Origin of the sequence: Terriglobus roseus (assembly GCF_900105625.1) — a bacterium.
GTDB classification, from domain to species: Bacteria; Acidobacteriota; Terriglobia; order Terriglobales; family Acidobacteriaceae; genus Terriglobus; species Terriglobus roseus_B.
The window spans coordinates 746832-862174 of sequence record NZ_FNSD01000001.1; the positions used below are offsets into that span (position 1 = coordinate 746832).

Below are 115343 nucleotides of genomic sequence, written 5' to 3' on the forward strand. Positions count from 1 at the left end.
CTCGCGGTACTCCTGCCCTGGAACTCGTCTCTACCCCGGGCATTGGCACGACCACGCGACCCCTGCTGTGCGGGATCCGCGCGCTGTAGGCGCGACTTCCCAGTCAGAGCAACGCCCTGGGTTACCGTCGTCTAGCGGGATGAGCGGGCTGTAGGCCCGCGACAACCCACCCGTGGAAGACCACAACGTCGCGACATCGCGAGAGTCAGGCGCGCTGCAGGCCCGCGACCTCCAGCCTAGGGCAACGCTCCTGAGTCACGTCCCTATGACAGGATCAAGCTGACTCAGGCCCACGACTTCCTAGTCCCAGGCAATGCGCTGGGTCACCGTCGTCCAGCGGGATCTAAGCGGGCTGCAGGCCCGCGACTTCCCAGCCCAGGGCAACGCCCTGGGTTATCGTCATGTAGCGGGATGAGCGGGCTGTAGGCCCGCGACAAAAGGCTCAAGACCAAACGAACCTCTCGTCGAAGTCAACGTCATAGGCTGCAAACATGGCGCGCATCTCTGCCTGAAAGTCACGTCGCACGTGATGCGTCGCCTGGTTATCGATGTATTCGATCAATGCTGCCTTGTCTCTCAGCCCAACGGAGAACACGGCGTAGCCCTTCTGCCATGCAAAGTTCGAGAATTCCGGATCCTTTGCCTTGATCCATTTCGAGGACGAGACCTTTAGACGCTCAACCAGTCTGGCGACCGGTTCCGTTCTCGCTAGATAGACGGCAAGATGCACATGGTCCGCAACTCCACCAACGCGCAGCAGAACATCGTCTGCCTGCACGGTTCCTACCAGATACGCGTGCATCTCGAGACGGATTGCGTCCGACAACCATGGGCGACGTTCCTTGGTACTAAAGACGATGTGCACCAACACCCGCGAGAGAGACTGCGACATGCCGGCAGTCTAGCGTGGGTTTTCACTGACCTCATCCTGTTGAACGACACAGGTCGAAGGCAGGCCTTTTGTCGCGGGCCTTCAGCCCGCTTGATGTATGGCTGCCCTAACCCAGGGCGTAGCCCTGGGCTGGGAAGTCGCACGCCTTCAGCGCGCTGGCGCTGCGGAGCGACGGTGCAAGGGACGGTACCCGGCCACGCATTGCGTTTGCGTTAGCGACACATCGGAAGGAATGATGTTCCGCTAGCATAAGCGACACATCGGAAGGGACGATACCCGGCCACGCGTCGCGTTTGCGTTAGCGACACATGTGAAGGAATGATGTTTTGCTAGCGTTAGCGACACACCGGAAGGGACGGTGCCCGGCCACGCGTTCCGTTTGCGTTAGCGGCAGATCGTAAGGGCATGGCGTTAGCCGTGCCGACATCTGTCCAAACGAAGTGGGCTTCAGCCCCCTGAGGTCCGTCTGGACATCCCCAGCACGTACCTCAGCAGCTGAAGCCGCTCCTTGGTCTTGCGATTAAAACTTCTCTGCCCGCGTTCTCTGGCCTTTTCTCTGCGCTCGTTCTCTGGCCCCGCAAGATGCCGGGCCAGGACCGTCGCGGTCTGAGCCTCTACTGCAGGATCGGCACGCCTGCCAGGCTCCCGCCGCCGGCGATGCGCGCTGCCCACTCTGCCGGGCCGGTGGTGTGGACGCTGGTGCCGTCGGCGCTTACCGCTACCGTCACCGGCATATCGACCACTTCAAACTCGTAGATAGCTTCCATTCCCAGGTCTTCAAAGGCGAGCACACGCGAAGCCTTGATTGCTTTCGAAACGAGGTAGGCCGCGCCGCCGACAGCCATCAAGTAAACGGCTCCGTTGTCACGGATCGCATCGATCGCCTCGGGGCCGCGCTCGCTCTTGCCGACCATGCCGAGCAGGTGCGTCGTCTCCAGCATCTGGCGGGTGAACTTGTCCATGCGTGTAGCAGTGGTTGGGCCTGCGGGACCGACGACTTCTTCGCGAACAGGATCCACCGGACCGACGTAGTAGATGAAGCGATTGGTGAAGTCGACCGGCAGCTTCTCACCGCGGTTCAACATGTCGATCATGCGCTTGTGCGCAGCGTCGCGGCCGGTCAGCAGCTTACCGTTCAGCAGCACAACCTCCCCGGCCTTCCACGTCGCCACTTCCGCGCGAGTCACCGTGTCGAGATTCACGCGGCGCGCATTCAGCGGGTTGTAGGTCAGCTCTGGCCAATCGGCCAGTGATGGTGCCTCCAGCTTCGCGGGGCCGCTGCCACCCAGGTGAAAGTGCGCATGACGCGTGGCTGCACAGTTCGGGATCATGGCAACCGGCAGGTTTGCTGCGTGAGTCGGCGCGTCGAGAATCTTGATGTCGAGCACGGTGGTCAGGCCGCCGAGCCCCTGCGCTCCGATACCGAGGGCGTTCACCTTCTGGTAGAGCTCGATGCGCAACTCTTCGATCTTCGACTGCGGTCCACGCGCGATCAGCTCCTGCATATCGATGGGATCCATGAGGGCTTTCTTCGCCAGCAGCATTGCCTTTTCTGCCGTGCCGCCGATGCCGATGCCGAGCATGCCCGGCGGACACCAGCCCGCGCCCATCTGCGGCACCATCTTCATCACCCAGTCAACGATGCTGTCCGACGGGTTCAGCATGGCAAACTTGCTCTTCGCCTCGCTGCCACCGCCCTTTGCCGCCACGATGACGTCAACGCCATTGCCCGCAACCAGCTCCGTCACCACGCACGATGGCGTGTTGTCCTTCGTGTTTTTGCGGCTGAATGCAGGGTCTGCGAGAACCGAAGCGCGCAGCGGATTGTCCTTGTCGCCATAGGCGCGTCGAACGCCTTCGTCGCACATGCCCTGGATGTCCATGGTCGCGTCGGCAAATTGCACGCCCATGCCGATCTTCAGGAAGATGGTGACGATGCCGGTGTCCTGGCAGATGGGCCGGTGGCCCTCCGCGCACATGCGGCTGTTGATCAGGATCTGAGCGATCGCGTCCTTGGCCGCGACCGACTCCTCCAACTCGTACGCACGAGCCAGATTCCGGATGTAGTCGGCCGGGTGATAGAAGCTGATGTACTGCAGCGCGTCCGCCACGCTGCTGATGAAGTCTTCCTGCTTGATCTGGGTCATCGCAGATCTATTGTATTTGCCGGTCGATCCCTCCTGCGTTGTTACGGTTCACGCTACTCGCCAGACGCACAAGCATGTGCGGAGTCCGGCACAGACCGCTCCGGCACAAAACGATCGGCAGCCGACCTACAATGAGGGGCATGCAACCCCTCGCGCACACGCTCAACGCGCTCCGCAACGGCGAGATCACCAGCCAGTCGCTGGTACACACCTGCGTAGCCGCCATCGCCGCCCCCGGGGGCGAAGGTGCACGTGCGTTTACCCGCATCAGCGACACCGCGCTCCAACAGGCGGCAGCTGCCGATGCCCTGCTGCGCGAAGGCGGCGGCAAAGACCTGCCGCTGCTGGGTCTGCCCATCTCGGTAAAAGACCTCTTCGATGTTGCGGGTGAGGTCACCACCGCCGGATCGGTCGTGCTTGCCAACGCGGCGCCTGCTGCGAAGGATTCCACCGTCGTCACGCGCCTGCGGGCTGCGGGCGCCGTCATCATCGGCCGCACCAATATGACCGAGTTCGCCTATAGCGGCCTGGGCTTGAACCCGCACTACGGCACGCCCGCGAACCCGTGGGATCGGGTGAACCGGCGGATCCCTGGCGGGTCGTCGTCGGGAGCAGCGGTCTCCGTCACCGACGGCATGGCAGCTGCTGCCATCGGAACCGACACGGGTGGGTCGGTGCGGATTCCAGCCGCGCTGTGCGGGCTGGTTGGCTTCAAGCCCACGGCAAAGCGTATCCCCATGGACGGCATCGTGCCGCTCGCGCGCAGCCTCGACTCCGTTGGGCCGCTGGCGCCAACGGTCGCCTGCTGCGTGCGTCTCGACGCGGTCCTCAGCGGCAACTTCTATCGCCTCCTCGAACCAAAGTCGCTGACCAGGATGCGCTTTGGCATCCTGCAGGGCTACGTGCTGGAGAGTCTCGATGAGCCGACAGCCTTCGCCTTCCAGGAGGCGCTGCTCGCCATCCAGGCAGCGGGCGCACACACGGAACCGGTACATCTCGATGCGCTCAACCGCATCCCTGCGAGTAACCAGACCGCTGCGGCCGAGGCCTTCGCGTGGCATCGCAACCTACTGGAATTGAGCGGCCATCACTACGACCCGCACGTCTCCGCACGCATCCTGCATGGCGCCGGCATGCTCGCCGCAGACTTTCTCGACCTGATGCAGGCTCGTCGCGAGATCATCGCGGAGGCTGAAAAGACCTTCGAACCCTACGACGCCATCCTGCTGCCAACCACGCCGTGCATCGCACCACGCATCGCCGATCTGGAAGCAAGTGACGACGCATACTTTCACGCTAACGGAGCCATGCTGCGCAACACCAGCATCTTCAACTTCCTGGACGGCTGTGGTCTGTCCCTTCCCATTCACCGGCACGGAACAGCCCCTGTGGGACTGATGATCGCGGGCAGCGGCGGGCTCGATCGTCAGATCCTGGAAGCGGGCGCAGCAATCGAAGCCGTTCTGCAACGCCATCGCTAGAGGAACCGAAACAGGTAAGCCCGGCGCAAGGCCGGGCTCCCTGTACATCCGTTTATCGGCAAAAGGTACCTATTCGACTTTCAGGTCTCGCGTCACTTCGGTCTTGGTATCGAAGGAGCTGATGACCTTCTCCGCACTCTTCTTGTCCGCAGCCTGCGCCCACAACTTGTAGTCGTCCTTCAGCGGCACCTGCACAAAGCGGAATTTGCCCGTCTCGTCGACGGAGACGCTCTGGACCTTGGCGGTGCGGTCGTTCTTCAGGTAGACCATCGCACCTTTGAGGGCTTCGCCTTTGCTGTTCTGCACGACGCCCTGCACGGCGCGCACTGTCGGCGGCGGCAGGTACTTCTCATTGCCGGAAACGCCACCGCGGCCGATGCCCCAGCCGGGGGTGCTGTTTGCCGGGCCCACCTGCTGCGCCATGGCGGCGCCACCTGCGACGGACAGAACTACCAAGGCGGCAGCCAACGCGAGACGTACAGGGTGGCCGCAAACTGTGCGAGAGAGGGTCTTCATGCAATCAAGTTTAGCGCCAAATGCCGCCGCACACATCTAACTTTGCAGTGAGGCAGACAGTGTCCGGATTTGCAGGAGCAACACGCCAGGAGAAAGACTCCCTTGGCCTCGTCGAAGTGCCAGCCGAAGCCCTCTACGGCGCACAAACGGCACGCGCCCTTGAGAACTTCCCCATCAGCGGTCTGCGCGCCAGCCCGTTCCTGATCCGCGCCATCGCAATGATCAAGTACGCGGCAGCGAAGGCGAACGGCGATCTTGGGCTCATCACGAGGCAGCAGTCGGACGCTATCCTGCAAGCCGCGGAAGAGATTCTTGACGGCAAGAATCTCGACCAGTTCGTCGTCGATGTCTTCCAGGCCGGGGCCGGCGTCAGCTTTCACATGAACGCGAACGAGGTACTCGCGAATCGGGCCTCACAGATTCTGGGCGGCGCGCCGGGCGAGTACAAACTGGTGCACCCGAACGACCACGTGAACTACGGTCAGAGCACCAATGACGTCTTCCCCTCAGCTATGCGGCTTTCAGCTGCCCTCGCGCTGCAGCAGCTTTATCCCGTGCTCGATTCCTTCGCGGAAGGCCTCGAGGGCAAGGCGCAGGAGTTCGACGGGATCCTGAAGTCCGGACGCACACACATGCAGGATGCGGTACCCATCCGCCTGGGGCAGGAGTTCGCCGCATATGCCGTCGCCATCCGGCGCGCGAAGGACGCCCTGCAGTACGCCGAGTCAACTCTGTGGGAGCTTGGCCTCGGCGGCTCAGCCGTTGGCACTGGGATCAACACGCATCCCGACTATCGCGAAAAGGCCATCGCGTACCTGAAAGAGCTGAGCGGTGTCCCAGTCTGGCCGTCGGACGACATGCGCTTCGCCATGCAATGCTGCGCGCCCATGGCCACGGTCTCCGGCGCTTTACGCACGCTGGCACTTGAGGTCGTTCGCATCTCGAACGATCTCCGGCTCCTTTCGTCGGGGCCGAACACCGGCTTCCGCGAGATTGACCTGCCTGGCCTGCAGCCGGGGTCGTCCATCATGCCCGGCAAGGTCAATCCGGTTCTGCCGGAACTGGCAGCGATGATCGGCTTCCAGGTTGTCGGGAATGACGCGGCAGTTGCGATGGCCGTGCAGGCGGGCCAGCTTGAACTGAATGTGATGATGCCCACCATGGCGCACAACGTGTTGCAGTCCATCACGATCCTTACCAACACGCTTCGTGAGTTGGATCACCGCTGCATACGCGGCATCACGGCCAACGCAGATCGCTGCGCCATGTATGCGCAATCGACCGTGTCACTGGCGACGGCGCTGAATCCGTACATCGGGTACGCGCGCGCGGCTCAGGTAGTGAAGGAGTCGGTCGCAACGGGCAGGTCCATCATTGATATCGTGCGTGACGAAAAGCTGCTGACCGCTGACCAGATCGCAACCATCCTGGACGCACGCGCCATGACCGAGCCGCGCGCCAAAGAGTCCTGATGCAAAAGCAAAAGGCCTCGCAGATACGAGGCCTTTGCCCTTCAACGTGGCGAATCTACTTCTGCCGACCGAACCGGTAGACCAGCCCCAGGTTCACGCCCAGGTTGTTCTGCACGGTGTTGCCAAAGGTCGTACCCAGGTATGTGGGCTGAATGCGAAAGGCGAAGTTGTTGTAGATGTTGTAGTCCATGATGACGCTCGCGGAGAAGGCTACCTTCGCGTTCGAATCGGGCCACATGCCCAGATCCTCCGACCGCAGGCCCTTGGCGTCGCCACCAAACTTGGACAGACCAACGCCCACGCCAGCCGTCGCGCTCAACGAATACTTCTCACGCGTCATGAAGCGGTACTGGGGCCCGGCCGTCACAGTGTATTCGCTGATCTGCGGGCTGAACACGCCGTTCTTCTGATCGATGTTATTGATCTTTGCGCTGCCGTACATGCCGCGCACATCGAGCGCAGCCGACCAGCGGGGATTGAGATTGTAGGTCGGCGTCACGAAGAAACTGATCTCATTCGTCCGCTGTTCAAAGGGACCCGTACGGTAGCGCAGATAGCCGCCGCCGCCGGCGACTTCCCAGCGGTGAGAGTAAGCGTCCTCAATGTTGCGCTGAATGCGAGCCTTGCGATTCGCATTGATGCGCCGGCTGCGACCCGGTGCGGGCGTGCCGTTGGGCGCGGCCTGGGCAAAGGCTGCGGAGGTGACGAAGAAGATTGCGGCAGTGGCCAAAAGCGCGCGCGGCGCAGGTACGGTGAAACGGAACATCAACCAATACTCCTCAAGTTGCCCGCGGGCTTGGTACGTTGATTCCAGTGCGTTCTGTTTAGACGCAGGCGCCAACGCTTTCTGCGCGGGCATCGGTCCCGCCAGACCACAACCCCCATTAGAACATCCGGGCGCGGCAGGTGCACGCTCCCCTGTCCGGCGCACACGCAAAGGAACACGTTGGCAAAGCAGAACAGAGCCCCGGCAAGAGGAACACGACGCAGCAACAGCGGGGGTGGCGCAGGCAAACTGTTGCTCGGCATCGTGCTTGGCGTGGGCCTCACGCTGGCCGGAATCGCTGCCTACATGCGCTTTGGGAATCCGCCGGTCGGCGTTACCGATGCTTCTTCCCTGTGGGAGCCACTTGTCGCGTCCGTCCCATTGAATGCACGCGCACATTCTGAGGCCAAATCCGCTCCCTTTGCAGCGGATGAAGATGTGTTCGAAGGCGCTGCCCATACTTACCGCGCACAATGCGCCAATTGCCACGGTACGCCGGGACGCGATGCCGCGCTGGGCCGGTCGATGGTGCCGCACGCACCGCAGTTCTTCGAGCCACGCGATGCGCGCATCACCGCAGCCCAAACGCCCGGTGAACTCTACTGGAAGACGGCTCACGGCGCCCGCCGCAGCGGCATGCCCGCCTACGCCAAAGCGTTGACGGATACGCAGCTCTGGCAGCTCGCACTGCTGCTGCACAGCACCCGCGATGAGTTGCCGGATCCGGTGCGCCGCATCCTGACCGACGGTGTGCCGCCTCCGCAGCCCACCGTGGTCAAGCCCTAGCTCTATCGCAGCGAGTAGGTCAGGCCCGTCGTGAACGTGAAGCTGTTCTTCTGATAGCCGGGTGACGGGTTGTTGATGAAGCTGTCGGTCGTTGTCACGTTCATGGACAGGCGATGGAAGAGTGGCGCCACCAGTGACGATGTACCGCTCGCGGAGAAGGCGTGGAAGTTGTTGTAAGCGGGCAGAACCGAGGCCTGCTCCGTGAAGGTCATCCGCAGGGGCAGGCTCCGCCGGTAGCTCTCCGAAAACGTCGAGCCGATGAGGTTCTGATCCAGCGAACGGTCGAACAACTGCTGTTTTTCGTAGTGAACGTCAGCCTTGATATCGAGCTGGTGCTTGCCGTTGTTGAACGCTGTCCAACCGAAGCCGCCACCATAGATCTGTTGCAGGTCCATGCTTTGTGAGTAGTTGTGATCGAACGAGGTGATCGCGAGTGCGTAGAAGGTCTTGGTGAAGTACTCATCACGTTCCGCATCCGCGTGCATGATGCTCGTCTTCGACTGCGAATCGGTCGTCGTGCCGGCGAGCGCTGCCGGCGTGGTCAGCACGCCGTAGTTCTCCTGGAAGTTCAGGATGGTCCTGTTGCGCGCGCGGAAATAGGTCAGCACCGGCACCTGCCGTACCAGCGCGAAGCCACCGGTCAGCGAGCCGCCGTGGATCGTGGACTGGGAGAAGTTCGTCCCCAGGTTCACCGTGCCGCCCCAACCCTCCCACGGACTGATGGCGTGAACCAGATCGCGGTTGAAGGTCTCCGCGTCGATCAGGTAGGCAACATCCTTCACCGGGACGCTTGCTCCGGTGCCACCGTCATTCGCGACCACGGACACCTCCGTGCTATTCAGCACGATCTTGCCCGGCACAACCTTACGAGAGACGGCAACGGGGTCGTTATGCTTCAGGATGGCAAACGCACCCTGCGTTCGCAGCTCTTTAATCTTCGCCAGCGGTACGGTGATCTCGCCAGCCATATCGCTTTTGAACAAAACGTTATCGCCTACGCTTCGTTCCAGCGTGCCGCTGAGCTGGTCGCCATTTGTAAAGACGAGCAGGTCCTTCGGAGCCGGTGGTGGCGCGGGCGGCGCCTGTGCCGCCACGACGACCGGACCACTGACCAAAACCAACAGAGCAACAAGGCGGACAACCCTTCGCTCCAAATCTTTTCCGTGCGCAATCATGTTGTAGCCCATGGTAGGTAGCATAGCTTGGAGCCTCATCCGATTCGCCAGTCGAAGCCATGCTAATCCTTGCCACATTCCTCGGACAGTTCCCGCAGATCGTTGAGCGGATCCCGCTGCCGCAACGCGCGCATATCTCCCAGGTGCTCTTCCATTTCTTTGAGATCGCCGCCATCTCGCTTGGTGCCCTTGGCGGCGCGTTGGCGCTGCGCCGGGAACGACGCTCGAAATATGACGTGATTGGCCTGCTTGGGCTCGGGCTGCTGAGTGGCGTGGGAGGTGGCATCGTCCGCGACATTCTGCTGGGTGATGGGCCTCCCCTGGCGCTGCAACACCCCTCGTACCTGGCTTACGCACTGATTGGCGCGTTGGTTGCGATCCTCTTTGGACACACCGTTGGTCCCCGCGCACTGGCCACTATGAACATCGTCGATGCCCTGGCACTCGGCCTGTTCACCATCACGGGCAGCACGCGTGCCATGAATGCGGGACTGGGCTTCCTGCCCTGCCTGATGCTTGGCGTGACGACCGCCGTAGGAGGTGGTTCGCTGCGCGACCTGTTCAGCGGACGTTCCCCCGCCATCTTTCAAGAGGGCGAGCTGTACGCACTGGTTTCAACCATTGCTGCGGCCGCATTCCTGGGCGTGCAGCGGATGGGTGTCCCGGTCAATCGCGCTGCAGTTATCGGAACCCTTGTCGGCTTTGGTCTGCGTCTGCTGGCCATCCGTTATGGCTGGCGCACGCGCGCAGTCGGAACACTCGCGTAAATATCCCTGGAAAACTGAACCCATTTGTAACCTGATGGAATAAAACCATAACGGCACGGAGGTTGCAGGTAATAGACGCTTGCCAATCGTTGTTTTGTGCGCTTACTATTCGCTTCGGTTCGGGGTGCGACAACAATTGCCCGGGACTCCTCAGGGATCGGGGATGGTCCTACGTATGTGCGGGAGACTCGCACAACGTGCAGCGCATTTGGGAGAGTCACCAAGATGTCGTGGTATGCATACTGCATCGCGGAAAGGTCATCCTTTCCGGAGCTTCTTCGCCATCGTCGCCCCATGCCACTTACGGGGATATCCGGTCTTTTCGGAAACCAGACTTTCGTTTTTCCAGCCAGTGACTTAGCCGTCGTCGTCTCCGAGCATAGCCCGGAAGATAACAACCGGATGGATCAGCAGGCGCAGCGCGATCACGCGCGTGTCATCGCAGAATGTTTCCATCACTCTACTGTTCTTCCGTTTCGCTTCGGCACACACTTCGATGATGATGATGCCCTGCGCCGCTCCGTTCGTTCCAATCACCGCCACTTCATTCACAACGTGGAAAGACTTCGCGGCAAGGCCGAGATGCACCTGAAGGTGCTGGTCGACGACACCTGCCCGGAAACTCACAAAGTCCTCTCCGGGACGGTTGGCAAGGAATATCTCGCAAGCCTCCGCGAAAGCGCCAGCGCACAGCGTGAACGCCAGAGCAAGGCACGCGCACTGCAACTGCAGATGCACCGCATGTTCCTGCCCGATGCAGAAGAAGTGACCTGCAAGCGCGCCGGTGAAGGCAAGATGCTGCTGGACATTGCACACCTTGTCGATCGCAAGAACGTGGAGCGCTACCAGAACAAATACACGTCTGCCACGGATCTCCTGAAAGACTGCCGCATGCAGCTCTCAGGCCCATGGCCGCCGTATCATTTCGTGCAAAGGCACCAGCCCGCGCACAACCCCACCAACTAAACCCGGTTGGTCCTTAGTAACAGGAAAGCCCACTCAAACGAGTGGGCTTTCCTGTTGCTTAGCCAGATCAACTTACAGCGTCTGACCTTCCGCACTGCTTATCACGGCATCCTTCGCTGCCCTGCTCCAACCGATGCGCACGTCCTTCACATGGCGCAGGTCGATGGCATTCGGTGTCGGTGCAGTTACTGCGAAGAAGTCGGCCCGGGTGACATCTTCCAGAACAAAGGACGGTCTCGCATCGTTCGACATGGGCGTGATTTCAACGTGGCTCATTTCAAGATTGCGGACGTGACGCAGGAAGAATCCGCCCGCGGGCATCGGGCCGAACATGCCTGGATCGGGATATTTCTCGACTTCTTCCGGCGGCACGATCTTTGCCTTGTCGGCGGTGGCGCCGCCCTTGTGCTGCATATAGAAGTTACTGATCTTGATATCTTCGATGGGGAAATCCGGAATACCGGAGAGGATGTTACAGAGCTTCGAATCCGAGTTATACGAAGTAATGTTCTGCACCACGATGCGACGCAGTGTGCCGACTTTCGTCTCCGGCTTCGGGCCACGCAGACGCGCGCCCAGACGGAAGAAGAGCGGCCCCCCAATCAAATCACGCATGGTGATGTTACTGATTGCGATGTCCTCGCACAGCGCGCCGTCTTCACTCTCAAGCGAAAGACTGTTGCAACCATCGAAGACACAGTTGCTGATGCTGATGTTCTTGAAACCGCCATTCGATTCCGTACCGCACTTGATGCGACCGGTGCGATAGACCATCGGAGCATCCGGCGCAAAGTGCTTGTAAGTGCCGTCCAACACGGTTCCTAACATGTAATTACCGCTGACCGTGCAGCCAGTGATCGTCACATTTTCCGTGGCGCGTGCATAGCCCAGCGCATAACTTGACTTCGGGCAGATACCGTCATCCCAGGGCGAGTTGACCGTGCAGTTCGACACATGAACGTTCTTGCAACAATCAATGTCCATGCCATCGCGGTCGGTGTCGATCAGCAACCCGTCCATCACGAGGTTATCGACGCCGGTCAGCAAGAAGCCGAAGTGGCCTCCCTTCAGCAGGCGGAACTCTTTGAAGGTGACATTGCGGCAATTCTTGAGGGCGATCGCTTTATTCCCCACGCCCGCCTGCTCCGCGACATAGATCGGGTAGTCGCCACGAGGCGCGCGGTTTGCGCCGTATGAGAGCCCCTTGCCGTAGATCAGACCGGGGCCGGTGATCGAGACATTCTCAATCCCCTCACCCCAGATCAGCGAATTGTGCCAGTGGTTGTGGCCGTAGTCCTGGTAGGCGTCGTAGCTCGTCACAGGCTCGGCTGCGTCGTAGACACCGCCCATCTGCCCCGTGGTCTCTCCGCGTTTGGGCGACTCTGCGGCCAGGATCACCGCACCTTGCGACAGGTACAGGTGCACATTGCTTTTCAGTCGGATGGAGAAGCAGAGGTACGTGCCGGCCGGGAAGACAACGGTGCCGCCACCGGCCGCGCTTGCTGCCGCAATGGCGGCGTTCACGCCTGGCGTGTCGAGAGACTTCCCCGTGCCGGTCGCGCCATACATTCGTACGTCAAAAAACATTGGTGACGAGGGTGCGGGCGATCCGGAGACCTGCCCGGAGGCGAGGCTCGGGGCGAAGGCGGCAAGGGCGAGCGGGGAGAGTTTCAGAAGGTCGCGGCGCTGGCTGTTCATGGCGCGAGAATCGTAGCAGAAGCACACGCCGGAATCGATTGAACGAACCGGCGGGATGGGTCTACTCGTCCTCTTCCAGCACCAGGTCTTCCGCTACACGCTGCTCGCCGCGGCCGCGCTGCAGCAGCACTTCCACGCGTCCTTCGGCTGCTTCGAGCTCCTTCTTGCAGGCATCCGAGAGTGTCACGCCCTGCTCGAAGAGAGCGAGCGATTCTTCCAGCGCAAGGTCGCCCTTCTCCAGGCGCTCCACCACTGTTTCCAAAGTCTTTAACTGCTCTTCAAATGTTGCCATCGTCGTTCCCTGATCTTACGCGTTAGAGCATCGCCTGCAGCACTTCAGCCGCAGCGGCATAGCGTGCAAAGGGAGCGCTTACCTGCACGCCCTGCACCATGGACCGCGCCTCGCTCAGCATCTCCTGCGCGATGAGAATGCCCTCCGCGCGAGAGTGCTCCGGTGTCTCGGCGTGCGCCGCCATCCGCGACAGGATCTCGTCCGGCATGCGCACCTTCAGATCGTTCTTCATGAACTCCGCGTTCTTCACGCTCGTCAGCGGCCAGATGCCCGCAACGATGGGAATACGAAAGCTCTCGATGCGCTTCAGGAATGTCTCCAGCAGGCGCATGTCGAAGACCGGCTGCGTGATGCCGAACTCGGCACCCGCCTCCACCTTCGCGGCAAAGCGGCGCACCTCCGCATCCAGGTCCGGCACGCCGGGGTTAGCCGCAACCGCAATGACAAAGCCAGTGCTGGACCCAATGCTGTTGCCGCCGATGTCGAGACCGTGATTCATGTCGCGCACGATGCGGGTCAAGCCAACTGCATCGACATCGAAGACTGCCGTAGCGTCGGGGTAGCTGCCCATCTTCGGCGGATCGCCGGTCAGGCAGAGGACATTGCGCAGCCCCAGGGATGACGCGCCGAGGAGTTCGCTTTGAATCCCGAGCAGGTTTCGGTCGCGGCACGTGTAGTGGATGACCGTCTCAATGCCGACCTTCTGTTCGATCTGCAGGCACATGCTGCCGGCGCTCATACGAGTGCTGGCGCGAGGGCTGTCCGGGACATTGATGGCGTGGATGCCGAGTTCCTTCAGCATGCGCGCGCCCTCAAGTTCCCGCGTGGCGTCGATGCCCTTGGGCGGTACGATCTCGACCATGCTGACGAATTCGCCGCGCGCGATGCGGCCTCCCAGCGTGGATCGTTCGGCCAGCGGCACGGGTTCTATCGCGCTTGCAGCAGGCTTCGCACCGGCTGACAGAACACCTTCCGCCTGCGCCTGAATGGCCTTCACGCTCGAACGCATTGCTTTGATGTGTTTCGGCGTGGTGCCGCAGCAGCCGCCGATGATGGTCGCGCCAACGCGCATCGCCTTTCGCGCAAAACTGGCGAGGTATTCCGGCGACGAAAGATAGATGCTGCGGCCGTCAACGCAATTCGGCAGACCAGCGTTGGGCATGGCGGCGATGGGTAGTTTAGTTACCTTCCGCATGCGCTCGATGGTGTCCAGCACCTGCATTGGTCCATCGCTGCAGTTGCAGCCGACCGCGCGTGCGCCCCACTCCTCGAACAGACGAGCCGCGTCCTCTGGCGATGTCCCATCGGCCACTATGCCGGCGTCCGTCACCGTGATCATTGCGATCACGGGCAGTTCCGGCGCGGCATCGCGTGCGGCCTGGATGGCAGCCTTTGCCTGTGCCAGAGACGTGATGGTTTCCACGACAAAAAGATCGACGCCCGCGGCGACCAGTGCATTCACCTGTTCGGTGTAGGCCGCCAGCATCATTGCGGGGTCAGCATCCTTCTTGTCGAAGCCCAGCGAACCCAGAGCGCCGGCCACGAAAGCCTGGTGCGCGTGCTTTTCGCGGACGCCATTCACGGCCGCGCGGGCGATGCGGACGGCAGCTGTATTAATCTCCGCCACCTTACCTTCGAGACCGAAGCGCTTCAAACGAGCGGCGTTTGCGCCGAAGGTATTGGTCTCAATCACCTCAGCCCCGGCCAGCAGATATTCCTCGTGCAACTCGCGCACCATCTGCGGATCGGTCAGGTTTAACTCGTCAAAGCAGCGGTTAATAAAGACGCCGCGCGCATAGAACATCGTGCCCATGGCACCGTCGCACAGGACTGGCGAGGGGCCGAAGAGCCGCTCAACATCGTGGGTTTTGCTTTGGGATATGGTCTCAGGCATGTCGTGTCGCTATCCTTCATCCTACTGCGTCACACACATGATCCCCATCCGCCCCCTCCCGCTTTGGTATACTTCGGCAGGGCGCGGCAAGGGAGATTTCCCGCAGCACCGTTGAGGTTTCCGTTGAAAAGTGTTTCCGTTGCGCGGTCTGCAACCGCCCTTCTGTTTGCAACCGTCGTCACTCTGCTGACGGGTTGTGGATACCGCCCTTACAAGACCACTGAGAATCAGTTCGCCGGCCGGCCTGTTCCGCCCTCGAAGCTGACCCAGCGCGTGATGGTCGCCATCTCGCAGTCGAGTCTGCTCTCCGGCTCGCTGGAGGTCCTGGACGCGAAGCGTGATATCCGCTCGAACGTTTACGTGGCGAACAGCACCACGACGATCTCCGCGTATACCGGCCAGGCGCAGTCCATCATCAACTATCCTGAACAGACACGTGGCTTTGTCTACAGTAGCGATGGCAATATCAACACCATCAACTACTCGACGGAAGCGGGCCTGGGCCCTACGGCCACGTCGACCGGCGTGGTGTCGTCGTACTTCGTTCCGGAAGACACCCAGTCGGTATACACAGCAACGGAGCGCACGGGCACGGTAAACATCGCGCCTCCCGCGACGGCCTCGGCGACGGCGAACTCGACTGCGACAGCCCTCGCGTTCGCGGTACCCAGCGTCTACAAGATCGTTGCGAATCCGTCGCACACCGTCATCCTGATGATGCTGCGCAACTCCAACATGGTCTATCGCATGCTGCAATTGAACAGCAACCAGGTAGCACCGCCGAACGCGCTGACCTGCCAGCCGGTCAACAAGCCCACCTTCTGCGTGATCCCTGTGGGTGCGACGCAAAGCGATGGCAGCGTCCGCGAGCCCTCGTTCCACCGGCCATCCAACGCATACTTTTCGCCTGACGGCACGCAGGTTTACTTCCTGAGCTGCGGCCGCGAGTGTGGCGGTTCCGCTGCTACGGGCGACGATGTGCCAGCAGTGAACTTCGCGAATCTTGCCAACCTGCGCATCGACTACTATCCGCCGAGCGCGACCTACGTTTCGCCCGTGGTCAGCTCGACCGCTGTTCCCGGCGGTGCAACAACGGCTCTTTCGGACGGTGCCACGCTCTACGTTGCGGGTCAGTCGCTGCAGGCCGACGGCTACTTCGGCGGCAACCTGTCGGTCATTCCTCTGTCGACCAAGACGGTCTCGCAGACGTTCTCGATCTCTGACGGCGAGCACACGAAGATGCTCTTCGCCGACAACAACACGCTTTGGATCGGCGCGAACAACTGCGCCAGCGGCGAGCGTTACCAGCACGGCCAGAACTATAACTGCCTGACCCGCTACGACATCACGAACAAGGCAGCAGCGATCGTTCCGGCAGTCACGCCCGGTGGCGCAACCCATGTTCCCTATCCCAATGAAAACCTGGATCAGTATTACTACGGCAGTCTGACGGGTCTTTGCTGGGTTGAGAACCTGAACAAGGTCTACACGGCGTATGGCGGTCAGGTGCATGCCTTCAACACCGTGGATGGTTCGGAGATCGATAATACGAACATCACGGTCCAAGGCACGGCGAACGATGTGGCATACATGGACGCATCGACCAACGTCGCGAACTAAGCACCACTTTGTTGCCTTATCAGAAGAGCCGCCCATCTGGGCGGCTCTTCTGCTTTGTAGCGAAGGAATGGTGCCCGTGTCTCGCGCTTAAGACATGGGGCTGCGCGCAGTCTAGGCGACGCTTGGCATGCGCGGCATACAGCGTGACGTGAGCCAGGCGTCCGCATCGGGCGACAGCCCATCCTCGCGGAGTTCGAAGACCAGCTTGGCGCGATAAACCGACGGAGCGATGTCCTGCCACGCTGCCTCGCTCAGATCGATGCCGTTGGGAACAAAGAGAGCATCGGCACGGTCGAGATAGCGCAGTGCCGATGGCTTGAAGTCAGCGACGGTTGGGTCAAGCACCGCGAGATAAAGGTCCGGACGAAGGAAGCGCAGAATGCTGTTGGACTCCACCAGCACATTCTCTGCAGCGGTGATCTCCTTTCGCAAACGCGGCATGGCTTCGCTCAACGAGCCCGCCGCAAGCTCGCCTTGCTGCGTTCGAACCCAAAGAACCTTCGCAGCACCGGCGACGAGCATGCGAGAGGTGTCGGTGCCGCTGTCGCGCTTACGTTCTTCGCTGATGGCGACTGTGTGGTCAGCGGTCGCGCAGTCGCAGGCCTCGCCGTTCGCAGAACAGATGCCGTGGCCATACTGCGTGATCTTCATCGCAGTCCACTGCATCCCCGGGAAGGCGGAGATCACCTGCGTCGACAGGGTGGTCTTGCCGATGTTGCGGGTGTGTCCACCAACGACGACAAGCATGGCTACTTCCCCCGGCTTAGCCGCGCCAGGTCACGCAGATACTGCTTGAGTGGACGCGCGGGACGACCCCAGAAGACTTGTCCTGCTCCATAAAGCTTCTTGTTGCTAAGCACACCTGCGCCACCGCCGAGGATGACGCCAGGACCGACGATCGCGTGCTCGCCCATGCCGACCTGTCCGCCCAGGATTGCACCGTCCTCGACGACGCTGGAGCCGCTGATGCCGGTCTGCGCAGCAATGATCACATTGCGGCCGATGCGTACGTTATGGCCGATGTGAACCAGGTTGTCGATCTTCGTTCCGGCACCGATGCGTGTCTCACCCAGGGCACCACGGTCGATGGTGGTGTTCGCGCCGATCTCGACATCGTCTTCAATGACGAGCGCGCCCTGTTGCGGAAACAGCAGGTAACTACCGTCCGGCCGCCGAGCGTAGCCGAAGCCGCGTGAACCAAGCACGGCGCCTGCCTGCACCTGAACGCGATCTCCCAGCACTACCCCTGCCTCGATGACGACTCGCGCGCCAATGGTGCATCCGGTGCCGATCGTGACGGCCTCGCCAACGACCGTTCCGGGGCCGACGCTTACACCGTCGCTCAACTTCGTTGAGGGAGCGATCTGCGCCGTTGGATCGATCTGTGCGGACACACGCGGACGCAGACGGTCGGCCACGACAGAGAATGCCAGCCGGGCATCGGCCACATGCATCACCCTCGGATCGTCACTGGCAAGCTTTGCGCTCGCCAGCACCAGCCCGGCCGCAGACGCCAACGCAGATGCGAGGGCCTCTGCTGATGTTGCGAAGACCACTGCGTCCGCCGAGGCGGACTCCGGCGCGGCAACACGCAGGATCTCGGCGGAAGTCGCTCTGCCGATCTCGGCCCCAAGCCACGCTGCAATCTCGGGTCTGGTTGCCATCGTTAACGCGTCTCCGCCGATAGGATCGAACTGTTCTTTGCATCCACACCGCTCCGCGCGCCCGATGCCGTGCTCGCCGAGCGCCGCGTGTAAATCGGTGGCTCACCGGGAGGACGTGTCTTCCAGCGGCGATGCAGCCACAACCACTGCTCCGGATAACGGCGGACGTATGCCTCCGTGGTGGCCGCGAAGAGCGCGGTGTTTGCGAGTGCATCTGCCTCGGCATCGGAGGTGTGCTGAATCTTAAGCTCCTCGCCGAAGTGGAGCACGTAGCGCTGCTCTTCCTGCGACCAGAGCAGGAAGCCCGGAACCACTGCCGCACCCGTCTTCCGCGCAACGCGGGCCAGACCGCTGGCCGTGCATGCAGGAACACCGAAGAATGGCACGAAGACTCCCTGGGGTGGCGTCATGTTGGTATCCATCAGGATGCCAACGGTTTCGCCCTTGTGCATCGCGCTGATCAACCCGCGAGCGAAGTCATCCTTGTGCAGGACACGATTGCCGTGCAGACACCGGATCGCGTTCACCATGTCATCGACCAGTGGATTGTCCAGGCGCCGGATGACCATCCCCATGGGGTGTCCCAGCAGAGAGTGTACGAAGCTGGATAGCTCCCAGGCTCCCAGATGGCCCGTAAGCACCAGCACGCCCTTACCGCGCGCTTCGGCCGTCAGGAAGTTCTCCAGCCCGTCATATCGCATGACTTTTTCGCGAACGAACTCCGCCGAATAGTTGGACATCTGACAGAACTCAGCGAGCTGCCACCCCAACGAGCGGAAAGTACCGCGAAGAACAGCTTGCCTTTCCGACGTTGAGAGATGCGGGAAGGCCAGCTGCAGGTTGCGGTCGCCCGTGCCGGAGAGACGTCCTGCAAGGGCGCCTGCGGCTGCTCCGATGGCAGCGCCCGCAGACCGCGCCACAGACCTCGGGAGCACACGCAGTGCAGACACAGCCGCGACGACCGCTGCATATTCCAACCGCTGACGGAAGGTGACCGTCCGCTCCTGACGTGATGCCGGAAGACTCAAGGCTTCAGTGTAATCCCGCGCCAATACGAAAGGGCCCCCTACGGAGGCCCCTCGTGTGATTCGTTCGAATGCTACTGACGGCTGGAGACGAAGTACTTCGCAACCGTGCCGACAAAGGGCTTTGCGTCATCCGGTGTGCGCTGTCCGCCACCCAGTACCGTCTTGAAGGGGATGTTTGCACCGTAGAACGTGCGCGTATCATCCTCGTTCTGCGAGAGCACCGTTCCGTCGAGATCGATACCTGCGAACAGGCCCTTCGAACGCGAGTAGGTCAGGAACTCCGCATTGAGCTTCCAGTCGGTGCCGGCCTGGGCGTTACGGCCAACCGGGCCTGCCGAAGCAGCAGCATCGCCACCGATCTTGAACTTGTTGGTCAGCATGTGCTGCAGACCGTTCTGGTTCATTGCAACCAGAACGAGGTCAGTCGACTGTCCGCCGATCTGGAAACCGAAGCTGCCACCGGCGAGCTGCACGAACACAGGTGCGCTCCAACCGTGGCCGGTGCGGCATGTCGCGACACCCTGACCGTACTGTGCACCAACAACGAAGGCGCCCTTCTTGAAGGCCGGGATCACGACGACGCAGTTTGCGCCGCTCAGAATCTGGCTGGGGATCGACTTGTCGGGAGTCGCCATGATCTCGTGCAGAATGTTCTGCGAATCGGTAAGGCGCTCATCAAGCTTCGCCTTGTCGGCGGCCATGGCGGGCAGTGCGGTCGCTACAAGCGTCAACGCACACAGTGCAGCTTTGATACGGTTCATCTTTATCACCTTTTCTGCGGCACCCCATGGGCGCACGCTCACATCGCTACTTGTGATGGATGAGACGCGAGTCAAGTTGTACGGGATCGAAAGGGACGGCTGCTGAAGCGTCGTCAAAGGTCTACATTGGGGGCGACCATAGGCAAAAAAATGGGGCTGCAGTCTGGGCTCTCACCCCGGCCGACAGCCCCTCTTCTCCCAGGTCTGTGTTACGTAGATCTAAGATGCGGCCTATAGAAGTAACCTGCAAGTTACGTAGGTCCCAAGACTATTGAATACTGCTTCCTCCCTTTTTGGCACGCACTTTCTGGTCACTCCTCTAAGGCGAAGCACTCCCAGCCGCAATTCTCATTACGACGACGGTCAAAGTGGAAGCGCAGTTCACGCTCGCTCGCAACGGCATGGCCGTTTCGCATTGCGGGGTGGAAGAGCCAACGCTCGACCGTCGCGACGACCAGGTCGTCGATCTGCGCACCCATACCGCGACGGGCATGTACCTGCGCAACGTGGCCTGTGTCATCGATCTCAACCTCCACGATGACATCGCCGGTCGTTCCGGCGCCGGACAGATCCGGTTTCTGCCCTGGAAACGCCTGCACATACAGCAAGCTGACAGTGCCGGTGCCGAGAGCATCGTTGCCCTGCACCGGAGGGGCCGCGCTGGCATCGTCCGCCACCACCGGAAGTACGTTTGCTCTTGGGTAACGCCGCGCCATTGCACGGCGAGGCGGTGTCGGCGGCAAGGGCGCGGGCTTGCCCGGGTTGTAGGTCACCAGAACGTGCCGCCCCGTGGCCGTGCCGGCCGGCTTGAGTCGCGGCGCCCCCATCCACCAGGCATTCACGAGAACGAGCAACGCCAGCAGGTGCAGACAAGCCGAGAACATTGCGCGGCCAGGCAGCGTCTCAAGCCACCGAACGCCGCGGGCTCGCGGCGCTGCGGCGGGGATCAGGGCCAAACGGCGGCGAAGATCGCTGAGGCGAAGCATGCGGCTCATCGTATCGCAAGGGCACAACGCCGCGATGCTGGTCTGCAGTCGCAGCCGTTGAGTAGACTGCTCCGCATGAGATCGTCCCTGCTCCTTGTCGTCCTGTCTTTGCCGCTGGCAAGTCTCTCCGCACAGCCGCCCCGCACCGCGCGCGGAGCAACGACGGCCACGCTGCCTGCGTTCTCCGGCACGTGGGTTTTGGACCCAGCTCGCAGCAAAGTCGTGCAGCACACCAATGGAGAGAGCCGAGCCATCATCCAGTACGACGGCAAGACGTGGCACTACATCCACACGCACCAGGCCGAAGAAGAGGAAAAGCCGGACGCGTGGCAGACCACGCTGGTCGTCGACTCCCCGACGCCACACGTTGTTCACGGCGAGGACATTACGTTTCGGTCGCGCATCCAGCGTGTTGGGCAAGCCATGCTTCTGACGGAGACCGGTGTCACGCTCAACGGCCAGAAGACCTCCAACACCGTGCGATACACGCTCGAAGACGGCGGCAACACGTTGGTGGAGACGGAGACGGCCGTGGGCCCACTCGGCAAACAGGTGAACGTCTATGTTCTGAAGCGCGAAGGGCCCCTGCCGGAAATCGGGACGAAGACAGACAAGAAAGACGACTAACTCAATTACGACCGTCGATCTGCATCTCAATGGCGCGAACAGTGAGCGCCACACGATTGGCGACGCCAAACTTCTGCAGCAGCCTGCCGACGTGCGACTTAACGGTCTTCGTCTCAACGCCAAGTGTTGCGGCGATCTCACGATTGGCGCGACCGTCAATCAGCAGGTCGATCACTTCACGCTCCCGCGGCGTCAGCTTGATCTCAGGCGGCCTGGGATCGTCGGGCGCGATCGTGTCAATCAGGCTCGCCAGCACCTTGCGCGGGGCCCAGATGGAACCGTCCGCGACCACGTCGACCGCCATCACAATCTCACGCGGACTGGCCGTGTACTGCAGGTAGCCCTTGGCCCCGCTGGCCACGACGCGCTGAATGAATGACGGATCCGTGCGGCTGCCCAGCACGATCAGCCGAAGGCCGGGGCGAGCGCGACGGAAAGCCGCCATCATGGGGAAGAGATCTTCTTCACGCGTGTCGATCAGGACCATGGACAGGTCACCTTCGCGCAGGGTGTCCGGTGCGGTCAGCGGCAACAGGTCGCAATCGGACAGCACCGCGCACAGGCCCTCCACGCGCAGGGGGTCGCTCGACAGCACCCCCACCCGCAGCCGTGGCCTCGTGTTGTCCAGTTCTGTCCCCATAGAGTTAGAGCTTCGGCAGAACGATGCCCTGTTGCTTTTGGTACTTGCCCTTGCGGTCGGCGTAGCTGGTCTCGCACACTTCGTCCGACTGGAAGAAGAGAATCTGGCAGAGGCCTTCGTTCGCGTAGATCTTTGCGGGCAGCGGCGTGGTGTTTGAGATCTCAAGTGTCACATAGCCCTCCCATTCCGGCTCGAACGGCGTCACGTTTACGATGATGCCGCAGCGCGCATAAGTGCTCTTGCCAACGCAGATCGTCAGGACATCGCGCGGAATGCGAAAGTACTCGATGGAACGCGCCAGCGCAAACGAGTTCGGCGGAACAATGACACTATCCGCATCGACGCTGACAAACGAGCGCTCATCAAACGCCTTCGGATCGATGATGGCGCTATTCACATTCGTAAAAATCTTGAACTCACGCGAGACGCGGAGATCGTATCCATAGGAAGACAGCCCGTAGGAAATACAACCCGCGTTGACCTGCTTCTCACTGAACGGTTCGATCATGCCGTGCTTGACGGCCTGCTCGCGAATCCACTTATCGGCCTTGATCGACATGCAACTCCCTGCCACGGTTACCCATGTGGCTCTGTGTTTCGTTTCGTGTCATCTTACGACAACACTCGATTCCCATCTTTCTTAGAAATGATCTCTACCGGACAATGGTTGACACCGGCGCCAGTCGTTCCTAACATCGGACGAAGCGCCCCAGTCAAAGCGGCCGCGAGAGCCGGAAGGGACAGCACACGTGATCAAGCAGGACCTGATTCAACGGGTAGTCGATCGCACAGGTCTGCCTCGCACACGGGCCGAACAGGCCGTGGAAGAGATTCTGAAGGGCATGAAGAAGGCCCTGACCAACGGCGAACGCATCGAGCTTCGCGGCTTTGGCGTCTTCACCGTCAAGCCACGCAAGACCGGCATCGGTCGCAATCCGCGCACGGGCACGGAAGTCGATATCGAACCAGGTCGCGCCGTCCGCTTCAAACCCGGCAAGGATCTGCAAGTCCTCGACAAGGCACCCGAGTAAGTTCGCGTCCTTCGACCCCGCGTCCTTCGATGAATCGGGTGCCCCATCCATGCGTAGTCTCATCGCACGTGTGTGGGTTGGCGCGAAGCGCTACATCAGGCTGATCGGATCCACATCAACCACCAGCGCCTTGCGCGGAATCCCCTGCGTGTCCGCGTATTGCAACATGGCTCTTAGACCGGCTTGCACATCGCTGCGACGCTGCGCCTTGAGCAGCAGGTGGAAGCGATAGATCCGCTTCAGTCGTGACACCGGTGCCGGCGCCGGACCCAGCACGCGCACGCCCTGCACCGTTCGGCCTGCGAACCATCGGCCAAGCTGGCCGCTCCAGGCCATCGCTTCATTCAGTTCCTGCGACTGCACCAGCACGTTCGCCAGCACGCCAAAGGGCGGATAGAAGAAGGGTCTGCGGAACTGCATCTCGCGGCGCGCAAAGCCCAGGTAGTCGTGCTCCGCAGCCATGCGGACGGCGTAGTGGTCCGGGTGGTAACTCTGCACCAGAACCTTGCCCGGCAGATCGCCGCGGCCGGCGCGACCACTGACCTGGGTCAGCAGTTGAAAGACACGTTCGGCTGCGCGAAAGTCCGGCATGCCCAATGCATGATCGCAACCCACGACGCCAACCGTCGTGACGCCATGAATGTCATGCCCCTTCGCGATCATCTGCGTGCCCACCAGCAGGTTGATCTCGCCGGAGTGGAGACGTTGCAGCAGTCGCTCCATGTCACCGCGTCCACGCACCGTATCGCGATCCATGCGGCCGATGCGTGCAGCGGGAAAGATCTCCTGCAACCGCTCCTCTCCCTGCTGGGACCCTGCGCCCATGTAGTACAGGTGCTCACTCTGGCACTTTGGACAAGCCTTCGGCACGGTGCGCCGATACCCGCAGTAGTGGCACTCCAACCGCTCGCCCGGTTCTGCGTGCAGATCGGAGTCCACGACGGGCTTGTGAAAGGTCATCGCAATGGCGCAGTTCTCGCACTCGATCTTGTCTCCGCATGCGCGGCACATTACCACGTAGCTGTAGCCGCGCCGATTCAGCAGGATGATCGCCTGCTCGCCGCGGTCCAGTGTTGCCTGCGTCTCTTCGATCAGTCGACGACTGAAGATGTTCTCCGCACCCGTCTGCGCGAACTCTGCGCGCATGTCGACAAGTTCCACCGCCGGCAACGGACGATCCATTACGCGTTGCTCCATCTTCAGCAGCGCATAGCGGCCGCTCTGCGCGTTGTTCCAGCTCTCCAGCGACGGTGTCGCAGAACCCAGCACCACAGGTATGCCGAGCAACTTGGCACGCATCACGGCGACATCGCGGCCGTTGTAGCGTGGCGTCTCCTCCTGCTTGTAGCTGCCATCGTGCTCTTCATCGACAATGATGAGGCCGAGCGCAGGCACAGGTGCGAACACGGCAGAGCGTGTGCCCACGACGATGCGCGCCTCGCCGCGTCGGATACGGTGCCACTGCTCCGCCCGCTCATCGGGTGAGAGCTGCGAATGCAACAGCGCCACCTCATGACCGAAGGCGGCGTGCATCTGCCCCGCCATCGCAGGTGTCAGCCCGATCTCCGGCACCAGCAGCAGCGATGCCTTGTCCGCGTCCAGCATGCGGCGCATCGCCGCGAAGTATACGGCGGTCTTGCCACTACCGGTGATGCCATACAGCAGGTGCGGCTTGAACCCGCCCTCGCCCATCGCTGCGGCGATACCGGCGAGTGCCTCGGTCTGTGTCTCGTTCAGTGCATGTTCGTGCGAGTGCTTCTTGCCGGGAGCATGGACACCTCCCAGATGAAAGGATTCCGGCACGTCTTCCACCTGCACCAATCCGCGCTTCACCAGCGTAGCCAGCGTCGATTGCGGCACGTCGAGCGAACGCAGGTCCAACACACGCATTCGTCCGCCCACCGCGCTCAACTCCGCCATGATCTTCATCTGGTTTTCGTTCAGCTTTGGCAGGCGGACATCGTCCACCAGTACGGCGATCTTCTCCAGCCGGCGCGCATCGCGCTCGTCCGCCTCGACCTCACGCGTCAGCCAGCGCTTCTTCACCATGCCTTCCAACAGCGCCTTGTTGGCGCCGGTGGAGCTACGCAAGGAGGTCAGCTTAACCGCGCCACCGCCCTCCAGCGCATTGAGCACGGCATACTCCTTGTTCTGGTCTTCGGCGGAAAGTTTCGATCGTCGGGACGAGCCCTTCGCTGCGCCCTCATACAGCACGCGACGGCCTTGCTCTGCGATGCGATAGAGCAACGTGCGGCGTATCTCAGCGTTCAGGGGCAGCATGCCCCGCAGCACTTCGCCGAGAGGCGCGACGTAGTATTGCGCGATCCACTCGGCCAGCTTCATCAACTCGTCCGGCAGCAGCGCAGCGTCGTCCAGCACCTGCTGCACAGGCTTCACTTCGAAGCCGTCCGTCGGCTGCACGTCATGAACACGCACCACGACACCCATGAGACGCTGCCCGCTGAAGGGCACCAGCACGCGCGCGCCGACCGGGGGCGCATCAGCGCCGCTCACCGAATAGGTGAACGCCCGCTCCAGCGGCACGGGCAACGCAACATCCACGAACAAGGGCACAGCTCTAGTGTATGAGTCCGGTGGCTACTTCGAACCACGGGACGCGCGCGGACGTGTGCCCCGTAAGATGGGTACCCCGCTGGATGAATGCCACTGGATGGTCCACCCAATGTCCGAGGGGCAGACTAAGCCAGGTCGATCTTCATGAAGACGTCGGCGCGGTCGTACTTCATTTCCGGCAGATCGCTGGGCGGAACATGCCGGAAACCGAGCGACTCGTAGAGGTGGATGGCGTTTACCAGCTTTGTGCTGCTGCCCAGAAAGACGGTGTGAGCACCCAGCGCCCGCGCCTGCTCCAGCACGTACGCGAGCAGCTTTCGTCCAACTCCCTGCCCGCGCGTCTCAGGAGAGACAGCCATCTTCGACAGCTCATAGATGCCGTCGCCAAAGCGAATCAAGGCTGCGGTTCCCAGGACACGATCGCCATCCGTGGCGACATAGACCTGTCCGCCAGTCGCGATGATCTTTCCGCGTGGGTCGCCGAGCGTTGTGGCGTCTTTCTCCTCGATGCGAAACCACTTTGAAATCCACTCTTCATTCAGCGTGCGGAAGGCTTCGGCATCCGACTCGGTTGCCATGGGGCGCATCATCAATTCGACAGTGGTGGCGGTCATAACGAACTCCTGTTGCTCAAATCTAGCGATCGTTACCATGCACGTCCAATATCTTGATTCTCTTGATTGATACTCTAAAACTATGAATGCAGAGATCGAGTTGCGGCACCTGCGTTACTTCACCGCGGTCGCCGAAGAGCTCCACTTCGGACGCGCTGCGAAACGGCTTTACCTGGCCCAGCCCGCGCTCTCACAACAGATTCGCAAGCTCGAGGAGATTGTCGGCGCTCCCCTGTTCCTGCGCACCTCGCGCTCCGTCACACTGACTGCCGCCGGTGAGATCTTTCTGGAGCGCTCCCGGCGGACTCTGCGCAGCGTACAGCACGATGTCGAGGAGGCGCGCAGCATTGGCCGCGGCGAGAGCGGATCGCTGAACGTGGGCTTTATCGGATCGGGCATGCTGGGCAGTCTGCCTGCGGTGCTGCAGGGCTACCGTGCCGCGTATCCACGCGTGCAATTGCAGCTGCATGAGTCGTTCACCTCGCGCGTCGTCACAGGTCTTACCAGTGGCGTACTGGACGCGGGTCTGCTGCGTGATAGTGATCCGCATCCAGACCTGCATACCGAAGTGCTTTTCTCAGAGCGCTTCATCGCGGTCTTGCCAGCCGATCATCCGCGCGCAACGCAGCGAAGCATCGCCGCAACAGCTCTGCGCAACGAGCCGTTCGTATTCCACTCAAGGGCTGCCGGCGCGCTGGCATGGGACAAACCGCTGAGCATGTGCGGAGAGGCGGGCTTCTTTCCGCGCGTGGTTCAGGAAGCGTCGAACTGGCTCAGCATCCTACAGTTGATTGCAGTCGGCTTCGGCGTTTCCATCGCGCCGGAGTGCGTGCGGAGCGTTGCCATGGAGGGCGTCGTCTGCCTGCCGTTGCGCGGAGCAACGGAAGTCAGCCATGTGGAACTGGCCCATCGCAAGGGAGAGACGCGTCCCATCGTGCAGGCCTTCGCACAAATCGCCCGCAAGATTGCCGGCGCTCGGAATGACTAGGCGCGTGCGGGCGGCTTCAGACCGAGCTCGACCATGACGCGCTGCAGATCCTTCCACGCCTCGCCCTTCTGCCGGGGATCGCGCAGCAGGAATGCCGGATGGTAGGTGACGGCACACTTGGCGCCGCGCACGTCATGCCACTGCCCGCGGAGTGCGGTGAGCGGCTGCTTTACACCGAGCAGATATGTTGCTGCGGTGGCACCGAGAGCCACGACGATCTTCGGCTGCACGATGTCGATCTGCTGCAGCAGGAATGGCGAGCAGGTGTTTGCCTCTGCCGGTTCCGGCACACGATTTTTGGGCGGACGGCACTTGACGATATTCGCGATGTAGACCTCTTCACGCTTCAGTCCCATCGCATGGATCATGTTGTTGAGCAGCTGCCCGGCCTTGCCGACAAACGGCACGCCGCTCTCATCCTCGTCGGCACCGGGGCCTTCGCCGACAAACATCAGCTGGGCGTTCGGGTCACCATCGGCAAAGACAATGGTGTGCCGACCGGCATAGGCAAGCGGACAACGCGTGCAATCGCCGATGATGTCGCGCACCGCCTGCAGGGCTGCAGCTTTGTCCTGGGGTACAGTGCGTGAGGCAGGCAGAGGGGCAAGCTGATTGAAGCTGACAAGCGGCATGGAGGGCGGCGCGAAGGGTCCTGTCTCTGGGATGAAGTCATCGAAAGCAGCGGGGGCTGCTGGCGCGGTAGCGGCAGGTGGGATGGTGCGTTGTGGCGTGCTGGCAGCCATGGGCGCAATCACGATCTCCGGACCGGCTCCGGGACGTGGTGATGCGGGCCGCACCGGAGCGGGGCGTTGCGCAAGCGATGGAGAGGATGAGGGCCGGGGAGCGGCCACGGCGCTGCTGCGTTGCGCCGCGCCGGGAGCAGCAGAAACGGTGGGGCGCGATGCCGGTGCAAGCGACTGCAGCCACGCATGTAACTCCGGACTGTCTGCCGGTGCGCCCTGCCGGTACATGTCGTAAACGCCCATGTCGCGGAGGTAATCGATGTAACCGCGAAGCGCTTCTGCACTCAGATCCATAACCCTGATTCTAAGACCGCAGAAGATCGCGCCGCCCGTGGCGGGTGATGCAATGGAGGAAAACCCCGCAGCGGTAGAGCTGCTTGCGGCGTTACAGCGCCGAGAGTGCGATGGCCTTGGGCGACGGCATGACAACGAAGCGCACATGGCCCGTGCGAATTTCGTCCTGTGCCACGCGGCATGCCTTCATGCTTGTGGTTGCCATCAGCGGCAGAGCGCCGGACTGTAATTGGCGCGCACGGCGTGCGGCACCCTTTACCAGACTGTACTTGTTGTGGAGTGCATCTGGACCGAACATCGCGTCGTGACCGTTCAAAGCATCGTGGCTCATCACTTGCCTCCGTACCGCATAGGCACACTGTACCGCAGAATTGACGCAAAGTGGCGCGATAGGCAAACTTTCATCGGAAGTAGTGGTACCAAACCGGGAGAGCGCTGGCAATAGCCGACTAAACCGTGAGATCCGTGGCCGTGAACTCGTCCAGTACCCGCTTCAGGCGTGCCGGCGACTCGGAGGTGCGGCAGCAATGGGACAACTCCAGGGCGGAGGCGTCCGTGTCCCCGCGTGCCTGCAGAACGATCGCCCGCAACTCTGCGGCTGCGGTATCCAGTACGTCATTCACTATGGCGAACTGGTATCGATCCACATATTCCAGTTCGCTGCGCGCCTGCTGCAGACGGCGTTCGATCACGGCCTCATCCGTCATGTGTTCGGCCGCGCTGCGATTGCGCAGACGCGTTTCCAGCACACGCGGACCGGGCGGCATGATGAAGATCGAAACGGCTGCAGGCATCCGCTCCATGACTTGCATCGCTCCCTGCACATCGATATCCAGCAGCAAATCACGTCCATGCTCGGCGGCCAGGGCAAGAGCGGACCGCGCTGTCCCGTAGTAGTTGCCGAAGACTTCGGCCCATTCCAGGAAGGAGTCGTTGGCAATCATCTGCTCGAAGTGTTCGCGCGACGTGAAGTGATACTCGCGGCCATTCTCCTCACTGCCCCGGGGCGCACGCGTGGTGTAGCTCACGGAGAACTCGAGGCCCTCGACATACTTGCGAAGTTCGCCTACGAGGGTGGATTTGCCCGATCCACTGGGTGCCGAGATGATGAAAAGAATGCCAGCCATGATTGTTGATTGAATGCAGTTTATACGCCTGAGCGCCTACTGCGCTGCAGATGCTGCGATCGCTGCCGACGCATCGCCTGCTTCTACGTTCGCAGCATCCTCGGCCGCGTCGGCAAACTGCATGGAGTAGAGGCGATGGTAGACGCCGCCCTTCGCCAGCAACTCTGCGTGCGAACCGGTCTCGGCGATGCGGCCGCGCTCGATCACAATGATGCGATCCGCCTTGCGGACAGTCGACAGGCGGTGCGCGATGACCAGCACGGTGCGATGCGTCATCAGGTTGCTGAGGGCTTCCTGTACCAGCGATTCACTCTCGGCGTCCAGTGCCGATGTGGCCTCGTCGAGGATAAGGATCGGCGCGTCCTTCAGGATGGCCCGCGCGATCGCGAGGCGCTGACGCTCGCCGCCGGAGAGGCGGAAGCCCTTTTCGCCGATCACCGTGTTGTAGCCGTCCGGCATGCGCAGGATGAAGTCATGGGCCAGCGCGGCGCGAGCCGCTGCTTCGACACGCTCCATGGGCACGTCCGGCTGCCCGTACGCGATATTGTTCCGCACCGTGTCGTTGAACAGCACCGTCTCCTGCGTCACGGAGCCGATCAGCCTGCGGAGGCTGGCCACCTGGACATCGCGCAGGTCGTGGCCATCGATGGTGATGGCGCCGTCCGTCGGATCAAAGAAGCGAGGGATCAGGTTGACGAGCGTGGATTTACCGCCGCCACTCGGACCCACGACCGCGACGACTTCGCCGCGCTGAACGTAGAGGCTCAGGCTGTGCAGCACCTGGTGGAAGTCGTGCTCATCTTCCTCGTCACGATAGCCAAAACTGACATCACTGAAGCGAAGTCCCTCCTGGAATTCGAGGAGCTCGACGGCGCCCTTTTTCTCGGGAACTTCGTCCTGTTCGTCCAGGAACTGGAAGATCTTGTCACTGGCGCCCAGTGCCTGCTGAAAGCTGTTGTAGTACATCGCAAATTTGCGGACAGGATCGTACAGAGAGAACACCGCGACCAGGAACGCGATAAAGGATCCGGCTGTCATCTGGTGATGCACGATGCGAACCCGGCCAATCCACAAAAGCAGCGCGATCGCCACGGAACCGAGAGCGTCCATCAACGGCGAGGAGATGGAACTGACGCCAATGGCCCGCATGTTCGCGCGCAAAAGGCGGCGAGCTGCGCGGCGGAAGCGCGCCATCTCCCACAGTTCCATGCCGAACGCTTTGACGATGCGGTTGCCGGTCAGCGTTTCATGCAGGATGTTCTGAATGTCAGACAGTTTGTCCTGGCCGCCGCGCGTGGTGCGGCGCACGCCCCTGCCGATGCGGCGCGCGGAAAAGAAGATGACGAGCACGAAGCCGAGCAGGATCCACGCAAGCTGCCCGCCGTAGATGATGACCACCACCGACAGGAAGACAAAGGTGAAAAACTGCTGCAGGAAGTCGCTCAGCACGGTCGACATGGCGACCTGCACACGCTCAATGTCGTTGATGAGGGTGGAGAGCAGTGAACCGGTGGTGTAACGCTGGAAGAACGCGACGGAGCGGCGCAGTACAGCACTATAAAGATCGTTGCGCAGGTCCGTGATCATGCCGAAGCCGGCGTAGTTCACCAGGTACGTTCCCGCGTAGTCGCAGACAGATTTCACCGCCGCGGAGAGTACCAGGGCGTACGCAACGATGTTCCAGGCGTTGTGAAAGTGGTGAGGCACAAGCCACTGCAAATTCAACGTCCAGTGCGTATGCGGGATGGGAAAAATCAGCAGCTTCACCGGCTGCATCTCCGCGCTGAGCACGTTATCCAGGATGGGCTTCACGAGCAGCAGGCGCAGCGCAGCCATGGCTCCCACCACCGCCATCAGCAGAACAGACAGAAATGTCGGCAGGAGATAGGGACGCAGGTAGCGGAGCAGGCGCAGGATACGTTTCATCGGGCGCTCCGCACGATCGCGTGTGGCTGGTGTGGCACGGTCCTATCTTATCGAAGTCTGCGGGACGCAACCGCTATCGCGGCATGTCGCGGTGGCTTACCTTCGCACGATAGCCTGCTTCGGTGAGCCGCTTCTTCATCTCTTCCGCCAGCGCCACCGAGCGGTGCTGGCCGCCAGTGCAGCCGAAGGCAATGGTCAGGTAGCTCTTTCCTTCGGCCACGTAGTGCGGCAACAGGAACTTGAGCATGTCCGTCGTGCGGTCGAGGAACTCTTTCGTCTGCGGGAAGCCCATCACGTACGCAGCCACCTCGGCATCGCGCCCCGTCAGCGGACGGAACTCCGGGATGAAGTGCGGGTTCGGCAGGAACCGTACATCAAAGACCAGGTCCGCCTCAGGCGGGACACCGTTCTTGAAGCCGAAGCTCATGGTCGACAGCAGCAGCGTCTGTTCGCCCTGCTTGCGGCTGAATTGCGCGTTGATGTGTGCTCGCAGTTCGTGCACGTTGAAGCGCGAGGTGTCGAGGAGCACATCGGCGACGTTGCGGATGGGTTCCATGCGCTTGCGCTCTGCCGCGATGGACTCACTGACCAGTTCGTCTCGTCGCAGCGGATGCGGCCTGCGCGTCTCGGAGTAGCGCCGCACCAGGATGTCATCCGACGCTTCAAGGTAGACGACCGAGGTCGGCAAAACGTTCCGCACCTGTTGCAGGATCAGGGGAAACTTGTCGATCAGGCCCTCGCGCACATCGACGCCCAGAACGGCGCGCGTGATCTCGTTGGAGCCACGCACCAGGTCCGCGAACTGCGGGATCAACTCCAGTGGCAGGTTGTCCACGGCGTAGAAGCCAAGATCTTCGAAGGTCTTCAGGGCAGAGAGCTTGCCGGCGCCGGAGAGCCCGGTCAGCACGACCAGTTCGCCGTGTGCCACTCCCGGGGGCGGGACAACACTGTTGGCCGGCGTAACAGCCTTTGCAGGGGAGACCTTGACCGCCGACGTCTTCTCAGCGGGTTTCGCAGGACGCTTCGCCATGCCGAAATGCTAGCACCCGTCTGGGGCTGCTCCATGACAGGAACGAAGAAGAGCGCCCGCGGAGTGCGTGAAGTTCCTGCCGATGGCGCAATCAAAGCGACTCACCTTACATGAACTCCGCGACTTCGAGGGCGCTCCGGGTACTCCGAACGGCTAGGCGGCTTCGATGTCCTGCTCGTCACCGAAGTCACCATCATCGATGGCTGCAATGGCCTTGCCAACGCCTGTTTTGCTCTGCGACAGGCGTTTGGATTCAGGGTCGGTCTTACTCTTCACCGTGTTGGCTTCATCGGCGTCGGTGGTCTGCAATCGGATGGATCCAGTCGCAGTGTGTTCCGGATGATGGCTGTTGGTGAGAACTTTCTTGCGGGCCTTTACCGCCTGCTGTTCCACCTTATCCAGCGCGTCTTTCAGCGCGACCTCAATCTCCTTCGCGGAAGTCCTGGAGGAAAAGTCCGCAATGGTGTTGCGGACGGTCACCTCGACCTCGCAGCGGTTCTTCTCGCAACTGAGAACGATCTTGGCCACGCATTTGGGACCAAGTACTTTCTCGATGCGTGCCAGGCCTTCCTCCGCCTGCTGCCGTAGTTTCGCCGTGACCTGTGTGCCTCTACCGGTGATCTCAAGATCCATTCCTGATACCTCCTACTACCGTTCCTAGGATGCCGTTGGTTGTCTTTCACGAAGCCTGTGAACGGCCTGTGAAAGCGACATCCGGAGGTGTTGTTTTAGTCCTCGGCGGAGGGTCGCGTCAATGGGAAGGAAATTCCGGATCGCCGGATGATATCCGCACGATCGCCAACGTTACTGCCGTTGGCGACGTTGATGCGTACTCGCGATGTTCATATCTTCGCGATACTTTGCCACGGTGCGGCGGGTCACCTGGATGCCCTGCCGCTGCAGTTCGGCTGCAAGTGCGTCGTCCGTCAGCGGCTTGCGTGGATCTTCATCGTCGATCAGCTTGCGGACCTTCTTCTTCAGCAGAGGCAGCGGAAGATCTCCGCCCTCGGGACCGTTGACGCCTTCCGCGAAAAAGAATCGCAGTTCATAGACGCCTTGTGGCGTGTGCACATACTTGTTCGCCACCGCGCGGCTGACGGTAGAAGGATGCACACCGATCTCCTCTGCAACCTCTTTGATCATCATGGGCCGCATGGCGTCGACGCCCCGTTCCAGGAAGTCGCCCTGACGGCGCACGATGCACTCGCACGTGCGCACGATGGTGTTCTTGCGCTGCTCGATGTTCCTTAGCAGTTGGATCGCCGACCGGTAGCGTTCCTTGACGTACTCTTTCACCTCGCGTTCGGTGTCTTTCTGCCGCAGCATTTTCCGATAACCCGCGTTGAGGCGCAGGGCCGGAAGGTCTTCCTCGTTCATCACGACAACCCAGTCGTCCCCACGCTTCACGAAGGCCACATCGGGCTCGATCAGCCGCGTCTCCGACAGGTTGTAGCGCTGGCCAGGTCGTGGGTCCAACTGGCGGATGCATTCAATGGCATTGTTCACAGGCTCCGCCTGCGAGCCAAGCAGGCGCATCAGTTCGCGCAGGTCACGCTTCTGCAGGAGCTGCAGGTGGTCTGTGACGATGCGGCACGCCAGCTTCAGCTGGCTGCGCCTGGCCTCCAGCGCTGGAAACGCATCCGGCACACCCTCTTCCCCATCGCGTCGCACCGACTGCGCACGCGCCCGGATCATCGCAACCTCAACCTCTTTCAAGCACGCCCGCACCTGCAGCAGCAGACACTCGCGCAGGTCCGCAGCGCCTACGCCGATCGGGTCGAGCGATTGCACGACGGCACGCGCCTCTGCGAACAGTTGCGGCGTGGCGACGCCGCGATCGTCGTGAGCGGCAAGCTCCTCATCGCTGACCAGCAGGTAGCCGTTGTCTTCGAGGTTTCCGACGATGACTTCCGTAGCCATCCGGAGCTCCGGCCGCAACGACATACTGCCCAACTGCCAAAGCAGATGGTCACTCAGCGTGCTGGGCTTGGAGAGAAAATTTTCAAACGATGGCGCATCGACGTCTTCGAAGGACGGACCAGCCACGCGGAAGCCAGGATCCAGGTAATCCTGAAAGTATTCACCCATATCGATCTCGTCGAATGGGTCCTTCTCTTCCCGTTCCTTTTCGGTTTTCTGCTGTTCCGCCGTGAGCTCGCGATCGCCTTCGCGACCGGCCTGTTCCTCGTAGGTTTCCGAGTTGTCTTCAATCTCCTCAAGAACAGGATTTTCAACGACTTCCGCGTTGATCATCTCTTTCAGTTCGAGTTTATTCAGGGCGAGCACGCTCACCATCTGCACCAGGCCAGGCGTGAGCACCTGGCGTTGTGATACCCGCAGATTGAGCTTCGGTGTAAGCAATTACGGAGTCTCCCTCAAAGCAAACCAAAGGCGCTGGTCGGCACTTCCAGAAGTGCCAGCCTACCGCTGGAGTTGATGCAGCCGAACATCCGGATTTTACTCCGACAAGAGCCGTCGCGCACACATAATGGCATGCAACGTGCTTACACGGTTTTTGGGAATAGTCCCAAAGAGGGATTTCCAGGGAAGAATTGAAAACTACATGCGGAAACTTTCGCCAAGGTAAATGCGCTTCACCTCAGCATCACGTCCCAGTTCGCCCGGCGTTCCGTGGCGGAAAATGCGGCCTTCCGTGATGATGTAGGCGCGATCGGTCACACTTAAGGTCTCTCGGACGTTGTGATCGGTGATCAGTACGCCAATGCCGCTGTTCTTCAGCCCGTGGATGATCTCCTGCAGATCCAGCACAGCGATCGGGTCGATACCGCTGAAAGGTTCATCCAGCAGAATGAACTTGGGATCGATGCATAGGCATCGTGCGATCTCAACACGCCGCCTCTCGCCGCCGCTGAGCGCATACCCCTGCGTTTTGCGCACGTGGCCCAGGTTCAACTGCTCAATCAGGGTCGACGTACGATTACGCCGGGCCTCCCAACTGAGCGGCTGCGTTTCCAGGATCGCAAGAATGTTTTCCTCGACGGTGAGCTTACGAAAGACGCTCGGTTCCTGCGGCAGGTAGCTGATGCCGAAGTTGCGCGCGCGCAGGTACATCGGCACGCGGCTGATGTCTTCGCCACCGATCTGCACCTGTCCGCTGTCCGGACGCACCAAGCCCACGATCATGTAGAAGGTGGTTGTTTTGCCCGCACCATTTGGACCCAGCAGGCCAACCACTTCGCCCTGTGCGATGTTGATGCTGACACCGCGAACGACCTCGCGACCGCTGTAACTCTTGCCGATGTTGTCCGTCGACAGCGTAAGCCGCTGCCGAACGGGCGCCGGCGAAAGTACATCCGTGGAGGTGCTCATGGGTTCAATCAGTTCGACGGGGGATGGGACGGGTAGGTTCACAATTTCTCTTGTTTCGCGTAAATCGTTGCTGAGATGAGGAGAATTCCGGCCTCGGCACTGTTGTGATGCATCCCAAGGGATTTCTGCTTCAACGAACTCCGGATAAGTCATCGAGGGCCAGCGTGGTTTCAGGTCTACCTGCCCTTTGCGGGCTTCGCGACCTCCATCTCCGTACGCACGCGATGGCCCGCTTCGCCAGAAACCTCAACGCTGTCATCTGCTCCGTGAAACACGAGCACCGCGCCCGTCACGTTGCCACGCTGGCTGTCCTGAACCTGTGGCGGCGCTGCGGCAGTCCCGGTGAGTTCGTATCGTTGATCTGCAGCGGTATAGACCAGCCGCTCGCCCGTGCCACTGCGGCCCGGTTGCTGCAGGTGGACATCGCCGGCGGCGGTGACCGTCTGGATATTGCCGCCGGACAATGGGGAAGCTGTCCTGGCCGCGGCAGGTGCGGCACCTGCGATCGTTGCAACCGCTGACTTCGCGGTGAGTTGGGTCCCGGGGCTGTCCAGGCGTATACCGCCACTAACGTCTGCATGCGCGGGGCCGTGGGTGTCGGCTGGCGTGTAGATCAGCGTGGTTCCTGTGATGCGGACACTGCCCGTCGCGGTCGATGCCGTCTTGCCGGGCGCAGCCTGAACCGGCAGGAGCATGCGGACCGTGCCGGCTTCAGCGCCCGCTGCGTGTGCGAATAGCTTGCCGGTCGCGCGCTCAGTTTCGATGACCGGCGCTTCCATCTGCGCGGTCGAAGTCCACATGCGCGCCAGCTTGGCGGGAGTGCCGAAGAGCTTCGCGGACGACCCGCCACCGCTGACCGTCACGTGATCGGCCAACAGGTGCACCGGGTCAGCCGGCTTGCCCGAAGGCGCCGAAGCAGCGAGGTACACACCGCGAACAGACCCGGTCGCCTCGGCGTCGCCGCTGCCCTGCGGCAGAACAATGCGATCTGCGGCGAGTTGCATCAACGGCGATGTCACCTGCGGCGCACCCGTGAGAATAACGCCGCCGGTTGCGTTATCGAACTCTGCCCGTGCGGACGTGGCGCGGGTCTCGCCAGCGGGCTGCGTACCTTTCGCAGGGGAACGCTGCGTGACAACGACATGGCCCGTCTGCACCGCGGTCTGCACCTGACCGGCAGGGCTGGACCTCGGAACGGACTCGGTCTTCTGATCCTTCGTTTTTGTCGGCGGAGCGGCGAGTGTCGCGTGAAGATCATCGCCCGAGCTGGTGCGGACTGTGCCGGCACCGTCGTCCTGTACCAACTGTGTGTTGCCCGTGCCAGTGATCTCTGACACGTAGGTGGCGCCATTGCGCTGCGCAGTCAACGCGTGCAGGGTGTTGCCCCGCAATGTTGTCAACTGGGTCGTCTGTGGCTGACCAGCCTCTGCCGCAACAAGCTCAGACGTCCGGACGATCGCGGAACCCGTTGCCGTCGCCTCGCGCATGAACGAGTGCCCGGCTGCATCTTTCGCGAGCAGTGTCACCACGTGTCCCGCTGCGACGGAACGATGCGCCGTTGCAGTGGCCTGGTCAAGTTGAACGCCCCCGTCGAATTCCGCGGAGGTCGCGACTCCCTGCGCGTCAAAGTGGACCGTGGCACGGTTCGAGTTGCCCTTCGCGCCCGATGTATTGCCGAACTGCACGCCGCCCTGCATCAGCACATCATGCAGCTTGCCGGCTGTGCTCATCTGGGCGTCCATCTTCGGCGCCTGCGCGGTCATGCCGTCCTTGCTCTCAAGGCGCGCATGGCCCTCCGCATGGACGCTTTCGATACCGCCCGTCTTCGCCATCCCAAGGATCATCAGATCGCCTGACGCGCCGTCCGCATCGGTGGTGATGTGCGCGCCATGCAGCGTCGCACGCTGCGCTGTGCGATCCATCTCGGCCGCGGCCGCGCGCAGGTGGACGGTCTGCCGATTCTGCGTCCCGTTCATCTCCACGGCGCTATGCAATTTCAGAAAGCCGGTGTTGCTCTCGTAATCCGCGCCCGTTGCCGACCCGCGCATGTCACCGTAGACAATCTGCATTGGCTGGTCGGTCTGTGCGATGCCCTCTTTTTGCAGAAAGGTGAGGCCGCTGGTCGTCACACGGATTCGCTTGCTTTCGTCGATGGGCTTTGGGGCGTCCGCCTTGGGATCAGCCGCCGTAGTCGATTGCAGGGCAGATTTCACATCGCTGACCGAGTTCACCGATGGAGTCGGAGCTGCGAGGTCGAGATGAACTTCTCCCGCGGCCCGCACGATGCCGTTCGGCTGGTCGTACTCAAACTCCGCGCCGCTGATGCTGTCGGTACGGTTGGTTCCGGGGGCACCGTAGAGCGTGATGGCAACGTCGTGCAGCGTGGTCTTGCCGTTTTCCCGCTGGATCGCCTTCGCGGCATGGATGGTGAAGATGGTGTGTCCCTTGACCGACTGCGACCAGGTGAAACCATCCGTAACGCTCTTAATGTCGATGCCCAGGCGATGCGGCAGGTCCGTCAGGAGCTTGCGTGCCTTCCAACGCGTGTAGCCGATCAGGCCAGCCAGCACCGACAGCAGCATGATGACGCCGGCCAGGAGCCAACGCCGCACGCGAGCCACCGATATACTGCCCGCCTTGCCTCGCCTGCTGCCCATTGCCATCGCTGTCTATCTTCTCAGGGAACAGGGATCGGGGAACAGGCCGGCGAGTCGATAATCCGGTGACTTCCCCTATTGCACTGTTCCCTCGCTCTCCCCTTGTTCCCTACTCTCGCTCCCTGCTCCTGCTCCCAAAGAAGCCAAACCCTCCGCAGCGCATCCAATCTTTCTATGGCCGATCAGCTCTATCTAAGCCTCTGGTTTCCGAACTTCCGCTTCGCTTCGCTACCGGAGAAGCTCATCTCTGTCCTGCAGCAGTTTGGCAAGGTCAGCGGCAACTATCGCATCAGCGTCTCGTCCGCTATTCCGCTGGGATGGAATGAGTCCCCCGTCTTCCAGCGCATCTTCGTGCTCGACGATCGTTCCGAGCCAAGCGAAGAGTCGTTGGCGCAGAATGCAGTCGCCGAAGCGACCGAAGCGCTTCACGAGGACTCTGCTTATGAGTTCGAAGTGAAGTGGCAGCTCTGGCAGCCCGTAGTCGCCGGCGAAGGCCTGGACGCGACGTGGAAGCTGGAAGTCGCCACCGTCAAGATCACCGGTTTCGGACCGGAGTTCGATGACTCCACCTTTGAACAGAACGGCCATATCCGCGTGGACTTCGGCCTGGACACGCCCTTCGTCCAGGAAGAGAACGACCTTGACGAGGATGGCAGGAAGCGCCTGCAGCAGAACATTGAGAAGCTGCTTGCGTTCGTGCTCAGCGTAGAGAAGCACTGCGGCATCTCATCCCGCCTGTTGTGGACGGAGAGCGGCGAGCCTCTGGCCGAAAAACTGATTGCACGCCTGCAGCGCGTGAACTAACGGAAGGAACACCTTATGGATCTGGGTCTACGCGGCAAGCGCGCTCTGGTTACGGGATCGACGGCAGGCATTGGTTTAGCCATTGCCAAGGCACTCGCAGCAGAAGGCGCAACGGTATGGGTCAATGGACGGACGCAGGAGCGGGTGGATGCGGCGGTGCTCGAGGTCGGTAACGGTTCCAAGGGCGTTGTCGCCGATCTGGGAACCGCAGCCGGTTGCGACACGCTCTTCGCCTCGCTGCCGGAGATCGACATCCTTGTGAATAACCTTGGCATCTTCGAGACGAAGCCATTCCTTGAGATTGGCGATGAGGAGTGGTCTCGCTTCTTTGAGACCAACGTGCTTAGCGGCGTTCGCGTGACAAGGCAGTACCTGAAGGGCATGCTCGACGGCAAGTGGGGTCGCGTGTTGTTTATTTCGAGCGAAAGCGGTGTGCAGATTCCCGAGGAGATGGTCCACTACGGAGTCACCAAGGCAGCACAGATCGCGTTGGCGCGCGGTATCGCGGAGTCGGTTCCGGCGAGCGGCGTGACGGTCAACAGCCTGTTGCCCGGTCCGACGGAGAGTGAGGGTGTCAGCACGCTCATCGGAAAGATCGCGAAGGAAAAGGGTGTCTCCGTCGAACAGGTGGAGAGCGACTTTATTCGCGATGCACGGCCTTCCAGCCTGATCAAGCGGCTGGCAAAGGTGGAAGAAGTGGCCGCGATGGCTACTTATCTGTGCAGTGAGCAAGCCAGCGCGACCAACGGCTCGCCCATCCGCGTGGATGGTGGAGTTGTGAAGAGCGCCTACTAATCGACCTGAGCAGAAAGGGCGGCTCCGATGGGAGCCGCCCTTTTGTTTTCTCACATCGCCTTTTAGCCCGCGATCACGATCTCCGAGAAGTCTGCAACCTTGCCGTAGTCCAGCAGGATCCGTTGCAGCAGGCCGAGTCGAGCGGCGCGCACCGTTGGTTCTGGCGCCATGACCATCACCTTTTCGAAGAACTGGTCGACATAAGGCCGCAGTTCCGCAATGGTCGCGAGCGCCATCTTGTAGTCTCCGTCTTTGCGAAGGCCTTCGACCCACGCGGCACGCCGGCCGCTCTCCTCGGAGAGCGTACGCTCGACGGGCTCCGTCAGGAACTCACGGTGTCCGCCCGGGGTGAAGGTTTCCCCCTTGGCCCTGGCCTGGTCAATGAGGTTTTTCATCCGTTTGAACGCTGCGGCAATGGCTGCGAAGTCTTCGCTGCTGCGCGCGGCGGCGACCGCGTCGACACGCGCGATCGTGTCCCGCACGTCGTCTGGATTGGCAGCCATAACGGCCTTCACGACGTCGTAAGCGGCGCCACGCACCTCGCGCAGATACCACTCAAGACGCTCGGCGAGGAATGCCTTCACGTTATCGCAAAGAGCTGCGTCTGCGCCTGTCGCGGCGGTTGCAATCTCACTCAGAGTAAGTGGCAGGGTGCTCTCTGCCAGCATCTTCACGATGCCGTTGGCCGCGCGCCGCAGCGCGAACGGATCCTTCGATCCGGTGGGCTGCAGACCCAGGCCGAACATGCCGCTGATGGTGTCGACCTTATCGGCGATGGCCAGCAACAGCCCCTCTGCCGTGGGCGGAATCGCGTCGTCCATGCCCACGGGCTGGTACTGTGCATAGATTGCCTGCGAGACGACTTCGCCGTGTCCCTGCGCCTTTGCGTACAAGCCACCGATGACGCCCTGCAGCTCCGTGAATTCCTTTACCAGCTCGGTCGTCAGATCCGTCTTGGCCAGTGTTGCGGCGGTGTCGAGTGCTTCAAGATCCAGCCCGCTTCCCTGTTCCTTCGTCGCCGGCCTAGTCAGCCAATGTTCCTTGGCGATGATGCCCAGCTTTGCGGCCACAGACCGTACGCGTTCGCTCTTGGCGGCATAGCTGCCCAGTTCCTTCTGGAAGGTCACGTTCTCCAGCAGTGCGCTTCGGTCGGCGAGCGGCACGCGCTGATCGAACTCGTAAAAGAAACGAGCGTCGTTGAAGCGCGCACGCAGAACGCGCTCGTTGCCGTGGCGGATGATCTCCGTTGCCTTTTCGCTTGGCTCCGTATTCAGCACGGCGAGGAAGTAGGGTGCGAGCTTGCCGTCGGCATCTTCCACGGCGAAGTAGTTCTGGTGGTCACGCATCACGGTGACGAGAACTTCTTCGGGCAGCGCCAGGAACTCTGCTTCGAAGGACCCGAGGATGATACCTGGCCACTCGGTCAGGTGCGTGACCTTGTCGACCAGCGGATGGTCCTCACGCCAGCGCGCGCCTTCGACTTGGCGCATGACCTTATCGAGCGCCTTGCGAATTTTCTCGCGGCGATGCTCGACATTGGCCATCACCTTCGCTTCGTAAAGCTTGTGCGCGTACTCCGTCGGCGAGACAATTGTGATGGGCGCATAGCCGTACAGGACACGATGACCGTAGGTCACGTTTGAGGCGGCGGTGCCAGCCCACTCAACGGAAATGACCGAAGCATCGAGAAGCGCAAGCATCCACTGGATGGGCCGCACAAAACGCTCGGGCTGCCCTGGACGCCAGCGCATATTCTTCGCCCAGTAGAGTGCAGCGATCTCCTTCGGCAGCTCCGCCTGAATCAATTCGGCAAAGCTGCGGCCAGCGCGTTTTGCCGTGGCGGCGAGGTATTCACCCTTTGCGTTTGTGACCGTGCGCAAAGCATCTACGGTAACGCCGGCCTTCTCTGCGAAGGCTTCGGCAGCCTTGGTCGGTTTTCCATCCTTATAGGCAGCCTTTACCGGCGGTCCGAGCAGTTCCTCTTCTACGTCTGCCTGTCCAGCGAGGACGCCCTTCACCAGAACAGCGATGCGGCGCGGTGTCGAAAAGCTCTCGGTCACGCTGCCCTCTGCGAGCAGGCGCTCGCGCGTCAAAAGATCCGTAACGCGCCTGGCAAGCTCTGCCTGCGCCGCCGGCAACATGCGTGCGGGCACTTCTTCCAAACCAATCTCAAAGAGAAAATCAGCCATTACGCACCTGCCTTTTCGTTCAGAGCAGATACGCGATCGCCCTGCTGCGCGAACGCCTTTGCCACGCCGACGATCAGCGTGCGGATGCGTGCCATAACACCGACGCGCTCCGTCACCGAGATGGCGCCGCGGGCGTCGAGCGTATTGAACAGATGCGAGCACTTCAGCGCAAGCTCATACGCACCGAGCACAGGGAAACGCTTTAAACGGGTAGCATCTGCGTCCTCGGGCATCGCCTTTGCCGCATCCAGCAGTGCCAGGCACTCAGCCTCGTATAGACCCAGGTGCTCCCACAGCTTGCTTACATCGGCGTAGTCGAAGCTGTAGGCCGAAAGCTGCTGCTCTTCAAACAGCCGCACCTCGCCGTAGGTGGTGATCTTGCCGGTGTCCGGCTCCTTCGCCCACTCGATCTCGTAAATGGATTCCTTGTCCTGCAGGAACTGCGTCAGGCGTTCCAGACCATAGGTGATCTCGCCGCTGATGGGATCGAGATCCAGGCCGCCGCACTGCTGAAAATAGGTGAATTGGGTGATTTCCTGGCCATCCATCATGACCTGCCAGCCAACGCCCCAGGCCCCGCCCACCGGCCACTCCCAGTTGTCTTCCTCGAACTTGATGTCGTGGTCAGCCAGCACAATGCCGATGGCTTCGAGGCTCTGCAGGTAGAGCTCCTGGATGTTGAGCGGTGGTGGTTTCAGGATCACCTGGAACTGGGTGTGCTTGTACAGGCGGTTAGGATTCTCACCGTAGCGGCCATCCGCGGGACGGCGCGAGGGCTGCGCGTACGCGATGCGGACAGGCTTCGGACCAAGCACACGCAAAAAGGTGTCCGGCGACATGGTGCCTGCGCCCACCTCGGTGTCATAGGGCTGTTGCAATACGCAGCCGCGCTCCGCCCAGAAACGCTGCAGGGCAAAAAGCGTCTCCTGAAAGGTCAAGGCAGTGGGCAATTTGGATGGGGTTTCAGCGGCTTCTGCGACGGCAGACATGGTGGTTTCGTGCTCCTAACGGTGTCCCCTCAGTCTACCGCGCGGAGCCGCACCACGGATTCACGCCCCTTACGACAAGCCGCGCAGGTCTGTACCAGCCCCTGCGCCGCATGGAATCACCGTAAAGGCGAATGGACTAGATGTGAATGCCCCAGCTCAGTTCGCTGATCTGCGTCTCAATCTCAAGCAGCGCAGCTTCCAGAGCGGAGCGGCGGTGAGGACTGGAGGTACGTTCGCTCAGGATGCGCTCGCGCTGCAGATTCAGGCCCTGCAGCTTACGCTGGCGGTCCCGTTCCGTGATGCGGTTTTCATCTGCCGTTGCGGCCTTTTGGGCCTCAGTCTGTTCCGGCAGATCGACGTCTTCTTTTTCCGTGCCTCGAGCCATACAGCGATTCTACGCTTCGGTGTCGGGGACCGGTGTGAAGGTGTGTCGCGAAAGAGCGCCCCGAGAGAGCGTTTATCGCCGCCAACCGCCGCAGGAGCCCCGCAGGATGTCTCACATTTGGCACAATGGACTGCACGGCATCTCGCCGTGCTTTCAATCGCACCAATAGCAACCGGAGCCCGTCCGCCATGTGGATCGTCCGCCTCGCACTTCGACGCCCCTACACCTTCGTGGTGATGGCCGTACTGATCCTTGTCATGGGCGTGGTCTCCATTGAGACGATGTCGACCGACATCTTCCCGACCATCGATATTCCCGTCGTCACGGTGATCTGGCAGTACAACGGGACCAGCCCGGACGAGATGGAGAAGCGCTTCACGACCATCAGTGAGCGCGCCATGACGACGACCGTTAACGACATCGAACACATCGAGTCGCAGTCCGTCTCCGGCATCTCCATCATCAAGATCTTCTTCCAGCCGGGCGTGAAGATTGAAGCAGCCGTCGCCCAGGTAACGGCCGTCAACCAGACGATTTTGCGCGTGCTGCCGACGGGCACGACACCGCCGTTCATCCTGCAGTTCTCCGCGTCCAACGTGCCGATCCTGCAGGCGGTCATGTCATCCGACCGGCTCTCTGAAACCGAACTGTACGACCTCGGAGCACAGTTTGTCCGCACGCAGCTCGCCACCGTGCAGGGCGCGCAGGTGCCCAATCCCTACGGTGGCAGGGCGCGCCAGGTTTCGGTGGATATCGATACGGTTGCCATGCAGGCGAAGGGGGTCTCCCCGTCGGACGTGGTGAATGCGCTCACCGCGCAGAACCTGATCCTCCCTGCGGGCGATGCCCGAATAGGCGACCGCGATTACCTTGTCCGGACGAACGCTTCGCCGCTGATCGCGGCTCAGCTCAACGACATCCCCATCAAGCAGGTTAACGGCGCCACTATCTATATGCGCGATGTCGCGCAGGTGCACGAGGGCAGTGCCGTACAGCTCTCCATTGTGCGTGCGGATGGTCGCCGCGCGGTGCTGCTCACCATTTTGAAGGCGGCTTCGGCCTCCACGCTGGACATTGTCAAGCGCGTGAAGGCCGTCCTGCCGAAGATCCTGGCAAACCTGCCGCCGCCTGCGCCGGACATCAAGATCCTGTTTGACCAGTCGATCTTCGTGCAGGCTGCGTTGACGGGCGTGGTTAAGGAAGCTGCCATCGCAGCCGGCCTGACCGCCATCATGATCCTGCTCTTCCTCGGATCCTGGCGATCGACGGTCATCATCGCAGTGTCGATTCCGCTGTCGATCCTCGTATCGATCATCATCATGAAGGCTCTGGGCCAGACGTTGAATACGATGACGCTCGGCGGCCTTGGCCTGGCGGTCGGAATCCTGGTGGACGATGCCACAGTGGAGATCGAGAACATCCATCGAAACCTGGGTCTCGGCAAGGAGATTGAACCGGCCATCCTCGACGGCGCCGCTCAAATCGCTGTCCCGGCGTTCGTCTCTACGCTGGCCATCTGTATCGTGTTCGTGCCGGTCGTCTTCCTGTCAGGAGCCGCTCGCAGCCTATTTACGCCACTGGGCATGGCCGTCGTCTTCGCCATGATGGCGTCGTACTTCCTGTCGCGCACGCTGGTGCCGACGATGGTCAAGTTTCTGCTCGCAGCGGAAGTCGAAGTCTACGCACTGGCCGAAGCGGAACATGGCGATCACCCGCTAACGGCGGAAGAGATGGCCGAGATCGAGCAGAAGCGCCGTGGTCTCGGCCTCATCTGGCGGACGCACTTTGCGTTCAACAGGGTCTTTGAAGCCATTCGGTCGCGCTATCAGCGGTTCCTTGACTGGACGCTGGTTCACACCAGCTTCACTCTTGGATGTTTCGGCCTCTTCATCCTGATCTCGTTCTGCACCATCCCGTTCATCGGCCGCGACTTCTTCCCGGACGTCGACGCGGGCAGCTTCCGTCTGCACGTCCGCTGTCCACCCGGCACCCGTCTCGAACGGACCGAAGAGATCTTCGGGCAAGTCGATCAGACGATTCGCGACGTTATTCCGGCGGATGAGTTGGGCGGCATCCTGGACAACATGGGTGTTCCGCAGGGCTTCAACCTGGCCTTCGGCGACGGTTCCCTCACCGACGTGCAGGACGGCGAAATACTCGTCAGTCTGAATGAGGAGCACCACAAGCCCACCGCAGGCTACCGAGCAAAGCTGCGTGAAGTGCTGCGTAAGAAGTTTCCGGAAGAGGTCTTCTACTTCCAGGCCTCGGACATCGTCAACCAGATCCTGAACTTCGGTCTGCCTGCACCGATCGACATCCAGATCAGCGGCCGTCTGGCCCAGGCCAACTACGCAACGGCGCAGGAAATTGCCAAGGCAGTCTCGCAAGTGCCGGGCGCCGTAGATGTGCACGTCCACCAGATTATGTACGCGCCCGAGTTGCGCGTGAATGTGGACCGCACGCGCGCACAGCAGGTGAATCTGACCGAGTCCAGTGTGGCGAATGCCATGCTCACGGCCCTTTCCGGTTCCGGCCAGGCCACACCGAACTACTGGTTGAATCCGACCAACGGTGTGAATTACCAGGTCGTTGTGCAGGTGCCGCTGTCCCAGATCAATTCGGTCGCCAGCCTGAACAGCATTCCCATCACGACAGGTGGGGCCAGCGCGGCGCCGCCACAGTTCAACGGCGGAACGCCGGCGCCCGGCAACGCACAACTGCTCTCGAACCTTGCGCAGATCCAGCATGCTGCCAGCCCGGGCATCACGAATCACTACAACGTGCAGCCTGTGTACGACGTGTTCGTAAACGTGCAGGGACGCGACCTGGGTGGCGTAGCCACGGACGTCGACAAAGTGTTGAAGAGCTTCGAGCCGAAGCTGTCCAAGGGTGCGACCATGACGGTGCGCGGACAGGTGAAGAGCATGCAGGACAGCTTCACCGGCTTGGGTCTGGGCATGATTTTCGCCGTTCTGCTGGTTTACCTGCTGATGGTGGTCAACTTCCAGAGCTGGCTTGATCCGTTCATCATCCTGATGGCGCTGCCGGGCGCTGCCTGCGGCATCCTGTGGATGCTGTTCCTGACGAGCACGCGATTCTCCGTGCCCTCTCTGATGGGCGCCATCATGACCGTCGGCGTCGCCACGGCAAACTCGATCCTGATGGTGACGTTCGCGAATGATCAGCGTTCACTGGGGCTGAACAGCCTGCAGGCAGCCTCCGCTGCGGGCTTCACACGTCTGCGGCCCGTTATGATGACGGCCCTGGCGATGATCCTCGGCATGCTTCCCATGTCCCTGGGTATGGGCGAGGGTGGCGAGCAGAATGCACCGCTGGGGCGCGCCGTCATCGGCGGACTGCTGGTGGCAACGGCCACCACGCTGGTCATCGTCCCCATCTTCTACTCGCTGCTGCGTAAGGCCCCGCCGTTGAGCATGCAGGTTGACGCCAATACCGAGCAGGAGGAGTACTTTGAACATGCATAGACGCACGCTCGACCTACCCTCATTCTTCCAATCAAGTCCGCAAGGAGCCGCGTAGGCATGGCGCAGAACTTCATCGACGCACCGGCAACCGCCGGCGAGCATAATCCCGTGAACACCCCCACAACACCTGAACCCGTGGGGCGCGGCGCCATCATCGCTGCTGGAGCTTTTTTCCTGCTGCTGATCGTGATCGGCATCGCCTTCCTTCTGCCCAAGCTCCGCCACAAGGAGACGCTGCAGGAAGACGTACGTGCCAACGCCGGTCCGCCACCCGTGGCTGTCACCAAGGTGAGCCTGGGCCAGGCGACAAATGTCCTCGACCTGCCAGGCACGGTTCAGGCGTTCTCGCAGACACCCATCTTCGCCCGCACCAACGGCTACATCTCCAAGCGCTTCGTCGACATTGGCGATCACGTGAAGGCGGGCCAGTTGCTCGCCATCATTGAAGATCCGCAGACGGAACAGCAGCTGCGCCAGGCGCGTGCGACCGTACTGCAGCTGAAGGCACAGCTGGTGCAGGCGCAGGCCAACGCCAAGCTGTCCACCCTGAATAACGTCCGCAACCAGCAACTGCAGCAGGAAGGCGTCATCTCGCAGGCCTCTGCAGATACCTTCACCGCTCAGGCCGGTGCGAACGATGCCACGGTAAACGCCGCCATCGCGAACATCGCCGCAGGGGAAGCCAACGTACGGTCACTGGAAGAACAGGCAAGCTTTGCACGCGTGACGGCTCCCTTCTCCGGCGTGATCCTGTCGCGCGGCATCGATGTTGGATCGCTCATCACGTCAGGCTCCGCCAACTCCGTGACACAACTGTTCACCATCGGCCAGTCGGGGACGGTGCGTGTCTTCGTCAATGTGCCACAGGCAAATGCGCCGGACGTTATGACCACAGACACTGCCAAGGTTACCTTCCGCGAACTGCCGGGCCAGGCCTTCAGTGGCAAGGTGACGCGATCCGCCAGTGCGATCGACATCACGTCGCGCACCATGCTGACGGAAATCGATCTGCCCAATCCGAAGAACTCCATTCTTCCTGGCATGTTTGCGACCGTAAGCTTCAACACGCGTGATGCGAAGCCACCCGTACTGATCCCGGCCAACGCACTCTTCGTTCGCACCGCCGGCCCCCAGACGTTTGTGGTCGATTCCAACAACATTGCGCATCTCCGCAGCCTGACGCTTGGGCGGGACTACGGCAGCTTCACACAGGTCCTCACCGGGTTAAAGCCCGGTGATACCGTGGTGCTGTCGCCCTCCGATGCCGTCGCCGACAACGTCAAGGTCGATCCTCAGGTATTGAAGTAACGCTTTCAGCGGATCGCCGCTGGAGCATAGGAGCAGCGTGAGCAGCGATATGAATTCTCCTGGCATCGTGAGCCTTCGCGGCCTGCGGAAGGTGTACGACGGCAAGCCGTCCGTTACGGCGGTCGACGGGATCGATCTCGACGTTCGTGAGGGCGAGATTTACGGGCTGCTGGGCCCGAATGGCGCCGGCAAGACGACGACCATCTCGGTCTGCACCACGCGTGTTCTGCCGACAGCGGGAACGGCCCACATCGCGGGCATCGACGTCGTTCGCAACCCCAGCGAGGCACGCCGCTTCATGGGTGTGGTGCCGCAGTACAACACCCTGGAACGTGCCTGCACGGTCGCGGAAAACATTCAGTTTCACTGTCTATACTTTGGATTTTCGAAGGCAGAGGCGAAGACGCGCACGGCGGAACTGCTCGACCAGTTCCACCTGACAGAACGCGCCGGATCGTATCCCGCGCAATTGTCCGGCGGCCTGGCGCAGCGGGTACAGATCGCCCGCGCCATCGCGCACCGGCCCCGCGTCCTGTTCCTGGACGAGCCCTCCGCAGGTCTGGATCCACAGAGCCGCATCGCCATGTGGGAGGCCGTACAGCGGCTGCACACGGAGGGCATTACCGTCGTCCTGACGACACACTATATGGAAGAGGCTGACGAGCTGTGCGACCGGCTCTCCATCGTCGATCATGGCCGCGTGCTCGTGGAAGATACGCCGCAGGCGCTGAAGAACTCCGTTGGAGCCAGCACGCTGTATGAGTTGGATCTGCGCGAGCCAACCGAGTCGCTCATTCCCCTGCTTGGCGCGCTGCCTCACGTGACCGGGGTCGAAAGCACGCCCAAGGGCCTGCGCGTCATGGCTGGAAACGCCGACGGCCTTCTGCCACAGGTCGTCTCTGCGGCGACGCCATATGGTCTGCGCGACCTGAGCATTACCGAGCCCACGCTCGAGACAGTCTTCATCCGCCTAACCGGCCGAGACCTCCGGGAGTAGGGCTTCTGGTCATGCGTGGCTTCCGCCATCGATGGAGCGCCAGCAGGCAGCCAGGCTTCAGTTCCGGATGGAGTAGGCTTTCCATCGACCGGCTGGTCGCCAACTGAGAGAGCGGAGCTTTCGGGGAAGCACGGCTTCGGCCATGTCATCCAGCAACACCAAGCAATCGGGCTTTCGCCCCTGAGGGATTCAAGCGCGCCATGACGACGACCATCCGCAAAACGGCCTCCCCCGGAACGCAATATCTCCGCGCCTTCCTCGGTATGTTCCTTCGCGACCTGCATGTGCTGCGCCGCGAGATCTTTCCGTTCATCATCCGCATCGTGATGAACCCGCTGCTGTTCCTCTTTGTATTCACGTACATCATGCCGCACATGAGCAACGGCGCCGCGATGAACCCGACGCAGGGCATGGCGGCGAACGCCGGCGCCAACTTCTCGACGGTCCTGCTGCCAGGCCTGATGGCAGTGGCCATCATGTTCAGTGGCATTGCGGCGGTCGCACTGCCGCTGGCGGTCGACTTCGGCTCGACACGCGAGATCGATGACCGCGTCATGTGCCCTTTGCCGACGGCGATGGTGGCGATTGAGAAGATCATCTTCTCTGCCCTGCAGTCGATGATTGCCGCGGCTATCGTCTTTCCGCTTGCGTACTACATCCCATCCACCCCGGTGTACGCGCACGTCACCAGCTGGCCATTTCTGATCGCGGTGGTTGTCCTCGCATCGCTGGTCGCGGGGGCACTGGGTCTGACCATCGGCACCAGCGTCAAGCCCGCACAGATCGGCCTGATCTTCGGCGTTGTCGTTATGCCCATCACCTTCCTGGGTTGCGTCTACTATCCGTGGAAGGCGCTGGGTGCGATCAAGTGGCTGCAGATGGGCGTGTTGATCAACCCCATCGTGTACATGAGCGAGGGCTTACGCGCTGCGTTGACCCCGACTCTTCCGCACATGCATCCCGCGCTGATTCTGCTGATGCTCACGTTCTTCCTGTGCCTGTTGACCTGGATCGGTACACGCGGATTTCTGCGCAGAGTTATCGGATAGCTGAGGACACTTCTTTCACGGGCCCCCGAGGAAAGAGTTGCCGATGACCGAGCCTGCACCGGAGCGACCACACTTCGAGATGCCGTGCGGGTTCCCGCTCCTGCGAGTTGTTACACCACATGATCCGCGAGCACCTGCGCAGCGCTCTGCACAATGCGCGGACCGCGGGGCACTCCGTCCCATGGGAAGTAGATGGAGAAGACCGTACCCGATGAGCGGTCATTCTCAAAGCGAGCGCGCCGGCTGCGCACCAGCGCACAGGCGTGGTGACGATCCAGGATCTCTTCGCTTGCCCACAGCCCCAGCCCCGTGCCGGAATGCTCCTTCGTGGTGAAGAACGGTTGAAAGATGCGCTCTCGAACGCTCTCGGACATGCCAACCCCGTTGTCGGCCACGGTGATGCGGACGCCGCGCCTGCCGTCGACCCATGCGAGTCGCGCGCGAAGATGCAGCGTGCCGCCATTGGGCATTGCGTCAATGGCGTTGCCAATCAGGTTGGCGAACAACTGTCTCAGCTCGCCTGCATAGCCAAAGAGGACGAGGTTGTCCGCGAAACGCAGGCGGACGTCGATCCTGGGCGATTGCATGCGCCCGTTGTGCAGTACCAGCACACTGCGCAAGATGTCCACGATGCGGACGTCTGCGGGGTGGCTCGGTTGGCGGTAGAAGCGTAGCGTCTGCTGCGTGATCTCGCCGACACGCGACAGTTCCTGCTGGGCCATGGCGGCGTACTCCTGCACCTGCGGCGAACTGGTTCCCCCGGAGCGGATGAGGTACAGCAGATTGCTGACGGCCTCCAGCGGGTTGTTGATCTCGTGCGCGATCGACGCTGCCAGGCGACCTGCTGCGGCCTGTTTCTCGCTGCGGCGCATGGACTCCTCCGCCTGCACACGTTGCGTCACCTCGCTGGCGATGACGCCAACCCAGCGGATGTCGTCGTTCACGGTGACCGGGAAGTAGCTGACCAGCCAGGTTCGCCTGGCCTCGTCACCCGGCAACACGCCGGAGAGCTGGTATTCGGCAATTGCCTCGCCTGTGGCGAAGACGCGCTGCACCAGGCGCTCCACTTCATCCGCAACGCGGGTCGAAGCGCCACGCGGGATCAGATCGCGAAAGCGTCGGCCGATGTGCTTTTCCATGGGAACGCCATGCATCGCGGCCAGGCGCTCGTTGATGCGCACGTACCGGAGCTGACGGTCGTAGAACGCAAATCCAATGGGAGCACCGCTCAGCATGGCGTCCAGCAGATTCAGCGTCTCCTGCGTGCCGCGGCGCTGCAGTGCGATCTCGTTCACCATGGCGTTGAAACTGGCTGTGAGTGCTCCCGCCTCATTGCGTGCGACGACCGGCAGCGGGAAGGGCGACAGGTCATTTGGATCGTGCTGCACCTTCAATGTCGCCAGGCTCAGCTGCCGCAGCGGGCGAGTCATGGTTGGCGCCAGCATGTAGACCAGTAGCAGATTCCCGAACAGCGCACACGCAGCGTAGATCAGCAGGCTCTGGAGTACGGTCACGGGTGTCCTTGTGACCAGCTGGTTGTCCTGCGTCATCCACACGATGCCACGCACGACGCCTGCGGTCACGACCGGCTGCACACCCTCGTCATCTCCATCGTCCTGCCGCATGCGGACGTAGTGTTCGTTGCGATTCAGCAGTGGCAGCAGTTTGCGTTCGTGAGGCGTCAGCTCTGACGGTATGTCCGTTCCGCTGATGCGCAGCGTGTTGCCCTGCGCGTCCGTGACGCGCGCACTCTTGATGGTTGTTGTCAGCTGGATGGCGCGAAAGACGTGATCGAGCAGATCCGTATCGTTGTCCGTCAAAGGCTCCGCGAGCAGGCCGGCTATGATGCCTGTCTGGCTCTGGAGACGATTGCGGTCATGCGCCTTACCGTCACGGAACTGCTGCCGCACGCTGAAGAACAGGAAGATACTGAAGACGAGCAACTGCACGATTACGGTGCCGCCAATCAACTGGCCCATAATGCTGCGTGGTGCGCTCAGTCTCATCGATCCCCTGCTCTCGTCCGGACTTTACAGCCTTATACCGTCTGAAACTTCGCTTTCAGATCACGAGCGATCAGCTCGCCGTGAAATCTGCCGTTTTCAATAAAGATCTCGTTGGTGCGTTCGCCCGCAACGACTACGCCCGCCATGTAGATGCCTTTCACGTTGGACTCCAGTGTCGCCGGGTCGCACTGCGGGCAGCGGTCGTTCTCCGGGTCCAGGTGAACGCCCATCCGCTCCAGGAAATCGAAGTCGGGATGGTAGCCCGTGAGTGCAAACACGAAATCGTTCGGAATGGTGCGCTCACCCTCAGGCGTGCTGAGCGTGACATTATCTTCCGTGATCAGCTTGACCGTCGACGAGAAGTGGGCCGTGACCTCGCCGTTCTTCACGCGATTGTTGATGTCCGGCAGGATCCAGTACTTCACATGCCGGTGCATGGCTTCCCCGCGATGGACCAGCGTCACCTTTGCGCCATGACGCCAAAGATCCAGCGCCGCAATGGCAGCCGAGTTCTTGCCACCGATCACCAGAACATTCAGGCCGTAGAACGGATGCGGTTCGTTGTAGTAGTGGTGGACTTTGCTCAGCCCCTCGCCCGGGATGCCAAGGTAGTTCGGCAGATCGTAGTAGCCGGTCGAGACAATCAGCTTCTTCGCCTGGAAGACCTGCAGGCGGCCGAAGCGATCGGTCGTATGCACGTTAAAGTTCCCATCCGTACCGCTTACGTGGCCGACCAGGTGATACTGCCGCACATCCAGCGCGAAGTGTTCGGCGACTTTGCGGTAGTACTCCAGTGCCTCGCTGCGTGTTGGCTTCTGGTTGGGGCTGCTGAACGGCATGTTGCCGATCTCAAGCAGCTCCGGCGTGGTGAAGAAGGTCATGTGTGCCGGGTAGTGGAAGAGGCTGTTGCACAGGCACCCCTTGTCCACCAGCACCACGCTCAGGCCGGCGTTTTGCGCATCAATGGCGCATGCCAGTCCCGTAGGCCCGGCTCCGATTACCAATACATCGAACGCAACGGACTCCTGGGTGGAGAATTCTTCAGCAATAGGTCCCATAACCCCTTATTGAAGCACGCACCACCATAAAACATGATGTCTGGATTACGACATCTCATGACCTTTTCCGCAGTGCCGATGTCGCGTCCCACCGATAGACCACTCCGACAGCATCGTGTTCGCTCTAAGAGACATCTGAAAGCCCATATCCCTGAGGAGTCTCCACAGCCCAATGTCCGACATCACCGCACTGGAACAAACGAAGCACGGCACCGCCGATGCACCCGTCCTCGACCTGATCCTCAGCCGCTGGAGCCCGCGATCCTTCGCGGAGAAGCCCGTCTCCGACGCCGACCTTAAGACCATCTTTTCCGCCGCCGCATGGGCCGCGTCGAGTTACAACGAGCAGCCATGGCGCTTCCTGGTCGGCCGGAAGGGCGATGAAACCTACACCAAGATTTTCAACTCGCTGATGCCGATGAACCAGGCCTGGGCGAAGTCCGCGCCAGTGCTCTACTGCTCGTTCGGTAAGAAGACTTTTAGCGCCAACGGTCAGCCCAACGGCTACGGCCTCCATGACACTGGCCAGGCCTCTGCGACAATCTCGCTCCAGGCTCAGGCTCTTGGCCTGCACACGCACGGCATGGGTGGCTTCGATAAAGAGACACTGCGCGCCTTCTTCGGCGTCCCGACAGATTTTGACGCGGGTGCCTGCTGGGCACTCGGCTATTTGGGTGATCCGGAGAATGTGCCTGAGAACTTCAAGACGGCAGAGCTTGCACCGCGCACCCGCAAAGCTCTGTCGGAGTTCGTCTTCAGCGACTGGGAAAAGCCCGCCGCGCTCTAGCAATGTGAACGCAGAAAGGCCCGGAGTCGCCTCCGGGCCTTTGTCCTGCAACCTCTCGAAATTTACGCCAGGACCTTGGTGATGGTCTTGTCGATGGTGTCCTTGGGGACGAAGCCGACAATCTGCTCGGCGACCTTGCCATCCTTGAAGAGCAGCAGGGCGGGAATACCACGGATGCCGTAGCGACCGGGTGTCGCGTTGTTGCGATCCACGTCCATCTTCATGACCTTGATCTGGCCGTTGTACTCCGTGGCAACCTGGTCGACGACGGGAGCCAGCGCGCGGCAAGGTCCGCACCAAGTGGCCCAGAAGTCCACAAGAACGGGGGTCGCACTCTTCAACACCTGCTCTTCAAAATCTGCATCGTTTACTTCGGTTACAAACTGTCCTGCCATGGTGTCCGCCTTCTCTCGGGATTTCGCTTGACCAGAACGCTGCGTTGTGTGCAGCCTTGCGATCATCCTCATCAATAGATGCAAGCCCGGAGAAAGAGTTTCATATCCGTCAAAGTGACGCCGTCCGGGCCTGCGGAATGACAACAGCGCTTGGCCGGTTACCGGTGTGCTGCGATCATGGATGGTATGACTTCCACAGTATCTGCGCGCACCCTTTCCGACCAGCAATTTCTCGATGCCGTCCGCGCCGGCAGGCCCCGTACGGCCGTCTTTGACTTCGACGGGACGCTCTGGCCCGGGGATGCAGGGTCCGGATTTCTGCATTGGACCATCGCCACCGGGCTGCTGCCAGAAGCCGCCACACGTCAGATCCTGGACCGACACGCCCTTTATCACCGCGGCGAGGTGGATGAAATCACCATCTGCGGCGAAATGACGTCGATCTACAGCGGACTCAGCGAAAAGGCCATCCGGGCCAGCGCCGCGCACTACTTCCGCGATCACGTGCGGCATCGCCTGTATCCCGTAATGATGGCCCTGGTGCATGAACTGCAGGATGCCGGCGTGGAGGTCTGGGCGGTCTCGTCGACCAATAACTGGATGATCGAAGAGGGCGTACGGGAGTTGCGCATTCCGGCTGAGCGCGTTCTGGCCGCTGCCGTTGCGGTGCAGGACGACCTTGTAACGGACACGATCGTCGACATTCCCAGCGATGAGGGCAAGGCCGCAGCCCTGCGCCGCGTGGGTCTGACGCACCCTGACGCAGTCTTCGGCAACAGCGTGCACGACTTCCACATGCTGGAGATGGCGCGCATGCCGTTTCCGGTCAACCCGTCTCCTGCACTCGCAGCAAAGGCGGGTGAACTGGGCTGGCCGGTCTTCTATCCGAAGGAAACGGAAGTCCTTTAGAGCGTGCCTTTGCGGATGCGCGCAGCGGCTTGTTGTGCCGTGCAGGCCGCTGCTGCATCTACACTGCTGTGACAGTATCTGCGCGAAGTTCACGCAGTGAACTGCACTGTGACGGCTATGGGACGGCCAAGGGTTGAAGAAGAAACAGGCAATCCGAAGGCTTGACGCACGCCGAAACGGCGCTGCCGGCCCGCGCCCGCCTAAGGCGCTTCGGATGGTCGTCGCCGCGCTGATCCTGCGGCCGGACGCGTCCGGCGGTGAGGAAGTCCTGATCTGCCAACGCAAGGCAGATCAGCCGATGGCGCTGAAGTGGGAATTTCCCGGCGGCAAAATCGAAGCGGGCGAAGGCCCGGAAGAGGCGCTGCATCGCGAACTGAATGAAGAACTCGGCATCTTTGCCGAGATCGGTCCGCCGCTGACGCGCATCCGCCACAACTATCGCAACGGCGGCGCGGTCGATCTGCAGTTCTTTACCGTCCGCAGCTACACCGGCGACCTGGAGAACCGCATCTTCCGCCAGATCCTGTGGTCCGGCTTCGGCGCACTCCCGGAGTACGACTTCCTGGCAGCCGATCTGGGCCTGATTCGTGACCTTGCCGACGGTAAGTTGAAGGTCACGGCCTAGCCCCGAAGCGAAGGCAGGCCGCTCCGTCCATCACAAATTTCTAGCGCGGTCTAAGATGACGTTCGCAACGCGACAGCAGATATTCGTGTGAAGCGCAAACCCGAACCCTGCTATAAGTGCGCATGCGCCGTCTGTTAACGATTCTCGTTCTCCTGCTGGCCTTCACTCCGCTCCACGCCGCCACCACGCCCGCGGAAAAGCTGGCGAACGACGCCGCGCAGCGCGAACTCGACAGTTCACCGCGCGACGGAAACATCCCGTCCTACAGTCTGTCCCCTGAAAACCTGGCGAAGGGCCGGCACCTGGAACACGTTGGCAACGTCATGCACTTTGGCGGAGCGCTGTGGGGCATTGCTTACCTGACACTCTTGCTCTTACTGGGTGTGGTGGGAATTGTCCAGCGAGAGGCGACTCGCCGCTTCCGCAACCGGTGGCTCCAGTGCTTCTACTTCCTGCTGCTTTTCGGCGCTATCACCACGGTGCTTGACCTTCCACTCGCCGTCTACGGCCACTGGCTGCGGCTGCACTATGGGCTTTCAGTCCAGGGTTGGGGAAGCTGGACTTTGGACCAGTTGAAGAGTTCCGCGATCGGCTGGCTTGTGGGTGGTCTGCTGATCATGCTGCTCTTCTTCATCATCCGTAAGCTGCCGCGGGGCTGGTGGTTCGCCTTCTGGCTCTGCTCCATCCCGATCATTCTGGCTGGCATCTTCGTCACGCCGTACATCATCGATCCCCTCTTCAATAAATTCGAGCCACTCTCGCAGTCGAATCCCGAGCTCGTCCAGCGGCTGGAACAGGTCGTGCATCGCGGCAACATGGACATCCCGCCCGAGCGCATGTTCCTGATGAAGGCATCGGCAAAAGTGACGACGCTGAATGCCTATGTCACCGGCTTCGGCTCGTCCAAGCGCGTGGTCGTTTGGGACACGTCCATCAGCAAGGGCACGCCGGATGAAATCATGTTCATCTTCGGGCATGAGAGTGGGCACTACGTTCTGAACCACATCGTGCAGGGCATCCTGTTTTCGACCGTGATCCTGCTGGTGTCGTTCTACCTTGGCTATCGCTTTGTTACCTGGGCGATCCGGCGCTTCGGTGCTTCCTGGGGCGTGACCTCCCAGACGGAGTGGGGCATGCTGCCCATTCTTCTGCTCGCCTTCTCCCTCTTCAGCCTGGCGCTCGAGCCCGTCACATCCACCGCGACGCGCACGCACGAACATGACGCAGACGTGTACGGTCAGGAGGCAATTCACGGCTTGGTGACCAATCCGCAGGCGGTCGCACGCGATGCATTCCAAGTGCTTGGTGACACGAGCTTTGATGACCCGAATCCGTCCCAGTTCATCGAATTCTGGACATACTCACACCCGAGCATCGGCAGGCGCGCAGCATTTGCGGCGCATTACGATCCGTGGGCTGGCGGCTTCGAGCCGAAGTACTTCAAACGCTAGGAACGGGAGGGGGGCACACAAAATGGCGTCCCATTCTTTTGCCAGGCAAATGGTCCGTATCGCGAGGGAGATTGACCTGATTCACTCCCCGATGAATGTGTTTCGCGCCGCGCGAATTCCACGCTCGGTCTTCGCTAAACCTATCCCCGCAACGACTGCCACACCAGCACCAGCGAAAGTCCCGTCACAATTGCCGCCGTTCCCCACGCGATGATGTTGAACCATAGCCGGTTGTGGAACTCGCCCATCAATTCCTTGTTGTTGATCAACCGCAGCATGAAGTACATGACAACTGGCAGCAGCAGACCGTTCAACACCTGCGACAGGATTGCCATGCTGACCAGTGGGAAGTTGGGGATGAGCACAACCGCCGCGCCCGCGACGATAAGGCCGGTATAGAGCCAGTAGAAGACCGGTGCCTGCTTCCACGTACGGTTCAGCCCGCTCTCAAATCCGAGGCCCTCACAGACGGTGTAGGCCGTCGACAGCGGCAGGATCGAAGCCGCGAACAGCGACGCGTTAAACAGCCCGGCTGCGAAGAGCAGGAAGGCATAGTCGCCCGCTATGGGACGGAGTGCTTCGGCCGCATCGGCTGGTACGTTGATCTGCCGGACACCGTGGACGAACAGCGTCGCAGCACAGACAACGACGATGAACCAGGCAACGACATCGGTAAAGATCGATCCGATGATGACGTCGAGCCGTGTCGCTTTGTACTGCCGAACGGTCACGCCCTTTTCGACAATCGAGGATTGCAGGTAGAACTGCATCCACGGCGTAATTGTGGTGCCGATGACGCCGATCGTCATATAGACGTAGTTGTGATCCTTCCACGCGGAGCGATTCGGCAGCTTGACCGTCTCAACCATCGCAGCATGCCAGTCAGGGCGGCCAAGTACGCCAGCAACGATGTACGCCAGATACACCACGGACGCAAAGAGGAATATCTTCTCTACGCTCTTGTAATCGCCCTTAACGACCATGACCCACACCAGCGCAGCGGCAGCCGGTACGGCGATGTACTTACTCACATGGAAGAGCTGCATGGATCCAGCGATCCCAGTGAACTCCGCGATGACGTTGCCGAAGTTCACGATGACCAGCAGAAACATGATCACAGCAGTCATGCGCAGGCCGAACTCTTCACGAATCAGATCGCTGAGGCCCTTGCCGGTCACAGCGCCCATGCGGGCACACATCTCCTGCACCACGATCAGCGCCAGCGTGATGGGAATCATCGTCCACAACAGCGAGTAACCGTACTGCGCACCCGCCTGCGAATACGTCAGAATGCCGCCGGCATCATTGTCCACATTAGCCGTGATGAAGCCCGGCCCCAGCGCAGCCAGGAAGAAAAGTATCCTGACTTTCCAACTCTTAAACATCTTCATACGGTGAATTCCGTCGGGATTTGATCGGCCTCTGCTTGTACCAACCGGTAGAGCTCCATAGCCTTCGCATTGGCAGCGGATGGCTCAGCCAGCAGTGCGTTGGAGCGAATGTGTGCGTTGTCCTTCGACGAGAAGAGCACGATGCCCACCGGGTTTGTCCCGAGCGCCGCGCGCATCATCAGCTCGCCAAGGACCCCGGGAGCACGCAGGTCTGTGCCTGTTGCGGCAGACCAGCGTTTGGCTATGTCTTCTGAAGCGAGATATCGCTCCAGCCGGCGGCGGTTGCCTGCCAGCGACCGATGGTGAATCTTGAATGTGTCGATATCCTCCACGCCATCGAACACGGACCACTCACGCTGAACGACACGCGCGTATGCGGGCGACTCCGCAAGGATCGCACTGGCATGTCCACGGTCTGTACCCACGCCGAACGCGCCAATACTTCCCTTCTGCTTTGCGTTCTCCAGGAACCCAAGCAGCGGCGAGTCTCGGACTTCACCAGCAGTCGCATCGTGCAACAGAAAGAGATCGATCCGATCGACGCGAAGGTTGCGCAGGCTGCTTTCAAGCGATGCCTGCGCCTTTTGGATGGAAAGGTCGCGCTTTGCTGGAACAGCCGCGACCACCGACGCTGCGCGCTGCGCTTTCGCCTTAAGAGCCGGAATGGCTTTGATCAAAGGTCGCGCCAGGTTGCGTGCAATACCGATGAGCCCTGGATTTTTCGCGGGCGCTATGCCGAATTTCGTTGTTACTGTGACTTCTTCGCGATGTTGCGACAGGAATTCCCCGAGGCACCCCTCTGCTTCTCCGTAGCCATAGGCGGGCGCGACATCGAAGTGCCGCACACCGGCGTCAAAAGCCCATTGGAGCGTTTGAAGCGACTCACGCCGGCCCATGGAACCCATGATGCTGGAGCAGCCGAAGCCAAGGCGCGTGGTGCGGCGGCCAGTATCTGCGAAATCGATCGTCGGCATCATCGGAGGATTCTTTCAGTGAGCAATTAGACTGCGGCAGTCTGCCGCGCCAGTCGTCTGGCAAGCCGGACCGCTAGTGCAAGCACGGTGTGGGTCGGGTTGGAGTAGCCGCCCGTCGGGAAGACGGAGGCACTGCAAAGAGAGAGATTGGGTATGCCGTGCAATCGCAGGTCGACGTCCACGACACCGTCCGTGGGTATCGCTGACATTCTCGTACCGCCGATATGGTGCAGCCCGTCATCACAGCGTTCGCGTAGAGCTGCATCATCCCGCAGGTCAATGGTCGGCACAAGCTCCGCGATTTTCTGCTCCTTCAGGTTACGCCCTGCCACATCGAGAAACGTGCGAATGGTGTCCAGTTCCGTCAACGAGATTCGCCAGTCGAGCCGCGCACGGCGCATCCCCAGAGCGTCGCGCTCGTCAGCCAGCGTGACGCGGCTGGCGCCATCCGGTTCCTGCTCGCAGTGGACACGCAATGACAGGGCTGCATCTGGGCTGTTGTAGACGCGATGGTTCACCTTATACGACCAGGCTTGTCGGAGCAGCATTGGGAAGTTAGCCAGCAGATGTACCACCTGTGCCCCATCCATCTCGCCCCACGCCCCGCGCAGCAAGCGTCGTCCTGTTGACTTGATCGCCCCGGCGATTTCATCCGAGCTATCGCGAAAGGCGAAGGTGCCGGCGACATTCAGGACACGATATTCGCTCTGTGCCAGAGACGAGAGCCGAAACTTCGGATGGTACTTGTAGCCGCCGAGAAGAACATTGGTGAAACTGCCAAGGAAACGTTCGCGGTCCAGCGGACGTACGTTAACGACGTCACAATCGACGTGATCCTGGAAGCCGGTACCAACCAGTCCATTTGGGTTCCAGCGTTCGTCATGCGATTCCTGCAAATGCAATAGCAGCCGCGACGTTTCGATGGCGCCGATGGCGAGGACAAATTCCCGGGCACGCACCGTGGCCTGATTACCGTTGAGACTGCGGAAGACTGCCTTCCGCACGTGCACACCGTCATCCTCAAGCACGACGTCCATGAGATTCGCATGGACCACGGAAGAGACACGCGATGAGGCAGCCATCTCAGCACCATGCAACCGGGCGAAATTTGGCTGCGGGCACCAGCGTGTGAAGTAGGGCTCCAGTTCGCTGCCAAGATCTGGAAGCTCTTCCCCGACCGCCCTCCACACCTCTTCATCATGATGAAGCGAAGCAATTAGCCCTTCGAATTCGAACGCAGTCGCATAGAAAGGGAATAAATCGTCTTTAGTAATTGGCCAGCCACTATGAGCGACCCAGTCCCGATGTGCAAAATCAATGGGTTCAAGCTCCAGGATCTGGCCACCCCATCGGATGGTCGTACCACCCCACGCGCGGAAGCGGCCTTTGTGCACGCCGGTGTGCGGCTGACCAATGACATCCGTGTCATAAAGCTTCTGCGATGGTTCCTCCAGGGTGGGTCCACCGCTCTCCATCAGGATCACCCTGCGACCAGCGCGTGACAGTTCTAAAGCCAGCACGGTTCCCGCAGCGCCAGCGCCGACGATACAGACATCAAACAATTCATCTGGAGCGAACGCCCCGTCCGCAAGATCGTGCCTCATTCGGCTTTACCCGTTCCCGCCCGAGAGGGGCGACTTGCAATGAGGGTGCGGACGCGCTCGATGATCTGCCGAATCTGTGTGTCGTTGTCGTAACCCGAAGTGGTTGCGCGTCTCTGACCAGCCGCAGCGATGGATGCCCTTCCACCCTCATCCTTAAGGTACTGACGAATTTTGGCCGCGCATTCGTCAAGCCCTTCAAAGAAGACTGCTTCCACATCCTCTTCAAAACGAAGCTTGTGACCGGCGGAGCGCTCCGCCAGGAGGAAGCCTCCGCAAGCAGCAATCTCAAAGCTCTTATGTACGAACTCGTCCTGATTGGAGTGCGTCAGGAAAGACAGATTGATACGGGAACGCCAGATGCCCTCACGGTAGTCGGCATTGCGCAATTCCCCGGAGCCGTTATAGATCTGCTGTCCGCCGACCGCTGCCAACGCGGGTTTCCAGATCACGCTGCCGTTCACCTGCACCGCGAAACCGCATTCGCGCCACAGTTGAGTCAAGAAGGTCGGTCGTTGGTCGTACGGTGTACCGATGAACGACACGTCGCGATTTCGGTCCTCGTCGCTCCATAAAGCCGGTGGAGGAAAGTGAACGGTTGGTTCATAAGCCGTCTGGATCTTGATGACATTCCGTGCGCCGGCGGCCATGTAGTCGCGCATATTCACATCGCGCTGCGTGCAATGCAGATCGTAGTCAGGAATCGTCTTCGCATACAGTCGCCAGCCGGGGTCGCGGCGTGGTCCGAAGAAGTTATCGATCATGTACGAGACCGTCACGATCCCCCACGAACGAAGCGTCTGCAGCGTCTGCGGACGCATACCGAGAACCTTGTCCGCCCACACAATGTCCGGCTGCAGCTGCTTCGCCATGGCCAGAATGTCTTTGTTCAGCCGCGATATGCCGGGGCCCATCACGGCTCGAAATTCCAACTTCTGCATGAGCGCGTTGCTGTTCAGGTAGTCCAGCGTGTTGACCGTCGTTACGTCGTGTCCCTCTCGGCGCAATGCCATGGCACGGAAAAGCGCGGAATCGAAGGGCGCTAGCTGCGCGACATACAGAATCCGCATCGTGTCAGCGCCCCGCCCGCAACAGCGCGATCACGTGTTCTGGATAGATCACGCCGGCGAGCTGGCGGTCGTGCTCCAGCACGGCAAGCGAGCGCAGGTTGTATTTGTCGAACTGCTCTGCGATTTCGCGGCTGCCTGCGTCGATGGAGCAGGTATGCATGCGCGGTTCGCGAATGGCCTTTAGCGGTGTCGAGCGCTCGGCGAGCATCATGCGCGCGAGGGTGACAACGCCGGTCAGATGCTGTGATTCGTTCAGCAGAAAGATCTCATTCACCGTCTCCAGGTCGCCTTCAAAGACACGCAGCGCATCCACCGCGTGCTGCACATCCGCAGAGTCCGGCAGCGCGACGTAGTCCGTCGTCATGCGGCCCGCGGCCCAGTCTTCCGGGAACTCCAGCAGTTCTTCGACGTGTGCGCGCTCCTCGGGCTCCATCTCGTGCAGGATGGCCTCGGAACGCTCTTCCGACAGTTCCGCCAACAGGTCGGCGGCAGCGCCCGGATCCATCTCTTCCACGATGTCGGCGACGCGGCTGGAGTCCATCCCCTCAAGCAGCGAGCGTTGCAACTTGGGATCGACTTCCTCAAGCGCCTCGGCCGCGATCTCTTCGTCCAGAGACGTGAAGACGGCTTCGCGTTCCGCCGGTGCAAGCTCTGCAAGGATGTCCGCGATGTCCGACGGGTGCATGTTCGACAGGCGGTCGCCTTCAATCTTCAGGCGAACACGACGCGCCGGATCGCGATCGATCAGGTCGACGAACTCCCACGGAATCACGCGCGCCTGGAAGCGATGCGCCAACGCCTCCACCAGCGACTGCGGCAGGCCTTTCAGCAACCTTCGCACGGCGCCGCGCATGCCCACTTCAACCTCGGCGATGCGCAGCTTACAGACGGAGTCAGCCTCGACCTCCCACACCAAATCGACGTCGTTCACGCGTACGACCTTGTGGCCGTGAACGTCAATGATCTGCTGGTCGAGCAGATCGCGCTCAAGCAGCACCGAGGAGGGCGAGAGCTCCATGATGGTGCGTTCGGTGTCGGCGCGCAGACGGATTTCCCCATGCGCGCTAAAGGTCAGATCTCCGAGCGGCACTGTGTACACCTGCCGGTCCCGCACCTTGCCAGAGGCGGAGAGCACGAGGCAACTGACGTGCGTGCCAGCGTCTTCCGACTTCAGAAGGAACTCCGCGATGCGTCCGCTGGCGTTGCCGTCCGCGTCAAGAACTCGAGCGCCCATCATGGAAGACAGGCTGGTGCGACGGATCGTCTGTTCGGTCATCGACCTTGCCTCCCTGTCCTATCGATTGGGGTTCCACTTCGCAGTCTACCCAAGCCTTCGCGTCCGGGCGAATACAGAGACCGAATGAGCTGATTGGAAGGAACTTCCGGCCGCGTGGCGGCATCCAAATCGGGATGTTTTCTTGACATTCCTCGCCGCGGGAAGCACACTTCGATGGAAGACCGGACATTTGCACAGACGCTGCACCGGAGACCGTTGCCCAACACGCCCACAACCCGAACCAGCCTTACCCTGGCGTCGACACTGGAAACCGTGGACCGCGTGGAGCACGAAGCAGAAAGCTTCGCTGCCCGCTTCGGCTTCAACGAAGACGACGTATCGAGCATCGCCATGGCTGTGCGCGAAGCGACGGTCAATGCGGTCATCCACGGCAATGCCTACAGCCACGACAAGCAGGTCACCGCAAACTTTGAAGCCACCGAAGACGACCTGGTCTTCCGCATCAGCGACCAGGGTACCGGCTTCAACGAGGAGACCATTCCCGACCCGCTCTCGCCGGAGAACATCCTGCGAGGATCAGGGCGCGGCGTCTTCCTCATGCGGGCTTTCATGGATGAGGTACACTTTCGCCAGCTATCGCCCGGGACAGAGCTAACGCTGATCAAGCACCGAACGCCCGCGGAAAACGCAGCCTGAAACTTTTCACTTCAAGCAGCAATGCAACATATTTCGCCGATCCTTTCGGCAGGAGAGCACGATGAGCATGAAGGTAAGCACGCGCCAGGTTGACGGCGTAACGATTCTGGACCTGAGCGGTCGCATCACCCTGGGCGAAGGCTCCGTTACCCTGCGCGACGCCGTGCGCGACCTCGTCGCGAAGGGCGACAAGAACATCCTGCTGAACCTGGGTGACGTCAGCTACATCGACAGCTCGGGCATCGGCGAGCTGGTCAGCGCATTCACCAGCGTGAAGAACTCCGGTGGCGAACTGAAGCTGCTGAACCTGACCAAGAAGGTCCACGACCTGCTCCAGATCACCAAGCTGTATACCGTGTTCGACGTCAAGGATGACGAGACCTCGGCTGTGGGTTCGTTCACCCGCTAAGCACTTGCTGTTTGCAATCGAGAAAGGCCGTCGCTCACGCGACGGCCTTTCTGTTGCTCCAATACCTTTGGTGCCCCATCCGCAGCATCCTCGCACCAGCGCGAATCGGGATCCGCTCACCCGTGGAGCGCAGTCCAATTCAGACTTGAGAAAAGCGCTTGATCTTCGCACGGAGGGCGGCCAGTGCGTGACTCGCCGGGATCGAGCCGCTAAGCCCCGCCAGCCGTCGGGCCGACGGTCACGACGGCCTTCTTGCGGCTGAGAACGCTGGCGCGCTTGCGGCGATTGTGGGCGCTGGCATGGTCGATCTTGCCCCAAAAGCCCACGAAGTAGTCGACCGCGCTGATGATCGATACCGCCGCCATCCAGTAGATCGCAGTCACCGCGATGACGTGGACCGGCACGAAGAACCAGCCGGTGCCCTGCTGCCATCCGGGACCGATCCACCACGCGTCCCAGCCGTGGTCGAGGATAGCGGCGACGACCGAGACGATCTGGATCACCGTCTTCAGTTTGCCGATCTCGCTGGCGTCAATGGTGAAGCCCTCGTTTGCCGCGATGGAGCGCAGGCCGCTGACCAGAAACTCGCGTCCGATGACGAGCACGGCGATCCATGGCGGAACGATGCGGGGATTGAAGCTGATGAGACAGACGTAGCCGGCGGTGACGAGCAGCTTGTCCGCCAGCGGGTCCAGCAGCATGCCCATGGTGGTGATCTGTCCGCGGCGGCGCGCCAGGTAGCCGTCCAGCCCGTCCGTAATGGACGCGGCGATGAACAACGTCGACGCAACGATCTCCTGCTCATGACCATGCGCAGGGAAGCTGCCGGACAGCAGCCAGATGAGCAGCGGCACGCATGCAATGCGGCTCATCGTCATGGAATTGGGAAGATTCACCAGGGCACCTGGCCGCGATCAAGCACCATGCCTGGAGGCGGCGTCACCATGATTCTTGCACAGCTTGGAGACGCGCTCACGATTAGCGCACGGGTCTGACCGTCCGAGTCGCGAAAGGGATCTGCATTCTGCCGGATGCCCTGACCGTATGCAGATCCCTCCCCTTGCCCTTTCGAGATACTCAGGCGTAGATGCCGCGCTGCTTGGTCGTATAGGCCACGCGGTCGATCGCCAGCATGTACGCTGCGATGCGGTTGTTCACACCGTGCTCCTCCGCGTAACGGATGACATCGATGAAGCTCTGCACCATCAGGCGGTCCAGGCGGTCGTTGACCTCTTCCTCCGTCCAGAAGTAGCCCATGCGGTCCTGCACCCACTCAAAGTAGCTGGCCGTCACGCCACCGGCATTTGCGAGGATGTCCGGTACGACAAAAACACCGTTCTTCTCGAGGATCTCGTCCGCCGCAGGCGTCGTTGGACCGTTGGCGCCTTCGACGAGGATTCTCGCCTTCACCGCACCGGCATTGCGGCTGGTGATGACGTTCTCATGCGCGGCGGGAATCAGGATCTCGCAGACCGTGGTCAGCAGTTCCTCGCTGTTCGCCTCGGCTGCACCGGCGAAGCCGTTGATGCTGCCAGTCTTCTTTCGATGCTCCACGAGCGCTGGTACGTCGATGCCTTGTTCATTCAGCAGGCCGCCATCCCACTCGGCGATGCCGATGACCTTGTAGCCCTTTCGCTTCAACAACAGCGCGGCGTTCGATCCAACATTCCCGAAGCCCTGGATGATCACGCGGCAGTCAGCGGGCTTCATGCCCAGGTAGTTCAGCGCCTGGTCGCAGGCGATGGAGACACCACGGCCAGTGGCGGCACTGCGGCCACGCGATCCGCCAATGTTGATCGGCTTGCCCGTCACCACGCTGGTGACCGTCTGACGCATGTGCATGGAGTAGGTATCCATGATCCAGGCCATCGTCTGTTCGTTGGTGTTGACGTCCGGCGCGGGAACGTCCTTCTCCGGCCCGAAGACCTCGATCATCTCCGCGGTGTAACGGCGGGTCATGCGCTCCAGTTCACCCTGGCTCATCTTCTTCGGGTCGCAGATCACGCCCCCCTTGGCGCCGCCGAACGGGATGTTCACCACGGCGCACTTCCACGTCATCCAGCTCGCCAGAGCGCGGACCTCGTCCAGGTTTACGTCGGGTGCGTAGCGGATGCCGCCCTTGGCCGGACCGCGGGCCACGCTGTGCTGCACGCGGAAACCGGTAAAGACCTCGATGCGGCCGTCATCCATCATCACCGGAAAGTGCACGATGATCTCGCGTGCCGGCTGGCTCAGTACCTTCCAGATCCCTGTGTCCAGGTCCAGCTTCTTCGCGGCAAAGTCAAAGCGGGCGGCTTGCGCCTCCCAGGGGTTCAATTCCTTCTCCAGCGCGGCATCCGCGTTGAGGTCTTCCACTTCCAATAGTGCTGCCATGCTTCCTGCCTTCTCTCTTCTGGCTGCCGCGAGTCTTACTTCCGCCGGTGCAAGCCACGTTTTGTTGGACGCGCCACGCTGGATGTCGATGCGTGAAAGCTCGGCCAACAAAGCCGGTTTGGCAGCCTGCTGATCGCACAAGATCACTCGCAGCCAGCAACCAAACCGGCCGAGTATAGGCTGGTCTGTTTGGCATTGGCAAACGAATCGAGTCGATTGGGAAACACCGCCGGCAAGGGCAACCCACGGCACACGACATGCCGTGAACACGCATTTTTTTCGGCGAGATCCCGGTCAAGCGTGTCTGCGCACAAATCCCTTATTATTAACTACTTACAAGATTTCAAGGCAATCAATGAGACGTCTCAGGATTGTGCGGGCAGGTGGAAACCGTGGCGTTTCCGGGGAAGAAGGAGTCAACGTGTTTAAGGTCTCGATGTCTCTTCCGTAGCCGTTTTAACTGCCGTGGCGCGCCTGGATCAATGGAGGATGGACCGCGGCTGTTGACCGTTACTCCACGCTGACAGCAGCAGTTGAACCCTCGAAACAGGGGGAGGTTTTTCCTTTGAAATCTCTTGCAGGAAATCCTTGACAGTGAATGCCTTCACTCCTATATAGTTTGCGCCGCGTACAAAAGAGCGATTGACGGGCCGTGAGTAAGTTCAACGAAGCCCGATAACAATCCAGAGGCGAATGAAGTGCCGAAGGACGAGACTCTGCTGTTCGCGCATTGCAGTTGGTTTGAAGTTTGTTAGGGGGTCGTATGAAGCGCGAAGTTCTTAGTTGTCTCGTCCTGTCCTGCGTTAGCGCTGGCATGGCGGCAGGTCAGGCGGTCGATAGTCAGCAGATCAGCGGTACCATCACAGATCCGTCCGGAGCCTCTGTGCCCGGTGCGACCGTGACCGTGACCAACACCGCCACAGGCGCCACCCGCACTGCCAAGTCCAACGGCGACGGTGTCTACGACGTTCTGAATATTCCGGTGGGTACGTACAACATCACCATCGACATGCAGGGTTTCAAGAAGTCCGTGATCAGCGGTGTGAACGTTGATGTTGGCGGCAAGCCCGCCGTGCCCGTCACGCTGAGCCTGGGCAGCATTGGCGAGACCGTCGAGGTGAGGGCTGACTCGATCATGATCCAGACCACCACGGCTGAGATCGGTGGTGTTGTCACCAGCCAGGAAGCAACGCAGATCCAGTTGAATGGCCGTAACTACGTCCAGTTGCTCACCCTTCAGCCGGGCGTCTCGCAGACGGTGGCCAGCGGCTTCGCCATCTTCGGCACCTATGGCGTCAACGGCAATTCGCAGTCCGTCAACGGCATCCGTACCGACTCCGCAAACTTCTTTATTGATGGTGTCGATAACAAGGACAACGGTGGTGGCGGCAATAACTTCGTCAACATCTCGCCCGATTCCCTGCAGCAGTTCCGCAACGCGGCCTCAAGCTATGACGCGAGTTATGGCGGCACGTCGGGCGCGACCGTATCCGTTGCCATCAAGAGTGGTGGGCATGACTACCACGGCAACGTGTATGAGTATCTGCGCAACGATGCCATTCAGGCCTATCCCTACCGTCCCATCGGCGCTGTCGCGCGTAAGGCACCGCTGCGTTACAACGATTTCGGATGGACGTTCGGCGGTCCGATCTTCATCCCCGGCCACTTCAATCAGAGCCGCGAAAAGCTGTTCTTCTTTGCCGGTCAGGAGTTCAAGCGTCTCCGCGCATCCACGCTGACAACCACAGCAGTCGTAACACCGGCTGCTCTCACCGCAGCGTTGGCCGGCCCCACCACGGCTACCGGCAGGGCCCTCGCCTCGACCCTTATTACCGACCCGACAGGCTCACTCACTTACTTCAGCCTTGGCAATAACAACCAGTCGGAATACCTCGTGAAGGTGGATTACAACATCAACGAGAAGAACCATATCAGCGGTCACTTCGTGCATGACAACGTTCTGAATATTGGCAATCCAACGAACTATGTCATCTATGACCGCACCATTCCCGGACTGACTGCTTCCCTGCAGTGGACGCACACCTTCAACTCCAAGATGGTGAATACGGCAGTGGGTTCCTACTCCGGAAACATCATCAACGAGGGTGGCAACATCCGCCCGAATCCGCAGTTCGGGAACAAACCGATTCTTCGATCGAACTACGGTCTGACGTATGCCACGCTCTACAACGCGTCCAACATCATCCCGCAGGTAAGTGTCACGGGCTTCAGCAATCCTGGTGTGACGCCGCGTCAGTTCGACAACTCGCAACGCATCTACGCACTGAAAGATGATCTTTCCGTTGTCCTCGGCAATCATTCGCTCAAGACCGGTGCATACTTCTGGCGTGCGCGTAAGAACCAGACTTCGCCGCCGGCTCTGAACGGTCAGTTCACCTTCGCCAATCTTGCTTCGCTGGTGCAGGGTAACTTTTCGGCCTACACCGAGGGCAGCAGCATTCCTACGGTGCAGGCACGCTTTCCGCAGTTTGAGACCTACGTTCAGGATGACTGGACCCTTAGCCGCCGGTTGACTGTAAACCTTGGCGTTCGGTGGTTGTTCATGCCGCCGATCTCGTCGTGGGCCAACAACTTCGCCTTCTTCGATCCATCCCTTTACGACCAGTCGAAGGCAGCCGTGGTGAGTCCGACAACGGGTCTGATCACCTCAAATGCATCGCCCTTCAACGGCCTTGTGCTGCCCGGTACGGGCTTCTCAGACAAGGCCAAGCAGGTGGTCTCGCCAACCGTCTATAACAACCCCCAGGTGCAGGCACTGTTCCGTGGGCGTCCCGGCGGCATCGTGCAGACGGTCTACAACACTTTCGCGCCCCGGTTGGGATTTGCTTATGACTTGACGGGCCAGCAGACCACCGTGCTGCATGGCGGTTATGGCATGTCGTACGAGCGCGTGGAAGGCAACTACCTTTACAACGCGGTATCGCAGATTCCGTTTGTGGCGGTGGCATCGCTCGCAAGCGCCGGTAATGCCGATGCACTCGGCAGCGTCGGCGTCAGCACCGGAGCTCCGCAGAACATCTCCAACTCCGCGGATCCGGGTCTGGCGCCGCCTCGCATTCACAACTACAGCATGGGCGTGCAGCACAAGCTGTTCAGCAACACGTCCATCGAAGTGAACTACGTTGGGTCGCGCTCTTCCAATCTCACCTACCGCAAGAACCTGAACCAGGGTGCAGCGGGCACGATCCAGGCAAATCCGGGAATCGCGGTCAACGCACTTCGGCCATACAGAGGTTATGGCGAGATCTACCAGTACACAAATGGTGCGGTGTCGAACTATAACTCGCTCCAGGCGCGTATGCAGACCCGCTTCAGCAAGGGCGGCCTTGTAACACTGTCTTACACGTGGTCCAAGGCGCTTACCGACGGTTCGACCTTTGACTATCAGCCACAGGACAGCACCAACGTTCACGCGGATTACGGTCCGGCGAACTATAACCAGCCGAAGATCTTCGTCGCCAGTTACGTCTTCCCCATTCCGTTCTGGCAGCATGAGACGGTCTGGTACAAGCAGGCGCTGGGCGGATGGCAGATCTCTGGCCTGACCCGCATTGCGAATGGCTTACCGCTGAATGTAACTCTGCCCAGTGGTGCGGCGACGGCTGCCGGCAGCGGTAACCTTGTTGGAACCAACAGCGTTGCGCAACGTCCGAACCTTGTCGCCGGTGTGAATCGCTATGCCCACCAGGGTAAGCAGTATCTCAACGCTGCGGCGTATGCGACACCGGCACCGGGGACCTATGGCAACCTGAAGTACGACGACACCATGGGACCGCTCTTTAACAACTGGGATGCTGCCCTGCAGAAGAACATTCCCATCCACGAATCGATCGGCGCGGAATTCCGGGCAGAGATGTTCAACGTACCGAATCATCTCTCCTACTTCACGGTCGCAAGCCAGCTTGGCTCGTCGAACTTTGGCCAGGTGACAGGCACGACGGACCCACGCACCATGGAGTTCGTCCTCCGCATCCACTTCTAATCGAATGAAGCACGTGAAGGCGGGCCCGGCAGACGTCCGGTCCCGCCTTCTTTTTTTGCCTGTGGTTCGTACCGTGTTTCCACGGCTCACATTCCGACGGCAACGTATACGCTTGTAGTCGCCGAACACCTTTGTTCGAGTCTCCGTGAAGAGAGAAGCGAGTGACACTGCAGGAACTGATGGACGGTGGTGAAGACTGGGCGGCTCTCCGCACGCATGATCGCGGGCCGGAGGGCGCGCTGCCGATCACACCGGAGATGCTGATCCAGCAGCCGTCCGGCAACCTGTTCGGCCTGTCGCAGAATGCCGGGATGGGCTGGGACGTGGCACGTCTGCGCGACCCCGAATATCTCATCCTCAGCACGCATGGCGGCGTTCGCGCCGAAGATGGAACGCCCATTGCGCTTGGCTTTCACACTGGGCATTGGGAGGTGGGCCTGCTCGTTGCGGAGGCTGCACGCACGCTGCGCAACAGGCACGCGATCCCGTTCGCCGGCGCTGTGACGGATCCTTGCGATGGACGCACTCAGGGCACGGCAGGCATGCTCGATTCCCTGCCGTATCGCAACGATGCGGCGATGGTGCTGCGCCGGTTGATGCGGTCGCTGCCGACGCGCAAGGGCGTCATCGGCGTGGCGACGTGCGACAAGGGCTTGCCCGCCATGATGATGGCGCTTGCCTCCTCCGGTTCTTATCCGAGCATCCTGGTACCCGGCGGCGTCACGCTGCTCCCCGAGGAGGGCGAAGACGCGGGCAAGGTGCAGACCATTGGCGCGCGATTTGCGCAGGGACAGATCTCACTGGACTACGCGGCGGAGATGGGCTGCAAGGCCTGCGCATCGCCGGGTGGTGGATGCCAGTTCCTGGGCACCGCTGCCACATCGCAAGTAGTCGCAGAGGCGCTTGGTATGTCGCTGCCGCATACTGCACTGGCACCTTCGGGCCAGCCTGTGTGGCTGCGCGCCGCGAAGCAATCCGCAATGGCGATGCTGCGCATGACAGCACTTGGCATGGGAACGCGGGACGTGTTGACCGATGCCGCGATTCGGAATGCGATGGTGGTCTTCGCTGCCTTCGGCGGATCGACAAATCTTCTGCTTCACATCCCCGCGGTGGCGCATGCTGCCGGGTTGAAGCGGCCCACGACGCAGGATTGGATTGCGGTGAATCGCGCTGTGCCGCGACTGGTGGACGCACTGCCCAACGGCCCGCAAGGCTATGCAACGGTGCAGGTCTTCCTCGCGGGCGCAGTTCCGGAGGTGATGCTGCACCTGCGTCGCGCGGGTCTTCTCGATACCTCGGTCCGCACGGTTACGGGCGAGACGCTGGATGCCAATCTGGACTGGTGGGAGTCAAGCGAACGCCGCACACAGATGCGCGCACGCCTTCTGCAACTGGACGGGATCGATGCGAACGATGTCATCTTCTCGCCCGATGGTGCGCGGTTGCGCGGTCTGACACCAACGGTGTGCTTCCCTGTTGGCAACCTCGCGCCGGATGGCTCGGTGATCAAGAGCACCTCGATTGATCCAACGCTGATCGATGCCGACGGTGTCTATCGCCACACGGGTCCGGCACGCGTCTTCATCACGGAGGCCGACGCCATTCATGCGATCAAGGATGGCAAGGTGTCGCACGGCGATGTGATGGTGCTGGTATGCGGCGGCCCCCTTGGCGCGGGCATGCAGGAGGTCTACCAGATCACCTCTGCCCTGAAGAACCTGCCCTTCTGCAAGCATGTGGCTGTGCTTACGGATGCTCGCTTCAGTGGAGTGTCGACGGGTGCATGCATCGGCCACATCTCTCCGGAGGCGCTGGCGGGCGGCCCTATCGGCCGCATTGTGGATGGCGACACCATCAGCATCCTGGTCGATCGCAATAGCCTGCATGCAACGGTTGACCTGGTTGGGGAAGGCGTGCAGACTTTCCCTGCCGAGGAAGGGTCGAAACGGCTGGCGGCACGCTCGCCGCGCACCGATCTGAAACCACATCCGGACATGACCGATGACACACGCCTTTGGGCTGCGCTGGTGCAGGCCAGTGGCGGCGTATGGGGCGGTTGTGTCTATGACGCCAATGCCATCACCGCTCGACTTCAGATATAGGAGAACCGACTTGAAACTCTATCGGACGACACAGGGCTTCCTGGTGGAAGCAGACGGCAAGGCGTACCGCATCGCCGCAGAGAGCTGGGACGAGCTGCTGAACAGTACAGACCTGATGATGCGCGCGGAGGAAGCGACCAAGGGCACGGTTGTGGCTCTGGATGCTTCTACGATCCTGGCGCCCGTTACTTCACAGGAGGTTTGGGCCTCGGGCGTGACGTACTATCGCAGCCGCGATGCGCGCATGGAAGAGAGCAAGGCCGCAGGCGGTGGCGACTTCTATGACCGGGTCTATGTGGCACAGCGTCCGGAGTTGTTCTTCAAAAGCGCCGGCTGGCGTGCTGTGGGGCCGGGTGACGATGTCCGTATTCGCACCGACGCGACGTGGTCGATCCCGGAACCGGAGCTGGTATTGGTGGCAAATGCGCGCGGTGAGCAGATTGGTCTGACCATCGGCAACGACATGAGTTCGCGTGATATCGAGGGCGAGAACCCGCTGTACCTGCCGCAGGCCAAGGTCTACAACGGCAGTTGTGCGCTGGGTCCATGCATCCTGTTGACAGCGGGTGCGCCGCTCGATAAGACGATGGCAATCGAGCTTGAGATCATTCGAGGCAGCCATGATGTCGTCACCGGCAGCACGACGCTCGCAGAACTGAAACGTGATCCGGAAGAGTTGCTGGAGTATCTGTTCCGCGAGCTGAGCTTCCCGTTTGGCGCCCTGCTCTTCACCGGCACCGGCATCGTTCCACCCAACGAATTCACGCTGCAGCCCGGCGATGTGGTCCGGATCAGCATCGACGGCATTGGCACGCTGGAGAACACGGTCAGCGCGTAACGTCGCGCTGACCCGGTCGCGGCTCTGTTTATGGGGCAGTGAAATGCGCGTCACGAACGCGCGCAAGACACACATTCGAGGCGCGCTTTGCTTGACAGTGCTTCGAACGGGTACATATAGTCTTCGCCAACAACTAAATCCGATCTTGCATGAAGTCGCTGCGAAGCTCCAGGTTTTGCGGCAGCAATACGAAGCACAGGAAGTGGACTGTAATGAATCTCTTGTTCAAGACGACGCTGGCCGCGCTGGCCATCTCCGCGGCGGCCTCGGTGCCCTTCCTGCCTGGTGTTTCGGCTCAGAATGCGACACCGGTACCCGCGGTTCCTGCGCGCGCCCAGGCGACTGTGGGTTCGCAGGGTCCTCCTCCGGAGCATGCCAAGTTCACCGCAGCGCAGATTGATGCGGGCGGCAGCCTCTTCTTACAGAACTGCGCCTTTTGCCACGGCAAGGACGCGGGCGGCGGTGAGAGCGGCCCGGACCTGACACGGTCCAAGGTTGTCAGCGGCGATAAGAACGGCGAGGGCATCGGAGCGGTTGTCCGCAACGGCCGACCCGACAAGGGCATGCCGCGCTTCAGCCTTCCGGACACCGAAATCGTAGAACTGGTGGCCTTCATCCACTCGCAACAGGACAAAGCGATGTCGCAGACGGGCGTTCGTAAGGGCGTCGAAGATTCCGATCTGCTGACCGGCAATGTTGCGGCGGGTAAGAAGTACTTTGAGACGACCGGCGGCTGCGTCAGCTGCCACTCTGCCACGGGTGACCTGGCGGGCGTGGCGAAAAAGTATACGGGCCTTCGCCTTGAAGAAGAGATGCTCTCGCCCCGCGACGCCAAGACCAAGGTGACGGTGAAGACGCGCACCGGCGTGACGCTGACCGGCGTAGAGACTTACAAAGATGAGTTTGTCCTCGGTATGACGGACAGCTTCGGCGTGTATCACTCATGGCCCGTGACGGCTGTGACTTACAAGGAAGACAGCCCGGTCGACGCACATGTCGCGCTCTTCAGTAAGTACACCGACGAAGACATTCACAATCTCTACGCGTACATCAACACGCTGAAGTAACGGACTTGCTACCACCGATGAAAGCCGGGTTTCCTTCTATGAGTCTCCTGCACACTGTGCGCGCGTTTGCTCTTGCAGCCGTTGCCGTAACTTCCGTTGGCGCGTCGGCACAAGGCGTAACGGATGCCATCCTGAAGAACCCTCCGCGCGATAGCTGGCCTGGATATCACGGTGACTACACCGGCCAGCGTCACAGCCCGCTGACGGAGATCACGCCCGCGAATGTCTCGCAGATGTCGCTCGCCTGGACATTTCAGAGCGGACTGGGTGGCGGCGGCAATACCTTTAAGGCCACGCCGATTCTTGTGGACGGCATTCTGTACTTCACCATGCCCGATCACGTGTGGGCCGTGGATGCACGCACCGGTCATATGATCTGGCACTATGCCGCGCCACAGAACAAGGCCTTCCACATTGGGCAGCGCGGCGTCAGCATGTTGAAGGACAAGCTTTATTACATGACCAGCGATGCGCACGTGGAAGCGCTGGATGCGAAGACCGGGAAGGTGCTTTGGGATGTGATGGTCGCTGATTCGAACAAGGGTCAGTGGTCCACCATGTCGCCACTGATCGTGGGCAATCACGTCATGGTGGGCGCGTCGGGTGACTTCGATAATCTGCAAGGGTTTCTCCGCGCGCTTGATCCCGATACGGGCAAGACGCAGTGGCAGTGGGACGCGACGCCTCCCGTTGGTACGCCGAAGACCACCAGCGGCGGCAACATCTGGATGACCGGCACTTACGATCCTGAACAGCACCTGATGTTCTGGGGCACGGGTAACCCGACGCCGGTGCTGAACGGCACGGTGCGTCCCGGCGACAACCTGTACACGTGCAGCATCGTCGCGCTGGATCCTGAGACGGGCAAGCTGAAGTGGGCCTTCCAGCCATCGCCTCATGACACGCATGACTGGGATGCTGTCGAGATCCCGGTGCTCGCGGACGTCACCCTCGAGGGCAAACCGCGCAAGGTGCTGATGCAGGCATCGCGTAACGGCTACTTCTTTGTGATTGATCGGGTGACGGGCAAGAGCATCCTCACGACCAACTTCGGTCCGGTGAACTGGACGCTCGGCGTGGACAAGGATGGCCGCCCCATCCCAAATCCGGCGAAGGAGCCTGCGCAGGACGGCCGTCTGATCGCACCGGATGAGAGTGGCATGACCAACTTCCGTTCGCCCAGTTTCGATCCGAAGACAGGACTGTTCATCGTGAGCGCTTCCCCGAGCTACAGCCTCTACTTCGCCAAGCCCGCCGACGGCACCTACGGCTGGGCAGGCGCGGATTACAGCCTGTGGAGCAAGGGTGAGCTGGTCGCCATCGACTACCGTACGGGCAAGCCGCGCTGGACGCACCCGCTTGGCCGCCGCGGCGGTTCGGGCGTGCTGACGACCGCATCCGGCCTCACGTTCTCTGGCGATGCTTCGGGTAACTTCCTCGCGCTGGATACGGCGACTGGTAAGACGTTGTGGCACACCAACTCGGGCGGCAACATTGCGTCGTCACCCATCACTTATGAGCTCGATGGTCACCAGGTCGTGCTGTTGAGCAGCGGCAGTGTCATGTATGCCTTTACCCTGCCGGAGCATCACGCGGCAGCAGCGAAACCAGCGCACTAATAAGTGAGCGCAGTCAGTGAACCCCGGGGGGATGTATGAAGCGTTTTGCGATAGCGGTGACAGCCGGCATGTTAGGCCTGCAGGCGGCGAGCGCGTGGGCCGCGCCCCGGGTTCATGTACTCATCCTCGATGGCGAAAGCGCTGCGCCGTATCACAACTGGGCCGCGATCACGCCCATCCTGAAGAAGGAACTGGACGAGACCGGTCTCTTCGAGACTGAGGTCCTGACCGCTCCGGCCAAGGACGGTGACTTCTCGCAGTTTCATCCTGCGTGGAGTAAGTACCAGGTCATCGTGTTGAACTACGACGCACCGGATGAACGCTGGAGCGACGACGTCAAGACCAGCTTCGAGACGTACATGAAGAATGGCGGCGGCCTAGTTAGCGTTCACGCAGCGGACAATGCCTTCCCACACTGGAAGGCATTCAATGAGATGATCGGCGTGGGTGGCTGGCGCGGTCGCGATGAGAAGTCCGGACCGCACTGGTACTACCAGAACGGCAAACTCGTCTCGGACGACAAGCCTGGCAAGGCCGGCATGCATGGCGCACGTGTTCCCTACACGGTCACGGTGCAGGACACGAGCAACCCCATCATGAAGGGTCTGCCGAAGACCTGGATGCACCAGGGCGATGAGCTCTATGCGAATCTGCGTGGGCCCGGCGGCATGACGGTACTGGCCACGGCATACTCTGATCCCACGAATCACGGCACGGGCTTCGATGAGCCGATGGTGATGGTCTCACAGTTCGGCAAAGGTCGCGTTGTGCATACGGCCTGGGGACACGACGGCGTCGCACAGAGTTCCGTGGATGCAGTGGTGATCTTTCAGCGTGGCGTCGAGTGGGCTGCAACCGGCAAAGTGACCCAGCCGGTACCATCGAGCTTCCCGACGGCCAATACGGTCAGCTATCGTGCCGACCTGGAAGCGATGGATCCGAATGCGAAGAAGGGACTGAATCCGCTGGACCTTGTGCAGCAGTCGACGCCGGCACGGCTTGCGCCAGCCCCTGTCACACGCTCCAACGGCCCGACGCAGTAAGATGACCCGCGTGCCCTGCGCACGGACTCCACTCGCAGCAACGCAAGGATTCGCATGAAGACGATCAAGGGACCGGGCATCTTCCTGGCGCAGTTTGCCGGTGATGTTGCGCCATTCAATACGCTGGAGAACATCTGCCACTGGGCCGCATCCGTGGGCTTCAAAGGCGTCCAGATTCCAAGCTGGGACAAGCGCCTGATTGACCTGCCGCTGGCCGCTGAAAGCAAGACATACTGCGACGATCTGCTGGGCACCGTAGCCGCCCACGGACTCACACTGACCGACCTGTCGACGCATCTTCAGGGTCAGTTGGTCGCGGTGCATCCCGCGTATGATCTGCTCTTCGATAACTTCGCTCCTCCCGCCGTTCACGGCGCGCCGGCGGCCCGCACCGCCTGGGCCGTGGAGCAGTTGCACTTCGCCGCGCTGGCCTCAAAGAACCTTGGCATCAAGCAGCACGCAACCTTCTCCGGCGCGCTCGCATGGCCCTATCTCTATCCCTGGCCGCAGCGGCCCGACGGCCTGGTGGAAACGGCCTTCCGTGAACTGGCCAAGCGCTGGCTGCCGATCCTGGATGTCTTTGACGAGAACGACGTGAACCTCTGCTACGAAGTTCATCCGGGCGAGGACCTGCACGATGGCGCGTCGTTCGAGATGTTTCTGGACCTGGTCGATGAACACTCGCGCTGCAACCTTCTCTATGACCCGAGCCATTTCGTACTGCAGCAACTGGACTACCTGGAGTACATCGACCTCTATCACGACCGCATCAAGATGTTCCACGTCAAGGACGCGGAGTTCCGGCCATCTGGCCGTCAGGGCGTCTACGGCGGCTTCCAGTCTTGGGTGAACCGCGCCGGTCGCTTCCGTTCGCTGGGCGATGGCCAGGTGGACTTCGGCGCCATCTTCTCGAAGCTCACGCAGTACGGCTTTGATGGCTGGGCGACGATGGAGTGGGAGTGCTGCATCAAGAGTTCCGAACAGGGCGCGCGTGAGGGCGCTCCGTTTATCGCGAAGCACATCATCCAGACTGCGGACAGGGCCTTCGACGACTTCGCCGATGCCACCACCGATCACAGTGTTCTGCGGCAATTGCTTGGCCTGAAGGGCGACAAGCTATGACGACGAAACTCAATCGCCGTCTGCGGCTTGGCATGGTGGGCGGCGGTCCCGGAGCGTTCATCGGTGCGGTACATCGCACGGCTGCGAGGATCGACGATCGCTTCGAACTCGTTGCCGCGGTGCTTTCTTCCGATGGAGAGAAGTCCCGCGCGTATGCGGCCGAGCTTCGGATTCCGCGTGCGTATGCGAGCTTCCAGGAGATGGCGGATGCCGAAGCGAAGCATCCGGAGCCGATCGACGTCGTCGCCATCGTTACGCCGAACCACATGCACCATGCCATCGCGAGGGCCTTCCTTGCTGCCGGCATTCACGTCATGTGCGACAAGCCGCTGACGACGAACCTCGCAGACGCTGACGATCTAGCAGCAGCCGTTGCAGCTTCCGGCCTGATCTTCGGTGTGACGCAGAGCTACTCGGGCTATCCGATGGTGCGGCAGATGCGCGAGATCGTGACCTCCGGCGGTATCGGCGCGGTGCGCATGGTACAGGCGGAGTACGCGCAGGGGTGGCTGGCAACCAAGCTGGAAGATACCGGCGCGAAGCAGGCTGCATGGCGCACCGATCCTGCGAAGAGCGGACCGGCGGGCTGCCTGGGCGACATTGCAACACATGCCTTTCACACGGCATGCTTCGTGACCGGACTGAAGCCGAAGGAAGTTGCTGCTGACCTCTCGACTTTCGTCGCCGGTCGGCGGCTGGATGACAATGTGCAGGCCATGCTGCATTTTGAAGGCGGCGCAAAGGCGAGCCTGTGGTCGTCTCAGATTGCCATTGGCGAAGAGAACAATCTGAACATCCGCATCTACGGCGAGACCGGCGCGCTGACGTGGCACCAGGAGAACCCCAACTATGTGCATCACGCCCCGCTGGGAGAACCGACACGCCTGCTGACGCGTGGTGGCGCCGGTGTCACGGCATCGCCCGCTGCGGGGACAAGGCTGCCAACCGGTCATCCTGAAGGGTACTTCGAGGCGTTCGCGACGCTGTACAGCGATCTCGCGGAGCAGATCGCGGCGAGGATTGAAGGTCGTGAGGCCAACGCCTCTTCTCTGCTGCTGCCGACGGTTGCGGATGGGGTGGCAGGTGTTCGATTTATCGAGGCTGTGCTGAAGTCTTCGGCTAACTCTTCTGCGTGGACGCCGCTGACTTGATCGGCCGCACGGAACGGCGGTCCCCTCACATGTTTGCCGCAGCGAGCGGAATGCAGGTCCTTCGACTGCATTTCGCTGCGCTGCGTTTCGCTGAAGATGACAAGATCCTGAAGAGTGTCGAGATTGGGTGCCGCGTACATCGCGCACTTTGCGATGTGCGGGATTCGCATTCTGTGGGGGGCACGAACTTCTGGATCCCACACATGCGCGGTAGGGCTGCGCATGGATGGGGCACCCGCTTTGTTGCTGGATGGGGACGCAACTCTTATGAGAGTCTTTCGCGGCTTCGTTGTCGTACCATTGCGTTAGCCGACGATAACGATGAGTCAACCAACGCACGAGCCATCCCGCAACGATCGGACGCGTGGCATTCGCAGGATTGATCTTGCGTCTGTGCAGCCCGTCTCCAGCGACATTGCGCGGGACATCAATCGCGACATCATTCTCGAACTGATCCGTTTCAACCAGCCGCTGGCGCGGGCAGACCTCTCGCGTCTCTCCGGTCTACGGCCCAGCACTGTGTCCGCCATCGTCGAACAGCTCATTGAGGAGAACTGGGTGCGCGAGGGCGCGGTGATCAAGGCGGCGCGCGGCCGGCCTTCGACGATGCTCTCCGTCAACAGCGCCATGGTGACGTTTGCTCTGGACCTTCGGCCCGACCGCGCGATCCTTGCCGTGGTCGACCTGAGCGGGAGATTCCTTTCGCGCGAGATCATCACCAGCTCCAGCGACCTTCGGCGTACCGTCGCGCAGATTGGCAAGCGCATGAAGGCGCTGCGTGCGGAACATGCCGGCAAGTCGTTCGAGGGCGTCGGTGTCAGCATTCAGGGACGCGTGCATCCTGTGACACAGCGTGTCCTGCTGGCTCCCAATATGAAGTGGCAGGACTTCGACCTGAGAGCCGCGCTGGAGCGCGAATCGGGGTTGCAGGTGGAGCTGGATAACGATGCGAATGTTTGCCTGTTGTCAGAGCTTTGGTATGGACGTCTGCAGGGAGCGAAGAATGTTGTACTGGTCGCCGTTGCAGAGGGCGTGGGTACGGCCATCCTTGCGGGCGGCGTGATGCAGTCCGGCTACAACGGTCTTGCGGGTGAGTTCGGTCACGTCTCTGTCGACCCTGCGGGACCACTGTGCCAATGCGGCCAGAAGGGCTGCTGGGAGATGGTCGCTTCATCTCGCGCGCCGATCCGTAGCTTTAACGCTGCGGGCCGACGGAAGGTGCAGGACATCTACGAACTGATGGGCCTCGCCGAGGACGGCGACGCCACGGCGATTCGCGTCATCACGGAGCAGGCCGTTGCTCTGGGCCGTGGCCTTCGCATGATCACGGCGGCGCTGTCGCCGGAGCTGATCCTGGTCGTTGGCGATATCACGGCCGCGTGGGAACGCTGCGGCCCGATTGTGTGGAAGGAGCTTGCCTCGTCGATGCTGGCGGGTGAGGCTCCACGATTGCACGCGGCAGGCGATGCAGAGCTGGCGCGACTAAGCGGATCGGCCGCTATGCTGATGCAACGCCACGCGAGCTATCACCGCTCCACGCATGACGAGACGGGTACTCGCCCGTCGCTGGCGATGACCTCTACGGCGTCCTGATCTGCCGCTCTCGAAGGGCACCGGAGCGGCACCTCGAGAGGGTATGTTGTATCTGTCACCACGATCACCGGCCATGCGACTTGCATTGACAGCGGCAGCTCACGGCAATATAGTTTGGGCCATAAACTTAATACCGGCGCTGGGTCTCGCGGGCAGATCGTGTGCTCACCAGCGACGGCACTGAAACGCGATTCGAACGTGAAGGATGGAGCCTGACATGTACTTGGGAATCGACTGTGGGACCCAGGGTACGAAGGCTCTCCTGATCTCTGGTGATGGCACGGTCCACGGGCGCGGCTACGCGAAGCACGACCTGATTGAACGGGCGAACGGCGCTCGCGAGCAGCTGCCGCAGTGGTGGGTCGATGCCCTGCGTAGCACGGTGCTGCAGGCAGCAGGTTCGCATGGTGGTGAGGTGAAGGCGATCTCCGTCTCCGGCCAGCAGCACGGCCTAGTGGTGCTCGACGAGAACAAGCAGGTCATCCGCGCCGCGAAGCTCTGGAATGACACGGAGACGGCGCCGCAGAACGCAGAGCTTGTAAAGTTAATGGGCGGCAAGAGCGAGGCGATCCGCCGCTTCGGCATCCTGCCGATGACGGGCTATACCGTCTCAAAACTGCTGTGGCTGCGCGAGATGGAGCCGGATAATTTCGCACGGATCCGCCACATTCTCCTGCCGCACGAGTACCTGAATTTCTGGCTGACGGGCGAGATCTTCGCGGAGTATGGGGACGCCTCCGGCACGGCCTTCTTCGATGTGCGTACGCGCGCCTGGATCAGCGAGATTCTTGATCTGATCGACGGTGGCAGCGGCCAGTTGACGGCTGCTCTGCCGCCACTGCTGACTGCGAATCAGATCGTGGGTACGGTCAAAGCGGATGTGGCCGCGGAGCTTGGCCTGTCGACGGACTGCATTGTGGCAACAGGCGGCGGCGACAACATGATGGGCGCCATCGGCACAGGCAATGTGCGTGAGGGCGTCGTGACATTGAGCCTGGGCACCTCGTCCACGGTGTACTCGTTCCGTGAAGCGCCTCTGCAAAACCCGGACAGCAGCGTGGCTCCGTTCTGCTCGTCTTCGGGTGGATGGCTACCACTGGTATGCACGATGAACGCGACCAACGTGGTGACGCAGACGCTGCACCTGTTGGGATGGACTGTCGAAAATATCGATCCGGTCCTGGAAGGCACGACACCGGGTGCCGAAGGCATCACGTTCCTGCCCTTCCTGAACGGCGAACGCACACCGGATCTGCCGGGCGCGCGTGGCAGCATCCTGGGATTGAATGCGACAAACTTCTCGCCTGCAAACCTGGTGCGCAGCGCGATTGAGGGCGTCACCTTCGGCATTCTGAATGGACTCGACCTGATCCTGGAAGGCAAGCCTGCGACGAAGATCCTCGTCATCGGCGGCGGTGCGCGTTCCAGTGGATGGCGCCAGATGCTGGCGGACGCCACCGGTGCGCTGATCCAGGTGCCGCTGGAAGAAGAGGCCGGCTGCCTTGGCGCGGCGATCCAGGCGATGTATGCCTTCGGCCAGCACAGCGGTGCACCCACAAGCTTTGCGGAACTTACCGAACGTCTCGTCACCGTGGATGAGGGTAAGTCCGCGCACGGCAGGACCGAGTACCTTCCGCTGTACCAGGCAGCTCGCAAGACTTACAACACCGCACTGATCGAACAATATCCAGAGCTTCGGCAGACCGCGACTTAGGCCCGACGCATCCCCCGCGAACGGCAACAACAACCGACTTACGCAGAATTGGAGAACCTACTTGTCTGACACTGTTTTCAGTAACTTTCCGGCGGTGAAGTTTGAGGGCGTGGAGAGCACGAACCCGATGGCCTACCAGTATTACGACGCGGACCGCGTCGTGATGGGCAAGCCGCTTGGCGAGCACCTGCGGTTCGCCGTTGCGTACTGGCACAGCTTTGCCATGAACGGCAGTGATCCGTTCGGCGGCCCGACGATCAACCGTCCGTGGATGACAGCCGGCGACCCGATCGCACAGGCCAAGGTCAAGGCAGATGCAGCGTTCGATTTCTTCCGCGTGCTGGGTCTGCCCTTCTTCTGCTTCCATGACGCAGACATCGCGCCTGCCGGTGACACGCTGAAGGAGACACTGGGTAACTTCCACACCATCGTGGACTACCTCCAGGAGAAGATGGCGAAGAGCAGCACAAAGCTGCTGTGGGGCACGGCAAACCTGTTCTCGCACCCACGCTTTATGGCTGGTGCTTCGACCAATCCTGATCCGGAAGTCTTCGCATGGTGCGCCACGACCGTGAAGCATTGCATGGATGCGACGAAGCAACTTGGCGGTTCGAACTACGTGCTGTGGGGCGGCCGCGAGGGCTATGAGACGCTGCTGAACACCAACATGAAGCAGGAGCTGGAGCAGATGGGCCGCTTCCTGTCGTTGGTGGTTGAGTACAAGCACAAGATCGGTTTCGAAGGCCAGATCCTGATTGAGCCGAAGCCCAAGGAGCCTACGGCGCACCAGTACGACTTTGACGCGGCGACGGTCTATGGCTTCCTGAAAAAGTATGGCCTGGAGAACGAAGTCCGCGTAAACCTGGAAGCAAATCACGCGACGCTTGCGGGCCACAGCTTCGAGCACGAGATTGCAACGGCGGGCGCGCTTGGCATTCTGGGCTCGCTGGATATCAACCGCGGCGATGCCCTGCTGGGCTGGGACACCGACCAGTTCCCCAATGACCTGTGGACGATGACGATGTCGATGTATCACGTCATCAAGGCTGGTGGCCTGGGCAAGGGTGGCTGCAACTTCGACGCAAAGGTTCGTCGTCAGAGCTTCACCGAGGAAGACCTGGTGGCCGCTCACGTGGGCGGTGTGGACATGTGCGCACGTGCCTTCCTGTCCGCTGCGAAGCTGATTGAAGAGGGTACCTACGACGCCCTTCTGACCGAGCGTTACGCGGGATGGAAGACGCCTGAGGCGCAGGCTATGTTGTCCGGCAAGGTCTCGCTGGATGAGATTGCCGCGAAGTCTGAGGCCGCGGCCATCAATCCGCAGCCGCGTTCGGGCAAGCAGGAGCAGATCGAAAATCTGCTGGCACGCCGGATTTACTCGTAGGGCCGAAGTCCTGTACAAAGGGGGCGCTGTCTGCAGGGATGCGGACAGCGCCGTGCTTCACCCATGCCGCTGGCGTCGCAGGCATGCAGATACACCCTGAAGGCCAACCATGCCGCTGCCCTTTCTCCTCTTCGCCCTGCCCGCAAGGGCGTCCCTGACCCACCTCGCACCGCTCGACATCGTTATTCTCGCGCTTTATTTCTGCGTGGTGGTGTTCATCGGTTTCTATGTGAAGGGTTCGACCAACACCAGCGAAGAGTTCTTCCTGGCTGGCCGCGAGATGACGGCGTGGATCGCCGGTCTGAGCTTCGTGTCGGCGAATCTTGGCTCGCTGGAACTGATGGGTTGGGCTGGATCCGCCTACCAGTACGGCATCCTGGCGATGCATTGGTACTGGGTCGGAGCCATTCCCGCGATGCTCTTCCTCGGCGTTGTGATGATGCCGTTCTATTACATCTCCAAGACGCACTCTGTGCCCGGCTACCTGAAGCTGCGTTTCGGTGAGGGTGCGCGCGGTCTGGCCGCAGCAAGCTTTGGATTGATGACCATCCTGATGTCGGGCGTGAACATGTACGCGATGGCCGTGGTCATGCGTACCGTGCTCGGCTGGAACATGACGTTCTCCATCTGGGTTGGCGCGGCAACGGTTGCGCTGTACGTCATGCTGGGCGGTCTGCGTTCCGCCATCATCAACGAGGTGCTGCAGTTTGTGCTGATCTGGGCCGGTGCCGGCCTTATCCCCATCCTCGGCCTGATCGAGGCCGGTGGCTGGACCAACCTGAAGGCACAGATCGCACGCAACGTCGGCTCCTCCGATTACACCCATATGTGGTCGACGCTGGGGCACTTCAACACCAACCCCATGGGCATCCACTGGACGGGCATCGTCTTCGGCCTGATGGGTGTCATCAGCTTCGGCTACTGGACCACCGATTTCCTCGTCGTCCAGCGCGTGCTCTCCGCGAAGGATCTGCGCGCTGCCAAAATGGCTCCGGTGATCGGTGCCGCGTTCAAGATGGCCGTGCCGCTGATCGTCATCATCCCCGGCCTGATCGCGCTGGCTGTGCTGAAGAACTCTGATGGATCGTTGATGCACCTGGTGCCGTCCGACGTGGCGGCCGCCCACCCCGGCATGCATGCCTATGACGAAGTGCTGCCGCTAATGCTGGTCCGGTACTGCGGACCGGGACTGCTTGGCCTTGGCATCACCGCACTGGTCGCGGGCTTTATGAGCGGCATGGCCGGTAACGTATCCGCCTTCTCAACCGTGTGGACGTACGACTTGTATGGCGCGTACATGAACAGGAAGGCGACCGACAAGCAACTGGTGACGATGGGCCGTATGTCCACCGTCGTCGGCATGCTGGTATCGGTAGGGACTGCGTATCTGGTCGCGCATGCGAGTTCCATCATGGACTACGTGCAGGCGCTCTTCAGCTTCTTCATCGCACCGCTCTTTGGCACGGTCATCCTCGGCATGATGTGGAAGCGCGCAACGGCTGCAGGCGGCTTCTGGGGACTGCTGGCAGGAACGCTCAGCTCCATCGGCATGTTTGCCTATGTGCAGACAGGCGGTCGTGCGGCGCTGGCCCACATCGCCCTCTCCGCAGACGCACAGCCGATGGCTGAGAACATGTATCGCGCCCTGTGGAGCTGGCTGATCTGCGTCGCCGTCACGGTCGTCGTCAGCCTGATGACCAGGCCGAAGCCCGAAGCGGAACTGAACGGCCTGGTTTACGGCGCAACCGTCATCCCGGACGACGGCGCGCGCACGCTTTGGCAGAAGCCTGCGTTCTGGGCCTGCGTCGTGGCCGTTGTGCTGGTCGCGTTCAACATCTACCTGTTCTAAGCACGGCGAACCACCGCAGCACGAGGTCGAAGGAGGCCGCACATGGCAGAGGGTACAGGCAGGGGCGAGGCACTCAGCATCTGGTTCTTCGTCGGCATCATGACGCTGGCCTACGGTCTGGCGCTGCTGCCGTACGGCGTGTGGGCGTGGATCACCGGCAACGAAGCGCCGACCGTGTTGCATGAGCTTCACCCCACCGTCTGGTGGGGCGTGCTGCTGACAGTCTTCGGCGGTTTCTACACGATTCGCTATCGGCCCGGGCCAGGTAAGTAGTGCCGAAGCGCAGTCCGCGCCTCCGTAACACTCTGTCATCCTGAGCGGAGCCCGCAGGGCGCAGTCGAAGGACCTGCATTCTGCAGGCATGCCACAAATATGAGCGCTGCTCGCGAGGCTTCCCAACCACATTGGTGGGTTGTCGATCGGAATGCAGGTCCTTCGACTACGCTGCGCTCCGCTCAGGATGACAGAGCCTTTGGTGCACAGTAAGGTGCTGCGGAGATCAGGCGTAGCTTGAAACGCTACCGGCATTCTTCGCACCGCGAGCTGCTGCTGCCTTCTCCACGTAAGCACTCTCCTTCAACGAAAGCAGCGGATTCGCAGGCAGACCACGCTCCTCGCGCCATGCCTTTACGGACGGGCGGACATCCGTCCAGAAGGCATCGCGGAAGCACTCCTCCGCTTCCACGAGAGCGCACTTGTCCTGCAGAGCTGTGAGCGTTTCACGGTCGACCAGAGCTGCGCGTGCGAAGAGTTCCTGCGCGGTGACGACGCTCTGGACCATTGCCTCCATCTTGCCCTTCAGGTTGTGGCTCTGATCGATCATGTAGGCCACGCCTTCCGTCTTTGAAGCAGGCGCGCTCAGGATTTCGTGGAAGATGCGGAAGACCTGGTAGGGATCGATGGAGCCGATGGTCAGATCGTCGTCAGCATACTTGCGGTCGTTGAAGTGGAAGCCGCCGAGGGCATCTACGTGCAGGAGCCATGCGACGATCTGTTCGATGTTGGTGCCGAGCGCGTGGTGGCCGGTGTCGACGAGCACCTTGGCACGTGGTCCGGCGGTGCGGGCCAGGTGCAGAGCCATACCCCAATCGGCGATGTCCGTGTGATAGAAAGCCGGCTCGAACGGCTTGTACTCGATCAGCAGTCGCTGGTCTTCCGTGGTGGCGTTATGGGCTGTGACCAGGATCTCCTCCAGCCACTCAATGCGACGCTTGATGGATTGCGTGCCGGGGTAATTCGAGCCGTCCGCGTCCCAGATGGAGATGTCGCGCGAGCCGAGTGCCTTGCCGATCTCGATGGACTCCAGCAGGTGATCGAGCGCGTGGCGGCGGATCGCCGGGTCCGGGTTCGACATGGAGCCGAACTTGTACTCCTGCGCCTGGAAGAGATTGGGATTGATGGACCCGGCCTTTACGCCATAGCGCTGCTCCAGCTCGCGGATCTTCGGCACGTCCGCAACGCCGTTCGGCATGTCCCACAGGACGTGCAGCGCCACGGTCGGGCTGGCACCGGTCAACGCGTGGACCTGTCCCGCGTCCGCGAATTTCTCTTCAATGGACGTGGCTGCGGCAGCCTGCGCGAACTTGCCGAAGCGCGTGCCTGTGTTGGCGAAGCCCCACGAAGGCACCTCAATGCGAAATCCGTCGAGTGCTGCGTTCAGTGCCTGCGATGCCATACTCTTCACCAATTCCCTTCACGCCCAGCTTCAGCGGCAAAAGCCGCCCCGGTAACTGTATCGGAGCCGAGACATCCAGTTCAATAGAGAGTTCTTTTCTGCTTTGGATTTTTGTTGCTCAAAGCCTGTAAAGTGGTTCCGCGCGCGAACAGGCTACCGCGACACGGCGAGGCACATGGGCTCCAATCCTTTCATCGGCATTCTCTACCACTGGATCGGCGGCTTTGCGTCCGCGACCAACTTCATCCCCTTCCGCGGTATCAAGCGCTGGTCGTGGGAGATCTACTGGATCGTTCAGGGTGTCGCCGCGTGGATCCTTGCGCCGCTGGTCATCGCTTCCCTCTTCGTGCCGCATTTCTTTGCGATCATCCAAGCCGCGCCGCATCGCTCGATTGGCTTTGCCGTGCTCTTTGGCATGCTTTGGGGCATCGGCGGTCTGACCTTTGGCCTGTCCATCCGCTATCTCGGCATTGCGCTCGGCTACGCGGTCTCGCTTGGTCTATGCACCGCCTTCGGCACGCTGATTCCGCCGATCTACGCGGGCGAGATGCACACCATCATGAATGAACGCTCCGGACAGGTGATCCTGCTGGGCATCCTTGTCTGCCTGATCGCCGTGGCCATCAATGGCGCAGCCGGCTGGTCCAAGGAGAACGAGATCACCGAAGAAGAGAAAGCCGAGGCTGGTGAGACGGACTTCTCGCTTGGCCGGGGTCTGCTGGTTGCCGTCTTCGCCGGCATCATGAGTTCGTTCTTTGCCTTCGGCCTGGCAGCAGGTGCGCCCATCGCAGCTATTGCGAAGGAGCGCCTTGTCGCCGAGGGTCACCTCGATCTCTGGCAGAACCTGCCGGTGCTGGTCGTCGTTCTGTGGGGCGGCTTTGTGACCAACTTTGTGTGGTCCGTGGTTCTGATCCTGCGCAACAAGTCCGCGCGGCAGTTTGCAGGTGAGCCCGGCATCAATCCGATGCAGGCCGCGCAGCATGCCGGCAGCATTATCGATCCAGAGACGGTCGATGGCCGGCTGAGCGGTTCGCGACTTTCGAAGAACTACCTGTTCGCTGCGCTTGCGGGCGTGGTCTGGTACTTCCAGTTCTTCTTTTACTCGCTTGGCCAGACGAAGATGGGTAAGTACGACTTCTCCTCGTGGACGCTGCACATGGCATCGATCATCATCTTTGCCACGCTGTGGGGCATCTTCCTGAAGGAGTGGACGGGCACGTCACGCCGCACCAAGACCCTTGTCGCGCTTGGCCTTACCCTGTTGATTGGATCGACGTTGATCGTCGGCTATGGCAATTATCTGAAGTCGATCCAGTAGCCGCGTATCATCCGGCTATACCGCGGAGAAATCGTTGGCAAAGGCAGTAAAAAATCTTTACCTGATCCCGGTGCTCCTGAAGAGCCTGGACATCCTTGAACTACTGCAGGCGGAATCGCGCGCCATGACTCTGGAAGAGGTGCGCCGTCGCACTGGCACGTCGAAGGCCACGGTCTACCGCGCGCTGAACACACTGGTTCATCGCGGTTATCTTGCCAAGACATCGGACGGCGCCTATCGCCACGTGGCGCGGCCCAGCAAGCTGACCTTCGGCTTTGGATCGCAGAGCGAAGACCTGCAGTTCTCGAACGAGGTAAAGAAGAGTCTGATCGCGGCGGCTTCGGGTGCAGGCGTGAACCTCGTCATCCTGGACAACAAGTACGACGGCGCCACGGCGGTTCATAACGCGGAGACCTTCGTAAAGAAGCGCGTGGATCTCGTAATCGAGTTCCAGGTGGAGCACGACGTTGCGGCCATCATCGGCGACAAGATCGCCGCAGCCAACATACCGTTCATCGCCATCGATATCCCACACCCCAACGCGACGTTCTTCGGCGTGGATAACTACCGTGTCGGCATGGCAGCCGGCGACCTGCTGGTGAATCACGCGAACGAGGTGTGGGGCGGCAAGGTGGAGGCGGTGCTTGGGCTCGATCTTCCGGAGGCCGGTCAACTGGTGCAGGGCCGCATCTCCGGCGCGTTTGAGGCCATCCGCGCCCAGATACCCAACCTGCCGCAAGATGCTTACGCACGCATCGATGGTCGCGGTCTGCGCGAGCGAAGCGATCGGCTGGTGACCGCTTATCTTGAAAAAAATCCGAAAATACGACACCTGCTGATTGCTGCGGCGACAGACGCCAGCGCGCTCGGCGCAATCGATGCGGCACGCCGCCTCAAACGCGAGCGGCATATCGCCATTGCCGGACAGGATTGCATTCCGGATGTGGTGACGGAGATGAAGCGGCGGACATCTCCGATGGTGGGCTCCATCTCACATGAACCCGCGAGCTATGGACCTGCCTTGATCAACCTGGGCATGTCGCTGCTGCGCGGACAGACGGTTGCGCCCTACAACTACGTGAACCACCGCGTGGTGACACGGGCTTCCCTGCTGGCATCCGCGCTTCGTCCATAAAACATTTTGGCGCTGTAGCCCTCTTCCCGCAGACGGATTTCAATACAGATACTTCTTCCCACTTCCAATCTCCGTGCCGTAGTATGGCGTCGCCATGGCGTAGATCGCTCCACGATTTGTGAAGACATCTGCAGACGGGCGCATTCCGTTCAGGAGTACTACCCGGCATGAGGTCAACCGTCGTATCCAACTTGGGCTCCGTCCTTCTTCTCAGCACCGGCAGGCTGCTGGCGCAGAACGCAACCATCGCAACACCGCATCCCGCGTGGACTGCGTTGAACCCAGTGACGCGACTGACGCAGGAGACCTTCGCCCACCCGCCCGCTGCGGATCGGCCCTGGGTCCGGGTGAACACACCGGCTGACCTGTCTTCCGACGAATTGCGGACGGAAATCCTCGCGATGAAGCAGGCCGGCATCGGCGGCCTTGAGATCGGGCAGGGCGCATTTCCGAAGACGCCGCAATTGATCGCGATTCTGCAGGCTGCGAATCAGCAGGGGCTGAAGGTCAGCCTGAGCCACGGGTCAACGACAGCTCCGGACGGTTACAGCTTCGATAAGGACAATGTGCGGAAGACGCTGGTCTTCACCGCGACGAAGGCTGCTGAAGGAGCGTCCGTCGATCTCGTGCTCAAGGCGCCGTTGCCACAGGCTCCGCGTGGCTTCGGCGGAGGTGGCAATGCCGGCCGTCCCCCGGCGCCGCTGCCGCCGCGCCGCAGCACGCTGATTGCGGTACTCGCTTACCGCTGCGCGCAGGCCTCTTGTGAAGCGAATGGTCCCGTGACGCTCGACGCGGCTTCCATGATCGACGTTACTTCAAAGCTTACAGAGACGGACACGAGCGGCGTCGGCGGCGGCTCGACATCGGGCCATCTGAAGTGGACGCCGCCATCGGGCGGTCAGTGGCAGGTGATCGCTCTGTGGTCGCAGGGCACTGCCGCGCAACCGGATCTGTTCAGCAAGGAAGGGACGGAGGAGCTGATCCACGGCATGGAGGCGGACTGGACACCGGAGGTGAAGTCGCTGCTGAAGCAGAATGGCGGCGATGTCTTTTATGACTCGCACTCCGCGGATCGTGGCAGCCCGACGGAGTTGTGGACGAACAACATGGAGGCGGAATTCAAGGCGCGACGAGGCTATTCGCTGACTGCCAACGCGCCTGCCCTCTTCAGTGCCAGCTTTACCTTCCGTGACGGCAGCGCGGCGCGCGTGCGCAATGACTTGAACGCTGTGCGGACGGAGCTTTGGATTGAGAAGCACCTGAAGCCCATGGCAGCGTGGCTGCACACCTTCAACTATCGCCTGCGTCTGCAGCCATACGGAGAGGTCACGAACGCAACGCCGGATGAGATAGCAGCCGCAGCGGTTGTCGACCGGCCTGAGACCGAGTCGCTCTTCTTCGGGGACGAGATCGACAGCTTTCTGCCGATTGCTTCTGCGAACCACATGACGGGCAATACGTGGTACTCCACCGAGTGCTGCGCCGCGCTGAACAAGGCTTACGCGCAGACCTTTCAGGATGCGGTGGTCCGCATGCATCGAGAGTATGCCGCGGGCGTGACGAAGCTGGTCTATCACGTGTATCCCTACCGCGATGCCGCGGACAACAAGTGGCCGGGCTACCACTCATTCGGTCCTGCTGGATTTTCGAACGCCTGGGGACCGCGCAATCCTTTCTGGGCCGATGCGCCGATCTACAACGACTACCTGGCGCGTACGCAGCAGGTGCTGACGCAGGGCGATGCGAAGGTGGACGTCGCCGTGTACATGCTGAGCTACCAGTTCCCGCAGCCCATGCAGGTGAAGGGCGGCTTCCATATCTGGCCCGACCTGAAGCTGCAGGAGGCGGGGTACACGCGCGACTATCTGGATCCCATGTTGCTCGCTCTGCCGAATGCAACGGTGAGCGGCGGGCGCCTTGCAATGAACAAGGCCGCGTACAAGGCGCTGATCCTTGATAGCGAACAGCAGCCCAACTACGACCCTGTGAAGACCTCCATGCCGGTCGACACGGCGCGCAGGATTCTCGCGATGGCCAAGGCCGGGCTCCCCATCGTCATCGTGGGCGCTGCGCCGAACACGACACCCGGTCGCGCGCCGACGGGTGATGCCGATCTGCAAGCCGTGATGGCTGAGATGACAAAGCTGAAGAACGTGCACACCGCGGCCCATGAGGGTGATGTCCCCGCACTGCTCCTGTCATTGGGCCTTCATCCTGCCGCGGAACCTGCGGCACCGTCGCCGCTGATCACGCAGCATCGTCACGATGCAGCAAAGGGCGCGGACTTCTACTTTCTCTACAACCAGGCAATGGTCACGCCGCCGAACGAACCGACCAACCTGTTTGAACCCGCAAGCCCCAAAGCCTTCCATGGTGACATGCATCTGCAAGGCCGCGGCAAGCCATATCGGCTGGATGCCTGGACGGGCACCATCACGCCCATCAAGGACTACACCCCCGGCAAGGATGGCGTGACCATTCCGCTGGAACTCGCCGGCGACGATGCGGCCATCATCGCTCTGAGTACAACGCCCATGGCAGGCATTGCTCCAGTGATGACAGCGGCCGGAAAGACGGCGGGGACGCCGATCGATCTGACAAACCTGAAATGGCATCTGTCGGTGGAAGACTGGAAGCCCGCAAATCCTTATGGTGCCACTGGCGCGCAGGCTGCCGAGACCTCGAAGCAGACCGTGCAGCTCGATGTGGATGGACTGAAGCCATGGCCGCAGATTTCGGCGATCAAGGATGTGAGCGGCATCGGCACTTACACGGCCAGCTTCGATCTGCCGGCAGACTGGAGGCCTGGCTCTGATGCGATGCTTAGCCTTGGAGAGGTCTTGGACTCGTTCACACTGACACTCAACGGGAAGAACATCCCGGTCAATCAGATCAGCGCCATTGCCGAAGTCGGACCTTATCTGCATGCCGGCGCGAACCGCATCCAGGTGCGCGTGGCGACGACCTTAAACAACCGGCTGGCGTCGGTCGAGCCGACCGTGCAAAAGCGCGGACTGGTGCAGGACTACGGGTTGATCGGGCCCGTCGTTCTTACGCCGCATCCGTAGCCAGCCTTCCGAGATATAGCGCTACGATCCTGCTGATTCATCGCGCGAAGACGGCAACGGAAGAAGGCCCTGAGAACTGTCAGGGCCTTCTTCTTAGTGGCAGTGCAAACGGATTACTTCGGTGTCACACGATAGACGCCGCCGGGATTGGCGTCTTCCAGGATCCAGAGCGCGCCGTCCGGTGCCTGCTCGATATCGCGAACACGGAGAGTGCCCGTGTCCCAGCGTTCTGCAGGCTTCGCGCCGCCTTTGCCGTCGAAGACGATGTGGTTGATGGTGTGGCTCGCCATGCCGCCGACGAGTGCGGAACCCTTCAGCGCCGGGAACATGTTTCCGGTGTAGAACATGATGTTGCCGGGAGCGATGATCGGCGTCCAGTAGATGACGGGCTTCACCAGGTCGGAACGCGTATCCGGGCTGGGAATGGGAACGCCGTTGTAGTTGGTCGCGTAGGAAGCCAGCGGCCAGCCGTAGTTCTTACCGGGCTGGATCAGGTTCAGCTCATCGCCACCCTTGGGACCGTGCTCCACCTCCCACAGCTTGCCGTCCGGCGAGAAGGCGAGGCCGTAGGGTGTGCGGTGTCCGCTGCTCCACGTTTCAGACGGCGTCAGGTTTGCGCCGGGGAACGTGTAAGTGCGCAGAACGGGGGCGGTCTTTGCGGCTTCAGTATCGGCTGGTGGATCGATCACGGGCACAGTGGGTGTGCCCTTCTTGCCTGCCATCGGATTGCCGGGTGCGGGCTTGCCATCGAGCGTCAGCCGGAGGATCTTGCCCAGCGGCTGATTCGGGTCCTGCGCGGGCGTAAAGCGCTGACGATCTCCTGAAGTCAGGAACAGGTACTTGCCATCTGGAGAGAATGCGACTGCTGCGCCGAACTGGCCGCCGAGACCACGCTCGCCGTCTCGCCAGATGACCTTCAGGTCATCCAGGCTTGCCGTACCACTGCCGAGCGTGAGCTTCGCACGCGCCAGGGCGAGGCTGGAACCACCAGGCTCACCCGGCTCCGAGTAAGCCAGGTACACAGAGTGGTCGGAAGCGTAATGCGGCGAAAGATAGATACCGAGCATACCGCCCTGGCCCTTCGCAAGGACCGTGGGAACGTTGGCGACGGGCGTCTTCTCGCCGGTCTGCGTGACGAGCCATACCGGCCCGACCTTTTCGGTGATCAGCATCCGGCCATCCGGCAGAAAGGCGATGCGCCAGGGCAGGTTCAGCGTGGTGACCTTTGTCAGGTTGAAGGGCGTGCTCGCTTCCGGCTTCTGCTCGCCTGCATTGATCTGCGCGTGTGCCTGGGTTGCAGCCATAGCCACAAACAGGCCCGCGATCATCATTTGCTTCATCTTGTGTTTCTCCCTTGGTGCTTGCTACTAACGTTATCCCCTGTTTGACTTTGTGCGCGCAGATGCTTCACGCCGATATGTGAAATCTCGCGGTATCAACGGGGCATGATGAAAATTGATGCAAAACACCATGGATCGTTCGACGTTCGAGACCGTTCTCATGGCTCCGTTTCGCAATACTTGCTTGGCAATCTGTGTAGCGCCGCTTCCGGGGGATGGTCTCTTTCGGCGGCAGCTATGCCAAACTGTGCCGTCCCCTAAGACGATGAGATGCTGCATCGCTCCCGATGCATACTGTTACAGTCGATGTGACCCGTGCAAGATCCCGTTAAAAGTCAGTTGCTGGCAGCCGGTTGTGCGAACTACCAGTTATCCCTACTGGTAGCGATGCCGTGCTCGGCGCCGGTTGGAAGTATCCTTGCTCGGTTTACGACGGCTTCCATAAGACGACGCGGCACCGCTGCACGGGCCGGTCGATAGACATGCGAACGATGGAGAACATGAGCCGCGAAGCTTCAACGCGAGTGGACGAAACCTGGCGTGCAGTCGAAGCAGACACCCTGTTTGAGGGAACACTGCTACCGCTGTCGCATCGCGCCGCGTGGGCCCAGACCCAGCCCAAGGGTTCCGTTCTTCATGTCGATGTGCTGGGGCCAGCCGGACGACGGATTACATCACTTGTAGTGCAGCGGGATGGCAGCCGCATTCTGCCCGGGCACGTTTTTCTTCGGGTGCAGCGTTTCGGCTATGGCTGGCCTATGCACACCTGGTCCGCCGCGATCCAGCGGCTCACGGAGATCGCAAAGGCTGACAGCAAGGTATTGCGCCTGAATATCGAGATCTTCCTTCGGGAAGACCGGGAGAAGATGCACGAACTGTTGCGTGCGAACGGCTTCACGTCCGTGCCACCGCGAAGCTATCGGCACACGCTGACTCTGCCGGTCGATCAGCCGGATGAGGCTCTGCTCGCCACTCGGAAATCTCTGAGGAAGCGCCTGCGCGACGCCGAGAAGGCTGGTGCTGTCATCCGCGTCCTCACGGAGCCACAATTTGCCGTGGCGTTGACCGCCCTGCAGCAGAAGGCTATGGAACGCAGCGGAGGCACCTTCCGCATTCCCGACTGGCCGTCCATCCTGAAGTTCTCCGAAGCAGAACCGGGAATGTCGCGCGTGGTCGGATTGTTCCCGTCTGCCGATGCAGTCGCACCGGACACCATGCTTGGCTTCGCATGGGGCTGCATGCACGGCGACCATGCGGAGTACCGCGCAGCCGGATCAGCGGAACTGGGCCCGGAGCACCGCGGAATCTCCATCAGCCATCCCCTGCTTTGGGACCTGGTTCGCTGGACCCGCGAAAACGGTGGGACCTGGTTCGATATGGGCGGCGTCACGCTGAAGGAAGGCGGCGACGATCCTCTGGCCGGTATCTCCGCCACGAAACGGGTCTTCAGTGAAACCGTGGAAGAGGTGGGCGAAGAGTGGATGCTGGAGCCGCACCCGTGGAAGAGCCGGCTCGCAAAGGGCCTTGGCAGACTGATCGGGAAGATGGCCACCTTCACGAAGCCATCGGTGGAGAAGAGCCGATGAGCGGCCAACTTGTCAGCGTCCTGGTTCCGACCTACAACCGTGCAGACTGCCTGCTGGAGACGCTCGACTGCGTCCTCGCACAGACCCACACAGACTGGGAACTGATCATCGTCGATGATGGTTCGACCGACGGGACGGGCAATCTCGTCGCTGCGCACTTCCAGGGCGACACGAGGCTGCGCTACATCTACCAGCAGAACGCGGGCGTCTCGCACGCGCGGAATACGGGGCTTCGAGCAGCCAAGGGCGACTTCATCGCATTTCTGGATTCTGACGATCGCTGGATGCCGTGGAAGCTGGCAGCTCAGCTCGCCTGTATGCGAGAGAGGCCCGAGATCGGCATGGTCTGGACGGACATGGAGGCGATCGACCACACGGGCGCATTCCTTGAGGCGCGGCACCTGAGGACGATGTACAGCGCCTATCAACACCACCAGATGGACACGCTGTTCTCAGGCAGCATGGCGGCGGAAGCCGTCCGTTCCATGCCTGCGGAGGCAACCCAGCAGGAGAGCGCGGTGCGCTTCTTCTTCGGCGACATCTTCGCGCCCATGATTCTTGGCAGCCTGGTCCACACCTCGACCGTGATGCTGCGGCGCGACCGAGCACTACTGGTCGGCGGCTTCGATGAGACGCTCAAGCACTCCGGCGAGGACTATGACTTTCATCTCCGTACATGTAAAGCCGGCCCTGTTGGCTTGCTGGACGTGTCTGCCATCCAGTATCGAAAGGGCAGGCCGGATCGTCTCACCCGCTATACCGATGCCACGGCCATCAACTTCCTCGCGACCGTGGAGAAGGCCGTAGCAAACGACACGGAAGGCCGGCTGCGAAAGCAGGACGTGGATCGTGTGCTGGTGGAAGCGAATGAATGGGTGGCGGAAGAAAAGTTCAAGCTGCGCGATAGCAAGGCCGTCCGGCGGCACGCCCTCCGGTCATTGCGGCGGAAGCCGCGGCAGCGCAGGCTGATCGCACTTTTTGTGATGAGCTATCTTCCGATGACCCTGTTGGAACGGGTGATGCGGTTCTATCGTTCCGCGAAGGATCGGCTTCGCCGATAGGGTCATAGCCCGTCGGCGCATTCTGTCGTATTCTTCAGCAGCAGAGCGAGTTCCTGCAGCTTGACCATGTCCAAACGCCTTTTCCTGTCACGTTTCCTGAAGAGATCGGGTGTGTTCGCACTCCTCGATGCCCTGCCGTTACGACCTGGGGTGCTGGTGGTAAACCATCACCGCATCGGTGACGCGAGCCAGACACGCTTTGATCGTGGCGTCTTCAGCCAGACTGCCGAAGGACTCGACGAGCAGATCCGCTTCCTTCGGAAACGCATGCCCATCGTGGCTGGCGAGGAGTTGGAGGCGCTGCTGACCGGCAAGCAACCGCTCAAGCGCACGTACGCAGCGATCACCTTTGATGACGGCTACCTCGATAACTACCGGGATGCCTTCCCCGTGCTGCAGAGTCAAGGCGTCCCCGCCATCTTCTTTCCGGTCATCCAGTACGTTGGCAGCGATGCGGTGCCCTGGTGGGATGAGATTGCCTACCTGGTGAGGAATACCACGCGACCATCTGTCGAGGTGAGTTATCCATCGCAGTTGCAGGTCACACTGGGAGACGACCGCGAGGTGGCCATCCGGCAGCTGCTGCGCCACTACAAGAAGCCGGAAAACCGGAACGGCGAGAAGTTCCTCGAGGGGCTGCGAGCGAGTGCCGGTTGCAACCCACCGGCACCCGGACGGAGGTTTCTGGACTGGGATGAGGCCCGCACGATGGCGAATGCCGGCATGGAGTTCGGCTCCCACACCTGTTCCCATACCATCCTGAGCCAGCAATCGCCCGAGGATCAGCGTTGGGAGCTTACAGAATCACGTCGCGTCCTCCAAAAGGAGCTTGGCAGGCCCATCCACTCCCTTGCGTATCCCGTCGGATCGGCAAGCGCCTTCACACCAGAGACCGAAGAGATAGCTGCCAATGCTGGGTTTTCGTTGGGTTTTGCCTTCCAGGGAGGCTGGAATCAGCCCGGTGTGGGCCGTGCAACGCATGTGCAGCGGATCTCCCCCGCACCGGAACCGGAACTGTTTCAGGCTCAGACGTTACAACTCATGAACCCGCTCGCGCGGTGGTAACTACCACCAAAGTGTGGCACAAATTTACCACTATGTTCTAGACAAGTACCAATGATGACCCTAGGATCAAGTTATTCCTTGCACGCGAAGGAATACTGAGGTCCTTTATGCGCAATGCTTTGGTACTCGCTGCTACGTTGGTCATCTCCCTCTCTGCGATCGCCCAGACGAAGGTTTGCATGGGTGGCAATCTCGATACCATGACGAGCACTGAGAAGCAAACCTGTGAGAACCAGGTCAGCATGGCGCGTACGGCCGCGGCAAACTCCAACATCTCAGGCGACTGGCACTTCGTCGTGGTCTGCGGCGAAGATGGCTGGAAGGACTACGCGGCCTTCTCGCAGCAGGGTGAGGCTCAGCTTCGGACCGCAGCAGCGGACACAGACTATGCAAACAAGACCACCTTTCTGCGCGGTACCCGCCTGAACTCTGCGGAAGTTGCAGGCGAGGTTGTGAGGAACGCTCTCCGCAAGCCCGCAACGGAGGCAATACAGCTCGCACGGAACTAGTTCGGGACGAAGCAAGATTCAAGGGCCACCCTGTCACAGGGTGGCCCTTTCCCTTGCGCGCATCTACTTTAGCTTGGCTTCCGGATCTACCTTGCCGGAGTTCGGCAGGTACTCCAGATCGGCAATGGCGCTCAGGCTGACCACTTCAAAGTCGTTAAAGGTGATTTTGCCGAGGTTGTGAAGGTCATCATCGTCCCAGCGCACATCGGGTGTGCCGGACAGGTAAAGGGGCGATCCGTTATCCGCGAGGATGGCTCCGTAGGTCTTGAGTGCGTTCAGAATTGCCTGGTTCTTCGCGGAGAAGCCCGCCGTGTTGAAGCTGGATTTCAGGCGGATTCGCGCGCCCATCGGCAGCAGCGTGGTGCTGGTGTTGCTGCTGGCGTAATGCCGGGCGGGCCAGACGAAGGCGGCACGGGTCATGGGCAGGGTGAACCGCAGCGCATGGTTGATCTGGCCGGAGGCGACTTCGTCATACCGGACGAGGGCCGGCATGATCTCAAGACCGGCAGCGTCGGCGGAATTCAAGCCCATGGGCGAGTTAGCAGGCAGGGGGCGAAGCTGGTTGCTGGTGAGGTCGACGTAGTTGCCCTCGTAGGCGTGGATGGTGCCATTCGCCTTACGCCCGACCGTGCCTGCGGAGGTGATCGGTGTGACGTTGTACATCTCATACAGCGCGCACTTCGGTGCGCCGACCACTGTCAGGAAGTGGTGATCGTCGCCGGACTTGGGGTGAGGACCGCCCTCTACCAGCGCGTTGGCACTGGTGCCCACGGGATAAGGCCCTTTGTCGCTGTCGTCCTTGTCCTCAAAGGTCGTCGTAACCTTGGTCGCGGTGCTGTCTACGACGTTGATCGGGATGCCGTTCGAGGCGTCGCGGCCGAAGTCCGGGTGCAGCGCGTAGCTCTTGCCAATGGTGTTGATGTACACAGCAGAATCCGGATCGGCGGGAAGACCGTTGATCGGCGTGTTCCAGATATTGTCCGATGGATAGATGGTGCAGCCGCCCACCATGCGGGCCTGCGCTGGGGTAAGGGTCTGGGCTTGAAGCACGCCGGCAGTGGCCAGCGACGCGAGGGCGAGGGCAAGAAGCTGTTTCAAAGGAATCACCTGCGAGAATGGAACGGCCGGGAGAAAGCCGAACTGATTGGGGATGCAAGAAGATAGCAAGCCGTGATGTGCACGGGTTTGCGGGTTTTCCAGTCCCCCGAAGGTAGATTTTGAGCTTGCTTTCGTCATCCCAATCTGCTGCTGCGTCACACGCCGGAAGATCCTTCCTACCCCAGGCGGTTGATTCCCGCAGAGCGCGAAATGTCGTACCATCCGACGACGTGACACCGATCCCTGCAACTCGTTTCATCTGGAGATTTTGTTGAATTCTGTCGCAGCACCAACATCAAGTGGAATAAACGGACGGCGAACTGCTTCTCAGTCGCAAAACTGGCGTTGGTTGTTGCTGGCGGTGGTGACCCTGCTGGTCCAGGTGCTCCCTTATCTGTCCTACCGATGGGTCACCGATGAGAGCTGGTACACGGGACCGGGCTATTCGCTGGCGCACGGGCATGGCGTGGCAGACCCCGCCATTGGTCCAAACGATATTGAGAACCACTTCGATGCCCGTCCGCCGGGAACGGCAATTGTCATCTCAGGCGTCTTTCGCATGCTGGGCGTCGGCCAGGTGCAGGCCCGTCTGGGGTCGGTGGTCGCAGCCATCATTGTGCTGCTGGCCGTCTACCGGATCGGGCTGGACGTCCTTGGAAGGAACGGCGCCATCGTCGCCGTGCTGGTGGCAGCAACCGACAACTTCCTGGTAGCAAGTGCGCGCACCGCCCGGCCTGAAGCGCTGACCACCATGGCAGTCATGCTGAGCCTGTGGGCCATGGTGCGCTATGCCAGATCGCCACAAATGCTATGGGCTTTCGCGTCGGGCATCCTGATCGCCCTCGCGGCCATGTTCCACATCACGGTGCTCGGCTTTGTGATCTCGTTCGGATTACTTGCGATCGTGATCGATCATCGCGGCGGGCGGTTCCCCCTGCGAGGTGCATTGCTGTACACCGCTGGTTTCGCGGCCGGACTGGGTCCCTTTGTCGCGTGGATCCTGACGAGTCCCCTGGGCAAGAAGGGCTTCCGAGCAGAGTACCTTGCCCGCACGCACGAAGGCCAGATGTTGAAGCTGGCGCACGAGTGCAAGCGCTACGCTGACATGCTCGGCCTGCACCAGCTCCACGGCGGCCTGGAGTGGGTGCCTGTACGCATCCTGATCCCGGCCTGCTTCCTCGCCGCGACCTTCCTGCTGTGGCGGTATCGCCGCACATGGTTCTGGCTGGAACTGCTGCTCTTCGTCCCGACCGTGTTCTGGTTCATCGAAACGGCAAACAAATCTTCGCGCTACTTTGCCCTGACGGCCCCTTTCACGGCACTCGTCATCGGAGCCTGCGTGGCGATTACGCTTTCACAGCAGCGATGGCGCAAGCCCGTTCTCTACGCCGCGGGCCTGCTGATCGCCATGCAGTTCGGATCAAACCTGCTCTTGCTGCGCGCTGCCAGCCACGCCAACTACAACAAGGTGGCCGCGGAGCTCAATAGCGTTGTGCCTGCGGGCGAGCCGGTCTATGGCACCATTACCTTCTGGCTTGCAATGCACGACCACACCTACCTGTCGTATGAGCGCACGACACCCCGCATGGCGCAGGAGCAGTTTGGCGTTCACTACTTTGTCCTGGGTGACCGGATGATGACGCAGGGCGAACCATGGGATGCCGAATTTTACGAGGACATGAACCAGTACCTCGCAGACCTGGTCCAGCGAAGCACCCTGGTGGGAAATTTTCCGGATCCGTACTACGGCGACCTGAAGGTCTACCGCACACAGTAAAGATGCAGGCACCGCAGAGATACCCGTAGATGAGGCTGCATGATCGCTAGGCTGAAGATCGAGGCGGAGGACTTCCTCCGCTACAACCCCACAGTCCGCAATACCCTTGCCCGATACAAGATTCAGCGGGCGGCGAGATCCGAGGCGCCGAACACCAGGGCGGCAATCGCCTCCCTGCGCGACCTGTGCGCCGCGGCACGACTCGCCAGCGACGGTTCGCTGGTCCTGCAAGCGGAAAGCGCCATCGAGCGCGTTTTGAATCGAATCAATCCTGCCGAAATTGTCTGGGAGGAACTGCTGCCGGACCCTGCTTCGCGGCGAATCTCAAAAGGCATGATTCTGAAGCCATACGTCAGCGAACGTGAAAAGGGTGTGGTCTTCGTCTCGTTCGAAAACCAGATGGCCCGACTCGCGAAGGCGACGGATCTTGCGCGCTTTGCCAGCCGGTACACGCTGGTCGTCTCGCCCTCGTGGTGCCCGCCACACTCGGTGTACACCTACCTGTTCCCGCGGGTTTACCCGGACAAGATCATCACGCTCATCAGCAATACGAAGGATCTGACCTACTTCCCGCGCATGGACTCGAAGTACAGCATGCTGCCGCTGTATGCCTCCAACTGGGTTGATGACCGCGAATTCCGGCCTGTCCCCAAGACTGAGAAGAACATCGACATCTTCATGCTTGCGAACTTCGCGAAGTATAAGCGCCACTACGCATTTTTCCGTGCGTTGCAGGATGTTCCGCGAAGCTTCCGAATCGTGCTGAACGGCCAGAGCGAACCAGGCCGTTCGCGCGAGACGATCCTGGATGAGGCCGGTGCCTATGGTGTGCGCGATCGCTTCGAGCTGCGCGAAAACGTTACGGACCAGGAACTGCATGACAACCTGGTGCATGCGAAGACCAGCGTCATCCTGTCGCTGCGCGAGGGCTCGTGCGTCGCGGTCGTTGAAGCCATGTTCGCGAACACGCCGGTTGGCATGTTGGAGCATGCAGAAATTGGTTCGCGCGTCTTCATTACGCCGGAAACCGGGCGACTGCTGAAGCCTGCCGCGCTTGGCGCACAGTTAACAGACTTCGTGAATACCTCGCACGCCTACGAGCCGAGACGGTGGGTAGAAGAGAACGGTGTCGGCTGCCTGGCAAGCTCTGCTACGCTCAACGACACTCTGAAGCGCGAGGCGCTGTCCGCAGGCCGCGACTGGACGGAGGACATCGCACCCCTGCGATGGCGTCCCAATCCCCAGTTCTACCGGCCTGAAGATGCAGCTCGCATGCAGGAGGCACATGCCGACATCGAGGCATGCGGCCTGTTGATAGGGCCCGCCGCGCAATGACAGTATTCGCAGCTGCAACGGGTCAATTTGTGAAGTCGAAAGGGCGGGCCTGAGCCGTGGCCTTTTTCTTCACGCTGCTCTACATGCTCACGGCTTTCGTCAGCCCGCCCGTGCTCTTTGGCGATCTGCACGTGTATCACGTCGAGATCATCATCTCGCTTCTTGCGATTGTTACTTCGCTGCCTGCCGTGGGGCCGTCACGATTGCTGCAGCGGCCGCAGACCTGGGCGATCTTTACGCTGTGGATCGTGATCACCATCTCGCTGATGCTGAACACCTCCATGCGCGAAGGCGCTGCAGAGTTCTATGCGTTCCTGCCGGTGGTCTTCGGCTACTTCCTGACAGCGCTGAACTGCAAGACCAAGCGTCACTTCCAACTGATCATCCTTGCGCTCTTTCTAGGCGCGCTGTACTTCATCGTCCACGGCTACCTGGACCTGACTGCAAACGTGTCGCCCAGCCTATACCTTTATGGCGAGGGAACTCTCCGGCGTTTGCGCGGACTTGGCCTGGTCAACGACCCCAACGACTTCTCGCAAGTCGTGGTCAGCCTGATCCCATGCGTGTTTCTGTTCCGGCAACGCAGCACCTTCCTGAACATTTTCACCATCGGACTTCCCGTCGCTTGCCTGCTCACCGGACTGTTCCTGGCGCACTCTCGTGGCGCGGGCGTGGGCCTGATGGCGATTGTGATCCTGTCGGCGCGCCGGCGAATTGGAACGATTCCCGCCATCATCGTGGCAGGCACACTCTTTGCGGGTTCGCTGGCGTTCGGCTGGTCGGGCGGTCGAGATGTCTCGGTAGAGGCGGGCGCGGATCGCCTTGACGCCTGGGTGATGGGCATTGAATTCATCAAGACGCATCCCCTGCTGGGCATTGGGCATGATCGCTTCGGCGAACTGAATTACATCACCGCTCACAACTCCATCATGCAGTGCGCCGCCGAGGATGGATTCCTTGGCTTCTCGTGCTGGGTGATGTTCCTCTTCGTCAGCATACGGACGACAGTTCGCCTGGGCACAGCAACGCCCGCGACGGAAGAGTCTGGGCAGCCGATGGCCGCGGCACCAGCTTCACCAAAAGACGCATGGGCGATGATGCTGGCACGGTCAAAACAGACCGAGGCGATTCCCGGCATGGCCGTACCGTCCGGCCCGGCAGTCATTGTCCCCGGATGGGGAACTGCTGAGCTGGCAGACGGTTCTGCGGGGGGCGCGCCAGAAATCCAGGGGATCGCAAAGTTGCTCCTGCTGGCCCTGACGGGATTTCTGACGGCGGGATGGTTCCTCTCCCGAGCGCTCTCCCCGTGGATGTTCATGTATGGCGGCATGATCCTTGCGCTGCAGAACATGGCGGAGAGAAGGAACATCTTCCTGACGAAGGATCCTTTGCCCTTCATTCTGCGATGCTCCATCCTCATCGCACTGGGATTGCTGGCGCTGGTCTACCTCACTCTGAAGGTCCGATCAAAGATGGGCCAGTAGCTTATGGACGCGGGATCGAGAGTGGATCGGCGCGCGCCGAATCGCCCAGCATCTGCAGACTGGTCTCATCCACCGCCTCGAAGTCTGCGGCCTTGATGTTCGAAAGCTTATGCAGGTCATCGTCATTCCAGCGCTTGTCCGGCACTCCGCTCAGGTACATATCTCCACCGTTGTCGGCCAGGAGCATGCCGTACTTCTTCAGCGCGGTGATGATTACCTTGTCGGCAGCCGGGTAACCCGAGGCATCAAAGTCCGCCCGTAGCCGGAAGCGCTCGCCCATGGGCGGGAAGTTCGAGTCACGATGAGGCGAGGCAAAGTGGCGGGCAGGCCAAATGTATGCCGCCTGGGTCCGTGTTGTGGTGAATCGCAGTGCATGCCGGATCTCTCCGGAGGCCACCTCTTCGTAGCGGACAAGGCCCGGCAGGATGGGCAGGCCTGCGGCGTCTGCGGATGTCTTGTCCGGCGGACGCAATGCGTTGCTCTCGAGATCCATGCGGATTCCGGATGCGGCCTTCCAGCGACCGTCCGATACCTTTTTCGCGGCGAACAACTCGTAAAGCATGCAGCGCTGCGCCTCGATCACGATGACGTGGCGATCGCCGTCATCCTTAGGATGAGCGCCACCCTCGATCGGCGCGTCCGGAGGAATCGGGTAATTTCCCAGGTCACTATCGTCACGGTATTCGAATTCAATCGGTATCCGGCGTGTACTTGGCGGGGTTACCGTAAATGGAATGCCATAGGCCGGGTCTGTGCCAAAGTCGGGATGCAGGCGATTGATGGGGCGCATCACCTCGAGGTAGGCGGCCGAGCGGGGATCCTTGGGCAGGCCGTCCACCGGCGTGTTCCACACATTGGAAGCCGGGAAGACCGGGCAGTTCGCGATTGTGGGACCGCCCGATTCTTTGGCAGATTGCTTCTGCGCCAGAACGACCGTTCCATGGTCTCCTGCTTCAAAAGGTGGAAGTTTTCGCTGCAGCAGCGAGTAGATCGCCGCGATGGCCGCAAGGCCGAGGACGGCGGCGCCGGTTGGACTTAGTTTCAAATTCGACAATGCTGCACCTTTTCATGCGGATCATTCGTTACGCCTGAGCCATTATTGGATGCATTCCGTCCGCCACCGCCGCGCCGAGAGGCGAGCCCAGCGACACCCTTCGATTGGCCATCCGATTGCAATCGTATGCTCGTAGTCCTGAACAAGAGGCCTAAATGCGTAACCCCGCCCTGATTACCGCAGTGCTCTTCATAGCCGTGGGCGGCTGTGCGGAAAGCATTGCCAACTCCCCGGAATGCGAGCGCTGGATCGCTGACTACAGCCACAAGCTCGCGGAATCGCAGCCCGTTCAGGAAATTTCCCAGAACAAGCACCTGAAGAAGTACGTTCATCGGACGATCGGCACCCCTACGGCCAAGCCGAAACTGGTGCGAACGGCTTCCCCGCAGGATCCGCTCCGTCCGCGCATGACACCGCAGCAGATGATGAAGAAGTTCCAGGTTCTCTGCGGCGATCTGCCTCCCGTGGAGACGGCGATGACCATTCCGCCAGTCGCGCCGCCTGCCGGACCGGCGCTGGTTCCGGGCATACCGACCAGTGGTTCGCCTGCAATCACGCCCGCTTTCTCTTCAACGCCGGGCAGCCCGATCATTCCTGGCGGCCCAGGTGGCTCCAGTCCGGGCACCAGCTTTACGCCCCCAGGATCGCCCACGCCGCCGGGATCTCCAGCGCCTCCGGGTATCCCGACGCCTCCCGGAACCCCGACGCCTCCCGGAACCCCGACGCCTCCCGGGACTCCCACACCTCCCGGGACTCCGACGCCGCCGACCGGGCCTCCGGATCTGCCGCCAACGACTCCGCCGGAGGGACCACCTGCTCCACCCGTGCCCGAGCCTTCCACGCTTGTGCTGATGCTTTCAGGAGCGGTGCTTGCAGCTGGCTACACCTTTCGCAGGAAAACGGCGTTGATTTAGCGCTCTTCCATAGGTGGTAATGTTTTGCCCTTATTGGGTTTGACATTGCCACCTATTTTAGGTTGCCAACCAATATCCCTATAGACCCCGACAAAAATTCCCGATTCGCGTCATTTCTTCCTTGCAGACAATTCGGAAAGAACAACATCTGCAGAGGTTTGCAGAAATTGCAGGTTCCGCACAAGGGTTCTAGGACCTTTGGCTACGCAAGTGCAATGACCCATATCGAGTGCTAAGGCCGCGCTCGATGGAGAACGATAATGTTGAACAAATTGATGATTGCCGTAGCACTTGCAACATGTTCTGCCGCACCCGCTGTAGCTCAGCCGCATGGCCGGCCTGCAGTGACCACTCCTGCTTTTGCAATGCGTTCCGCTGATCGACTGACAAGCGTAACCGGATCTGTTATCTCCGGTAACCCCGAATTCGGCATGCTTCTTTGCCTTGGCGCACTCTTTGTAGGATCTGCTGCACTGTTCTCGACCCGCCGCTCGGAGATGTAGTTTTACCCCGCGGCTGCAGCCCGCACTGTTACGGGAGCTCTTCCGCAATCGTGACCCGGCGCAGCAGCCACGAGTAGGTCATTTGGACCGGAGCGGCAAGGACGGCAGGACTCGCATCCACCAGAACCTTCAGCCGCTCAAGATCTTCCCCTTCCAACCAACGGAAAAGCCAGGCGCAACCTAACAGAAGCGCACCGGCAACCCCTGCACCGGCGATCAGGCCTGGCAGGGGCGAGAGTGTCCGTGCAACCGCATAGGCACAGCCAGCGGCAAACGTGCTTCCAAGGACGACCTTCCCCAGGAACAGCCACGGCATGCGAATGCGATATTGCCTGATCGCGAGGGTCCACAGGGCCGTGACGGCGATCAACTGCGCCAATCCGCTGCCAATCGTCGCACCGACTGCGCCATGCTGCGGGATGAGCCACCATGCCACTGCCACGTCGACCACCGAAGCGAAGAGCGTTGCCCAGATGAAGTACTTCTGCCGTTCCACCGCCTCAAACAGTGTTTGTACAGGCGTCAGGAAAGCCTTCGGCAGGCAGGTGAGCGGAGCCATCGTCGCGACCAGGATCGCGCCCCGGTACTGGTCGCCGTACATGGCTACCAGCAACGATCCGGCAAGGGCGGTGGTGACGATGTGTAGCGGCAGGGACGTCAGACCAAGATAGCGTGCGGAAGAGGCCGTCATGGCCGGGATGCGGCTGCGGTCGCGACCATACTGCGCGAAGACTGTCGCACCCGTCGCCGAGGCGAAGACCGTTGGGAAGATCAGCAGCTTCTCCGCGAGACTGAAGGCTACAGAGTAAAAGGCGATCTGCCGGACATCAGGAGACATGTGCTTCAGAAGGAAGATCTCTGACCGATCCCAGACAATCAGTGTGAGCATCATGCCCGTAATGCTCTGCCATGCGAAGTGGAACATCCGGGGACGCAGATCCGGCGGTAGCGCGACGTTGTCTGCGGGCCAGTTGCGGACCTTCCAGATCGTCGGGACGAATCGGACCGCAAAGTCCACGATGCGCATGCCCAGCATGGCGGATGCGATGCCAACCACGCCCCAGTGCAGATACACCGCAAGGACCGTAAGGACGAAGAAGGTAGCGGTGCTGGCGGCGGATGCCGGCAGGTTGGACGAAAGCTCCTCAGAGGCCACATTAGCCTGCGCCGAGATTGAGTTCACCATCGATGGCCAGACGCCGATCACCAGCAGCAGCGCGGCCAGCCGGAACTCCATTGGCGCATTCCGCAGCACCCAGACGATGGAGACAGCGGTCATGAGCGTCGCCATGCCGATCTGAATGGAGAGGGTGCGGAAGTAGATGAAACGCGCCGTCGACCACTGGCCCGATCCCAGGTATTCCGCCATGTACTTCCGCGTCGTGGCCGGGATGCCGATGCTGCCAAAGCTGCTTGCAATGTTCGCCAGCCACATCACATAGATGATGTAGCCCATGCGGGATGGGCCAAGCGCGCGTGCGACAAGAACGGAAGTGACCAGCGACGCCAGGAAACTGATGAGGTTTTCCAGGCCATACCAGAGCGTGTTCCGGAGGATGGTTTTACTATTCAACGCGCCTGCATCACCTGCGGGAAAAAGCCCATGTCCTTCATGTTAGCTGCCATTGCCCGAAAGCTTCGCCAAAGCCTGCTGTGCCTGCGTTGCGAGGGCCGTTCCCGGCGCCATCGCAGAGGCGCGGTTCAGATGGATGGCAGCTTCAGGCTTCCGGCCAAGCGAACCCAGAACGACTCCCAAGTGGTACTGAACGGAGGCATCCGAATCGTCCAGAACGGCTGCCTTCTGCAGGGGCTCAATCCCTGAAGCGGGCAGGCCCTTGCGGTAGTAGATCCATCCCAGCGCGTCCGCCGCAGCAACCGAAGCGGGATGCGCCCGATAGGCAGCTTGCGCCGTCGAGAGAGCCACATCGAGGTTTCCGCCGCCGTCCGCCGAAAGCGCCGCGATGCTGGCGGAGACTTCCGGCTGGTCTGACTTGATGTTCAAGGAGCGCCGGTAATACTCAAGCGCCGTTTTATTATCGCCCGCGGATTCGAACAACATGCCAAGGGCAGCGGGTGCCTGCGGGTCAGCAGGGTGCGCCGCAGCCCAGCGATTCCACAGATCTACCGCCGGATCGAGCTGTCCCATGCTGAGACCGATCTTCGTAAAGGTCTGCGCGGCACTGCGGTTGTTTGCGTCCAGGGTGGTCGCTCGCGTCGCGCTGGCAAGCGCCCCGGCTGCGTCGCCCGCGGCCTGTTGCGCCTGCGCAAGCTGGTCGTAGAGCTCCGACGACGCCGGCGCACGCTCCAACTGGCGTTGCGCGCGCTGGACGGCGATGGCTGGCTGATGTGCGCGAATGTCCAGATCGTTCAGGCCGGCGATCGCGGCGGGGTCCGGCGAGAGTTGGAGCGCCTGTTCGAACGCTTCCCTTGCCTTCTGCACGTTGCCCTGCGCGGCCTGCGCCATGCCCAGTTGGACCAACGCAAAACCATAGGCAGGCCTGCGCCGAAGCGCTTCCTGGATGTCCGCAATTGCGGCCGCGTTTCCGTTGGCCTGCAGGTTCGCAACACCTCTCCAAAGGTAGCCATCGGCCAGGGCCGGGTGGAAGAGCAGGATCTGCCGTGCGGCTTCCTTCAGATCGGTAGCGTCGCCGCGGCGATAGGCCAGGTCGGCGAGTCCGGACTGCGCTTCAAGATTCGAGCGATCGCCCCGCAATACCTTCCGGAAGGTCTCAGCTGCCTTCTGCGGATCACCCGATGCGTCCTGCGCTCTCGCCAGCAAATTCAACAGCTGCGCATTGTCAGGGTAGTTCTTCGTTGCGGTCTGCAGCAGTTGCAGCGCTTCGTCGTTTTTTCCGTCATGCATCAACAGATAAGCCTGCAGCAGGTTCACACCGGGGTCCGTTTCATGGTGCTGCGACAGGTCCTCGATCATCGGCCGCGCTGTGGCGAAGTTTCCTCGAGCAATCAACACGCGCAGGTAGGCGAGCCTCAGGTCGAGACTGCCGGGATGGCGCTGCACCAGGGCCTCATAGGCCTTCTGCGCCTGGTCCAACGACCCCGTTTCCCCGTAGAAACGCTCCAGCAGTGGAGCCGCCGCGGGATCGTCGGACAGATCATCGGTTGCCTCCCGGAGCGTCTCCTCTGCCTTCGCGCGGTCACCGGCATGGGTGTAGAGCGCTGCCAGTCCCGCGCGGGCGGGAATGCTCTGCGGCGCGAGGAGGATTGCTTCCTGCATCTGCTCCTGAGCCCCTTTTAGATCGCCACGCCGCTCTAGGATGCTGGCCAGCCCGTAACGCGCGCTGACATCTTTGCCGTTGAGCCGGATCGCCGTCTTCAGCTCGGTCACCGCCTCCGGCTGGGTCGCGGCATCGGCCGCGAGCAGTTGCCCAAGGGCCGTATGGAACTCTGCGCGGCCTGGCACCAAGAGGATGGCGGAGCGGATGGCCTGAATCGCGACGCCCCTGTTCCCGCCTGCTGCGGACGCAGCGGAGAGGAGTGCCTGGGCATCCGCGTTCGATGGCTGCTTGAAGACGACCCACCGCGCCTGCGCCGCCGCCGGTTCTACCTGTCCTGTCTGCAGAAGGAGCCTCCCGACATCGACGCGGGCAGCCATATTCTCTGGCGCCAACTGCAACACCTGTCCCAGCTCATAGATCGCAAGCTGGACCGATCCGCTCTGCTGGTAGGCGCGGGCCAGTTCGTAGTGGCCGTCCACCATGGATGAATCGAGACGCAAGGCGTTCGAGAACTGAATGGCGGCCTCGTGCGGTTTTCCCTCACGCTCGTACTGCCGGCCGCTCTCCATGTAGGCCCTTCCGCGGCTCTTCGCACTGCGGCAACCTCCCAGCAAAGTGAGCGTGAGCAGCAGCGTAGCAGCGGAATTCCGGCGGTTTATACGTGCGAGCTGCAGGTCATGACCTCAGGTAAAGGGGATGCGAATCCGGCTCCGAAGAGTTTCTCAGCCGGGGAGATAAGGCGAAAGCAGCGGGTCCATGTGAGCCGTGAAATTTACCGCGCGTTCCCGGGCCGCTGTTTGCGACTCGCCCGGTGCGATCGGTGTCATGATCCGTAACAGCGCTCCGTCCGTCCTCCGGTCCCGGATCGACTGAAGAAGCAGGTGGCCCTTCGCAGCATAATCGTTTGCGATATCGTTTCCCCGGCTCCGATACCAATAGAGCACCTCAAATTTTGCGGAACCGTTGGTGACAACGTACTCGGCGACGTGATGCGGCTGGCCGGCCGCGTCGGTTAAATCGACGCGGCCTCCTGACTCGAACGTCCAGCCCGCGCCCGGCAGGCAGTTTTGCGGGGAATGAATGGTCTGCCCGGTGCGTTGGCTCGGGAAATATGCGATGAGCAGGTCGATCGGCGTTGCGCTGCCTGTGCCTTCCAAACGGCTGTAGCTACGGTCCAGAAACTTGCCATCGCCCAGCACCTCCAGAACGCGCGGCTCCATCGGTACGTCCTCGCCTTGCCACTGGCCGATCGTTAGCGGAAGGTCCTGCAGAGGCAAGCTGGGCACAATGAGGTCCCGGTCGCCGCGAATACGCAGGGTCAGATCGGCAGCCGCAAGAAGCAGAACCAGCACGATTGCCTTGCGATTCATGCGGTGCGTCTCGCATGGGCGTTCATGGCCGCGTGCAGGATCAGCAACAGCACCAGGGAGAAGAGGAACATCAGCAGACCGGAGAACTCATGGAAGAAGCCCAGGGCGACCTCGGCTCCGCGTTGCTGGACCAACAAACCGGTCCCCACTATCCGCAGCATATTCGCGCACACGGCCACGGGGACGCTGCATGCGATCAGAATCCATCGCCGGGCGTTGCTGCGTTCTGCGAAGTAACCGTAGAGCACCGCCAACGTGAAAAGGCTCATCAGCGAGCGTATCCCGCTGCAGGCCTCTGCGACCTCCAGCGAGATGGACGGCAGACGGATGATGTTGCCCTCTCGAAAGACCGGTACATGGAAGAGTGGCAGAACAGCACTCGCCGCCCATGACGACAGCAGCTGCAGTGGCAGGGCGACCTGGTTGAAGATCACCTGAGGTATGGGGATGGCAAGCAGACAGACTGCCAGGGGAAGGCGCAGCGCCATAAGCATCCGCCCGCCCGCCAGCAGCCAGATCATGCCGCTGGCAACAAGCAGAAAGGAGAGCCGTGCCAGGAACAACTCTGACCCGAGGACCCCCAGCAGCAGGAGCGCAAGGCCGGGCAGCAGCAGCCAGAGGCCAAGCCAGGTGGGGGAAACTGCGATCTCCTGGAGCTTCTTCGACCGCGCCCAGACCAGGTAACCGACAAAGATCGGAATGAGAAAGCCATGGGAAAAATCCGGAAGTACATACCAGTCGTGTACTAACTTCAGAAGAACGCTGAAATACAGGCTGAAGACGAGAAAGAGCGTCATCGCGGCCAAGGCGAGATCGTAGGCGGCCATCCCGTCCAAAGCGGCGGCAAGAGACCGCTCATGCGAAAAATATTTACCACTTTTGAGCATCTTCTTATTTAATTGACGCAACAGATAACGTGTAGCGCCAGCACGACTGCAGATTTCCACACATCGCAGATGGGAGGTCTTTATCGCTCCTTTGGCACTCGCATTGCTCGCATCAGCCTTGCGATACAAGGAACGCCTAGGATCTCATGAAGTTCTTTTATTCTCTGCCATGCATTTCGCTCTCCATCGCGGTAGGCCTGGCCACCGCGCAGCAAGTTCAACCCATCGTCCCTTCGCGATCGCACGACGCAGCTCCAACGACCGCTGCGCCCTCGCCAGCAATCGTTCCGGCCGCTGCGGGGTATCGCATCGGTACGGAGGACGCGTTGCAGGTGAGCGTCTGGAAAGAGCCCACGCTCTCCGGCCCCCTATCCGTACGCCCGGACGGCATGATCTCCCTGCCGCTGGTTGGGGATGTGGAGGCAGCCGGCAAGACGCCGCAGGAGCTGTCGGACCTGATCCAGGACCGCCTGAAGAAGTTCATCCAGGATCCCCTTGTGACCGTCGTGATCACCGCCGCGAACAGCCAGAAGATCTATGTGCTGGGTGAGGTGCTTCACGTCGGCCAGGTTCCGTTGACCAACGGCCTGTCCGTCCTGCAGGCGATCTCCGCCTCAGGTGGACTTTCGCCTTATGCGAACGCGAAGAAGATGTACATCCTTCGTGCGGAAGCGGGCAAGCAAATCAAGATCCCCTTCGACTACCGGAAGATCCTCAAGGGTGAAGGCACTCCGCCGCAGCTTCTGGCCGGCGACACGATCGTGGTGCCCTAATGAAGAAGACCCTACTGCTCTTCCCCGCGATGATGTCCGTCTCCTGCCTGAACGCAGCATATGCGCAGGCAGCACCCACCGTTACCGCGACCGTGTCAGCCCCGGGCACCGTACCGGGACTCGCTTCTGCTCCGATCGCCGGCGAGTTCACTTACTCGCTTACGGCGTCCGAGTCCTACGTGACGGGCTACCAGGGCACGGACTCCGGCACCTCTACGAACCTGTCCGGCCAGGCGACATACGTCTCCAACAGCGAAACGCATCCGTTGAGCGTGCTGTACTCCGGCGGGTACTTCTTCGGCAACGGGAGTAACCTCAACTCGTCGTCGTATCAGAATCTTGGCGTCTCGCAGATTCTGAACACGCGTCGCTGGCGCCTGGGCATCGCAGACACCATCACCTTTCTTCCGTCGTCGCCTCTGTATGGCGTCTCCGGCGTTCCCTTCTCGGGAGACATCGGCACAGTTCCCATCACAACAGGCCAGATCCCGACCGAGTCGATCCTGACGAACTACGGCGAGCAGGTCAGCAACACGGTGGGCGGCAGCGTCTCTCGTGACATTACGGGCAAGACATTTGCCGAGGGCTTTGGCTCTTATACCGTCCAGCGCTTTCTGCAGACAGGGTTGAACAACGACGATGTGACTGCCTCCGCGTCGCTGGGTCATCGCTTCAGTGCGCGTGATACCGCATCGGCCAGCTACACGTATTCGAACTACAGCTTTGCCGGAACAGTCGCGGGCATTAACAACTTCGCCTTCACGGCCCACGGTGTCAGTGCCAGCTACAGCCACTCCTTCAACCGCAAGCTGAGCCTGCAGGTTTCGGCTGGTCCGGACTGGATCAGCAGCAATACTCCCGCGCTCATCCCGGATCGTGTTCTGTTTGCCAGTGCGGTGTCCCTTGGCTATGCGGGCCAGCGCACGCACGCGACGATCAGCTACAACCGCTCCCCCAACATCGGTTCCGGCGTATTGCTCGGAGCGCTGTCGGACAACATCAACCTGACGGCTCAGCATACGTTTTCGCGTAACTGGAGTGGCGGTATCACGGCGAACTACGGCCGCGCTGCCGGTCTTGCCACCCTGGCGGGCGAAAATGTTCTGACAAACAGCTTCTACGGCGGCCTGCAGGCGACGCGGCGACTTGGTGAGAATTTCTCAGCCTTCGGCAGTTACAGCGCCGCGACCCA

General features: G+C 61.1%; 94 protein-coding genes (1 of these 94 only partly in view). 47 read left to right on the forward strand and 47 right to left on the reverse strand.

The features are described 5' to 3' along the window. Positions 1-442: 442 nt before the first annotated feature. The gene (gene tnpA / locus BLW03_RS03080) at positions 443-892 is read right to left on the reverse strand and encodes an IS200/IS605 family transposase (protein WP_074652293.1); all 450 of its coding nucleotides are present in this window, start codon (positions 890-892) and stop codon (positions 443-445) included. 614 nt (positions 893-1506) lie between these two features. Further along, positions 1507-3039, reverse strand: a complete 1533-nt coding sequence (locus BLW03_RS03085; protein WP_074652294.1) for a fumarate hydratase — start codon at positions 3037-3039, stop codon at positions 1507-1509. Positions 3040-3179: 140 nt separating this feature from the next. Here BLW03_RS03085 and BLW03_RS03090 point away from each other — a divergent pair, with 140 nt between their 5' ends. Further along, positions 3180-4520 (forward strand): amidase, encoded by a 1341-nt coding sequence (locus BLW03_RS03090; protein ID WP_074652295.1) that lies wholly within the window; start codon positions 3180-3182, stop codon positions 4518-4520. A 69-nt stretch (positions 4521-4589) separates the two neighbouring features. On the opposite strand, the gene BLW03_RS03095 is transcribed toward BLW03_RS03090, so the two are convergent. Beyond that, a complete protein-coding gene (locus tag BLW03_RS03095; protein WP_170834941.1) occupies positions 4590-5036 on the reverse strand; it encodes a carboxypeptidase-like regulatory domain-containing protein in 447 nt (148 codons plus the stop codon). 59 nt (positions 5037-5095) lie between these two features. On the opposite strand from BLW03_RS03095, the gene BLW03_RS03100 reads away from it, so the two are divergent. Beyond that, entirely contained in the window at positions 5096-6508 is a 1413-nt protein-coding gene (locus BLW03_RS03100) for an aspartate ammonia-lyase (RefSeq protein WP_074655737.1), read from the forward strand. A gap of 55 nt (positions 6509-6563) precedes the next feature. On the opposite strand, the gene BLW03_RS20545 is transcribed toward BLW03_RS03100, so the two are convergent. Then, positions 6564-7274 carry a DUF481 domain-containing protein gene (locus BLW03_RS20545; protein WP_170834942.1) on the reverse strand — a complete coding sequence of 237 codons (711 nt, stop codon included), beginning with the start codon at positions 7272-7274 and terminating at the stop codon, positions 6564-6566. Between the two features lie 180 nt (positions 7275-7454). Between BLW03_RS20545 and BLW03_RS03110 the strand changes: the two genes are divergently transcribed. Then, on the forward strand, positions 7455-8060 hold the full coding sequence (locus BLW03_RS03110) for a c-type cytochrome (RefSeq protein WP_074652298.1): 606 nt from the start codon (positions 7455-7457) through the stop codon (positions 8058-8060). A gap of 2 nt (positions 8061-8062) precedes the next feature. On the opposite strand, the gene BLW03_RS03115 is transcribed toward BLW03_RS03110, so the two are convergent. Next, positions 8063-9247: a DUF481 domain-containing protein gene (locus tag BLW03_RS03115; RefSeq protein ID WP_244501935.1), complete on the reverse strand. Its 1185-nt coding sequence runs from the start codon at positions 9245-9247 to the stop codon at positions 8063-8065. Positions 9248-9294: 47 nt separating this feature from the next. Here BLW03_RS03115 and BLW03_RS03120 point away from each other — a divergent pair, with 47 nt between their 5' ends. Both BLW03_RS03120 and BLW03_RS03125 read left to right on the forward strand, forming a co-directional pair. Further along, positions 9295-10002 (forward strand): trimeric intracellular cation channel family protein, encoded by a 708-nt coding sequence (locus BLW03_RS03120; protein WP_074652300.1) that lies wholly within the window; start codon positions 9295-9297, stop codon positions 10000-10002. Positions 10003-10227: 225 nt separating this feature from the next. Beyond that, on the forward strand, positions 10228-10968 hold the full coding sequence (locus BLW03_RS03125; RefSeq protein ID WP_074652301.1) for a GvpL/GvpF family gas vesicle protein: 741 nt from the start codon (positions 10228-10230) through the stop codon (positions 10966-10968). A 72-nt stretch (positions 10969-11040) separates the two neighbouring features. Here BLW03_RS03125 and BLW03_RS03130 read toward each other — a convergent pair whose 3' ends face one another. The 3 genes from BLW03_RS03130 to BLW03_RS03140 all read right to left on the reverse strand — a co-directional run bounded on the left by BLW03_RS03130 (position 11041) and on the right by BLW03_RS03140 (position 14852). Then, a complete protein-coding gene (locus BLW03_RS03130) occupies positions 11041-12666 on the reverse strand; it encodes a rhamnogalacturonidase (RefSeq protein WP_074652302.1) in 1626 nt (541 codons plus the stop codon). Positions 12667-12727: 61 nt separating this feature from the next. After that, positions 12728-12958 carry an exodeoxyribonuclease VII small subunit gene (gene xseB, locus BLW03_RS03135; RefSeq protein WP_074652303.1) on the reverse strand — a complete coding sequence of 77 codons (231 nt, stop codon included), beginning with the start codon at positions 12956-12958 and terminating at the stop codon, positions 12728-12730. 22 nt (positions 12959-12980) lie between these two features. Continuing rightward, complete coding sequence (locus BLW03_RS03140) at positions 12981-14852, reverse strand: bifunctional homocysteine S-methyltransferase/methylenetetrahydrofolate reductase (RefSeq protein ID WP_074652304.1); 1872 nt, start codon at positions 14850-14852, stop codon at positions 12981-12983. A gap of 123 nt (positions 14853-14975) precedes the next feature. On the opposite strand from BLW03_RS03140, the gene BLW03_RS03145 reads away from it, so the two are divergent. Beyond that, entirely contained in the window at positions 14976-16472 is a 1497-nt protein-coding gene (locus BLW03_RS03145) for a hypothetical protein (protein ID WP_074652305.1), read from the forward strand. Positions 16473-16583: 111 nt separating this feature from the next. Here the strand turns inward: BLW03_RS03145 and BLW03_RS03150 are convergent, their stop codons facing one another. The 5 genes from BLW03_RS03150 to BLW03_RS03170 all read right to left on the reverse strand — a co-directional run bounded on the left by BLW03_RS03150 (position 16584) and on the right by BLW03_RS03170 (position 20911). Beyond that, positions 16584-17219, reverse strand: a complete 636-nt coding sequence (locus tag BLW03_RS03150) for a hypothetical protein (protein ID WP_074652306.1) — start codon at positions 17217-17219, stop codon at positions 16584-16586. A gap of 2 nt (positions 17220-17221) precedes the next feature. Then, positions 17222-18136 (reverse strand): UDP-3-O-(3-hydroxymyristoyl)glucosamine N-acyltransferase, encoded by a 915-nt coding sequence (locus BLW03_RS03155; RefSeq protein ID WP_074652307.1) that lies wholly within the window; start codon positions 18134-18136, stop codon positions 17222-17224. Positions 18137-18138: 2 nt separating this feature from the next. Next, on the reverse strand, positions 18139-19164 hold the full coding sequence (locus tag BLW03_RS03160; protein ID WP_083350286.1) for a lysophospholipid acyltransferase family protein: 1026 nt from the start codon (positions 19162-19164) through the stop codon (positions 18139-18141). Positions 19165-19235: 71 nt separating this feature from the next. Then, positions 19236-19925 (reverse strand): lipid-binding SYLF domain-containing protein, encoded by a 690-nt coding sequence (locus BLW03_RS03165; RefSeq protein ID WP_074652309.1) that lies wholly within the window; start codon positions 19923-19925, stop codon positions 19236-19238. A gap of 311 nt (positions 19926-20236) precedes the next feature. Further along, complete coding sequence (locus BLW03_RS03170) at positions 20237-20911, reverse strand: energy transducer TonB (RefSeq protein WP_170834943.1); 675 nt, start codon at positions 20909-20911, stop codon at positions 20237-20239. Positions 20912-20986: 75 nt separating this feature from the next. On the opposite strand from BLW03_RS03170, the gene BLW03_RS03175 reads away from it, so the two are divergent. Continuing rightward, on the forward strand, positions 20987-21538 hold the full coding sequence (locus BLW03_RS03175) for a hypothetical protein (protein ID WP_074652311.1): 552 nt from the start codon (positions 20987-20989) through the stop codon (positions 21536-21538). Position 21539: 1 nt separating this feature from the next. On the opposite strand, the gene BLW03_RS03180 is transcribed toward BLW03_RS03175, so the two are convergent. Both BLW03_RS03180 and dcd read right to left on the reverse strand, forming a co-directional pair. After that, positions 21540-22178 carry a response regulator transcription factor gene (locus BLW03_RS03180; protein ID WP_074652312.1) on the reverse strand — a complete coding sequence of 213 codons (639 nt, stop codon included), beginning with the start codon at positions 22176-22178 and terminating at the stop codon, positions 21540-21542. A gap of 4 nt (positions 22179-22182) precedes the next feature. Beyond that, positions 22183-22737 (reverse strand): dCTP deaminase, encoded by a 555-nt coding sequence (gene dcd / locus BLW03_RS03185; RefSeq protein WP_074652313.1) that lies wholly within the window; start codon positions 22735-22737, stop codon positions 22183-22185. 190 nt (positions 22738-22927) lie between these two features. On the opposite strand from dcd, the gene BLW03_RS03190 reads away from it, so the two are divergent. Beyond that, a complete protein-coding gene (locus BLW03_RS03190) occupies positions 22928-23209 on the forward strand; it encodes an HU family DNA-binding protein (protein ID WP_074652314.1) in 282 nt (93 codons plus the stop codon). Positions 23210-23299: 90 nt separating this feature from the next. On the opposite strand, the gene priA is transcribed toward BLW03_RS03190, so the two are convergent. Beyond that, positions 23300-25783: a replication restart helicase PriA gene (gene priA, locus BLW03_RS03195; protein ID WP_074652315.1), complete on the reverse strand. Its 2484-nt coding sequence runs from the start codon at positions 25781-25783 to the stop codon at positions 23300-23302. Between the two features lie 125 nt (positions 25784-25908). Beyond that, positions 25909-26397 carry a GNAT family N-acetyltransferase gene (locus BLW03_RS03200; RefSeq protein ID WP_074652316.1) on the reverse strand — a complete coding sequence of 163 codons (489 nt, stop codon included), beginning with the start codon at positions 26395-26397 and terminating at the stop codon, positions 25909-25911. Positions 26398-26479: 82 nt separating this feature from the next. Here BLW03_RS03200 and BLW03_RS03205 point away from each other — a divergent pair, with 82 nt between their 5' ends. Further along, on the forward strand, positions 26480-27385 hold the full coding sequence (locus BLW03_RS03205; RefSeq protein ID WP_074652317.1) for a LysR substrate-binding domain-containing protein: 906 nt from the start codon (positions 26480-26482) through the stop codon (positions 27383-27385). On the opposite strand, the gene BLW03_RS03210 is transcribed toward BLW03_RS03205, so the two are convergent. From BLW03_RS03210 to BLW03_RS03250, 9 genes are all read right to left on the reverse strand, one after another. Further along, positions 27382-28422, reverse strand: a complete 1041-nt coding sequence (locus BLW03_RS03210; RefSeq protein ID WP_074652318.1) for a uracil-DNA glycosylase — start codon at positions 28420-28422, stop codon at positions 27382-27384. The two genes, BLW03_RS03205 and BLW03_RS03210, sit on opposite strands and share 4 nt — an antisense overlap. A 91-nt stretch (positions 28423-28513) precedes the next feature. Continuing rightward, positions 28514-28753, reverse strand: a complete 240-nt coding sequence (rpoZ, locus tag BLW03_RS03215) for a DNA-directed RNA polymerase subunit omega (protein ID WP_244501936.1) — start codon at positions 28751-28753, stop codon at positions 28514-28516. A gap of 118 nt (positions 28754-28871) precedes the next feature. After that, positions 28872-29549 carry a guanylate kinase gene (gene gmk, locus BLW03_RS03220; protein WP_074652319.1) on the reverse strand — a complete coding sequence of 226 codons (678 nt, stop codon included), beginning with the start codon at positions 29547-29549 and terminating at the stop codon, positions 28872-28874. A gap of 36 nt (positions 29550-29585) precedes the next feature. Then, the gene (locus BLW03_RS03225; protein ID WP_074652320.1) at positions 29586-31475 is read right to left on the reverse strand and encodes an ABC transporter ATP-binding protein; all 1890 of its coding nucleotides are present in this window, start codon (positions 31473-31475) and stop codon (positions 29586-29588) included. Between the two features lie 73 nt (positions 31476-31548). Next, positions 31549-32505, reverse strand: coding sequence for an RNase adapter RapZ (gene rapZ, locus BLW03_RS03230; RefSeq protein ID WP_074652321.1), 957 nt, complete (start codon positions 32503-32505; stop codon positions 31549-31551). A gap of 153 nt (positions 32506-32658) precedes the next feature. After that, positions 32659-33138: an HPF/RaiA family ribosome-associated protein gene (locus BLW03_RS03235; RefSeq protein ID WP_074652322.1), complete on the reverse strand. Its 480-nt coding sequence runs from the start codon at positions 33136-33138 to the stop codon at positions 32659-32661. Positions 33139-33309: 171 nt separating this feature from the next. Beyond that, the gene (locus BLW03_RS03240) at positions 33310-34866 is read right to left on the reverse strand and encodes an RNA polymerase factor sigma-54 (RefSeq protein WP_074652323.1); all 1557 of its coding nucleotides are present in this window, start codon (positions 34864-34866) and stop codon (positions 33310-33312) included. A 198-nt stretch (positions 34867-35064) separates the two neighbouring features. Next, on the reverse strand, positions 35065-35835 hold the full coding sequence (gene lptB / locus BLW03_RS03245) for an LPS export ABC transporter ATP-binding protein (protein WP_074655738.1): 771 nt from the start codon (positions 35833-35835) through the stop codon (positions 35065-35067). Positions 35836-36011: 176 nt separating this feature from the next. Continuing rightward, positions 36012-38447, reverse strand: a complete 2436-nt coding sequence (locus BLW03_RS03250; protein ID WP_139285077.1) for a hypothetical protein — start codon at positions 38445-38447, stop codon at positions 36012-36014. Between the two features lie 219 nt (positions 38448-38666). Here BLW03_RS03250 and BLW03_RS03255 point away from each other — a divergent pair, with 219 nt between their 5' ends. Together BLW03_RS03255 and BLW03_RS03260 are read left to right on the forward strand one after the other, a co-directional pair. Next, positions 38667-39296, forward strand: a complete 630-nt coding sequence (locus tag BLW03_RS03255; RefSeq protein WP_074652325.1) for a hypothetical protein — start codon at positions 38667-38669, stop codon at positions 39294-39296. Positions 39297-39311: 15 nt separating this feature from the next. After that, positions 39312-40091: an SDR family NAD(P)-dependent oxidoreductase gene (locus tag BLW03_RS03260; RefSeq protein WP_074652326.1), complete on the forward strand. Its 780-nt coding sequence runs from the start codon at positions 39312-39314 to the stop codon at positions 40089-40091. A 62-nt stretch (positions 40092-40153) separates the two neighbouring features. Here the strand turns inward: BLW03_RS03260 and glyS are convergent, their stop codons facing one another. The 3 genes from glyS to BLW03_RS03275 form a co-directional block, all read right to left on the reverse strand. Further along, positions 40154-42280, reverse strand: a complete 2127-nt coding sequence (glyS, locus tag BLW03_RS03265; RefSeq protein WP_074652327.1) for a glycine--tRNA ligase subunit beta — start codon at positions 42278-42280, stop codon at positions 40154-40156. Next, a complete protein-coding gene (locus BLW03_RS03270) occupies positions 42280-43269 on the reverse strand; it encodes a glycine--tRNA ligase subunit alpha (protein WP_074652328.1) in 990 nt (329 codons plus the stop codon). The genes glyS and BLW03_RS03270 overlap by 1 nt, the downstream gene beginning before the upstream one ends. A 136-nt stretch (positions 43270-43405) precedes the next feature. Next, complete coding sequence (locus tag BLW03_RS03275) at positions 43406-43654, reverse strand: hypothetical protein (protein ID WP_074652329.1); 249 nt, start codon at positions 43652-43654, stop codon at positions 43406-43408. Positions 43655-43842: 188 nt separating this feature from the next. Here BLW03_RS03275 and BLW03_RS03280 point away from each other — a divergent pair, with 188 nt between their 5' ends. The 4 genes from BLW03_RS03280 (at position 43843) to BLW03_RS03295 (ending at position 50493) form a co-directional block, all read left to right on the forward strand. Next, positions 43843-47139, forward strand: a complete 3297-nt coding sequence (locus tag BLW03_RS03280; RefSeq protein ID WP_074652330.1) for an efflux RND transporter permease subunit — start codon at positions 43843-43845, stop codon at positions 47137-47139. A gap of 57 nt (positions 47140-47196) precedes the next feature. Further along, entirely contained in the window at positions 47197-48447 is a 1251-nt protein-coding gene (locus tag BLW03_RS03285) for an efflux RND transporter periplasmic adaptor subunit (protein ID WP_074652331.1), read from the forward strand. Positions 48448-48484: 37 nt separating this feature from the next. After that, positions 48485-49444 carry an ATP-binding cassette domain-containing protein gene (locus BLW03_RS03290; protein WP_244501937.1) on the forward strand — a complete coding sequence of 320 codons (960 nt, stop codon included), beginning with the start codon at positions 48485-48487 and terminating at the stop codon, positions 49442-49444. Between the two features lie 200 nt (positions 49445-49644). Next, positions 49645-50493 carry an ABC transporter permease gene (locus BLW03_RS03295; RefSeq protein ID WP_074652333.1) on the forward strand — a complete coding sequence of 283 codons (849 nt, stop codon included), beginning with the start codon at positions 49645-49647 and terminating at the stop codon, positions 50491-50493. A gap of 110 nt (positions 50494-50603) precedes the next feature. Here the strand turns inward: BLW03_RS03295 and BLW03_RS03300 are convergent, their stop codons facing one another. After that, positions 50604-52499, reverse strand: coding sequence for a sensor histidine kinase (locus tag BLW03_RS03300; protein ID WP_083350287.1), 1896 nt, complete (start codon positions 52497-52499; stop codon positions 50604-50606). 32 nt (positions 52500-52531) lie between these two features. Further along, positions 52532-53557, reverse strand: coding sequence for a YpdA family putative bacillithiol disulfide reductase (locus tag BLW03_RS03305; RefSeq protein WP_074652335.1), 1026 nt, complete (start codon positions 53555-53557; stop codon positions 52532-52534). Between the two features lie 172 nt (positions 53558-53729). On the opposite strand from BLW03_RS03305, the gene BLW03_RS03310 reads away from it, so the two are divergent. After that, complete coding sequence (locus BLW03_RS03310) at positions 53730-54344, forward strand: nitroreductase family protein (protein ID WP_074652336.1); 615 nt, start codon at positions 53730-53732, stop codon at positions 54342-54344. A 62-nt stretch (positions 54345-54406) separates the two neighbouring features. On the opposite strand, the gene trxA is transcribed toward BLW03_RS03310, so the two are convergent. Then, positions 54407-54739 carry a thioredoxin gene (gene trxA / locus BLW03_RS03315; RefSeq protein ID WP_074655739.1) on the reverse strand — a complete coding sequence of 111 codons (333 nt, stop codon included), beginning with the start codon at positions 54737-54739 and terminating at the stop codon, positions 54407-54409. A 186-nt stretch (positions 54740-54925) separates the two neighbouring features. Between trxA and BLW03_RS03320 the strand changes: the two genes are divergently transcribed. The 3 genes from BLW03_RS03320 (at position 54926) to BLW03_RS03330 (ending at position 57724) form a co-directional block, all read left to right on the forward strand. Beyond that, positions 54926-55648: an HAD family hydrolase gene (locus tag BLW03_RS03320; protein ID WP_074652337.1), complete on the forward strand. Its 723-nt coding sequence runs from the start codon at positions 54926-54928 to the stop codon at positions 55646-55648. A gap of 214 nt (positions 55649-55862) precedes the next feature. Next, positions 55863-56273 carry a (deoxy)nucleoside triphosphate pyrophosphohydrolase gene (locus BLW03_RS03325; protein ID WP_244501938.1) on the forward strand — a complete coding sequence of 137 codons (411 nt, stop codon included), beginning with the start codon at positions 55863-55865 and terminating at the stop codon, positions 56271-56273. 122 nt (positions 56274-56395) lie between these two features. After that, positions 56396-57724 carry a M48 family metallopeptidase gene (locus tag BLW03_RS03330; protein ID WP_074652339.1) on the forward strand — a complete coding sequence of 443 codons (1329 nt, stop codon included), beginning with the start codon at positions 56396-56398 and terminating at the stop codon, positions 57722-57724. A 140-nt stretch (positions 57725-57864) separates the two neighbouring features. Here BLW03_RS03330 and BLW03_RS03335 read toward each other — a convergent pair whose 3' ends face one another. From BLW03_RS03335 to BLW03_RS03355, 5 genes are read right to left on the reverse strand one after another with little or no spacing between them, the layout of a single operon-like run. Then, positions 57865-59115 carry an Nramp family divalent metal transporter gene (locus BLW03_RS03335; RefSeq protein WP_074652340.1) on the reverse strand — a complete coding sequence of 417 codons (1251 nt, stop codon included), beginning with the start codon at positions 59113-59115 and terminating at the stop codon, positions 57865-57867. Further along, positions 59112-60092, reverse strand: a complete 981-nt coding sequence (locus BLW03_RS03340; RefSeq protein WP_244501939.1) for an aldo/keto reductase — start codon at positions 60090-60092, stop codon at positions 59112-59114. The genes BLW03_RS03335 and BLW03_RS03340 overlap by 4 nt, the downstream gene beginning before the upstream one ends. A 23-nt stretch (positions 60093-60115) precedes the next feature. After that, positions 60116-61693 (reverse strand): GMC oxidoreductase, encoded by a 1578-nt coding sequence (locus BLW03_RS03345; RefSeq protein ID WP_074652341.1) that lies wholly within the window; start codon positions 61691-61693, stop codon positions 60116-60118. After that, positions 61690-62760 (reverse strand): CgeB family protein, encoded by a 1071-nt coding sequence (locus BLW03_RS03350; protein WP_074652342.1) that lies wholly within the window; start codon positions 62758-62760, stop codon positions 61690-61692. The genes BLW03_RS03345 and BLW03_RS03350 overlap by 4 nt, the downstream gene beginning before the upstream one ends. Positions 62761-62764: 4 nt before the next feature. After that, a complete protein-coding gene (locus BLW03_RS03355) occupies positions 62765-64036 on the reverse strand; it encodes a magnesium transporter MgtE N-terminal domain-containing protein (protein ID WP_074652343.1) in 1272 nt (423 codons plus the stop codon). 174 nt (positions 64037-64210) lie between these two features. On the opposite strand from BLW03_RS03355, the gene BLW03_RS03360 reads away from it, so the two are divergent. Both BLW03_RS03360 and BLW03_RS03365 read left to right on the forward strand, forming a co-directional pair. After that, positions 64211-64693, forward strand: coding sequence for an ATP-binding protein (locus BLW03_RS03360; protein ID WP_083350683.1), 483 nt, complete (start codon positions 64211-64213; stop codon positions 64691-64693). A 61-nt stretch (positions 64694-64754) separates the two neighbouring features. Beyond that, positions 64755-65102, forward strand: coding sequence for an STAS domain-containing protein (locus tag BLW03_RS03365; protein WP_014786284.1), 348 nt, complete (start codon positions 64755-64757; stop codon positions 65100-65102). A 209-nt stretch (positions 65103-65311) separates the two neighbouring features. On the opposite strand, the gene pgsA is transcribed toward BLW03_RS03365, so the two are convergent. Both pgsA and BLW03_RS03375 read right to left on the reverse strand, forming a co-directional pair. Continuing rightward, positions 65312-65998, reverse strand: coding sequence for a CDP-diacylglycerol--glycerol-3-phosphate 3-phosphatidyltransferase (pgsA, locus tag BLW03_RS03370; RefSeq protein WP_074652345.1), 687 nt, complete (start codon positions 65996-65998; stop codon positions 65312-65314). A 181-nt stretch (positions 65999-66179) separates the two neighbouring features. Then, positions 66180-67475 (reverse strand): Glu/Leu/Phe/Val family dehydrogenase, encoded by a 1296-nt coding sequence (locus BLW03_RS03375; RefSeq protein WP_074655741.1) that lies wholly within the window; start codon positions 67473-67475, stop codon positions 66180-66182. A 763-nt stretch (positions 67476-68238) separates the two neighbouring features. Here BLW03_RS03375 and BLW03_RS03380 point away from each other — a divergent pair. The 13 genes from BLW03_RS03380 (at position 68239) to BLW03_RS03440 (ending at position 87236) form a co-directional block, all read left to right on the forward strand. Beyond that, complete coding sequence (locus BLW03_RS03380) at positions 68239-71478, forward strand: carboxypeptidase-like regulatory domain-containing protein (RefSeq protein ID WP_074652346.1); 3240 nt, start codon at positions 68239-68241, stop codon at positions 71476-71478. Between the two features lie 161 nt (positions 71479-71639). Beyond that, on the forward strand, positions 71640-73583 hold the full coding sequence (locus tag BLW03_RS03385) for a YjhG/YagF family D-xylonate dehydratase (RefSeq protein WP_170834944.1): 1944 nt from the start codon (positions 71640-71642) through the stop codon (positions 73581-73583). Between the two features lie 10 nt (positions 73584-73593). Then, positions 73594-74421 (forward strand): fumarylacetoacetate hydrolase family protein, encoded by an 828-nt coding sequence (locus tag BLW03_RS03390; protein WP_074652347.1) that lies wholly within the window; start codon positions 73594-73596, stop codon positions 74419-74421. Between the two features lie 212 nt (positions 74422-74633). Next, positions 74634-75488, forward strand: coding sequence for a c-type cytochrome (locus BLW03_RS03395; protein WP_074652348.1), 855 nt, complete (start codon positions 74634-74636; stop codon positions 75486-75488). A gap of 38 nt (positions 75489-75526) precedes the next feature. Then, positions 75527-77107: an acido-empty-quinoprotein group A gene (locus BLW03_RS03400; protein WP_074652349.1), complete on the forward strand. Its 1581-nt coding sequence runs from the start codon at positions 75527-75529 to the stop codon at positions 77105-77107. A 35-nt stretch (positions 77108-77142) separates the two neighbouring features. After that, positions 77143-78150, forward strand: coding sequence for a ThuA domain-containing protein (locus BLW03_RS03405; RefSeq protein ID WP_074652350.1), 1008 nt, complete (start codon positions 77143-77145; stop codon positions 78148-78150). Between the two features lie 54 nt (positions 78151-78204). After that, positions 78205-79272, forward strand: a complete 1068-nt coding sequence (locus BLW03_RS03410) for a sugar phosphate isomerase/epimerase family protein (protein WP_074652351.1) — start codon at positions 78205-78207, stop codon at positions 79270-79272. Next, a complete protein-coding gene (locus BLW03_RS03415) occupies positions 79269-80423 on the forward strand; it encodes a Gfo/Idh/MocA family protein (protein ID WP_074652352.1) in 1155 nt (384 codons plus the stop codon). The genes BLW03_RS03410 and BLW03_RS03415 overlap by 4 nt, the downstream gene beginning before the upstream one ends. Before the next feature lie 321 nt (positions 80424-80744). After that, positions 80745-82016 (forward strand): ROK family transcriptional regulator, encoded by a 1272-nt coding sequence (locus BLW03_RS03420; protein WP_074652353.1) that lies wholly within the window; start codon positions 80745-80747, stop codon positions 82014-82016. Positions 82017-82233: 217 nt separating this feature from the next. Continuing rightward, entirely contained in the window at positions 82234-83730 is a 1497-nt protein-coding gene (gene xylB / locus BLW03_RS03425) for a xylulokinase (RefSeq protein WP_074652354.1), read from the forward strand. Between the two features lie 61 nt (positions 83731-83791). Continuing rightward, entirely contained in the window at positions 83792-85114 is a 1323-nt protein-coding gene (xylA, locus tag BLW03_RS03430) for a xylose isomerase (protein WP_074652355.1), read from the forward strand. Positions 85115-85223: 109 nt separating this feature from the next. Further along, positions 85224-86963 carry a sodium:solute symporter family protein gene (locus tag BLW03_RS03435; protein WP_074652356.1) on the forward strand — a complete coding sequence of 580 codons (1740 nt, stop codon included), beginning with the start codon at positions 85224-85226 and terminating at the stop codon, positions 86961-86963. 42 nt (positions 86964-87005) lie between these two features. Continuing rightward, positions 87006-87236, forward strand: coding sequence for a hypothetical protein (locus tag BLW03_RS03440; RefSeq protein WP_074652357.1), 231 nt, complete (start codon positions 87006-87008; stop codon positions 87234-87236). 226 nt (positions 87237-87462) lie between these two features. On the opposite strand, the gene BLW03_RS03445 is transcribed toward BLW03_RS03440, so the two are convergent. Then, positions 87463-88638: a sugar isomerase gene (locus BLW03_RS03445; protein ID WP_074652358.1), complete on the reverse strand. Its 1176-nt coding sequence runs from the start codon at positions 88636-88638 to the stop codon at positions 87463-87465. Positions 88639-88813: 175 nt separating this feature from the next. On the opposite strand from BLW03_RS03445, the gene BLW03_RS03450 reads away from it, so the two are divergent. The 3 genes from BLW03_RS03450 (at position 88814) to BLW03_RS03460 (ending at position 94159) form a co-directional block, all read left to right on the forward strand. Beyond that, complete coding sequence (locus tag BLW03_RS03450; protein WP_074652359.1) at positions 88814-89956, forward strand: L-rhamnose/proton symporter RhaT; 1143 nt, start codon at positions 88814-88816, stop codon at positions 89954-89956. Positions 89957-89990: 34 nt separating this feature from the next. Continuing rightward, positions 89991-91091: a substrate-binding domain-containing protein gene (locus BLW03_RS03455; protein WP_074652360.1), complete on the forward strand. Its 1101-nt coding sequence runs from the start codon at positions 89991-89993 to the stop codon at positions 91089-91091. 167 nt (positions 91092-91258) lie between these two features. Continuing rightward, positions 91259-94159, forward strand: a complete 2901-nt coding sequence (locus BLW03_RS03460) for a glycosyl hydrolase (RefSeq protein ID WP_074652361.1) — start codon at positions 91259-91261, stop codon at positions 94157-94159. Positions 94160-94272: 113 nt separating this feature from the next. Here the strand turns inward: BLW03_RS03460 and BLW03_RS03465 are convergent, their stop codons facing one another. Beyond that, positions 94273-95499: a PQQ-dependent sugar dehydrogenase gene (locus BLW03_RS03465; protein ID WP_074652362.1), complete on the reverse strand. Its 1227-nt coding sequence runs from the start codon at positions 95497-95499 to the stop codon at positions 94273-94275. Between the two features lie 500 nt (positions 95500-95999). Here BLW03_RS03465 and BLW03_RS03470 point away from each other — a divergent pair, with 500 nt between their 5' ends. The 4 genes from BLW03_RS03470 to BLW03_RS03485 all read left to right on the forward strand — a co-directional run bounded on the left by BLW03_RS03470 (position 96000) and on the right by BLW03_RS03485 (position 99720). Then, on the forward strand, positions 96000-97085 hold the full coding sequence (locus tag BLW03_RS03470) for a GNAT family N-acetyltransferase (RefSeq protein WP_170834945.1): 1086 nt from the start codon (positions 96000-96002) through the stop codon (positions 97083-97085). Continuing rightward, a complete protein-coding gene (locus BLW03_RS03475; RefSeq protein WP_074652364.1) occupies positions 97082-98146 on the forward strand; it encodes a glycosyltransferase family 2 protein in 1065 nt (354 codons plus the stop codon). The genes BLW03_RS03470 and BLW03_RS03475 overlap by 4 nt, the downstream gene beginning before the upstream one ends. A gap of 66 nt (positions 98147-98212) precedes the next feature. Beyond that, positions 98213-99211 carry a polysaccharide deacetylase family protein gene (locus BLW03_RS03480; protein ID WP_074652365.1) on the forward strand — a complete coding sequence of 333 codons (999 nt, stop codon included), beginning with the start codon at positions 98213-98215 and terminating at the stop codon, positions 99209-99211. Positions 99212-99318: 107 nt separating this feature from the next. Next, on the forward strand, positions 99319-99720 hold the full coding sequence (locus BLW03_RS03485; protein ID WP_074652366.1) for a hypothetical protein: 402 nt from the start codon (positions 99319-99321) through the stop codon (positions 99718-99720). Between the two features lie 63 nt (positions 99721-99783). Here the strand turns inward: BLW03_RS03485 and BLW03_RS03490 are convergent, their stop codons facing one another. Next, the gene (locus tag BLW03_RS03490; RefSeq protein WP_212733120.1) at positions 99784-100818 is read right to left on the reverse strand and encodes a hypothetical protein; all 1035 of its coding nucleotides are present in this window, start codon (positions 100816-100818) and stop codon (positions 99784-99786) included. Positions 100819-101167: 349 nt separating this feature from the next. Here BLW03_RS03490 and BLW03_RS03495 point away from each other — a divergent pair, with 349 nt between their 5' ends. Genes BLW03_RS03495 through BLW03_RS03505 form a run of 3 tightly spaced genes read left to right on the forward strand, consistent with a single transcriptional unit; the run spans position 101168 to position 105414 of the window. Further along, entirely contained in the window at positions 101168-102595 is a 1428-nt protein-coding gene (locus BLW03_RS03495; RefSeq protein WP_244501940.1) for an ArnT family glycosyltransferase, read from the forward strand. A gap of 39 nt (positions 102596-102634) precedes the next feature. Next, the gene (locus BLW03_RS03500) at positions 102635-103930 is read left to right on the forward strand and encodes a glycosyltransferase (RefSeq protein WP_074652369.1); all 1296 of its coding nucleotides are present in this window, start codon (positions 102635-102637) and stop codon (positions 103928-103930) included. 56 nt (positions 103931-103986) lie between these two features. Next, positions 103987-105414 (forward strand): O-antigen ligase family protein, encoded by a 1428-nt coding sequence (locus tag BLW03_RS03505; protein WP_074652370.1) that lies wholly within the window; start codon positions 103987-103989, stop codon positions 105412-105414. 1 nt (position 105415) lies between these two features. On the opposite strand, the gene BLW03_RS03510 is transcribed toward BLW03_RS03505, so the two are convergent. Beyond that, on the reverse strand, positions 105416-106459 hold the full coding sequence (locus BLW03_RS03510; RefSeq protein ID WP_212733121.1) for a hypothetical protein: 1044 nt from the start codon (positions 106457-106459) through the stop codon (positions 105416-105418). 164 nt (positions 106460-106623) lie between these two features. Here BLW03_RS03510 and BLW03_RS03515 point away from each other — a divergent pair, with 164 nt between their 5' ends. Further along, positions 106624-107382, forward strand: a complete 759-nt coding sequence (locus tag BLW03_RS03515; protein ID WP_074652371.1) for a PEP-CTERM sorting domain-containing protein — start codon at positions 106624-106626, stop codon at positions 107380-107382. A 531-nt stretch (positions 107383-107913) separates the two neighbouring features. On the opposite strand, the gene BLW03_RS03525 is transcribed toward BLW03_RS03515, so the two are convergent. From BLW03_RS03525 to BLW03_RS03540, 4 genes are all read right to left on the reverse strand, one after another. Further along, complete coding sequence (locus BLW03_RS03525) at positions 107914-109458, reverse strand: oligosaccharide flippase family protein (protein WP_074652373.1); 1545 nt, start codon at positions 109456-109458, stop codon at positions 107914-107916. A gap of 42 nt (positions 109459-109500) precedes the next feature. After that, complete coding sequence (locus tag BLW03_RS03530) at positions 109501-111690, reverse strand: tetratricopeptide repeat protein (protein WP_083350291.1); 2190 nt, start codon at positions 111688-111690, stop codon at positions 109501-109503. Between the two features lie 153 nt (positions 111691-111843). Beyond that, the gene (locus BLW03_RS03535; protein ID WP_074652375.1) at positions 111844-112491 is read right to left on the reverse strand and encodes an exosortase C-terminal domain/associated protein EpsI; all 648 of its coding nucleotides are present in this window, start codon (positions 112489-112491) and stop codon (positions 111844-111846) included. Then, positions 112488-113288, reverse strand: coding sequence for an exosortase/archaeosortase family protein (locus BLW03_RS03540; RefSeq protein ID WP_244501941.1), 801 nt, complete (start codon positions 113286-113288; stop codon positions 112488-112490). Before BLW03_RS03540 ends, BLW03_RS03535 begins: the two co-directional genes overlap by 4 nt. Before the next feature lie 236 nt (positions 113289-113524). Here BLW03_RS03540 and BLW03_RS03545 point away from each other — a divergent pair, with 236 nt between their 5' ends. Beyond that, the gene (locus BLW03_RS03545; protein WP_074652377.1) at positions 113525-114151 is read left to right on the forward strand and encodes a polysaccharide biosynthesis/export family protein; all 627 of its coding nucleotides are present in this window, start codon (positions 113525-113527) and stop codon (positions 114149-114151) included. After that, positions 114151-115343, forward strand: partial view of a hypothetical protein gene (locus tag BLW03_RS03550; protein WP_074652378.1) — the 5' portion only. It continues 109 nt past the right edge of the window; only the first 1193 of its 1302 coding nucleotides appear in the window; its start codon is at positions 114151-114153; its stop codon lies off the right edge, out of view. Before BLW03_RS03545 ends, BLW03_RS03550 begins: the two co-directional genes overlap by 1 nt.

Coding starts and splice junctions, on each gene's coding strand:
- BLW03_RS03260 (WP_074652326.1), top strand. CDS start 39,312: ATGGATCTGGGTCTACGCGGCAAGCGCGCTCTGGTTACGGGATCGACG.
- BLW03_RS03500 (WP_074652369.1), top strand. CDS start 102,635: ATGATCGCTAGGCTGAAGATCGAGGCGGAGGACTTCCTCCGCTACAAC.
- BLW03_RS03330 (WP_074652339.1), top strand. CDS start 56,396: ATGCGCCGTCTGTTAACGATTCTCGTTCTCCTGCTGGCCTTCACTCCG.
- xseB (WP_074652303.1), bottom strand. CDS start 12,958: ATGGCAACATTTGAAGAGCAGTTAAAGACTTTGGAAACAGTGGTGGAG.
- BLW03_RS03410 (WP_074652351.1), top strand. CDS start 78,205: ATGAAGACGATCAAGGGACCGGGCATCTTCCTGGCGCAGTTTGCCGGT.
- BLW03_RS03295 (WP_074652333.1), top strand. CDS start 49,645: ATGACGACGACCATCCGCAAAACGGCCTCCCCCGGAACGCAATATCTC.
- BLW03_RS03485 (WP_074652366.1), top strand. CDS start 99,319: ATGCGCAATGCTTTGGTACTCGCTGCTACGTTGGTCATCTCCCTCTCT.
- BLW03_RS03400 (WP_074652349.1), top strand. CDS start 75,527: ATGAGTCTCCTGCACACTGTGCGCGCGTTTGCTCTTGCAGCCGTTGCC.
- BLW03_RS03200 (WP_074652316.1), bottom strand. CDS start 26,397: ATGACCGCCACCACTGTCGAATTGATGATGCGCCCCATGGCAACCGAG.
- BLW03_RS03465 (WP_074652362.1), bottom strand. CDS start 95,499: ATGAAGCAAATGATGATCGCGGGCCTGTTTGTGGCTATGGCTGCAACC.
- rapZ (WP_074652321.1), bottom strand. CDS start 32,505: ATGGCGAAGCGTCCTGCGAAACCCGCTGAGAAGACGTCGGCGGTCAAG.
- BLW03_RS03470 (WP_170834945.1), top strand. CDS start 96,000: ATGAGCCGCGAAGCTTCAACGCGAGTGGACGAAACCTGGCGTGCAGTC.
- BLW03_RS03170 (WP_170834943.1), bottom strand. CDS start 20,911: ATGCTTCGCCTCAGCGATCTTCGCCGCCGTTTGGCCCTGATCCCCGCC.
- BLW03_RS03165 (WP_074652309.1), bottom strand. CDS start 19,925: ATGAACCGTATCAAAGCTGCACTGTGTGCGTTGACGCTTGTAGCGACC.
- BLW03_RS03515 (WP_074652371.1), top strand. CDS start 106,624: ATGCGTAACCCCGCCCTGATTACCGCAGTGCTCTTCATAGCCGTGGGC.
- BLW03_RS03140 (WP_074652304.1), bottom strand. CDS start 14,852: ATGCCTGAGACCATATCCCAAAGCAAAACCCACGATGTTGAGCGGCTC.
- BLW03_RS03535 (WP_074652375.1), bottom strand. CDS start 112,491: ATGAATCGCAAGGCAATCGTGCTGGTTCTGCTTCTTGCGGCTGCCGAT.
- BLW03_RS03345 (WP_074652341.1), bottom strand. CDS start 61,693: ATGAGGCACGATCTTGCGGACGGGGCGTTCGCTCCAGATGAATTGTTT.
- BLW03_RS03480 (WP_074652365.1), top strand. CDS start 98,213: ATGTCCAAACGCCTTTTCCTGTCACGTTTCCTGAAGAGATCGGGTGTG.
- BLW03_RS03415 (WP_074652352.1), top strand. CDS start 79,269: ATGACGACGAAACTCAATCGCCGTCTGCGGCTTGGCATGGTGGGCGGC.
- BLW03_RS03440 (WP_074652357.1), top strand. CDS start 87,006: ATGGCAGAGGGTACAGGCAGGGGCGAGGCACTCAGCATCTGGTTCTTC.
- BLW03_RS03150 (WP_074652306.1), bottom strand. CDS start 17,219: ATGCTTGTCGTCGTTGGTGGACACACCCGCAACATCGGCAAGACCACC.
- rpoZ (WP_244501936.1), bottom strand. CDS start 28,753: ATGAGCCACGATGCTTTGAACGGTCACGACGCGATGTTCGGTCCAGAT.
- BLW03_RS03435 (WP_074652356.1), top strand. CDS start 85,224: ATGCCGCTGCCCTTTCTCCTCTTCGCCCTGCCCGCAAGGGCGTCCCTG.
- tnpA (WP_074652293.1), bottom strand. CDS start 892: ATGTCGCAGTCTCTCTCGCGGGTGTTGGTGCACATCGTCTTTAGTACC.
- BLW03_RS03120 (WP_074652300.1), top strand. CDS start 9,295: ATGCTAATCCTTGCCACATTCCTCGGACAGTTCCCGCAGATCGTTGAG.
- BLW03_RS03125 (WP_074652301.1), top strand. CDS start 10,228: ATGTCGTGGTATGCATACTGCATCGCGGAAAGGTCATCCTTTCCGGAG.
- BLW03_RS03095 (WP_170834941.1), bottom strand. CDS start 5,036: ATGAAGACCCTCTCTCGCACAGTTTGCGGCCACCCTGTACGTCTCGCG.
- BLW03_RS03405 (WP_074652350.1), top strand. CDS start 77,143: ATGAAGCGTTTTGCGATAGCGGTGACAGCCGGCATGTTAGGCCTGCAG.
- BLW03_RS03325 (WP_244501938.1), top strand. CDS start 55,863: ATGGTCGTCGCCGCGCTGATCCTGCGGCCGGACGCGTCCGGCGGTGAG.
- BLW03_RS03310 (WP_074652336.1), top strand. CDS start 53,730: ATGTCCGACATCACCGCACTGGAACAAACGAAGCACGGCACCGCCGAT.
- BLW03_RS03225 (WP_074652320.1), bottom strand. CDS start 31,475: ATGAAACGTATCCTGCGCCTGCTCCGCTACCTGCGTCCCTATCTCCTG.
- BLW03_RS03335 (WP_074652340.1), bottom strand. CDS start 59,115: ATGAAGATGTTTAAGAGTTGGAAAGTCAGGATACTTTTCTTCCTGGCT.
- BLW03_RS03340 (WP_244501939.1), bottom strand. CDS start 60,092: ATGATGCCGACGATCGATTTCGCAGATACTGGCCGCCGCACCACGCGC.
- BLW03_RS03540 (WP_244501941.1), bottom strand. CDS start 113,288: ATGACGCTCTTTCTCGTCTTCAGCCTGTATTTCAGCGTTCTTCTGAAG.
- BLW03_RS03380 (WP_074652346.1), top strand. CDS start 68,239: ATGAAGCGCGAAGTTCTTAGTTGTCTCGTCCTGTCCTGCGTTAGCGCT.
- BLW03_RS03460 (WP_074652361.1), top strand. CDS start 91,259: ATGAGGTCAACCGTCGTATCCAACTTGGGCTCCGTCCTTCTTCTCAGC.
- BLW03_RS03270 (WP_074652328.1), bottom strand. CDS start 43,269: ATGTCTGCCGTCGCAGAAGCCGCTGAAACCCCATCCAAATTGCCCACT.
- BLW03_RS03445 (WP_074652358.1), bottom strand. CDS start 88,638: ATGGCATCGCAGGCACTGAACGCAGCACTCGACGGATTTCGCATTGAG.
- BLW03_RS03280 (WP_074652330.1), top strand. CDS start 43,843: ATGTGGATCGTCCGCCTCGCACTTCGACGCCCCTACACCTTCGTGGTG.
- BLW03_RS03300 (WP_083350287.1), bottom strand. CDS start 52,499: ATGAGACTGAGCGCACCACGCAGCATTATGGGCCAGTTGATTGGCGGC.
- dcd (WP_074652313.1), bottom strand. CDS start 22,737: ATGTCGATCAAGGCCGATAAGTGGATTCGCGAGCAGGCCGTCAAGCAC.
- BLW03_RS03545 (WP_074652377.1), top strand. CDS start 113,525: ATGAAGTTCTTTTATTCTCTGCCATGCATTTCGCTCTCCATCGCGGTA.
- BLW03_RS03305 (WP_074652335.1), bottom strand. CDS start 53,557: ATGGGACCTATTGCTGAAGAATTCTCCACCCAGGAGTCCGTTGCGTTC.
- BLW03_RS03205 (WP_074652317.1), top strand. CDS start 26,480: ATGAATGCAGAGATCGAGTTGCGGCACCTGCGTTACTTCACCGCGGTC.
- BLW03_RS03255 (WP_074652325.1), top strand. CDS start 38,667: ATGGCCGATCAGCTCTATCTAAGCCTCTGGTTTCCGAACTTCCGCTTC.
- BLW03_RS03395 (WP_074652348.1), top strand. CDS start 74,634: ATGAATCTCTTGTTCAAGACGACGCTGGCCGCGCTGGCCATCTCCGCG.
- trxA (WP_074655739.1), bottom strand. CDS start 54,739: ATGGCAGGACAGTTTGTAACCGAAGTAAACGATGCAGATTTTGAAGAG.
- BLW03_RS03130 (WP_074652302.1), bottom strand. CDS start 12,666: ATGAACAGCCAGCGCCGCGACCTTCTGAAACTCTCCCCGCTCGCCCTT.
- BLW03_RS03155 (WP_074652307.1), bottom strand. CDS start 18,136: ATGGCAACCAGACCCGAGATTGCAGCGTGGCTTGGGGCCGAGATCGGC.
- BLW03_RS03350 (WP_074652342.1), bottom strand. CDS start 62,760: ATGCGGATTCTGTATGTCGCGCAGCTAGCGCCCTTCGATTCCGCGCTT.
- BLW03_RS03090 (WP_074652295.1), top strand. CDS start 3,180: ATGCAACCCCTCGCGCACACGCTCAACGCGCTCCGCAACGGCGAGATC.
- BLW03_RS03450 (WP_074652359.1), top strand. CDS start 88,814: ATGGGCTCCAATCCTTTCATCGGCATTCTCTACCACTGGATCGGCGGC.
- BLW03_RS03355 (WP_074652343.1), bottom strand. CDS start 64,036: ATGACCGAACAGACGATCCGTCGCACCAGCCTGTCTTCCATGATGGGC.
- BLW03_RS03285 (WP_074652331.1), top strand. CDS start 47,197: ATGGCGCAGAACTTCATCGACGCACCGGCAACCGCCGGCGAGCATAAT.
- BLW03_RS03175 (WP_074652311.1), top strand. CDS start 20,987: ATGAGATCGTCCCTGCTCCTTGTCGTCCTGTCTTTGCCGCTGGCAAGT.
- BLW03_RS03365 (WP_014786284.1), top strand. CDS start 64,755: ATGAGCATGAAGGTAAGCACGCGCCAGGTTGACGGCGTAACGATTCTG.
- BLW03_RS03530 (WP_083350291.1), bottom strand. CDS start 111,690: ATGGAGAGCGGCCGGCAGTACGAGCGTGAGGGAAAACCGCACGAGGCC.
- BLW03_RS03420 (WP_074652353.1), top strand. CDS start 80,745: ATGAGTCAACCAACGCACGAGCCATCCCGCAACGATCGGACGCGTGGC.
- BLW03_RS03375 (WP_074655741.1), bottom strand. CDS start 67,475: ATGGCAGCACTATTGGAAGTGGAAGACCTCAACGCGGATGCCGCGCTG.
- BLW03_RS03115 (WP_244501935.1), bottom strand. CDS start 9,247: ATGGGCTACAACATGATTGCGCACGGAAAAGATTTGGAGCGAAGGGTT.
- BLW03_RS03085 (WP_074652294.1), bottom strand. CDS start 3,039: ATGACCCAGATCAAGCAGGAAGACTTCATCAGCAGCGTGGCGGACGCG.
- lptB (WP_074655738.1), bottom strand. CDS start 35,835: ATGAGCACCTCCACGGATGTACTTTCGCCGGCGCCCGTTCGGCAGCGG.
- BLW03_RS03320 (WP_074652337.1), top strand. CDS start 54,926: ATGACTTCCACAGTATCTGCGCGCACCCTTTCCGACCAGCAATTTCTC.
- BLW03_RS20545 (WP_170834942.1), bottom strand. CDS start 7,274: ATGTTCCGTTTCACCGTACCTGCGCCGCGCGCGCTTTTGGCCACTGCC.
- BLW03_RS03275 (WP_074652329.1), bottom strand. CDS start 43,654: ATGGCTCGAGGCACGGAAAAAGAAGACGTCGATCTGCCGGAACAGACT.
- BLW03_RS03180 (WP_074652312.1), bottom strand. CDS start 22,178: ATGGGGACAGAACTGGACAACACGAGGCCACGGCTGCGGGTGGGGGTG.
- gmk (WP_074652319.1), bottom strand. CDS start 29,549: ATGGCTGGCATTCTTTTCATCATCTCGGCACCCAGTGGATCGGGCAAA.
- BLW03_RS03210 (WP_074652318.1), bottom strand. CDS start 28,422: ATGGATCTGAGTGCAGAAGCGCTTCGCGGTTACATCGATTACCTCCGC.
- BLW03_RS03475 (WP_074652364.1), top strand. CDS start 97,082: ATGAGCGGCCAACTTGTCAGCGTCCTGGTTCCGACCTACAACCGTGCA.
- xylB (WP_074652354.1), top strand. CDS start 82,234: ATGTACTTGGGAATCGACTGTGGGACCCAGGGTACGAAGGCTCTCCTG.
- BLW03_RS03360 (WP_083350683.1), top strand. CDS start 64,211: ATGGAAGACCGGACATTTGCACAGACGCTGCACCGGAGACCGTTGCCC.
- glyS (WP_074652327.1), bottom strand. CDS start 42,280: ATGGCTGATTTTCTCTTTGAGATTGGTTTGGAAGAAGTGCCCGCACGC.
- BLW03_RS03235 (WP_074652322.1), bottom strand. CDS start 33,138: ATGGATCTTGAGATCACCGGTAGAGGCACACAGGTCACGGCGAAACTA.